Source organism: Micromonospora sp. NPDC048999 (assembly GCF_040649295.1).
Lineage (GTDB): Bacteria > Actinomycetota > Actinomycetes > Mycobacteriales > Micromonosporaceae > Micromonospora.
The window spans coordinates 1-113,670 of the sequence record NZ_JBEZFI010000004.1 but is presented as its reverse complement, the minus strand read 5'-3'; the positions used below and the strand labels follow the sequence as shown (position 1 = coordinate 113,670).

110 protein-coding genes (1 of these 110 only partly in view) are annotated in these 113,670 nt (G+C 72.5%); 79 read left to right on the top strand and 31 right to left on the bottom strand.

Features of this window, described 5'->3' with window-relative positions:
- The 3 genes from AB0C02_RS08455 to AB0C02_RS08445 all read left to right on the top strand — a co-directional run.
- Positions 1–671 carry the 3' portion of an NAD(P)H-dependent glycerol-3-phosphate dehydrogenase gene (locus AB0C02_RS08455; RefSeq protein WP_357542583.1) on the top strand. Its footprint begins 337 nt before the window's first position, so the window shows 671 of its 1,008 coding nt (coding positions 338–1,008); its start codon lies beyond the left edge, outside the window; it ends in the stop codon at positions 669–671.
- An 87-nt stretch (positions 672–758) separates the two neighbouring features.
- On the top strand, positions 759–1,874 hold the full coding sequence (locus AB0C02_RS08450; protein WP_357542581.1) for a cystathionine gamma-lyase: 1,116 nt from the start codon (positions 759–761) through the stop codon (positions 1,872–1,874).
- Between the two features lie 193 nt (positions 1,875–2,067).
- Positions 2,068–2,859 (top strand): putative protein N(5)-glutamine methyltransferase, encoded by a 792-nt coding sequence (locus AB0C02_RS08445; protein ID WP_357542874.1) that lies wholly within the window; start codon positions 2,068–2,070, stop codon positions 2,857–2,859.
- A gap of 66 nt (positions 2,860–2,925) precedes the next feature.
- Here the strand turns inward: AB0C02_RS08445 and AB0C02_RS08440 are convergent, their stop codons facing one another.
- Both AB0C02_RS08440 and AB0C02_RS08435 read right to left on the bottom strand, forming a co-directional pair.
- Positions 2,926–3,126, bottom strand: coding sequence for a DUF397 domain-containing protein (locus tag AB0C02_RS08440; protein WP_357542579.1), 201 nt, complete (start codon positions 3,124–3,126; stop codon positions 2,926–2,928).
- Between the two features lie 9 nt (positions 3,127–3,135).
- Entirely contained in the window at positions 3,136–3,981 is an 846-nt protein-coding gene (locus AB0C02_RS08435; protein WP_357542577.1) for a helix-turn-helix transcriptional regulator, read from the bottom strand.
- Between the two features lie 273 nt (positions 3,982–4,254).
- Here AB0C02_RS08435 and AB0C02_RS08430 point away from each other — a divergent pair, with 273 nt between their 5' ends.
- Entirely contained in the window at positions 4,255–4,485 is a 231-nt protein-coding gene (locus AB0C02_RS08430; protein WP_357542575.1) for a hypothetical protein, read from the top strand.
- Positions 4,486–4,672: 187 nt separating this feature from the next.
- Complete coding sequence (locus AB0C02_RS08425; protein WP_357542573.1) at positions 4,673–5,773, top strand: D-alanine--D-alanine ligase family protein; 1,101 nt, start codon at positions 4,673–4,675, stop codon at positions 5,771–5,773.
- A gap of 51 nt (positions 5,774–5,824) precedes the next feature.
- Here the strand turns inward: AB0C02_RS08425 and AB0C02_RS08420 are convergent, their stop codons facing one another.
- Complete coding sequence (locus tag AB0C02_RS08420) at positions 5,825–6,499, bottom strand: DUF3515 family protein (protein WP_357542872.1); 675 nt, start codon at positions 6,497–6,499, stop codon at positions 5,825–5,827.
- 9 nt (positions 6,500–6,508) lie between these two features.
- On the bottom strand, positions 6,509–6,742 hold the full coding sequence (locus AB0C02_RS08415) for an Lrp/AsnC ligand binding domain-containing protein (protein WP_357542571.1): 234 nt from the start codon (positions 6,740–6,742) through the stop codon (positions 6,509–6,511).
- 161 nt (positions 6,743–6,903) lie between these two features.
- On the opposite strand from AB0C02_RS08415, the gene AB0C02_RS08410 reads away from it, so the two are divergent.
- Positions 6,904–7,851, top strand: a complete 948-nt coding sequence (locus tag AB0C02_RS08410) for a thiamine-phosphate kinase (protein ID WP_357542569.1) — start codon at positions 6,904–6,906, stop codon at positions 7,849–7,851.
- 63 nt (positions 7,852–7,914) lie between these two features.
- Positions 7,915–8,382 (top strand): GNAT family N-acetyltransferase, encoded by a 468-nt coding sequence (locus tag AB0C02_RS08405; RefSeq protein ID WP_357542567.1) that lies wholly within the window; start codon positions 7,915–7,917, stop codon positions 8,380–8,382.
- A 93-nt stretch (positions 8,383–8,475) separates the two neighbouring features.
- Here AB0C02_RS08405 and AB0C02_RS08400 read toward each other — a convergent pair whose 3' ends face one another.
- Together AB0C02_RS08400 and rpmB are read right to left on the bottom strand one after the other, a co-directional pair.
- Positions 8,476–9,729 (bottom strand): ATP-grasp domain-containing protein, encoded by a 1,254-nt coding sequence (locus tag AB0C02_RS08400; RefSeq protein ID WP_357542565.1) that lies wholly within the window; start codon positions 9,727–9,729, stop codon positions 8,476–8,478.
- Between the two features lie 190 nt (positions 9,730–9,919).
- Entirely contained in the window at positions 9,920–10,111 is a 192-nt protein-coding gene (gene rpmB / locus AB0C02_RS08395) for a 50S ribosomal protein L28 (RefSeq protein ID WP_013284551.1), read from the bottom strand.
- 255 nt (positions 10,112–10,366) lie between these two features.
- Here rpmB and AB0C02_RS08390 point away from each other — a divergent pair, with 255 nt between their 5' ends.
- Both AB0C02_RS08390 and recG read left to right on the top strand, forming a co-directional pair.
- The gene (locus tag AB0C02_RS08390; protein ID WP_357542563.1) at positions 10,367–11,977 is read left to right on the top strand and encodes a DAK2 domain-containing protein; all 1,611 of its coding nucleotides are present in this window, start codon (positions 10,367–10,369) and stop codon (positions 11,975–11,977) included.
- Positions 11,974–14,175 carry an ATP-dependent DNA helicase RecG gene (gene recG, locus AB0C02_RS08385; RefSeq protein ID WP_357542561.1) on the top strand — a complete coding sequence of 734 codons (2,202 nt, stop codon included), beginning with the start codon at positions 11,974–11,976 and terminating at the stop codon, positions 14,173–14,175. The genes AB0C02_RS08390 and recG overlap by 4 nt, the downstream gene beginning before the upstream one ends.
- 187 nt (positions 14,176–14,362) lie before the next feature.
- On the opposite strand, the gene AB0C02_RS08380 is transcribed toward recG, so the two are convergent.
- On the bottom strand, positions 14,363–15,412 hold the full coding sequence (locus tag AB0C02_RS08380) for a hypothetical protein (protein ID WP_357542559.1): 1,050 nt from the start codon (positions 15,410–15,412) through the stop codon (positions 14,363–14,365).
- 251 nt (positions 15,413–15,663) lie between these two features.
- Between AB0C02_RS08380 and rsmD the strand changes: the two genes are divergently transcribed.
- The 11 genes from rsmD to tnpB all read left to right on the top strand — a co-directional run bounded on the left by rsmD (position 15,664) and on the right by tnpB (position 25,673).
- A complete protein-coding gene (rsmD, locus tag AB0C02_RS08375) occupies positions 15,664–16,227 on the top strand; it encodes a 16S rRNA (guanine(966)-N(2))-methyltransferase RsmD (RefSeq protein WP_357542557.1) in 564 nt (187 codons plus the stop codon).
- Positions 16,224–16,712: a pantetheine-phosphate adenylyltransferase gene (gene coaD / locus AB0C02_RS08370; RefSeq protein ID WP_357542555.1), complete on the top strand. Its 489-nt coding sequence runs from the start codon at positions 16,224–16,226 to the stop codon at positions 16,710–16,712. The genes rsmD and coaD overlap by 4 nt, the downstream gene beginning before the upstream one ends.
- 218 nt (positions 16,713–16,930) lie before the next feature.
- On the top strand, positions 16,931–17,428 hold the full coding sequence (locus AB0C02_RS08365; RefSeq protein WP_357542553.1) for a hypothetical protein: 498 nt from the start codon (positions 16,931–16,933) through the stop codon (positions 17,426–17,428).
- Positions 17,429–17,555: 127 nt separating this feature from the next.
- Positions 17,556–18,119 (top strand): YceD family protein, encoded by a 564-nt coding sequence (locus AB0C02_RS08360; RefSeq protein ID WP_357542551.1) that lies wholly within the window; start codon positions 17,556–17,558, stop codon positions 18,117–18,119.
- Between the two features lie 5 nt (positions 18,120–18,124).
- Positions 18,125–18,298 (top strand): 50S ribosomal protein L32, encoded by a 174-nt coding sequence (gene rpmF, locus AB0C02_RS08355; protein ID WP_357542549.1) that lies wholly within the window; start codon positions 18,125–18,127, stop codon positions 18,296–18,298.
- Between the two features lie 132 nt (positions 18,299–18,430).
- Positions 18,431–19,384 (top strand): phosphate acyltransferase PlsX, encoded by a 954-nt coding sequence (locus AB0C02_RS08350; RefSeq protein ID WP_357542870.1) that lies wholly within the window; start codon positions 18,431–18,433, stop codon positions 19,382–19,384.
- Positions 19,381–20,142: a ribonuclease III gene (gene rnc / locus AB0C02_RS08345; RefSeq protein ID WP_357542547.1), complete on the top strand. Its 762-nt coding sequence runs from the start codon at positions 19,381–19,383 to the stop codon at positions 20,140–20,142. Before AB0C02_RS08350 ends, rnc begins: the two co-directional genes overlap by 4 nt.
- Positions 20,135–20,992 carry a bifunctional DNA-formamidopyrimidine glycosylase/DNA-(apurinic or apyrimidinic site) lyase gene (gene mutM, locus AB0C02_RS08340; protein ID WP_357542545.1) on the top strand — a complete coding sequence of 286 codons (858 nt, stop codon included), beginning with the start codon at positions 20,135–20,137 and terminating at the stop codon, positions 20,990–20,992. Before rnc ends, mutM begins: the two co-directional genes overlap by 8 nt.
- Before the next feature lie 149 nt (positions 20,993–21,141).
- A complete protein-coding gene (locus AB0C02_RS08335; protein ID WP_357542543.1) occupies positions 21,142–23,361 on the top strand; it encodes an MMPL family transporter in 2,220 nt (739 codons plus the stop codon).
- Between the two features lie 282 nt (positions 23,362–23,643).
- Entirely contained in the window at positions 23,644–24,219 is a 576-nt protein-coding gene (locus tag AB0C02_RS08330; protein WP_357542541.1) for an IS607 family transposase, read from the top strand.
- Complete coding sequence (gene tnpB, locus AB0C02_RS08325) at positions 24,132–25,673, top strand: IS607 family element RNA-guided endonuclease TnpB (protein ID WP_357542539.1); 1,542 nt, start codon at positions 24,132–24,134, stop codon at positions 25,671–25,673. The genes AB0C02_RS08330 and tnpB overlap by 88 nt, the downstream gene beginning before the upstream one ends.
- Positions 25,674–25,722: 49 nt before the next feature.
- On the opposite strand, the gene AB0C02_RS08320 is transcribed toward tnpB, so the two are convergent.
- Positions 25,723–26,598 (bottom strand): endo alpha-1,4 polygalactosaminidase, encoded by an 876-nt coding sequence (locus AB0C02_RS08320; protein WP_357542537.1) that lies wholly within the window; start codon positions 26,596–26,598, stop codon positions 25,723–25,725.
- A gap of 99 nt (positions 26,599–26,697) precedes the next feature.
- Positions 26,698–27,678 (bottom strand): CAP domain-containing protein, encoded by a 981-nt coding sequence (locus AB0C02_RS08315; RefSeq protein WP_357542535.1) that lies wholly within the window; start codon positions 27,676–27,678, stop codon positions 26,698–26,700.
- 372 nt (positions 27,679–28,050) lie between these two features.
- On the opposite strand from AB0C02_RS08315, the gene AB0C02_RS08310 reads away from it, so the two are divergent.
- The 3 genes from AB0C02_RS08310 (at position 28,051) to AB0C02_RS08300 (ending at position 32,773) form a co-directional block, all read left to right on the top strand.
- On the top strand, positions 28,051–28,245 hold the full coding sequence (locus AB0C02_RS08310) for a hypothetical protein (RefSeq protein WP_357542533.1): 195 nt from the start codon (positions 28,051–28,053) through the stop codon (positions 28,243–28,245).
- Positions 28,246–28,559: 314 nt separating this feature from the next.
- Complete coding sequence (gene smc / locus AB0C02_RS08305; protein ID WP_357542531.1) at positions 28,560–32,159, top strand: chromosome segregation protein SMC; 3,600 nt, start codon at positions 28,560–28,562, stop codon at positions 32,157–32,159.
- On the top strand, positions 32,156–32,773 hold the full coding sequence (locus tag AB0C02_RS08300) for an HAD-IA family hydrolase (protein WP_357542529.1): 618 nt from the start codon (positions 32,156–32,158) through the stop codon (positions 32,771–32,773). Before smc ends, AB0C02_RS08300 begins: the two co-directional genes overlap by 4 nt.
- 99 nt (positions 32,774–32,872) lie before the next feature.
- Here AB0C02_RS08300 and AB0C02_RS08295 read toward each other — a convergent pair whose 3' ends face one another.
- The 4 genes from AB0C02_RS08295 to AB0C02_RS08280 form a co-directional block, all read right to left on the bottom strand.
- On the bottom strand, positions 32,873–33,394 hold the full coding sequence (locus AB0C02_RS08295) for a DinB family protein (protein ID WP_357542527.1): 522 nt from the start codon (positions 33,392–33,394) through the stop codon (positions 32,873–32,875).
- 64 nt (positions 33,395–33,458) lie between these two features.
- Positions 33,459–33,950 (bottom strand): universal stress protein, encoded by a 492-nt coding sequence (locus AB0C02_RS08290; RefSeq protein WP_357542525.1) that lies wholly within the window; start codon positions 33,948–33,950, stop codon positions 33,459–33,461.
- 4 nt (positions 33,951–33,954) lie between these two features.
- Positions 33,955–35,562, bottom strand: a complete 1,608-nt coding sequence (locus AB0C02_RS08285) for an MDR family MFS transporter (protein ID WP_357542524.1) — start codon at positions 35,560–35,562, stop codon at positions 33,955–33,957.
- Positions 35,563–35,665: 103 nt separating this feature from the next.
- Positions 35,666–36,103, bottom strand: a complete 438-nt coding sequence (locus AB0C02_RS08280; protein WP_357542522.1) for a MarR family transcriptional regulator — start codon at positions 36,101–36,103, stop codon at positions 35,666–35,668.
- Positions 36,104–36,245: 142 nt separating this feature from the next.
- Between AB0C02_RS08280 and ftsY the strand changes: the two genes are divergently transcribed.
- From ftsY to AB0C02_RS08220, 12 genes are all read left to right on the top strand, one after another.
- Positions 36,246–37,439, top strand: a complete 1,194-nt coding sequence (gene ftsY / locus AB0C02_RS08275) for a signal recognition particle-docking protein FtsY (protein WP_357542520.1) — start codon at positions 36,246–36,248, stop codon at positions 37,437–37,439.
- Positions 37,439–38,299: an aminoglycoside phosphotransferase family protein gene (locus tag AB0C02_RS08270; protein ID WP_357542518.1), complete on the top strand. Its 861-nt coding sequence runs from the start codon at positions 37,439–37,441 to the stop codon at positions 38,297–38,299. The genes ftsY and AB0C02_RS08270 overlap by 1 nt, the downstream gene beginning before the upstream one ends.
- Before the next feature lie 85 nt (positions 38,300–38,384).
- On the top strand, positions 38,385–39,746 hold the full coding sequence (locus AB0C02_RS08265) for an ammonium transporter (RefSeq protein ID WP_357542516.1): 1,362 nt from the start codon (positions 38,385–38,387) through the stop codon (positions 39,744–39,746).
- Positions 39,747–39,771: 25 nt separating this feature from the next.
- The gene (locus AB0C02_RS08260; RefSeq protein ID WP_067307311.1) at positions 39,772–40,110 is read left to right on the top strand and encodes a P-II family nitrogen regulator; all 339 of its coding nucleotides are present in this window, start codon (positions 39,772–39,774) and stop codon (positions 40,108–40,110) included.
- A gap of 13 nt (positions 40,111–40,123) precedes the next feature.
- Positions 40,124–42,439 (top strand): [protein-PII] uridylyltransferase, encoded by a 2,316-nt coding sequence (locus tag AB0C02_RS08255; RefSeq protein ID WP_357542514.1) that lies wholly within the window; start codon positions 40,124–40,126, stop codon positions 42,437–42,439.
- A 90-nt stretch (positions 42,440–42,529) separates the two neighbouring features.
- Positions 42,530–43,432 carry an ABC transporter ATP-binding protein gene (locus AB0C02_RS08250; protein ID WP_357542512.1) on the top strand — a complete coding sequence of 301 codons (903 nt, stop codon included), beginning with the start codon at positions 42,530–42,532 and terminating at the stop codon, positions 43,430–43,432.
- Positions 43,422–44,243: an ABC transporter permease gene (locus AB0C02_RS08245; RefSeq protein WP_357542511.1), complete on the top strand. Its 822-nt coding sequence runs from the start codon at positions 43,422–43,424 to the stop codon at positions 44,241–44,243. Before AB0C02_RS08250 ends, AB0C02_RS08245 begins: the two co-directional genes overlap by 11 nt.
- 22 nt (positions 44,244–44,265) lie before the next feature.
- A complete protein-coding gene (locus AB0C02_RS08240; RefSeq protein ID WP_357542510.1) occupies positions 44,266–45,393 on the top strand; it encodes a sensor histidine kinase in 1,128 nt (375 codons plus the stop codon).
- Complete coding sequence (locus AB0C02_RS08235; RefSeq protein WP_357542508.1) at positions 45,390–46,046, top strand: response regulator transcription factor; 657 nt, start codon at positions 45,390–45,392, stop codon at positions 46,044–46,046. Before AB0C02_RS08240 ends, AB0C02_RS08235 begins: the two co-directional genes overlap by 4 nt.
- A gap of 220 nt (positions 46,047–46,266) precedes the next feature.
- Positions 46,267–47,817 (top strand): signal recognition particle protein, encoded by a 1,551-nt coding sequence (gene ffh / locus AB0C02_RS08230; RefSeq protein ID WP_357542506.1) that lies wholly within the window; start codon positions 46,267–46,269, stop codon positions 47,815–47,817.
- A gap of 69 nt (positions 47,818–47,886) precedes the next feature.
- Positions 47,887–48,453, top strand: coding sequence for a Uma2 family endonuclease (locus tag AB0C02_RS08225; protein WP_357542504.1), 567 nt, complete (start codon positions 47,887–47,889; stop codon positions 48,451–48,453).
- A gap of 18 nt (positions 48,454–48,471) precedes the next feature.
- On the top strand, positions 48,472–49,551 hold the full coding sequence (locus AB0C02_RS08220) for an amidohydrolase family protein (RefSeq protein ID WP_357542502.1): 1,080 nt from the start codon (positions 48,472–48,474) through the stop codon (positions 49,549–49,551).
- 18 nt (positions 49,552–49,569) lie between these two features.
- Here AB0C02_RS08220 and AB0C02_RS08215 read toward each other — a convergent pair whose 3' ends face one another.
- Positions 49,570–50,136 (bottom strand): hypothetical protein, encoded by a 567-nt coding sequence (locus AB0C02_RS08215; protein WP_357542500.1) that lies wholly within the window; start codon positions 50,134–50,136, stop codon positions 49,570–49,572.
- A 118-nt stretch (positions 50,137–50,254) separates the two neighbouring features.
- On the opposite strand from AB0C02_RS08215, the gene proS reads away from it, so the two are divergent.
- From proS to AB0C02_RS08160, 11 genes are all read left to right on the top strand, one after another.
- Positions 50,255–51,661 carry a proline--tRNA ligase gene (gene proS / locus AB0C02_RS08210; protein ID WP_357542498.1) on the top strand — a complete coding sequence of 469 codons (1,407 nt, stop codon included), beginning with the start codon at positions 50,255–50,257 and terminating at the stop codon, positions 51,659–51,661.
- A 69-nt stretch (positions 51,662–51,730) separates the two neighbouring features.
- A complete protein-coding gene (locus AB0C02_RS08205; RefSeq protein WP_357542496.1) occupies positions 51,731–52,378 on the top strand; it encodes a DUF402 domain-containing protein in 648 nt (215 codons plus the stop codon).
- 240 nt (positions 52,379–52,618) lie between these two features.
- On the top strand, positions 52,619–53,065 hold the full coding sequence (gene rpsP, locus AB0C02_RS08200; RefSeq protein ID WP_357542494.1) for a 30S ribosomal protein S16: 447 nt from the start codon (positions 52,619–52,621) through the stop codon (positions 53,063–53,065).
- A complete protein-coding gene (locus tag AB0C02_RS08195; RefSeq protein ID WP_030500803.1) occupies positions 53,040–53,300 on the top strand; it encodes an RNA-binding protein in 261 nt (86 codons plus the stop codon). The genes rpsP and AB0C02_RS08195 overlap by 26 nt, the downstream gene beginning before the upstream one ends.
- Positions 53,300–53,893, top strand: coding sequence for a ribosome maturation factor RimM (rimM, locus tag AB0C02_RS08190; RefSeq protein ID WP_357542492.1), 594 nt, complete (start codon positions 53,300–53,302; stop codon positions 53,891–53,893). Before AB0C02_RS08195 ends, rimM begins: the two co-directional genes overlap by 1 nt.
- 15 nt (positions 53,894–53,908) lie before the next feature.
- Positions 53,909–54,688 carry a tRNA (guanosine(37)-N1)-methyltransferase TrmD gene (gene trmD / locus AB0C02_RS08185; protein ID WP_357542490.1) on the top strand — a complete coding sequence of 260 codons (780 nt, stop codon included), beginning with the start codon at positions 53,909–53,911 and terminating at the stop codon, positions 54,686–54,688.
- Between the two features lie 143 nt (positions 54,689–54,831).
- Positions 54,832–55,191: a 50S ribosomal protein L19 gene (gene rplS, locus AB0C02_RS08180; protein WP_357542489.1), complete on the top strand. Its 360-nt coding sequence runs from the start codon at positions 54,832–54,834 to the stop codon at positions 55,189–55,191.
- 189 nt (positions 55,192–55,380) lie between these two features.
- Entirely contained in the window at positions 55,381–56,250 is an 870-nt protein-coding gene (gene lepB / locus AB0C02_RS08175; RefSeq protein WP_357542487.1) for a signal peptidase I, read from the top strand.
- 9 nt (positions 56,251–56,259) lie between these two features.
- Positions 56,260–56,883, top strand: a complete 624-nt coding sequence (gene lepB, locus AB0C02_RS08170) for a signal peptidase I (RefSeq protein ID WP_357542485.1) — start codon at positions 56,260–56,262, stop codon at positions 56,881–56,883.
- A 116-nt stretch (positions 56,884–56,999) separates the two neighbouring features.
- Positions 57,000–57,884 (top strand): ribonuclease HII, encoded by an 885-nt coding sequence (locus AB0C02_RS08165; protein WP_357542483.1) that lies wholly within the window; start codon positions 57,000–57,002, stop codon positions 57,882–57,884.
- Entirely contained in the window at positions 57,881–58,204 is a 324-nt protein-coding gene (locus tag AB0C02_RS08160) for a DUF2469 domain-containing protein (protein ID WP_007075222.1), read from the top strand. Before AB0C02_RS08165 ends, AB0C02_RS08160 begins: the two co-directional genes overlap by 4 nt.
- Positions 58,205–58,255: 51 nt before the next feature.
- Here the strand turns inward: AB0C02_RS08160 and AB0C02_RS08155 are convergent, their stop codons facing one another.
- Positions 58,256–59,362, bottom strand: coding sequence for a sulfite oxidase (locus tag AB0C02_RS08155; protein ID WP_357542481.1), 1,107 nt, complete (start codon positions 59,360–59,362; stop codon positions 58,256–58,258).
- Between the two features lie 20 nt (positions 59,363–59,382).
- Complete coding sequence (locus tag AB0C02_RS08150; RefSeq protein WP_357542479.1) at positions 59,383–60,027, bottom strand: SAM-dependent methyltransferase; 645 nt, start codon at positions 60,025–60,027, stop codon at positions 59,383–59,385.
- Positions 60,028–60,159: 132 nt separating this feature from the next.
- Between AB0C02_RS08150 and AB0C02_RS08145 the strand changes: the two genes are divergently transcribed.
- Positions 60,160–60,750, top strand: a complete 591-nt coding sequence (locus AB0C02_RS08145; protein ID WP_357542477.1) for a M23 family metallopeptidase — start codon at positions 60,160–60,162, stop codon at positions 60,748–60,750.
- 79 nt (positions 60,751–60,829) lie between these two features.
- On the opposite strand, the gene AB0C02_RS08140 is transcribed toward AB0C02_RS08145, so the two are convergent.
- The 5 genes from AB0C02_RS08140 to AB0C02_RS08120 all read right to left on the bottom strand — a co-directional run bounded on the left by AB0C02_RS08140 (position 60,830) and on the right by AB0C02_RS08120 (position 66,629).
- Positions 60,830–62,011 (bottom strand): aminotransferase class V-fold PLP-dependent enzyme, encoded by a 1,182-nt coding sequence (locus AB0C02_RS08140; RefSeq protein WP_357542475.1) that lies wholly within the window; start codon positions 62,009–62,011, stop codon positions 60,830–60,832.
- A 292-nt stretch (positions 62,012–62,303) separates the two neighbouring features.
- The gene (locus AB0C02_RS08135) at positions 62,304–63,317 is read right to left on the bottom strand and encodes a tyrosine recombinase XerC (RefSeq protein ID WP_357542473.1); all 1,014 of its coding nucleotides are present in this window, start codon (positions 63,315–63,317) and stop codon (positions 62,304–62,306) included.
- 65 nt (positions 63,318–63,382) lie between these two features.
- Positions 63,383–64,591, bottom strand: a complete 1,209-nt coding sequence (locus AB0C02_RS08130) for a DNA-processing protein DprA (protein ID WP_357542471.1) — start codon at positions 64,589–64,591, stop codon at positions 63,383–63,385.
- Between the two features lie 156 nt (positions 64,592–64,747).
- Complete coding sequence (locus AB0C02_RS08125; protein ID WP_357542469.1) at positions 64,748–66,268, bottom strand: YifB family Mg chelatase-like AAA ATPase; 1,521 nt, start codon at positions 66,266–66,268, stop codon at positions 64,748–64,750.
- A 1-nt stretch (position 66,269) separates the two neighbouring features.
- On the bottom strand, positions 66,270–66,629 hold the full coding sequence (locus tag AB0C02_RS08120) for a YraN family protein (protein ID WP_357542467.1): 360 nt from the start codon (positions 66,627–66,629) through the stop codon (positions 66,270–66,272).
- 205 nt (positions 66,630–66,834) lie between these two features.
- Between AB0C02_RS08120 and AB0C02_RS08115 the strand changes: the two genes are divergently transcribed.
- The 8 genes from AB0C02_RS08115 (at position 66,835) to AB0C02_RS08080 (ending at position 75,927) form a co-directional block, all read left to right on the top strand.
- Positions 66,835–67,851: a hypothetical protein gene (locus AB0C02_RS08115; RefSeq protein WP_357542465.1), complete on the top strand. Its 1,017-nt coding sequence runs from the start codon at positions 66,835–66,837 to the stop codon at positions 67,849–67,851.
- Positions 67,852–68,138: 287 nt separating this feature from the next.
- Positions 68,139–68,966, top strand: a complete 828-nt coding sequence (gene rpsB / locus AB0C02_RS08110) for a 30S ribosomal protein S2 (protein WP_357542463.1) — start codon at positions 68,139–68,141, stop codon at positions 68,964–68,966.
- A 135-nt stretch (positions 68,967–69,101) separates the two neighbouring features.
- Positions 69,102–69,929 carry a translation elongation factor Ts gene (gene tsf / locus AB0C02_RS08105; protein ID WP_357542461.1) on the top strand — a complete coding sequence of 276 codons (828 nt, stop codon included), beginning with the start codon at positions 69,102–69,104 and terminating at the stop codon, positions 69,927–69,929.
- Positions 69,930–70,098: 169 nt separating this feature from the next.
- The gene (gene pyrH, locus AB0C02_RS08100) at positions 70,099–70,866 is read left to right on the top strand and encodes a UMP kinase (RefSeq protein WP_091190591.1); all 768 of its coding nucleotides are present in this window, start codon (positions 70,099–70,101) and stop codon (positions 70,864–70,866) included.
- A gap of 79 nt (positions 70,867–70,945) precedes the next feature.
- Positions 70,946–71,503, top strand: a complete 558-nt coding sequence (frr, locus tag AB0C02_RS08095) for a ribosome recycling factor (RefSeq protein WP_357542459.1) — start codon at positions 70,946–70,948, stop codon at positions 71,501–71,503.
- 302 nt (positions 71,504–71,805) lie between these two features.
- Entirely contained in the window at positions 71,806–73,332 is a 1,527-nt protein-coding gene (locus AB0C02_RS08090) for a phosphatidate cytidylyltransferase (protein ID WP_357542868.1), read from the top strand.
- 101 nt (positions 73,333–73,433) lie between these two features.
- Positions 73,434–74,582 (top strand): 23S rRNA (adenine(2503)-C(2))-methyltransferase RlmN, encoded by a 1,149-nt coding sequence (gene rlmN, locus AB0C02_RS08085; protein ID WP_357542457.1) that lies wholly within the window; start codon positions 73,434–73,436, stop codon positions 74,580–74,582.
- Between the two features lie 31 nt (positions 74,583–74,613).
- The gene (locus AB0C02_RS08080) at positions 74,614–75,927 is read left to right on the top strand and encodes a DivIVA domain-containing protein (protein WP_357542455.1); all 1,314 of its coding nucleotides are present in this window, start codon (positions 74,614–74,616) and stop codon (positions 75,925–75,927) included.
- Between the two features lie 67 nt (positions 75,928–75,994).
- Here the strand turns inward: AB0C02_RS08080 and AB0C02_RS08075 are convergent, their stop codons facing one another.
- The gene (locus tag AB0C02_RS08075) at positions 75,995–76,219 is read right to left on the bottom strand and encodes a DUF2631 domain-containing protein (protein ID WP_357542453.1); all 225 of its coding nucleotides are present in this window, start codon (positions 76,217–76,219) and stop codon (positions 75,995–75,997) included.
- A 232-nt stretch (positions 76,220–76,451) separates the two neighbouring features.
- On the opposite strand from AB0C02_RS08075, the gene AB0C02_RS08070 reads away from it, so the two are divergent.
- Positions 76,452–78,008 carry a Rieske 2Fe-2S domain-containing protein gene (locus tag AB0C02_RS08070; RefSeq protein WP_357542451.1) on the top strand — a complete coding sequence of 519 codons (1,557 nt, stop codon included), beginning with the start codon at positions 76,452–76,454 and terminating at the stop codon, positions 78,006–78,008.
- A 70-nt stretch (positions 78,009–78,078) separates the two neighbouring features.
- Here AB0C02_RS08070 and AB0C02_RS08065 read toward each other — a convergent pair whose 3' ends face one another.
- Both AB0C02_RS08065 and AB0C02_RS08060 read right to left on the bottom strand, forming a co-directional pair.
- Complete coding sequence (locus AB0C02_RS08065; protein WP_357542449.1) at positions 78,079–79,680, bottom strand: NAD(P)/FAD-dependent oxidoreductase; 1,602 nt, start codon at positions 79,678–79,680, stop codon at positions 78,079–78,081.
- Positions 79,681–79,691: 11 nt separating this feature from the next.
- A complete protein-coding gene (locus AB0C02_RS08060) occupies positions 79,692–80,429 on the bottom strand; it encodes a TetR/AcrR family transcriptional regulator (protein WP_357542447.1) in 738 nt (245 codons plus the stop codon).
- Positions 80,430–80,538: 109 nt separating this feature from the next.
- Between AB0C02_RS08060 and AB0C02_RS08055 the strand changes: the two genes are divergently transcribed.
- From AB0C02_RS08055 to ispG, 7 genes are all read left to right on the top strand, one after another.
- A complete protein-coding gene (locus AB0C02_RS08055; protein ID WP_357542445.1) occupies positions 80,539–82,722 on the top strand; it encodes an MMPL family transporter in 2,184 nt (727 codons plus the stop codon).
- Complete coding sequence (locus AB0C02_RS08050; RefSeq protein ID WP_357542443.1) at positions 82,719–83,258, top strand: GNAT family N-acetyltransferase; 540 nt, start codon at positions 82,719–82,721, stop codon at positions 83,256–83,258. The genes AB0C02_RS08055 and AB0C02_RS08050 overlap by 4 nt, the downstream gene beginning before the upstream one ends.
- A 170-nt stretch (positions 83,259–83,428) precedes the next feature.
- Entirely contained in the window at positions 83,429–83,800 is a 372-nt protein-coding gene (locus AB0C02_RS08045) for a hypothetical protein (protein ID WP_357542442.1), read from the top strand.
- Positions 83,797–84,267, top strand: coding sequence for a roadblock/LC7 domain-containing protein (locus tag AB0C02_RS08040; protein WP_357542440.1), 471 nt, complete (start codon positions 83,797–83,799; stop codon positions 84,265–84,267). Before AB0C02_RS08045 ends, AB0C02_RS08040 begins: the two co-directional genes overlap by 4 nt.
- 65 nt (positions 84,268–84,332) lie before the next feature.
- Positions 84,333–85,544: a 1-deoxy-D-xylulose-5-phosphate reductoisomerase gene (gene dxr, locus AB0C02_RS08035; RefSeq protein ID WP_357542438.1), complete on the top strand. Its 1,212-nt coding sequence runs from the start codon at positions 84,333–84,335 to the stop codon at positions 85,542–85,544.
- Positions 85,544–86,782, top strand: a complete 1,239-nt coding sequence (locus tag AB0C02_RS08030; protein ID WP_357542436.1) for a site-2 protease family protein — start codon at positions 85,544–85,546, stop codon at positions 86,780–86,782. The genes dxr and AB0C02_RS08030 overlap by 1 nt, the downstream gene beginning before the upstream one ends.
- Positions 86,783–86,791: 9 nt before the next feature.
- Entirely contained in the window at positions 86,792–87,964 is a 1,173-nt protein-coding gene (ispG, locus tag AB0C02_RS08025) for a flavodoxin-dependent (E)-4-hydroxy-3-methylbut-2-enyl-diphosphate synthase (RefSeq protein WP_357542434.1), read from the top strand.
- Between the two features lie 57 nt (positions 87,965–88,021).
- On the opposite strand, the gene AB0C02_RS08020 is transcribed toward ispG, so the two are convergent.
- Positions 88,022–88,705, bottom strand: coding sequence for a helix-turn-helix domain-containing protein (locus AB0C02_RS08020; RefSeq protein ID WP_357542432.1), 684 nt, complete (start codon positions 88,703–88,705; stop codon positions 88,022–88,024).
- Between the two features lie 129 nt (positions 88,706–88,834).
- Between AB0C02_RS08020 and AB0C02_RS08015 the strand changes: the two genes are divergently transcribed.
- Positions 88,835–89,656, top strand: coding sequence for a methyltransferase domain-containing protein (locus AB0C02_RS08015; protein WP_357542430.1), 822 nt, complete (start codon positions 88,835–88,837; stop codon positions 89,654–89,656).
- A 66-nt stretch (positions 89,657–89,722) separates the two neighbouring features.
- Here the strand turns inward: AB0C02_RS08015 and AB0C02_RS08010 are convergent, their stop codons facing one another.
- Positions 89,723–90,307 (bottom strand): PadR family transcriptional regulator, encoded by a 585-nt coding sequence (locus tag AB0C02_RS08010; RefSeq protein WP_357542428.1) that lies wholly within the window; start codon positions 90,305–90,307, stop codon positions 89,723–89,725.
- 121 nt (positions 90,308–90,428) lie between these two features.
- Here AB0C02_RS08010 and AB0C02_RS08005 point away from each other — a divergent pair, with 121 nt between their 5' ends.
- From AB0C02_RS08005 to AB0C02_RS07980, 6 genes are all read left to right on the top strand, one after another.
- Positions 90,429–91,655 (top strand): MFS transporter, encoded by a 1,227-nt coding sequence (locus AB0C02_RS08005; RefSeq protein WP_357542426.1) that lies wholly within the window; start codon positions 90,429–90,431, stop codon positions 91,653–91,655.
- Between the two features lie 88 nt (positions 91,656–91,743).
- The gene (locus AB0C02_RS08000; RefSeq protein WP_357542424.1) at positions 91,744–92,583 is read left to right on the top strand and encodes a GNAT family N-acetyltransferase; all 840 of its coding nucleotides are present in this window, start codon (positions 91,744–91,746) and stop codon (positions 92,581–92,583) included.
- Between the two features lie 120 nt (positions 92,584–92,703).
- On the top strand, positions 92,704–93,375 hold the full coding sequence (locus tag AB0C02_RS07995) for an ABC transporter ATP-binding protein (RefSeq protein ID WP_357542422.1): 672 nt from the start codon (positions 92,704–92,706) through the stop codon (positions 93,373–93,375).
- Entirely contained in the window at positions 93,372–95,522 is a 2,151-nt protein-coding gene (locus AB0C02_RS07990; protein ID WP_357542420.1) for a YhgE/Pip domain-containing protein, read from the top strand. Before AB0C02_RS07995 ends, AB0C02_RS07990 begins: the two co-directional genes overlap by 4 nt.
- A gap of 56 nt (positions 95,523–95,578) precedes the next feature.
- On the top strand, positions 95,579–96,172 hold the full coding sequence (locus tag AB0C02_RS07985; protein ID WP_357542418.1) for a TetR family transcriptional regulator: 594 nt from the start codon (positions 95,579–95,581) through the stop codon (positions 96,170–96,172).
- Positions 96,173–96,249: 77 nt separating this feature from the next.
- Positions 96,250–99,750, top strand: coding sequence for an ABC transporter ATP-binding protein (locus tag AB0C02_RS07980; RefSeq protein ID WP_357542416.1), 3,501 nt, complete (start codon positions 96,250–96,252; stop codon positions 99,748–99,750).
- Positions 99,751–99,869: 119 nt separating this feature from the next.
- Here AB0C02_RS07980 and AB0C02_RS07975 read toward each other — a convergent pair whose 3' ends face one another.
- From AB0C02_RS07975 to AB0C02_RS07960, 4 genes are all read right to left on the bottom strand, one after another.
- On the bottom strand, positions 99,870–100,937 hold the full coding sequence (locus AB0C02_RS07975) for an NADH:flavin oxidoreductase/NADH oxidase (protein WP_357542414.1): 1,068 nt from the start codon (positions 100,935–100,937) through the stop codon (positions 99,870–99,872).
- A 95-nt stretch (positions 100,938–101,032) separates the two neighbouring features.
- Positions 101,033–102,325 carry a dicarboxylate/amino acid:cation symporter gene (locus AB0C02_RS07970; RefSeq protein WP_357542866.1) on the bottom strand — a complete coding sequence of 431 codons (1,293 nt, stop codon included), beginning with the start codon at positions 102,323–102,325 and terminating at the stop codon, positions 101,033–101,035.
- Positions 102,326–102,566: 241 nt separating this feature from the next.
- On the bottom strand, positions 102,567–103,187 hold the full coding sequence (locus AB0C02_RS07965) for a DUF998 domain-containing protein (RefSeq protein ID WP_357542412.1): 621 nt from the start codon (positions 103,185–103,187) through the stop codon (positions 102,567–102,569).
- Entirely contained in the window at positions 103,180–104,145 is a 966-nt protein-coding gene (locus AB0C02_RS07960; RefSeq protein WP_357542410.1) for a glutathione S-transferase C-terminal domain-containing protein, read from the bottom strand. The genes AB0C02_RS07965 and AB0C02_RS07960 overlap by 8 nt, the downstream gene beginning before the upstream one ends.
- 105 nt (positions 104,146–104,250) lie before the next feature.
- Between AB0C02_RS07960 and pcaF the strand changes: the two genes are divergently transcribed.
- From pcaF to AB0C02_RS07920, 8 genes are all read left to right on the top strand, one after another.
- A complete protein-coding gene (pcaF, locus tag AB0C02_RS07955) occupies positions 104,251–105,456 on the top strand; it encodes a 3-oxoadipyl-CoA thiolase (protein WP_357542408.1) in 1,206 nt (401 codons plus the stop codon).
- 331 nt (positions 105,457–105,787) lie between these two features.
- Positions 105,788–106,330, top strand: coding sequence for a PadR family transcriptional regulator (locus AB0C02_RS07950; protein WP_357542406.1), 543 nt, complete (start codon positions 105,788–105,790; stop codon positions 106,328–106,330).
- Entirely contained in the window at positions 106,327–107,025 is a 699-nt protein-coding gene (locus AB0C02_RS07945) for an ABC transporter ATP-binding protein (protein ID WP_357542404.1), read from the top strand. Before AB0C02_RS07950 ends, AB0C02_RS07945 begins: the two co-directional genes overlap by 4 nt.
- Positions 107,022–108,539: an FtsX-like permease family protein gene (locus AB0C02_RS07940; RefSeq protein WP_357542402.1), complete on the top strand. Its 1,518-nt coding sequence runs from the start codon at positions 107,022–107,024 to the stop codon at positions 108,537–108,539. Before AB0C02_RS07945 ends, AB0C02_RS07940 begins: the two co-directional genes overlap by 4 nt.
- A 96-nt stretch (positions 108,540–108,635) precedes the next feature.
- Positions 108,636–109,277 carry an RNA polymerase sigma factor gene (locus tag AB0C02_RS07935; RefSeq protein ID WP_357542864.1) on the top strand — a complete coding sequence of 214 codons (642 nt, stop codon included), beginning with the start codon at positions 108,636–108,638 and terminating at the stop codon, positions 109,275–109,277.
- Positions 109,274–110,410 (top strand): CU044_5270 family protein, encoded by a 1,137-nt coding sequence (locus tag AB0C02_RS07930; RefSeq protein WP_357542400.1) that lies wholly within the window; start codon positions 109,274–109,276, stop codon positions 110,408–110,410. Before AB0C02_RS07935 ends, AB0C02_RS07930 begins: the two co-directional genes overlap by 4 nt.
- Positions 110,411–110,477: 67 nt before the next feature.
- On the top strand, positions 110,478–111,206 hold the full coding sequence (locus AB0C02_RS07925) for a class I SAM-dependent methyltransferase (RefSeq protein ID WP_357542398.1): 729 nt from the start codon (positions 110,478–110,480) through the stop codon (positions 111,204–111,206).
- Positions 111,207–111,377: 171 nt separating this feature from the next.
- Positions 111,378–112,112, top strand: coding sequence for a class I SAM-dependent methyltransferase (locus AB0C02_RS07920; protein ID WP_357542396.1), 735 nt, complete (start codon positions 111,378–111,380; stop codon positions 112,110–112,112).
- Between the two features lie 55 nt (positions 112,113–112,167).
- On the opposite strand, the gene AB0C02_RS07915 is transcribed toward AB0C02_RS07920, so the two are convergent.
- Complete coding sequence (locus AB0C02_RS07915) at positions 112,168–112,971, bottom strand: SDR family oxidoreductase (protein ID WP_357542394.1); 804 nt, start codon at positions 112,969–112,971, stop codon at positions 112,168–112,170.
- A 256-nt stretch (positions 112,972–113,227) separates the two neighbouring features.
- Between AB0C02_RS07915 and AB0C02_RS07910 the strand changes: the two genes are divergently transcribed.
- On the top strand, positions 113,228–113,670 hold a 443-nt coding region (locus tag AB0C02_RS07910), incomplete at its 3' end, for a transposase family protein (protein ID WP_357542392.1).

Genomic DNA, 113,670 nt, shown 5'->3' with positions numbered 1-113,670 from the left:
CCACCAAGCGGATGAGCCAGGTGATCATGGAGGCCGCCGGGGTGCCGGCCGATCGGGTGGTGGTCGTCTCCGGGCCCAACCTGGCCCCCGAGATCGCCGCCGAGCAGCCCGCCGCGACCGTCGTCGCCGGCACCGACAGCCGCCGGGCCGCCCTGGTCCAGTCGTCCATCCGGACCCCGTACTTCCGCCCGTACACCAACGACGACGTGGTCGGCTGCGAGCTGGGCGGGGCGGTGAAGAACGTAATCGCCCTGGCCTACGGGATCGCCACCGCGATGGGATTCGGCGACAACACCCGCGCCATGCTGATGACCCGGGGCCTGGCCGAGACCGCCCGGCTGGGCGTGGCGCTCGGCGCCGACCCGCTCACCTTCGCCGGTCTGGCCGGCATGGGCGACCTGGTCGCCTCCTGCTCCTCCCCGCTGGCCCGCAACCGCACCTTCGGCGAGCACCTGGGCCGGGGGGAGACGCTGGAGCAGGCGCAGGCGGCCACCCGGCAGACCGCCGAGGGTGTGAAGAGCTGCCTGGCCATCCGGGACCTGGCCCGGGCACACGGGGTGGAGATGCCGATCACCGAGCAGATCGAGCGGATCTGCCACGAGGGGATGGATCCGCGGCTCGCCGTGGACGCCCTGATGAGCCGGACCGCGAAGCCCGAGTCGTACGAGTGAGGCGGCCATGAGCGAGCGGAGCGAGCGAATCATCGGGCACTGTGCGCTGGAGTCTCATGCGGCCGCTGAGCGGAGCGAGGCGGCTGCATGAGCGACTGGGGTGACGGCACCCGCAGCGTGCACGCCGGGCTGCCCACGCCGACGCCGGGGGCGCCGTTCCTGCCCGGGCCGGTCTTCGCCGCGCCCTACCACGTCGACCCGTGGCAGGGGCCGGCGGCGGCACCCAACGGGTACGGCCGGCCCGACAACCCGACCCGGCGGCTGCTGGAGGCGGCCATCGGGGAGCTTGAGGGCGGGGACTGCCGGGTCTTCGCCAGCGGCCAGGCGGCCATCACCGGGCTGCTGCTGGCGCTGCTGCGCCCCGGCGACACGGTGCTGCTCCCGACCGACGGCTACTTCCCGGTACGCGGGTTCGCCACCGACACCCTGGCCGGCATCGGCGTACGTGTCGACTTCGTGCCGACCGCCGGCCCGTACCCCTCCTTCGAGGGTGTCCGGCTGGTGCTGCTGGAGACCCCGGCGAACCCCGGCCTGGACGTGGCCGACGTGCCGGCGCTGGCCGCCGCCGCGCACGCCGCCGGGGCGCTCGTCGCGGTCGACAACACCACCGCCACGCCGCTCGGGCAGCGCCCGTTGGACCTCGGCGCCGATGTGGTGGTGGCTTCCGGCACCAAGGCGCTCACCGGCCACTCCGACCTGCTACTCGGCTACGTGGCGACCCGCTCCGCCGAACTGCTCGACCCGGTGACCGCCTGGCGCACCACCACCGGCGGGGTGCCCGGGCCGTTCGACTGCTGGCTGGCCCACCGCTCGCTGGCCACCATGGACCTGCGGCTGACCCGGCAGGCCGCCAACGCGGAGGCGCTCGCCCGGCTGCTCGCCGGCCGTGCCGACGTCGCCGGCCTGCGCTGGCCCGGGCTGCCGGAGGACCCGGCGTATCCGGTGGCCTCGGTCCAGATGCGACGGATGCCCGGGGTGCTCTCGTTCGACCTGGGCGACGCCGACCGGGTGGCCCGGTTCATCGACGCGTCCCGCCTGGTCGCCGCCGCCACCTCGTTCGGCGGGGTGCACACCACCGCCGACCGGCGGGCCCAGTGGGGCGACGACACCACCCCCGGCTTCGTCCGGCTCTCCTGCGGCATCGAGGACACCGCCGACCTGGTGGCGGATGTCGCTGCCGCGCTGGACGCCAGCGCGGCCTGACGTGCCTCAGGGCCGGACGCCGGGGCGGCCCGACCGCGTCGGCTCCGCTATCGTGACGGGCAGCCACGGCCCCCTGGGCCCCGACCCGAGGAGGTGAGACCGATCCACCAGCGAAGGACCGGCGCCCCCTCCGAGTCCGCGTCGCCCCGAGACTAGGCGACGCCGGGAGCGCCGACGAGCGCTCCCGAAAGGCATTTCCATGGCACCGTTTCATCCCGACCGCCCCGCCCTCGTCGCCCGGCTGCGCGCCGCCGGCTGCGTCTACGCCGAGGACGAGGCGGAGTTGCTGGTCGCCGCCGCCGACACGGCCCCGGCGCTGGCCGACCTCGTCGATCGCCGGGTCGCCGGCCGGCCGCTGGAGCACCTGCTCGGCTGGGCCGAGTTCTGCGGCCTGCGGGTCGCCGTCGACCCCGGGGTGTTCGTGCCCCGGGGGCGGACCGCCCTGTTGGTCTCCGCCGCCGCGGCGGCGGCCGGGCCGGCACCCGCCGTGCTGGACCTCTGCTGCGGCTCGGGCGCCGCCGCGCTGGTGCTGCGCGGCCGGCTCGATCCGCGCTGGCTGGCTGCCGCCGACATCGACCCGGCCGCTGTGGCCTGCGCCCGCCGCAACCTTGCCCCGCTGGGCGTGCCCGTCTACCAGGGCGACCTGTTCGGGCCCGTCCCGCCCGAGTGGCGGGGCCGGCTCGACCTGGTGGTGGCGAACGCTCCGTACGTGCCGAGCGGCGCGCTGGCGCTGATGCCGGCGGAGGCGAGGCTGTACGAGGCGCCGGTGGCGCTGGACGGCGGCGTGGACGGGCTGACCGTGTTGCGCCGGGTCGCGGCCGGCGCGGCCGAGTGGCTCGCCCCGGGCGGGCACCTGGCGGTCGAGGTCAGCGCCGCTCAGGCCGAGGCGCTCTGCGGGCTGCTGGCCGCGGCCGGCCTGGTGCCGACCGTGGTGCACGACGAGGAGCTGGACGCGACGGCGGTCACCGCCCGCCGACCCGCCTGAGCGCGACGGCCGGCACCTGGCCGGGTCGGCGCCGCGGGCGCCGGCCCGGCCGAGGGCGGGGCGGGGTCAGCCGCGCGGCGGCGCGCTGGTGAAGGCTGCCCAGGCGGCCGAGGGAAAGACCAGCACCGGGCCGGCCGGGTCCTTGGAGTCGCGGACCGCGACCGCCTCCGAAAGCAGCGCCGCCTCGACGCACGCGCCCTCGTCGCCACTGTGGCTGCTCTTGCGCCAGCCGCTGGCCGGCGGGCGGGGGCTGTTCGTGCCGTTCATCACAACGTTCTACCTCTCGTTCAACAGGCGGAGGAGCTGTTCCCGACTGGCCGCCGGGCTCAGCGCCACGGTCCGCAGGTGCTCCATGATCTTGGTGCAGGTACGCAGGTCGCCCGGCCGGTCCAGGACCATCTGCCCGGCGACCGTCTCCACCGAGGCGATGATCGGGTCCTCCGGGTCGGCGAACTCCAGGATGTGCAGCGAGCCCCGGGTGCCCCGGTGGTAGCCGGCGGCGAGTGGGATCACCTGGACGGTGATGTTGGGCAACTCGCCCATCTTCAGCAGGTGCTGTAACTGGCCCTCCATCACGGACCGGCCGCCGACCGGGCGCAGCAACGCGCCCTCGTCGAGGATGGCGTCGAATATCGGCGGATCGTCATCCGTGAGCCGCTGCTGCCGGTCGAGCCGCAGCTTGACCCGCTGCTCCACCTGCTCGTCGCTGAGCGTGTGCGGGCCGCCGCGCATCACGCCACGGATGTAGTCGGCGGTCTGGAGCAGCCCGGGCACCACCGAGGGTTCGAAGTTGGCTATCCCGGTCGCCTCCGCCTCCAGGGCGATGAAGTCGATGGTCCGCCGGTCCAGCAGGTACGAGTAGGAGACCCACCAGCCGGGCTTGCGGGCGTCCTTGGCCAGTTGGACCGCCGCGGCGATCTCGTCCGGGCTCACTCCGTAGAGGGTGAGCAGGGCGCGCACGGTGGCCGGGGTGACCAGGGTCTGCGCGTTCTCGTAGCGGGACAGGGTGCTCCGGGTGCTGTTGATCTCGTCGGCCGCGGCCTCGAGGGTCAGGCCGGCGGCCTCCCGGTGGGTTCGCAGGGCGATGCCGAGCCGTCGGGCCCGGGCGGTCTTAGGCGCCATGCATCGATGGTCGCACATCCAGCGGGAAGATGGGCGTGAGAGAATGTCGATGAGAGTTGCATTCACGCGTGTCCACCTGTCAATCTGTATCCACGTCCTCACCACCGGTTGTCGTGGCGACGGTGGTGGTGAGCGACCGGAGGGGATGGGGCGCGCGGTGGTCGGGTTGGATCTCCCCCACAACCCGACCGCCGCGTGCCCCTACCGGCGGAACCGACGGGAAGGGGATTGCATGACGATGGGCTGCCGCCCCCCGGGCGGCGGTGTACGGGGATGACCCGCTTCCTCGTGGTCCTCACCGACGTCCGGCCCCTCGACGGCCTGGCGCGCAACGAGCGGGTGAGCCCGGAGCGCCGCCGACAGGTGGTCGGGGCGAGCAGCCGGGAGGCGGCGGACCGGATCGCCGGCGCCTTCATGGCGCTGGGCATGGTCCGCGCCGGACGGCAGCGGGTCAAGGTCATCGCGGTCGGCCGCCGCCCCCGTGATCTGGAGCACCTGGGCTGAATCCGCCCGCCTCACGGACCCGAACGAGTCGGGGCGGGACGTCGGGCGGCCGGTGGCAGGTCCCGCCACCGGCCGCCCATCTCCCCGGGTATCGGCTACCCGCTCTCGGGACGCGCAGTAAGGTCAACCGGGTGAGCGCCACCGGCGAGCACGGCCAGCCGCAGTCGCGACGAAGAGGTGACCACCAGTGACCACCCCTGGCAAGACCCGTGTGGCGATCGTCTTCGGTGGTCGCAGCCCCGAGCACGGCATTTCCTGCGTCAGCGCGGGCAGCGTGCTGGGTGCGCTGGACCCGGACGAGTTCGAGATGGTTCCGGTCGGCATCACCCGGCAGGGCCAATGGGTGCTGACCAGCGGAGACCCGAGCCAGCTGGCGATCCAGGACCGCAAACTGCCGGAGATCACCTCCAGCTCCGGGGCCGAGCTGTTGCTGCGCGCAGACCCGGCGGCGGGTGGCCTGTTGGTGCTCGACCCGACGCAGGGCCCTCGGGCCCTCGCGGACGTGGACGTGGTCTTCCCGGTACTGCACGGCGCGTACGGCGAGGACGGCACCATCCAGGGGATGCTGGAGATGGCCGACATCCCGTACGTAGGGGCGAACGTCTTCGCCTCCGCCGCCGCCATGGACAAGGAGTTCACCAAGAAGCTCTGCGCCGCCGAGGGCATCCCGGTCGGCCCGTACGTGGTGCTGCGCAACGGGATGACCATGACCGAGGAGGACAAGGAGCGGCTGGGCCTGCCGGTGTTCGTCAAGCCGTCCCGGGCCGGCTCCTCCTTCGGCATCACCAAGGTCGACGACTGGGCCCAGCTCGACGCGGCGGTCGCGGTCGCCCGGGAGATCGACACCAAGGTGCTGGTCGAGGGGGCCGTCGCCGGTCGCGAGATCGAGTGCGGGGTGCTGGAGGGCGAGGCCGGCGGCGCCCCGGAGGCGTCGGTGCTGGCCGAGGTGCGGATGGTCGGCGACCGCGACTGGTACGACTTCGAGGCCAAGTACATCTACGCCGACGAGGTCTGCGAATACGACGTGCCGGCGAACCTGCCCGAGCGGGTCACCCGTCAGGTGCAGGAGTACGCCACCCGCGCGTTCACCGCGCTGGACTGCTCCGGCCTGGCCCGGGTCGACTTCTTCGTCACTCCCGAGCTGGACGTCTACCTCAACGAGATCAACACCATGCCGGGCTTCACCCCGACGTCGATGTTCCCGAGGATGTGGGCGGCGAGCGGCCTGGAATATCCCAAACTGGTCAACCGCCTCATCCGCACCGCCCTCCGCCGCGCCGGCCGCTGACCGACCCGGCCCGTGCCGGCCGCTGACCGACCGGCCTGCGACGGCGGGCGGTCAGCCGGAGCAACCGGCGGGAGCGGTCTCGGCCGACGGGACCGAGGCGACGATCGCGTCGGAGATCTGGGCGACCCACTGGAGCGGCGGGTCGTACGCCTTCGGCACCTTGACCCGGACCGGGACCTCCCGGTCGACGGCGGTCAGCACCGCGGCGTCGTCCTCCTGCACCGGGTACCAGCAGACCCCGTTGACCCGCCACACGTCACCGGTCGCCGGGATGCAGCCGTCGGCCGGTTGATCGGTCGACGCGCCCGGAGCGGACGAGGGACACAGCTCGAGCTGCGGCATGCCGCCGCAGGAGACCGTCAACGCCGGGTCGCCGTACGCGGCGTTCTGCTCGGCGCCGGCGGTGACCGGCCGCTGCTGCAGGTCGCGGACGCTCGCCGGGAGCTGCGACACCAGAGCGAGGCAGACCGTCGCCGGCCGCTGCGCCAGGACCGGGGCCGGCATCTCGACCGGGGCGGTCGACTGCGGCCGGACGACGGTCGCCGACGGGCTCGGCGTGGCGGCCGGTGCCGGCGGGGCGAGCTTGGCGAAGGTGAACCCGGCCACCACCAGGGTGATCGGCGCCGCGATCAGGGTCGCCCAGAGCGCCGCACTGCGGGTGGACCGGTCGCGGCGCGGGGCCGACTCGGCCGGGCGGGACTCGTCGGAGGCGGGGGAAGAAGTGATCTCGTCCACTTACAGACGCACCACCGAACACGTGAGGGTGCGGGTGATGCCGGGCACCATCTGCACCTTGCTGACGATGAGTTTGCCGAGCTCGTCCACGCTGTTCGCCTCGGTGAGCACGACCACGTCGTAGGGCCCGGTGACGGCGTCGACCCGCACCACGCCGGCAAGGTCCGCGATCTGACCGGCCACGTCACGCGCCCGACCGACCTCGGTCTGGATGAGGATGTACGCCTGAACCACGACTCGACCTCCGTCCGTCGCCGCATGGGCGGCCCGAGGGGTGAAACTACCCTACCGAGCAGGTGTGATCCCGATCGGTGGCCGGCTGGACGCGGTGAGCGAGGACACGCCGGGACGTGGTGCGGAAACGCGAAGACGGAAGAGCGCGACGAGAGGACAAGATGACGGTCGCGGGTGTGGGCGAGTTCGGGCTGATCGACCGGGTGACCGCCCGACTGACGTACGGGGAGAGTTGCCTGCTCGGCCCGGGTGACGACGCGGCGGTGGTGGCGGCGCCGGACCGGCGGGTGGTGGCCTCCACCGACGTGCTGGTCGAGGGGCGGCACTTCCGCCGGGACTGGTCCGGGGCGCGGGACATCGGACACCGGGCGGCGGCGGCCAACCTCGCCGACATCGCGGCCATGGGGGCCACCCCGACCGCGCTGCTCGTCGCCCTCTGCATCCCGGCCGAGCTGGACACGAGTTGGGCGGAGGAACTGGCCGACGGGCTGGGCGCCGAGGCCGCCCTGGTCGGGGCGGGCGTGGTTGGCGGCGACATGTCGGCCAGCCCGATCATCACGATCGCGGTGACCGCCCTGGGCGACCTGGGCGACCGGCCGCCGGTGGTCCGCTCCGGGGCCCGTCCGGGGGACGTGGTGGCGCTCGCCGGGCGCACCGGTTGGGCGGCGGCCGGCTACACCGTGCTCTCCCGGGGCTTCCGGACACCCCGGCTCCTGGTCGAGGCGTACCGCCGCCCCGAGGTGCCGTACGGTGCCGGGCCGGAGGCCGCCCGGCACGGCGCGACCGCCATGATCGACGTTTCCGACGGGTTGCTCGCCGACCTCGGGCACGTGGCGCGGGCCAGCGGCGTGGCGATCGACGTGACCCGGGACGCGTTCGAGGTGCCCCGGCAGATGCGCGACGCGGCCCAGGCGCTCGGTGTCGACCCGTACTCCTGGATCCTGGCCGGCGGCGAGGACCACGCGCTGGCGGCGACCTTCCCGGCGGGGGCGACGCTGCCGGCGGGCTGGCAGCCGATCGGGCAGGTGACCGAGGGCGCCGGGTTGACCGTGGACGGCGCCGCGTACGAGGGACCGACGGGCTGGGACCACTTCCGCCGGACGGAGTGATCCGTGGCTGAGTGCGCCGGCCGACCCCGGGCGGAGCGGACTCTGGCCGTAGTCTTACCTGACGTGAGCGAGATCGAGATCCAGGCGCGGCGCTTCGACGCCCCCGAGTCGCAGGCGTTGATCCGGGCCGCCCTGGCCGACCTCGGCCAGCGCTACGGCGGCAACGGCGACGACACGCCGGTCGACGCGGCGGAGTTCGAGCCCCCGGCCGGCACCTTCCTGGTCGCCTACCTCGACGGGCAGGCGGTGGGCTGCGGCGGCTGGCGCAGCCACGGCGACGACGGCGAGACGGCCGAACTGAAGCGGATGTACACCGTGCCGACGGCCCGGGGTCGGGGCGTCGCCCGGTCGGTGCTCGCGGCCGCGGAGCGGTCGGCGCGGGAGCAGGGCCGCAAGCGGGTCATCCTGGAGTGCGGCGACAGGCAGCCCGAGGCGATCGCGATGTACACGTCGGCCGGCTACGAGCGGATTCCGAACTTCGGCTTCTACCAGGACGAGCCGGGCTGCCTGTCCTTCGGCCGTACCCTCTGACCGCCGCGCCGGGTCGGCCCGCAGTCGGGCCGGACCCGGCGGCCCGGCCCGAGTGGGCCGGGCCGCCGGCGGTTCAGGCCACGGCGATGCGATTCACGCCACGGTGATGCGGATCTGGTCGGCGGCCTTGCGGGCTGCGCTCTCCGCGCTGGCCGGGTCGGCGCCCCAGGCCATCAGGTAGCCGCTGCGCTGGACCGAGGAGATCAGCTCCGGCACGGTGTCCCCGATCGCGAAATCAAAATGCACGTCCAGCACGCCCGGCACCCGCAGGGCGTCGCGGACCCCGTCTATCGCGGTGATCCGGCCGGGCGGGGCGATCAGGAACTCCACCGCCGCGGCGCCCATCGGCCGGGTCGGCAGCTCGGGGCGCTCGCCGCGCAACAGCCGCAGGTACTCGTGGATGAAGCCGCACTCGTAGGCGATCGCGATCAGCGCGGTGATCATGTCGCCGGGCATCCGGGCGGCGCACTCCACCAGCGTCGGCACGCCGTCGGCGAGGATCCACTCGCTGTGCAGAAGGCCCGTGCGGAAGCCGGCCGCCCGCGCGAGCCGCCCGGCCGACTCCCGCAGCGCCCGGTGCGCCGCCTCGGGCAGCGCGGACGGCACGGTGTGCCCGCACTCCACCGGGCGTCGGCCGCCGACGATCCGCTTGTCGGTGACGTTGGCGAAGATGACCTCGCCGTCGACGACCAGCAGCTCGACGCTGTGCTCCGAGCCGACCAGCATCTCCTCGACCAGCACCTCGGTGGGCCGGCCGTCGATGGCGTCAACCGGCGCCTGCGGCGCCGCGCTGGCCGCCCACGCCGCGGCGATCTCCGCCGGGTCGGCGATGAGCTGCACCCCGAGGCTGCCCGACTGGCGGGTGGGCTTGAGCACGCACCGGCCGCCGTGGCGCCGGGCGAACTCGGTCGCCCGCGCCGGGTCGTCGACCAGCTCGTACGCCGGGTTGGCCAGGCCGGCCTCGTCGGCGAGCAGCCGCATCCGGTGCTTGTCGGTGAAGATTTCGGCGGCGGCTATCCCAGCGCCGGGCAGGCCGAGACGCTCGGCCAGTTGGGCGCTGGCGCCTACCCCGAACTCGTGGCCGGGCATGACGAGCCGGGCGGTGGCCAGACCGGGCTCCCGGGCGAGCAGCGCATCGGCGTCGAGGCCGTTCTGGTATTCGGCCGGCACCACCCGGGAGATCATCGGCAGCTTGGAGACGAACTGCTCGATGTCCCGGCGGCGAATCAAGTCGGGCTCCTCGACGAGGACGACGCTGCCTGGCGGCAGATCCTCGTTGAACCAGCGCAGCGAGCCGAACGACGTACCGATCAGCACCATCTCGTCGCGGCCCAGGTCCAGTTCCACCGGTCGTGCCCTCCCACATGCCCTGTCGACGCCGAACCGGACAGCCGGCGCAGCAGGACCCTAACCGGACGGGGGGCTCCGGTCGCCATCCGGTCGGTCATCTGTCGGCTCCGATTTTCGGACACGACAGAAGCCGGCGGACCCCAAAGGGCCCGCCGGCTTCCGACGATTTCCGGGTGACGCTAACGCGTCAGGCGCGGGTCACCTTGCCGGCCTTGATGCACGAGGTGCAGACCTGCAGCTTCTTGGTGGTGCCGCCACCGGCCGGGGTACGCACCGACTGGATGTTCGGGTTCCAGCGGCGGTTGGTCCGCCGGTGCGAGTGGGACACGTTGTGGCCGAAGCCCGGCCCCTTGCCACAGACGTCGCACACGCTAGCCACGGGATACTCCTGGGTTTGAAACGTTCATGAGGTCGCCGCCGGCGCTGCCCGGGCAACCGGGTCAGGTTACCCGATGACCAGGCGGCAAGCCCAACCGGCCTGTCCAGCGTACCGGTGGGCCGGCGGCTCCGGCGCGCGGCCCTCGCGGGGAACGCCGAGCGCACCCTCGGGGCGCCGGGAACGGGCCGCCGGACACGCCGCCGTTGGGCCGGGCGAGCCCGACGCGTGTCGGCGCACGCCAGTAGGCTTCCGGTCGTGTTGGACACCCTCGACGCCGCCGCGGTGCGCCGCTGGTGCGCGAGCGGGCTCGCCGTCCTTCAGCGGCACCAGGGCGAGATCGACGACCTCAACGTCTTCCCCGTCCCGGACGGGGACACCGGCACTAACCTGGTGCTCACCCTCACCTCCGCGCAGCAGGCCCTCGCCATCGACCTGGGCACCCTCCCTGACGACGGGCACACCCCGCACGGGCACACGCTGCGGCTGATGGCCCGGGGTGCGCTGCTCGGCGCGCGGGGCAACTCCGGGGTGATCCTGTCGCAGATCCTGCGCGGCCTCGCCGACACGCTCGCCCCGGTCCCGGCCGTCCGCGGCCGGCAGTTCGCCGTCGGGCTGACCGCCGCCGCCACCGCCGCCTATGCCGCGGTCGCCCAGCCGGTCGAGGGCACCCTGCTCACCGTGGTCGCCGCCGCGGCGCGCGCCGCGGAGCAGGCGGACAGCGACGACCTGGGCACGGTGGTCCGGGCCGCCGCGGGCGCGGCGGCGCGAGCGCTCGCGCGTACCCCGGAGCAGTTGCCCGCGCTGGCCCGCGCCGGCGTGGTGGACGCCGGTGGGCGGGGCCTCTGCCTGCTGCTGGACGCGCTGGTCGAGGTGGTCACCGGGCAGAGCCCGGGGCAGCTGCCGCCCGCGCCGCGCGCGGTGCGCCCGCCGGCCACCGCCGTCCGGGAGACCGGTTCCCCGGCGTACGCCTACGAGGTGCAGTACCTGCTCGACGCCACCGACGAGGCGGTGGCCCGGCTGCGCGCCGAGTTGGCCGCGCTCGGCGACTCGCTCGTCATCGTCGGTGACGGTGGCCCCGGCGTCGGGACCTGGAACGTGCACGTGCACGTCAACGACGTCGGCGCGGCGATCGAGGCGGGGGTGGTCGCCGGCCGCCCGCACCGGATCACGGTGACCCGGTTCGCCGACCAGGCGCCGCCGCCGATCCCGCTGCCCGACGGCCGGGCGGCCGTGGTGGTGGCCACCGGCGCCGGCATCGCCGAGTTGTTCGCCGCCGAGGGAGCCACCGTGGTGCCGGCCAACCCGTCCACCGGTGAGCTGCTCGACGCGATCCGCGCCACCGGAGCGCCCCGGGTGGTGGTGCTGCCCAACGACCCCGACACGCAGTCGGTGGCGAACGCCGCCGCGCAGGAGGCGCACCGGCTCGGGGTGAAGGTGAGTGTGGTGCCCACCCGCTCCCCGGTGCAGGCCCTCGCCGCCCTCGCCGTCCGCGACCCGTCCCGCCGCTTCGAGGACGACGTCATCGCCATGGCCGAGGCCGCCGGCGCCTGCCGGTACGCCGAGGTCTGCCACGCCGGCAGGGAGGCGCTCACCGTGGCCGGGCCGTGCCGGCCGGGCGACGTGCTGGCGCTGGTCGAGGGGGAGGTGCACCTTATCGGTGCCGACCTGCTCGACACCTGCACCGCCGTGGTCGACCGGATGCTCGGCGGCGGCGGCGAGTTGGTCACCCTGCTCTGCGGGGCGGACGCCCCGGCCGGGCTGGTCGACCGGGTACGCGAGCACGTCGAGCGGTCCTGGCCGTTCGTGGAGGTCCAGTCGTACGAGGGCGGCCAGCCGCACTATCCGCTCCTGGTGGGGGTCGAATGACGAGCGAACCGGCCACGGTGGACACGCCGCTGAAGAAGCTGGTCGGGGAGAAGACGGCCAAGGCCCTGGCCAGCCACCTCGACCTGCACACCGCCGGCGACCTGATCTATCACTTTCCCCGCCGCTACGACGAGCGCGGCGAGCACACCGACATCCGCTCGCTGGACGTGGGGGAGCAGGTCACCGTGCTGGCCCAGGTGCAGCGCACCGCTGTGCGGCCGATGCGCCAGCGCCGGGGGAACCTGTTGGAGGTCACCGTCGGCGACGGCTCCGGCGGGGTGCTCACCCTCACCTTCTTCGGCAACCAGGCGTGGCGGGAGCGGGAGCTGCGCCCCGGCCGGTGGGGGCTGTTCGCCGGCAAGGTCACCGAGTTCCGGGGCAAGCGGCAGCTCAACGGCCCGGAATACGTGCTGCTCGGGGAGGGAGGCGACGGCGAGGCGGCGGCCAACGAGGAGGTCGAGGAGTTCGCCGGGGCGCTGATCCCGGTCTACCCGGCTGCTGCGGCGGTGCCGACCTGGGTGATCGCCCGCTGCGTCCGGGTGGTGCTGGACACCTTCACCCCGCCGGACGATCCGTTGCCGGCGACCGTACGGACCAGCCGCAACCTGATCGGCATCGGCACCGCGCTGCGCGAGATCCACCGACCGTCCACCAAGGAGGAGCTGTACCGGGCCCGGCGCCGGCTCAAGTGGGACGAGGCGTTCGCCGTACAGCTCACCCTGGTGCAGCGCAAACACCGGGCGGCGGCCTGGCCGGCGCAGGCCCGGCCGCCACGCACCGGTGGACTGCTGGACGCGTTCGACGCCCGGCTGCCGTACGAGCTGACCCCGGGGCAGCAGACCGTCGGTCGGGAGATCGCCGCCGACCTGGCCACCGCGCACCCGATGCACCGGCTGCTGCAGGGCGAGGTCGGCTCCGGCAAGACGGTGGTGGCGCTGCGGGCCATGCTCCAGGTGGTCGACGCCGGCGGGCAGGCGGCGCTGCTCGCCCCGACCGAGGTGCTCGCCGCCCAGCACTATCGGGGCATGCTCGACCTGCTCGGCCCGCTCGCGCGGGCCGGCGAGCTGGGCGCGGCCGACGACGCGACCCGGGTGGAGCTGGTGACCGGCTCGCTCGGCGCGGCGGCCCGGCGGCGGGCGCTCGCCGAGGTGGCCGAGGGGCGGGCCGGCATCGTGCTCGGCACCCACGCCCTGCTCTACGAGGGGGTCGACTTCCACGACCTGGGCCTGGTGGTGGTCGACGAGCAGCACCGGTTCGGCGTGGAGCAGCGGGACGCGCTGCGGGCCAAGGCCGACCAGCCGCCGCACGTGCTGGTGATGACCGCCACCCCGATCCCGCGTACGGTGGCCATGACCGTCTACGGCGACCTGGAGATCTCCACCCTCTCCCAGCTGCCGCAGGGGCGCTCGCCGATCGCCTCACACGTGGTGCCGGCCGCCGAGAAGCCGGCCTTCCTCGATCGGGCCTGGCGTCGGCTGCGTGAGGAGGTCGCCGCCGGCCACCAGGCGTACGTGGTCTGCCCCCGGATCGGCGAGGGACCTTCGTCGGAGGAGGAAGCGCCCCGCGAGGACGACAACGGTCGACGCCCCCCGCTGGCGGTCACCGAGGTGGCGCCGCTGCTCGCCGAGGGGCCGCTGCGCGGCCTGCGGATCGGGGTGTTGCACGGGCGGCTGCCGGCCGACGAGAAGGACGCGGTGATGCGCTCCTTCGCCGCCGGTGACCTGGATGTGCTGGTGGCGACCACAGTGGTCGAGGTGGGTGTGAACGTGCCCAACGCCACCGTGATGATCGTGCTGGACGCCGACCGGTTCGGCGTCTCGCAGCTGCACCAGTTGCGTGGCCGGGTGGGTCGTGGTGCGGCCGCCGGCCTCTGCCTGCTGGTCAGCGAGGCGGCGGAGGGTTCGTCCGCGCGGGAACGCCTCGACGCGGTCGCCTCCACCACGGACGGGTTCAAGCTCGCCGAACTGGATCTGGAGCAGCGCCGGGAGGGCGATGTGCTGGGCGCGACCCAGTCCGGCCGCCGGTCTCACCTGCGGCTGCTGTCGTTGCTGCGGGACACCGACCTGATCCGGGACGCCCGGGCCGAGGCGATCGCCCTGGTCGAGGAGGACCCGGAGCTGGTCCGGCATCCCGCCCTGGCCGCCTCGGTCGCCGCCCTGGTCGACGAGGAACGCGCGGAGTACCTGGAGAAGGGCTGACCTCCGGTCCACGCCCCACGGTCAACACGGCGTGCGGCATCTCGCGGTCTTCCGCCGCGGGATACACCAACATGCCGTATCCCGCGTCACGCCGCGTGAATTCTCGTCAAGGCTCACTCGGATACGCCGAGGGCGCGCCGACCGGATGGTCGACGCGCCCTCGGGTTCAAATTCGGTCTAGCTCAGCTCAGGCGGTGAAGCGGAGCCGACGACGGCGGGTCACCACGAACAGCACGGCACCAGCGGCGAGCAGCACGGCCGCGCCACCCGCGATCGCGCCGGCGGCCGGACCGGTGACCGGCAGGCCGCCGCCCTGGCCGTTGTCGCACTCGGCCGGCTGCTCCCAGGCCACGGCGTCCTCGGGGTCGCCCTTCTCGCCCTCGAAGCTCGGGGTGACGGTGAGGCCCTTGTAGGCCTTGAAGGTCACCTCGGTCTTCTTGCCCGGGATCAGCTCCAGCGTCTTCGTCTCACCCTTCTCGGTGGTGAGAAGGATGGTCGCCTCGACGCCGTCAGCCGGGTTGTCGGCCGTCACGGTCAGCTCGTCACAGGTGAAGATGATCTCGAAGTCCGGCGCGTTGGGCTCCTCCGGCACGAGCGGGCCGGTCGGCTCCTCCTCCACCGGGGCGGTCTCGTCCGGGTTTTCCGGGGTGGTCTCGTCCGGGGTGTCCGGCGTGTCCGGGTTTTCCGGGGTGGTCTCATCCGGCGTGTCCGGCGTGTCCGGGTTCTCCGGGGTGGTCTCGTCCGGGGTGTCCGGCGTGTCCGGCGTGTCCGGGGTGTCGGGGGTGTTCTCCTCCGGCGGGGTGTTCTCCTCCGGCGGGGTCGGCTCTTCCTGGCACTTGTCCTTGGTCTTCACCGTGCCGGTCGCGGTGTTGGTGACGCGCTTCTTGCCGCGGTACCACTCGGCGCTGACCTTGAGCGTGGCCTCCTTGCCCTTGAGGACAGTCTGCTGGCCGTGCAGTTCGCCGTCGGTCGACTTCGGCAGTTCGATGCCGACGGTGATGCCGCTGATCGCGGTGGCGGACGGGGTCCACACGCCGGTGATCTTGCCGGCCAGGTCGCTCTCGCTGTTCTTCACCGTCCAGTCGACCCGCAGGTCGCCGGACTTCAGCTTGCAGGCAGTGCCGGTGACGATGGAATGGTGGGCCGCGGCCGGGCTGGCGACGGTGGCGACGCCGGCGAGGCCGATCAGCGCGCCGGCGGAGACCGCCGCGACACGCCGGAGGTTCAGACGGTTCACGTCTACTCCTGTTGAGGGGAGAGCAAAGACTGTGGCGGGTGGGTGGAAAGCACACACACCACCTGACACCCGGCCGACCTTATCGATTCGGTCGAGCGGGTCACAGTCCTCAGTGAGCATTGAGAATGATGTTATAAATCCGTGATCTTACATATTCCACATGTCACGCCATGACTTCAGAGCGATTGAGTGCCACCCGTCGGGTGATATCGCGGCGTCGCGTAGCGTCAAGGCGTGCGTAGGAGCAGACGGTGACCCGGATCGTGGCCGGGACGCTTGGCGGGCGGAGGATCGCCGCGCCACCCGGCGCCGGCACCCGGCCGACCTCGGACCGCGTCCGGGAGGCACTGTTCAGCGCGGTGCAGGCCGAGATCGAACTCGACGGTGCGCGCTTCGCCGACCTCTACGCCGGTTCCGGGGCGGTCGGGCTGGAGGCGCTGTCCCGAGGCGCGGCGCACGTGCTGCTGGTCGAGTCGGACCCCCGGGCGGCCCGGGTGGTCCGGGAGAACATCGCCGCGCTGCGCGCCGCCCCGGCGGCCTGCCTGGTCACCGGCAAGGTGGCCACCGTGCTCGCGGCCGGGCCCGACGGCGGGCCGTACGACGCGATCTTCGCCGACCCGCCGTACGCCGTACCCGACCAGGAGGTCACCGCGCTGCTGGCCGCGTTGGTCGACGGCGGCTGGCTGGCCCGCGAAGCCCTGGTCATCGTGGAGCGTTCCAGCCGGACCGGGCCGGTCGCCTGGGTGGAAGGCATCACTGGTGAGCGCAGTCGCCGCTACGGCGAGACCACCCTTTGGTACGGTCGCCGATCATGAGACGTGCGGTCTGCCCGGGCTCCTTCGACCCGGTCACCAACGGTCACCTCGACATCATCGGCCGGGCCAGCCGGCTCTTTGACGAGGTGATCGTCGGAGTGCTGGTCAACCAGTCCAAGCAGGGGCTGTTCACCGTCGAGGAGCGCATCGACATGCTCCGTGGGGTGACCGCGTCGTACGACAACGTGCGGGTCGAGTCGTTCCGCGGGCTGCTGGTGGACTTCTGCCGGGCCCAGCAGGCGAGCGTGCTGATCAAGGGCCTGCGTGCGGTCAGCGACTTCGACTACGAGCTCCAGATGGCCCAGATGAACATCGGCCTGGCCGGTGTGGAGACCCTCTTCATGCCGACCAATCCGCTCTACTCCTTCCTCTCCTCCAGCCTGATCAAAGACGTGGCCAAGTGGGGCGGCGACATTTCCGCGCACGTTCCCGACGTGGTCCGTGAGCAGTTGGTCGCCCGCCTGACCCAGGATTCCCGCCCCTGATCCGCTCCCTCCCGCTGCGATCTTGCGGTGGTGGCCGTTAATCGGTCCGAGAGGGGCGATTCGTCGGGGCGGGAAGTGCGAGATCGGCGATCGCGGCGTGCCGGGCAGGGGTGCGGCGGCGCGGGGTGGAGGCGGCGCGACATGATGTGTGCAATGCCGAACCCGGGCGCAGGCCGCATCATGTAGGTCGGCCGACGAACGACAGGAGTGAGGTGCCGGTGGACCCGCTCGATCGCATCGACGAACTGATCACCGTGGTGGAGCAGGCCCGCTCCGTCCCGATGTCGCGCAACAACTGCATGGTCGACCGGGGTGAGATGATCGCGGCCCTCGACGAGCTGCGCGCGGAGCTCCCCGCCGACCTGCGCCGGGCCGTCGCCCTGTTGGAGGAGCGGGACAAGATCATGGAGGCCGGCCGGCGCGAGGCGGACCGGATCATCAGCGAGGGTGAGGCGGAACACGCCCGCCTGGTCTCGGTGAACGAGATCACGGTCTCCGCCGAACACGAGGGGGCCCGGATCATCGCCGAGGCCCGCGCCGAGGCGCAGCGCCTCCGCGACGAGGTGGACGACTACGTCGACACCGCCCTGGCCAACTTCGAGCAGTTCCTCACCCGGGCGCTCGCCTCGATCGAGCGCGGCCGGGACAAGATGCACGCGCTGCGTGAGATCGGCACCTTCGCGGGTGACGAGGCCGATCGCCCGCTACCCTTCTGAGCGCCCCCTGGCCGGCCGCCGACAGCCGGCACCCGACGGACCGGGACGGGGCATCCCCCCGGTTCGACGGTCGGGCGGTCGCCCAGGTAACCTTTTTTGTCGGCCTCTCACCGGCCGGAGTCTGACTATGCCCAAACACTCGCCATCTTCACTCGACCCCAGGTCGCCGCTGGTCCTCGACACGAGGGACCTGCCGCGTCGGCCTGGTGCGTTGCGTACGGTCAAGCGGGTCGTGCCGGCACCGGAGGACCTCGGCGTGGAGTTGATCGGCGTGCCGCAGGGTGCGGGCCTCGACCTCGACCTGAGGTTGGAGTCGGTGTCCGAGGGCGTGCTCGTCTCCGGGACCGTCACCGGCCCCGTCAAGGGCGAGTGCGGCCGCTGCCTGCGCGAGATCGACGACTCGGTGGCCGTGACGATCCAGGAGCTGTACGCGTACGAGAACAGCACCACGGACGACACGACCGACGAGGATGAGGTGGGCCGGATGCAGGGCGATCTGATCGACCTGGAGCCGGTGTTGCGGGACGCGGTGGTGCTCACACTGCCGACCAACCCGCTCTGCCGGGAGGACTGCCCAGGCTTGTGCCCCGAATGCGGGGTGCAGTGGGACGATCTGCCGGCCGACCACAGCCATCAGCAGGTCGACCCGCGTTGGGCGGGCCTGTCGCAACTGACCCGTACAGAGGAGTAACAACCGTGGCCGTCCCCAAGCGCAAGATGTCGCGCAGCAACACCCGGTCCCGCCGGGCGAACTGGAAGGCGGCCGTGGTCGCGACCGTGGCCTGCCCGCAGTGCAAGTCGCCGAAGCTGCCGCACACCGCCTGCTCCGTCTGCGGCACCTACAACGGCCGCCAGGTCCTCGAGGTCTGACCTGGACGCCGAGTGACGTCCCCGACCACCGGTCGGGTGGCACGCACACCCTGGCTCACGCCCGGTGCCCCGGCTCCCTCCACCGTCGGCCGATCCCCGGCCAGTGACCCGACGGAGCCGGGCACCGCGCGGATCGCCGTCGACCTCCTCGGCGGGGACGATGCTCCCGCCGTCGTGGTTGACGGCGCTCTGCGAGCGGTGCGTACCGACCCTGACCTACACCTGCTGCTCGTCGGACCGACCGAGGTCGCCGACGTGCTGACCGGTGCCCTCGACCCGGAGCAACGATCCCGGGTCACGGTCCGCCCGGCGTGGACCGCCGTCGGCATGGCCGACCATCCCACCGCCGCCCGTGCCGACAGCACTGTCCGCGCGGCGGTCACCGCCGTCCGCGACGGGCTCGCCGACGCGGTCGTCTCCGCCGGCTCGACCGGGGCCACCGTCACCGCCGCCGCGCTCGGCCTCGGCCGCTGGGCCGGCGTACGACGCCCGGCCCTGGTGGCCACCCTGCCCGCCGTCGCCGGCCCGGTGGTGCTGCTGGACGTCGGCGGCACGCTGGAGTCCGACCCCGCCACCCTCGCCCGGCACGCCGTGCTCGGCGCCGCGTACGCCGCCGTGGCGCACGCCGTCGCCGCGCCCCGGGTCGGGCTGCTCTCCGTCGGCGCCGAGACGGGCAAGGGCGACCGGCTGCGCCGGGCCACCGACCCCGCCCTCGCCGCCGTGCCACTGCCGTGCGGTGCCCGCTACGTGGGCCCCGTCGAGGGGTTCGACATCTCCCTCGGCGCGCGCGCCGACGTCGTGGTCACCGACGGGTTCACCGGTAACGTGCTGCTCAAGGCGATCGAGGGCGCGTACGCGATGGCTGGCGGGCCGCCGGCGAACGGCGGTGCCCCGCGTGCCGCGGCCCTGCTCGGCGTGGCCGGCACGGTGGTCGTCTGCCACGGCGCGGCCCGGCCCGACGACGTTGCCTCCGGCATCGCCCTCGCCGCCCACCTGTGGCGGCGCGGCGCCACCGACGCCGTCTCCGCCCTGCTCGCCGGCCTGCCACAAGATCCCGAACCCATCGACACCGAGGTAGCACCATGAGCAACGACAAGCGGCGGCGTGCGCCCGTCGGCCACCTGGAGTCGGCCTTCGGGGTATCGCTCGATCCGGAGCTGCTGGAGCGAGCGCTGACCCACCGTTCCTACGCGTACGAGAACGGCGGCCTGCCTACCAACGAACGGCTGGAGTTCCTGGGCGACTCGGTTCTCGGCGTGGTGATCACCACGGCGCTGTTCCACAACCATCCGGACCTGCCCGAGGGGCAGCTCGCCAAGCTGCGGGCCAGCGTGGTCAACATGCGCGCCCTCGCCGACGTGGCGCGGGGCCTCGGCCCGGATGGGCTCGGCGCGTACCTGCTGCTGGGTAAGGGGGAGGAGACCACCGGCGGCCGGGACAAGGCCAGCATCCTGGCCGACACCCTGGAGGCGCTGCTCGGCGCGATCTATCTCCAGTACGGCCTGGACACCGTGGCCGTCGTGATCCACCGTCTGTTCGACCCGCTGATGGCCGAGTCGGCCGGCCGGGGCGCCGCCCTGGACTGGAAGACCAGCCTCCAGGAGCTGACCGCCGCGCTGGGGTTGGGCGTGCCGGAATACCGGATCGAGGGCACCGGCCCGGACCACCTGAAGACCTTCACCGCCTGGGTGGTGGTGGCCGGCAACCGGTACGGCGGCGCCGAGGGGCGCAGCAAGAAGGAGGCCGAGCAGCGGGCCGCCGAGTCGGCCTGGCGGATGCTGACCGAGCAGGCCGAGCAGGAGCAGGGCGCGCTGACGGCGACGGAGGGTGCCGGCCGTGCCTGAGCTGCCCGAGGTCGAGACGGTCCGGCAGGGCCTGGCCCAGTGGGTCACCGGGCGGACCATCGCCTCGGTCGAGGTGCGCCACCCCCGGGCCGTACGCCGGCACCAGCCGGGTGCGGCGCACTTCGCCGACGTGCTGGCCGGCCGCACGATCACCGACGTCCGACGCCGGGGCAAATACCTGTGGCTGCCGCTGGACAGCGGGGACGCCATCGTCGGGCACCTCGGCATGTCCGGGCAGCTGCTGCTGCAACCGGTCGAGGCAGCCGACGAGCTGCACCTGCGAGTCCGGTTCCGGTTCGCCGACGACGGCCCGGAGCTGCGCTTCGTCGACCAGCGCACGTTCGGCGGGCTGGCGGTGTCCGCCGGTGGGGCGGAGCTGCCGCACGAGATCGCGCACATCGCCCGGGACCCGATGGACCCGGAGTTCTCCGACGCCGACTTCGTGGCCGCGCTGCGTCGCCGGCGTACCGAGGTGAAGCGGGCGCTGCTCGACCAGACCCTGCTCTCCGGGGTCGGCAACATCTACGCCGACGAGGCGCTGTGGCGGGCGAAGCTGCACGGCGTGCGCCCGACCGACGCGCTCACCGGCCCGGCGGTCACCCGGTTGCTCGGGCACGTCCGCGACGTGCTCGGTGAGGCGATCAAGCAGGGCGGCACCAGCTTCGACGAGCTGTACGTCGACGTCAACGGCGAGAGCGGCTACTTCGACCGGTCGCTCAACGCGTACGGCCGGGAGGGGGAACCCTGCCCGCGGTGCGGTGCGCCGATCCGGCGCGAGGCGTTCATGAACCGGTCCTCGTACAGTTGCCCGCGTTGCCAGCCCCGCCCCCGGGTCGCCCTTCGGGGATGACCCCGAGCCGGTTCGGGGTTGCGCCGGTGTGCTCTGCCTGGTCGCGGGTGGGGGACGAGCCGGGGCCGTTCCCGGATGTCCGGTCGTCGCTCAGTGCCTAGCGTCAGCACCGTCGGTACGGGACCGACGTGTGGAGGGGGAACCCAGGTATGGGCAGGCGACCGGTGACGGTGCGGTTGGCACGGTGGAGTGCGGAGCACCCGTGGCGGGCCATCGCGTTGTGGGTGGTGTTCGTCGCGGTGTGCTTCGTCGGCGGCAGCGCCGCCGGCATGACCGAGGCGACCAGCGCGGACCAGGCGACCGGCGAGTTCGGACGGGCCGAGCTGATCGTCGACAGCGGCGGCTTCCACGAGCCGGCGACGGAGAACGTGCTGATCACGTCCCGCTCCGGGACGCTCGACCAGGCCGCGGCGAAAGCCGCCGCCGACGACGCGGCGGCCCGGCTGCGGCAGGTCGACGGGGTGGCCTCGGTGGGTGCGCCGGTGCCGTCCCAGGACGGCAGCGCGCTGCTGCTGCCGATCACCATGTCCGGCGACCCGACGACGGCGTCCGACCGGGTGCAGCCGCTGCGGGACGCCACCGCGAAGGTGCAGGAGGCGCACCCGGCGCTGCGGATCGAGGAGGTCGGTGGCCCCTCGATCAACAAGGCGCTCGACGACACCCTGGGCCGGGACTTCATGCGGGCCGAGCTGCTCAGCCTGCCGGTTACCCTGGCCATCCTGATCATCGCGTTCGGCGCGCTGATCGCGGCCGGGGTTCCGGTGCTGCTCGCGCTCTCCTCGGTGGCCGCGGCGATGGGGCTGTCCACCCTGGCCTCGCACCTGGTGCCGGCCAACGACACCACGGGCAGCGTGATCCTGCTGATCGGCATGGCGGTCGGCGTCGACTACTCGCTCTTCTACGTCCGTCGGGAGCGGGAGGAACGGGCGAAGGGGCGGTCCGGGCTCGACGCGGTGGAGATCGCGGCGGAGACCTCCGGGCACGCCGTGGTGGTTTCCGGCACCGCTGTGATCATTTCGATGGCCGGGCTGCTGCTCGCCCAGGACGCCATCTTCTCGTCCCTCGCGGTCGGCTCGATCCTGGTGGTCGCGGTCGCGGTGATCGGTTCGCTGACCGTGCTGCCGGCGCTGCTGGCCAAGCTCGGCCGCTGGGTGGACCGGCCCCGGGTGCCGCTGCTGTGGCGGCTCACCGCCCCGCGTACCGGCCGGCACGGCCAGCCGGCCCGGCCCCGCTTCTGGCCGGCCGTGCTGAAGCCCGCGCTGCGGGCGCCGCGGACCACCCTGATCGTCTCGGTCGGGCTGCTACTCGCCCTGGCCGCCCCGGCGCTGGGGATGAAGCTGAAGTTCCCCGGCATGGAGGACGTGCCACGCACCACGCCGGCCATGCAGGCGTACGACCGGCTCACCGCCGCGTTCCCGAGCAACGGCACCAGCCACATGGTGGCGGTGCGGGCACCGGCCCAGCAGGCCGACCGGGTGCACGCGGCGTTGACCGACCTGGCCGGGCGGGCCGCCGCCGACCCGCTCTTCGCGCCGGCCGAGGGGGACGGCGCGAAGATCAAGGTGTCGGCCGACCACCGGGTGTCGGTGCTGGAGGTGGCCACGCCGTACGCCAGCCGCACCGAGGAGGCCACCCGGTCGCTGCACAAGCTGCGCGAGGACCTGGTGCCGGCCGCGCTGCGCGGCATCCCCGGAATCGAGTACGCGGTAGGCGGCGGCGTGGCCGCCAACGAGGACTACGCGCAGCACATCCGGGAGAAGCTGCCCATCGTGGCCGCCTTCGTACTGGCGCTGACCTTCCTGGTGATGGCCTGGACGTTCCGGTCGGTGGTCGTCGCGCTCACCGCGATCCTGTTGAACCTGCTCTCCGCCGGCGCCGCGTACGGCCTGCTGGTGCTGGTCTTCCAGGGCGACTGGGCGGAGGGTCTGCTCGGCTTCACCTCGATGGACGCCGTCGTCACGTGGCTGCCGCTGTTCCTGTTCGTGGTGCTCTTCGGGCTCTCCATGGACTACCACGTCTTCGTCGTCAGCCGGATCCGCGAGGGCGTCCGGGACGGCCTGCCCAACCGGGACGCGGTGGCGTACGGGATCACCTCGTCGGCGGGCGTGGTGACCAGCGCGGCGATCGTCATGGTCGGGGTCTTCTCGATCTTCGCGACGCTGAGCACCATCGACATGAAGCAACTCGGCATCGGGCTGGCCGCGGCGATCCTGCTGGACGCCACGATCATCCGGGCCGTGGTGCTGCCGTCCCTGATGACCCTGCTGGGCGACGCGAACTGGTGGGCCCCGCGCTTCCTGCGCGCCCGGACGGCGGCCCCGCCCGCCGACCCGCCCGCCGCCACTCCGGAACTGGTCGGCGCGCACTGATCCGGGGCGCCCGCCCAAGCCGATAGGCCCGGGAAGGCCCCACAAGTCGAAAGCGATATGCCCCAGAGGCATATCGCTCACGGGAGGCCTCCACTCCACGCGGCCCTACAGCCGAGGGTGGTCGCGGAAGGATTGGCGCGAGCGGCGGCGGGGCATGTGAGCCGCCATGGATGTGGATCCTCGACGGCATCGAGGTCGGGTGGCCGGATCAGGAGAGGGGTCGGCAAGAAATCCCGGTTTTATGAGCGGTTATAGTGGAACATTTCCATGTATTGTGTGGGTGTGAAGTTGTCAGACTGGGCGCGCGATCAGGGTGTGTCCTATCAGACTGCTTGGCGGTGGGTGGAGGATGGCAGGATGCCTGTTCCTGTCCGTCAGGTGCCGTCTGGTGCGCGGATCGTGGACGAGGCGCCGTCCGCAGTCGGGCGTGTGGTCGCTTACTGCCGTGTTTCCTCCGGTGACCTGAAGGGTGATCTGGTTCGTCAGGCGGTGCGGGTTGTGGAGGGCGCGAACGCCCGGGGCCTCGCTGTGGCGGAGGTCGTGACGGAGATCGGCTCGGGCTTGGACGGCAAGCGCCGCAAGCTGTATCGGCTTCTCGCTGACCCGTCTGCGGCGGTGATTGTCGTTGAGCACGAGGATCGGCTGGCCCGGTTCGGTGTGGAGCACCTGCAAGCCGCGTTCGTTGCCACGGACCGCCGTCTGGTGGTCTTGGACCCGGAGGAATCCACGAACGACTTGGTCAACGATTTGGCCGGCGTGCTGAGGTCGTTGTGTGGCCGGCTGTACGGGCGGCGGGCGGCGAAGAGCCGTGCCGCTCGTGCTTTGACCGCCGTGACCGGCGAGGAATTGTTGGTGTGAAGAGGTTCGTGTCGCGGCCTGGTTTCGTGGTTCAGGCGTTTCGTTTCGCGTTGGATCCGAACGTGACGCAGGAGCAGCGGTTGCGGTCGCATTGTGGTGCGGCTCGGGCCGCGTACAACTGGGCTGTGTCGTGGGTGATGGCGTCGTGGTGGCAGCGCAAGGCGGAGGCCTCCTACGGCATCGTCGAGGAGGAGTTGACGCCGTGGCGGCCGTGGTCGCTGCTGGCGTTGCGGAAGGTGTTCAACGAGGTCAAACAGACTGACCCGCGTTTCGCCGGCTGGTGGCAGGAGAACTCCAAGGAGGCGTACAGCACGGGTTTGGCGAACGCGGCGGCGGCGTTCGACAACTACGCCCAATCCAAGCGCGGGCAGCGTGAGGGCAAGCGGGTCGGCATGCCCCGGCCCAAGTCCAAGCACACCGCCCGACTCGCCTGCCGGTTCACCACCGGCGCCATCCGTGTCGAGCCGGACCGGCGGCATGTCACGCTGCCCCGGCTCGGGGCGATCCGTACCCACGAGTCCACCCGCAAGCTGGAACGCCGCATCACTGGCGGCACGGCCCGTATCCTGTCCGCCACGGTCAAGTTCGAGCGGGGCCGGTGGTTCGTCTCCTTCCAGGTGGAGATCCAGCGTGCCACCGACCGGGCTCCGGCGCGCCCGAACGTGGTGGCGGGTGTGGACCTGGGTGTGACGTGTCTCGCGGTGATCGCCGACAGCCAGGGCAGGGTGCGGTTCGTGCCGAACCCGGGGCACTACGACGGCGCGCTCAAGCACCTCAAACGGCTCTCCCGGCGGGTGGCCCGCCGGCAGGGGCCGGACCGGCGCACCGGGCGCAAGCCGTCCCGGCGATGGGTCGCTGCGAACGCTGAACGCAACCGTGTGCACCACCGGGTAGCGAACCTGCGCGCCGACGGGCTGCACAAGCTGACCACCGCCATCACCGCCGAGTACGGCACCGTCGTGGTCGAAGACCTCAACGTGGCCGGCATGCTCCGCAACCGACGCCTCGCCCGCAAGATCGCCGACGCCGGCTTCGGAGAGATCCGCCGGCAGGTGGAATACAAAACCGCATGGAACGGCGGTCGGCGGATACTCGCCGACCGCTGGTATCCCTCCAGCAAGACCTGCTCGGCCTGCCGCGTAGTGAAAGCCAAACTGCCGCTGCACGTCCGAGTGTTCACCTGCGACGCCTGCGACCTGGTCATCGACCGGGACGAGAACGCAGCCCGCAACCTCGCCGCCCTCGCGACGGCAGAAACAACGGGTACCGGAGTGGCCGGAGACCCGGGCGCGCAAGCACCGAAACCGCGTGGAGCCGACCGCAAGACCCGCACCACCACCCGCAGCCGCAAGGCCACGAGTGGGCGGGCAGGTGGCGCAACCCTGCCACACCAACGGCAGCAGGAAACGCGAGACCGTCATCAGGACACCGAACCGCAACTTGCGCTCCGGTGACACCGTTACGGACCTTCCCAACCGAAAGGCCGGGATTGCTGACACCCGACTACGGAGTCAGCAACGGACAGGGCTCGCGCCAGGCGTCGAGCTTCCGGTCCTTGAGCATGGAGGCGAAGCCGTAGCCGACGGTGGTGACGCAGAAGGCCCCCGGGTCGCCGGAGTATTCGACGTGGAAGACCGGCTTGTGCGCGTCGGCGAAGGGCAGCAGCTTGGCGCATTCGCGCCGGCGTACGCACTCCTGGTTGACGGCGAAGTCGAAGTCGGGCGCGAGCGCGGCCACCTGCGGCAGGTCGTCGACCAGCCCGGGCGAGAGGTCGAGCCGGCGGGCCAGGGCGGCCACCCGACGGTTGAACAGCAGTTGGTCGTCGAAGTCGAACGGGAAGCCGGGGCGGTGTCGGTAGCCGTCCGCGTCGTCGATCGCGACCGCGCCGAAGCCCTTGCCCCGGCACAGCCGGAACCGGTCGGCGAGCACCGGCTCAAGCGTGTTCCACCGGCGTACGTCCACCCACCGGCTGGCCGGCCGGCCGTCCACCGCCTCCCCGCGTACGTCCTCCGGGAAGCGGCTCGCGTCCGGGTCGGTCGGTGCCCACGTCCCGGCGCGTACCAGACAGACCAGCCGGCGGTTCCGGGCGCGCAGCGCGGCGGTCTCGGTGCTGGTGGTGTGGACCGGGTCGAGGAGGAAGACGTCGGCGTCGACCGTGGTGTCCACCGGGCCGGTGAGCTGCCACTGCCAGTGCCACCGGTCGGCCAGCGTGGCCGGCCACCGGGTAGGCGCACCGGGCGGGACGATCGGGTCGCGGCAGCCGGGCACCGGGGCGAGCAGCAGCGCCGCCACCAGCGCCGCCACGCTCCGGCGCAGTCCGCGTGGCAGGACGCGGACCGGCCGGTCGCGCGGCACGGGCCATGCCGGCCGCATCCGCATCGACAGCTCCCGGGTCGCGGGCGGCGCACCGCCGCCCCCCGGTCAAACGAGCGCGGACCCGGTCACGACGCGGCGGCGGTCTGCCGCGGACGCGTCCACTCAGCGTGGGGTGCCGAAGTCCTGCGTCCAGTACGGCCCGTTGCTGCGCGCCACACCCACGCCGATCTCGGTGTACGAGCAGTTCAGGATGTTGGCCCGGTGGCCCGGGCTGTTCATCCAGGCGGCCATGACCGCGGCCGGACTCTGCTGGTTCCAAGCCACGTTCTCGCCGTAGGCCCGCCAGTTGTAGCCGACCCGGTCGAGCCGATCGCCGACGTCGCTGCCGTCGCTGCCGTCGTGCGTCATCGTCTTGTGGTCGGCCTGGTCCTGGCTGTGCCGCTGGGCGGCCAGTGTCAGCTTGTCGTTGACGGTCAGTGCCTTGCAGCCGGCCTTGGCCCGCTCCTGGTTGACCAGGTCGACCACCTGCTGCAGTTCCGCGCTGAGCCCACTTGTCGAGGTGACCTGGGTGGTGTTGCTCGGCGCGGTGGTGCGCTGGAGCTGACGGGAGGGGGCGGTGGACCGGCTGGGCGGCGGGGTGACCGTCCGGGTCGGGCTCGGCAGGAGGACGCTGGGCGAGGCGCTCGGCGTGGCGGTGGGCGAGGCCGGGGCGAGGGCGCTGCCGGGGACGGCGTCGGTGGTGTCCGGCGCGAGCGGGGCGGCGGCCACCGCGTCGTCGGCCGCAATCGGCTCGGTCGGCCGGTCGTCCGCCGGCAGCAGCAGGGCGGCCACTCCCAGGCTCACCGCAAGGGTCGCCGCGGCGGCGGCCCCGCCGACCACGAGGGGGTGCCCGGACCGGCGCCGCCGTCGGTGCCGCCCCGTCCTTTCGAGCGCGGCGTTGGTGGCCGGCTGCCAGGTGCCGGTCGGCAGAACCTCGGTCGGGGCGTCGGTCCGGTCCGTGCCCGGCTGCTCCAGCTCGTCCCCGAAGAGGTACGCCGACTGCGGCTCGGGCCGGTCGGTGAGCCAGGCTGGCCCGTCGCCGGCCGGTGCCTCCCGGTGCCGGGCGACGCCATCCGGTTCGATCGGATCGGTCCAGCGGTACACGCCTGCTCCCTCCACGGGATCGATTGCGGGCCGGGCTGAGGCTACGGTCCTGCCGCGAGCTGCGGCAACGCCGCTAAGAAAGAGTTAAGGGGAACCCGGCACCAAGGGTGAAGCGTTCACACATTCCCGGGCGTACAGTTAAGTCGTCCGGACAGAGCGTGTCCGTGCCTCACGGCAGCCCAGACAAGTGGACAGGTCGACGTAAAGATGATCTACGGCCTGCGGCAACTTGACGAAGACGGGGTTAGCGGCTCAATATATAGGTGTCGCCAGTCGCGCCCAGCCATGCCCGGATTTTGCTGGGATGGCAGCCGCGAACATGATGGGCGCGCGTTGGCCGGCCTTTCCGGCAGCGCATATCAAGGAGTCAGCATGGCGAAGGCCCTCTACGGCCACGTTGGTGCAGCGCCCGACCGGCGTCTGCTCGACGAGGTCACCCAACTGCGTGCCAGGGTTCAGGCACTGGAGTTCGAGATCACGCGTCTGCGTGCCGACAATGATCGGTTGGCGGCGGCAGCGGCGGAGGCTGATGACCTCCTTCGGCTGGCCGAGCCGGCGCTGACCTGATCTCCAGTTGTCAGAAAACTGAATCGCATCACCGGAAAACGCGCGCCGACACCGCAGTGCCGGCGCGCTGCTTTGTCCGTACGCCTTTTGTTTTCGCGCCGCATCACCCTCCTGCGGGGTGAGCCCGGAATTGCGTGGCGCCGGCCGGGCCGCGAATAAGATCTTGTGGTTTTCCGCACTGTGCCGGAACCGGACACCACGGGCCCTGCGGTGGGTCGCTGACGGTGCCCTCCCCGGCCCCGGGTTAGTCTGCGGGTTGACCAGGTCCGCGCAGCCGGCGACGGTACGGCGGCCACCGGACGAGGATCGAGAAGGTGCATCTCAAGAGCCTGACGGTGAAGGGCTTCAAGTCCTTCGCCTCTGCGACGACGCTGAAGCTGGAGCCCGGGATCACTTGCGTGGTCGGCCCGAACGGCTCCGGCAAGTCCAACGTCGTCGACGCCATCGCCTGGGTGCTCGGCGAGCAGGGCGCCAAGGCCCTGCGCGGCGGCAAGATGGAGGACGTCATCTTCGCCGGCACCGCCGGGCGGGCGCCGCTGGGCCGGGCCGAGGTCACCCTCACCATCGACAACACCGACGGCGCGCTGCCGATCGAGTACACCGAGGTCTCCATCACCCGCCGGATGTTCCGCTCCGGCGAGAGCGAGTACGAGATCAACGGCGACTCCTGCCGGCTGCTCGACATCCAGGAGTTGCTGTCGGACTCCGGCATCGGTCGGGAGATGCACATCATCGTCGGGCAGGGCCGGCTCGACGGCATGCTGCACGCCAAGCCGGAGGACCGGCGGGCGTTCATCGAGGAGGCGGCCGGCGTCCTCAAGCACCGCAAGCGCAAGGAGAAGGCGCTGCGGAAGCTCGACGCGATGCAGATCAATCTCAACCGGGTGACCGATCTCACCGCCGAGCTGCGCCGTCAGCTCAAGCCGCTGGGCCGGCAGGCCGAGGTGGCCCGCCGTGCCGCCGCCATCCAGGCCAACCTGCGCGACGCCCGGCTGCGGCTGCTCGCCGACGACCTGCACACCCTGCGTACCACCCTGGACCGGGAGATCGCCGACGAGACCGCGCTGCGGGAGCGGCGGGAACAGATCGAGGCGGAACACACCGAGGTGCAGGCCCGCCTCGGCGAGCTGGAGGCCGCCCTCGCCGAGGACGCGCCGCTGCTCGCCGCCGCCCAGGACACCTGGTACAAGCTCTCCGCGCTCCAGGAGCGGTTCCGGTCCATCGAGCAGCTCGCCCGGGAACGGCTGCGCCACCTCAGCGCCGCACCCGACGACGAGCGCCCCGGCCGCGACCCCGACCAGCTGGAGGCCGAGTCCCAGCGGGTCCGCGAGCAGGAGGAGGAGCTGCGCGCGGCGCTCACCGACGACCAGATCCGGCTGGCCGAGGCGGTCGAGCACCGGCAGGAGCTGGAGCGGCAGCTCGCCGCCGCCGAGCGGGAACTGGTCGCCGCCGCCAAGGCCATCGCCGACCGGCGGGAGGGGCTGGCCCGGCTGACCGGCCAGGTCAACTCGGCCCAGGCCCGGACCACCAGCGCCGGCGAGGAGATCGAGCGGCTCGCCGCCGCGCACGCCGACGCGTTGGCCCGCGCCGAGAAGGCCCAGGCGGAGCTCGACGCGGTCGCCGAACAGTCCACCGAGGCCGACCGGGACAACGCCGACCTGGACGCCCGGCACGCCGAGGCGGTGGCCGTCCACGAGCAGGCGCAGGCGGCCGTCCGCGGCCTCGCCGACGCCGAGCGTGCCGCCGAGAAGGATGCGGCCACCTGGAAGGCCCGCGAGGAGGCGCTCGCCCTCGGCCTGCGCCGCAAGGACGGCGCAGGGGCCCTGCTGGCCCGCGCCGGCCAGGTGCCGGGCCTGCTCGGCAGCCTCTCCGGGCTGCTCGCCGTCGCACCCGGCCACGAGGCGGCGCTCGCCGCCGCGCTCGGTGGGCTCGCCGACGCGGTCGCGGTCACCGGCGTCGACGAGGCCGTCGAGGCGATGCGGCTGCTCAAGATCTCCGACGCCGGGCGGGCCGGCCTGCTGGTCGGCAGCCCTGCCGGGCCGGGCATGGACGGCCCCGCCGACGCGCTGCGCCCGAAGCTGCCGGACGCTGCCCACTGGGCTCCCGACCTGGTGGAGTGCTCCGCGGAGATCCGGCCGGCGGTGTACCGGGCGCTGCGCGACGTGGTGCTGGTCGACGACCTCGCCGCCGCGGCCGAGTTGGTCGCCGGCAACCCGGAGCTGCGGGCGGTCACCCCGGAGGGCGACGTCGTCGGGGCGTACGCGGCGGCCGGCGGGTCGGCCAAGGCGCCCAGCTTCATCGAGGTGCAGGCGGCGGTGGAGGAGGCCCGGGCCAACCGGCTCGCCGGCGAGCGGACCAGCGTCGAGCTGCGCGAGCAACTGGTCGACGCGCGCGCCGAGGTGGCTGCCGCGAAGGAAGCGGTGCAGCACGCCGCCGCCGCCAAGCGCGAGGCGGAGAGCCACCGCAACGCCGCCGCCCGCCGCCTGGCCGAGCTGGGCGCGGCGGCCCGGTCGGCGAGGGCGGAGACCGACCGGCTCGGCGAGTCCCGGGCACGCGCCGAGGCGGCCCGGGAACGTGATCTTCAGGCGCTCGCCGAGCTTGCGGAACGGCTGCGGCTGGCCGAGGCCACCCCGGTCGACGCGGAGCCGTCCACCGAGGAGCGGGACCAGCTCGCCGCGATGGTGCCGCAGGCCCGGCAGAACGAGATGGAGGTCCGGCTCGCCGTGCGTACCGCCGAGGAGCGGGTCTCCTCGATCGCCGGCCGGGCCGACTCCCTCGCCCGGCAGGCGAACGCCGAACGAGCCGCGCGGGAGCGCGCGGCGGCCCGCCGCGCGGCCCGCACCCGCGGCGCGGAGATCGCCCGGGCCGTGGTCGGCGGGGCCCGCGAGGCGCTGGCCCGGCTCACCGTCTCCGTCGCCCGGGCCGAGGAGCACCGCGACGCCGTGGCCCGCGAGCGCGCCGCCCGCGAGGCCGAGCTGGCCGAGGTACGCGGCGCGGCCAAGCGGCTCGGCGCCGAGCTGGAGCGGCTGACCAGCCAGGTGCACCGGGACGAGGTGGCCCGCGCCGAGCAGCGGCTGCGCATCGAGCAGCTGGAGGCCAAGGCCGCCGAGGACTTCGGCCTCGACGTGCCGACGCTGATCGCTGAGTACGGCCCGGAGCAGCTCGTCCCGCCCACCCAGGTTGACCTCGCGACGGCAGAGAAGGACGGCCTGCCGGTGCCCGAGCCGGTCCGGTACGAGCGGCCGGCGCAGGAGAAGCGGGCCGCCAAGGCGGAACGGGAGCTGGCCCTGCTCGGCAAGGTCAATCCGCTCGCGCTGGAGGAGTTCGCCGCGCTGGAGGAGCGCTACAAGTTCCTATCCGAGCAGCTGGAGGACCTCAAGGCCACCCGCCGGGACCTGCTCACCGTGGTCAAGGACGTCGACGACCGGATCCTGGAGGTCTTCGCCAGCGCGTTCGAGGACACGGCGCGCGAGTTCGAGCAGGTCTTCACCGTGCTCTTCCCCGGCGGCGAGGGGCGTCTGGTGCTCACCGACCCGGAGGACCTGCTCACCACCGGCGTCGAGGTGGAGGCCCGGCCGCCGGGCAAGAAGATCAAGCGATTGTCGCTGCTCTCCGGCGGGGAGCGGTCGCTGACCGCGGTGGCCATGCTGGTGGCGATCTTCCGTGCCCGGCCCAGCCCGTTCTACATCATGGACGAGGTGGAGGCGGCCCTCGACGACGTGAACCTGGGCCGCCTGATCACACTGATGGCGCAGCTGCGGGAGAAGAGCCAGCTCATCGTGATCACGCACCAGAAGCGGACCATGGAGATCGCCGACGCGCTGTACGGCGTGACCATGCGTAGTGGGGTCACCCAGGTGATCAGCCAACGGCTCAACCGGGCCGACGACAATGGGCAGGAGAAGGACGAGTGAGTCGGGAACGCGCGACGGCGCTGCTGGTGGACTTCGACGGCGTGCTGCGCCGCTGGGATCCGGCGGTCGCCGCCGCCGTCGAGCGGGAGTACGGGATCACCGCGGGCGTACTGGGCGAGATCGCCATGTCGTGGGGACTGCTCCAGCCGGTGCTCACCGGCCAGGTCAGCCACGCCCAGTGGATGGAGAGCGTCGCGGAGGCGCTCACCCCCTCGGTGGGCGCCGAGCGGGCCCGCGCCGCGGTCGAGGAGTGGCAGCGCCACCGGGGCGAGGTCGACCCGGAGGTGCTGGCCTTCATCCGCCAGATGCGGGAAGCGGGCGTCCGGGTGGGGCTGGGCACCAACGCCACCGACCAGCTCGATGCCGACCTGGCCGCGCTCGGCCTCACCGACGAGTTCGACGCGGTGGTCAACTCCGCGGTGGTCGGGGTGCACAAGCCGGCGAAAGAGTACTTCCAGGCGGCCTGCGCCGCACTGGAGACGTCGCCCTCCCGCGTGCTGTTCGTGGACGACGAGGACCGGAACGTCGCGGGCGCCCGGGTGGCCGGGCTGTCGGCGTACCGCTGGACCGGCCCGGGGGACCTGCGTTACCTGCGCGCCGCGCTGGCGTACTGACGCGCCCCGCCGCCTCGGGCGCGGTGGGCGACTCCACTTCGCCGAGGTGACGGGTTCCTGCTCGTCACGATCCCGCCACCTCGCTGTATCGGTTGCAGGTCAGGCCCCGGTGACCCCGTCGACCCGTTCGCGGATGAGGTCGGCGTGGCCGTTGTGCCGGGCGTACTCCTCGATCATGTGCACGTACACCCAACGCAGGTTGAAGGTGCGCTTCTTCGGCCCGACCTCGATGAAGGTCTCGTCCAGGGAACGGCCGGCTGCGGCGGCCCGGGCCAGCTTGACCTCATGGTGGTAGGTGGCGAAGTCGGCCTCGGCGTCGGCGGTGCTGACGTCGTGGTCGGCGTCCGGATTCTCCGGGGTGAAGTACGGGTAGTCGACCCGCTGGCCGGCGAAGTTCTCCCGGAACCACCAGGCCTCCACCTCGGCCATGTGCCGGACCAGGCCGAGCAGGGTCAGCGGGGAGGGCTCGACGCTCGCCGTGCGCAACTGCTCGGCGGTAAGCCCGGCGCACTTCATCAGCAATGTCTGCCGGTGGTAGTCGAGCCAGCTCTCCAGCATGGTTCGCTCGTCGCCGGTGGTGCTCTCGTTGGTCCGGACGATCTCCGGTGCTCTCCAGGTCATCCGGCGATGTTAGGAGGGGGCCCCTGTACAACGCGAGGCGTTAACAGGGGCCCCTCCGTTCACTTCAGGGCACCACGACGACGGGCCAGCGGCCGGTGCGGACCAGGCGGGTGGCGACCGAGCCGACCAGGCGGTGCCCGGCCTGCTCGGACGCCCCGACCACCACCAGGTCGGCGCGGAACTCGTCGGCCGCCGCGCACAACTCGGTGTACGCGTCCCCGCGCCGGCACAGGAAGGTGACCGGCAGGCCCAGCTCCTCCGCGCCGCGCCGGCACTCGTCACGCAGCTCGGCGGCCAGCTCGTCGTGGGTCTGCTGGACCGCCCCGGCCACCACGCCGGACAGCATGCCGGCGTACGGGGCCGGGGAGCTGACGAAGACCACCACCAGGCCGGAGCGCTGCCTCCGGGCCAGCCCGGCCGCGTACGCGGCGGCCCGCAGCGAGGTGCGGCTGCCGTCCACGCCGACCAGCACCACCCGGGGCCCGTCCGTGCCGCGCTCGAACGGCAGCGCTGCGGACTCGGGGCCGTACTTTTCCCGCTCGACGGGGGCGCTCATCGGGTCAGTCCCGGCTTCCGGTGAGGGCCTCGTCGCCGGCCGCGACGGTCGGCTTCCGCCCGACCTCGGCGGAGGTCGCGTCGCCGGTGTGTCGGCGCAGCGGCACCTCCTTGATGAAGACGACCGCGAGCAGGGCGATCAGCCCGAACGGGGCGGCGGCCAGGAAGATGTCCCCGGCGCCGTGCCCGTACGCGGACTCGACCACCAGGCGGATCGGGGCCGGCAGGGTGTGCACGTTCGGCAGGGTGCCGTCGCCGGAGCTGGACGCCGGGATGCCGAGCCCGGCCAGCCCCTCGGCCAGGTAGTCCTTGACCTTGTGGGAGAGGACCGCGCCGAGAGCGCTCACGCCGATCGCACCGCCGAGGCTGCGGAAGAACGCGACCGTCGAGCTGGCCACGCCGAGCTCGTGCACGCCGACCGTGTTCTGCACGGCGAGGACCAGGTTCTGCATGGTCATGCCCAGCCCCAGGCCGATCAGCGCCATGAAGACGGCGAGCCGCCAGTACGGGGTGTCCGCGCGCAGCGTGCCCATCAGCGCGAAGCCGACCGTGAGCAGGGCCGAGCCGGCGACCAGGTAGCGCTTCCAACGGCCGGTGTTGGTGATGATCCGCCCGACGACGGTGGAGGCGACCAGCAGGCCGCCGATCATCGGCAGGGTCATCAGGCCGGACATGGTCGGGCTCTCGCCGCGGCTGATCTGGAAGTACTGGCCGAGGAAGACCGAGGCGCCGAACATGCCCACGCCGACCGCGATGCTGGCGACCACGGCGAGGGTGATGGTGCGGTTGCGGAACAGGCGCGGCGGGATCATCGGCTCGTCGGCCCGCTGCTCCACCCGGATGGCGAGCGCGCCCAGCAGCACCGCACCGGCCACCATGACGGCGGTCTGCCAGGAGATCCAGGCGTACCGGTCGCCGGCCAGGGTGACCCAGATCAGCAGCAGCGACACGGCCGCGGTGATCAGCGTGGCACCCCACCAGTCGATCTTCGCCGGGCGCTTGACCACTGGTAGGCGCAGCGTCTTCTGAAGCACGATCAGGGCGAGCACGGCGAACGGCACGCCGACGTAGAAGCACCAGCGCCAGCCGAGCCAGTCGGTGTCGACGATGACGCCACCGATCAGCGGGCCGCCGATGGTGCCGACGGCCATCACCGCGCCGAGGTAGCCGCTGTACCGGCCACGCTCGCGCGGGGAGATCATGGTTGCCATGATCACCTGGGCGAGGGCGGTCAGGCCGCCCGCGCCGACGCCCTGGATCACCCGGCAGGCGATGAGTTCGCCGGTGGACTGGGAGAGCCCGGCCAGCACCGAGCCCAGCACGAAGATCCCGAGAGCGAGCTGGACCAGGACCTTCTTGCTGGTCAGGTCGGCGAGCTTGCCCCAGATCGGGGTGGTCGCGGTGGTCGCCAGCAGCGTCGAGGTGACCACCCAGGTGTACGCGGACTGGCCGCCGTGCAGCTCGGTGATGATCCGTGGCAGCGCGTTCGAGACGACCGTGGAGGAGAGGATCGCGACGAACATGCCCAGCAGCAGGCCGGAGAGTGCCTCCAGGATCTGCCGGTGGGTCATGCCGATGGCGGTCGCCCGGGTGGGCGCTGTCGCCTGTGTCATCGGGTGGTGCCTCCGAGGGGAACGACGGGGATTGCCCCGCACCAAGTAGTTGCCTCAAGCAACAACTGGAGATGGCGCGGCTCTTATTCCCGCCCGGCCGGACTCAGAAGTGCTCGTTGAAGCGGTGCAGCAGCCGGGCGAAGTCCTCGACGTCCCGTTCCGGCCAGTTCCCCATCGTGTGGCGGATCTGTTCGAACCGGGCCGTCCGCGCCGCGTCGAACCGGCGGCTGCCCTCCTCGGTGAGGCTGATCTGGGCCGCCCGCCGGTCGGTCGGGTCCGGGTCGCGATGGACCAGGCCCAGCCCTTCGAGGCCGGCGATCTGCCGGCTGAGCGTGCCCTTGCCGACACCCAGCCGGGTGGCCAGGTCGGTCAGCCGGATCGAGCCGGACCGGCGTAGCCAGAGCAGCAGACCGTACGTGTTCGGCTCCAGGTTCGGGTGGACCTCCCGGGCTACCTCCCAGGACAGCGCGCGACCGCGGCGCAGCAGCGCGGTCAGCTCGTCCTCCACCGCGCGTAGCGCTTCGGGCACGTGATCGTCCACGGGCAGAGCGTACTCATGCCAGGTCGCTGAGGAGTTGGCGTGCCCGTCACCATCACGATCGCGGAAGGGTCTACCCGCGGCTTGCCCGCCGACGGAGGCGGTGAGTGGGACGCCGTCGTCGGCATCTGACAGGATTTCGGGCATGAAGGAATACCTCCTCATCATCATCGCCCTGCTCGGCGTGCTGATCCTCGGTGGCCTCAGCCTCGTGGTGCCCCGGCTGCGCCGGCGCCCCGCGCCGCCGCCGGAGACGGAGGTCGAGACCCGGGCCGAGGAGGAGCTGACCGCTCCACCGGTCGAAGCGCCGGAGGTCTCCACCGGGGTGCTGGTTGAGCCGCCGCCGGTGGTCGAGGCCCCGGCGATCACCATCGAGGTTCCCGAGCCCACCGCCGGCCGGCTGGTCCGGCTGCGCTCCCGGCTGTCCCGCTCGCAGAACGTCTTCGGCAAGGGCCTGCTCGGCCTGCTCAGCCGCGACCACCTGGACGAGGACGCCTGGGAGGAGATCGAGGACAGCCTGATCACCGCCGACGTCGGCATCGACGCCACCCGGGAGATCGTCGACCGGCTCCGTGAGCGGACCCGGGTCCTTGGCACCCGCTCCGCCACCGAGCTGCGCGCCCTGCTCGCCGCCGAGCTGGTCAACGCCCTTGACCCGGCCCTGGACCGGTCGCTGAAGACCGCACCGAAGGTCGACGTGCCGGCCGTGCTGCTGGTCGTCGGGGTCAACGGCGCCGGCAAGACGACCACCTGCGGCAAGATCGCCCGGGTGCTGATCGCCGACGGGCGCACCGTGCTGCTCGGCGCGGCCGACACCTTCCGGGCCGCTGCCGCCGACCAGCTGGAGACCTGGGGCAGCCGGGTCGGCGCGGAGACGGTCCGCGGCCCCGAGGCCGCCGACCCGGCCAGCGTCGCCTTCGACGCGGTCAAGCGGGGCATCGACACCCGGGTCGACACGGTCCTGGTGGACACCGCCGGCCGCCTGCAGAACAAGATCGGCCTGATGGACGAGCTGGGCAAGGTCAAGCGGGTGGTGGAGAAGCACGGCCCGATCGACGAGACCCTGCTGGTGCTCGACGCCACCACCGGCCAGAACGGCCTGGAGCAGGCCCGGGTCTTCACCGAGGTGGTGAACGTCACCGGCGTGGTGCTGACCAAGCTCGACGGGACCGCCAAGGGCGGCATCGTGATCGCTGTGCAGCGCAAGCTCGGCATCCCGGTCAAGCTGGTCGGCCTCGGCGAGGGCCCGGACGACCTGGCCCCGTTCGACCCGGCGCAGTTCGTCGACGCGTTGCTCGGCACCGAGCCGCTCACCCCCGGGACGCGTAGCGCCGAGTGATGACTGACGATCGCGCCTACTCCGGGTGGCGCGACCCCAGCCACCCGTCGCCCCGCCTCGGGAGACCGTACGTGACCTCGCAGGAGATCCCGCTGCACGGCGGAAACGTGAGCACCGTGGTCCGGGTGGGCGATACGGTCCGGCGCAACGCCGGCCCGTGGACCCCGTCGGTGCACGCGCTGCTGCGGCACCTGGAGTACGTCGGGTTCACCGGCTCACCCCGCGCGCTGGGCATGGACGAGCGCAACCGGGAGGTCCTGTCGTACCTGGAAGGGGAGTGCGGGGAATATCCGTTGGCCCCGCACTGGGTCACCGACGAGGCGCTGGTGACCGTGGCCACCATGCTGCGGATGTTCCACGACGCCCAGTACGGCTTCAACCCGCCGCCGGGGGCGGTCTGGCGCTCCTTCGGCCCGCCCCCGCCGGACACCGAGGTGATCTGTCACCACGACGCCGCCCCGCACAACGTGATCTGGCGGCCGGACGGCACGCTCGGCCTGATCGACTTCGACCTGGCGTCGCCCGGCGCGCGGATCTACGACGTGGCGTACGCGGCGTGGACCTGGGTGCCGATCTTCTCCGACCGGGACTCGATCACCCTCGGCTGGAAGCGCCCGGACCGTCCGCGCCGGCTGCGGCTGTTCGCCGACGCGTACGGGCTGATCCCGCGCGACCGGCACCGGCTGATCCGGACCATCCGTAAGCGGATCGTGGACCATGTCGAGGGCATCCGCCGGATGGCCGCCGCCGGGGAGCCGGCCTTTGTCCGGATCGTGCACAAGGGCCATCTGCGTCGTCCGATGCGCGACCTCCGGCTGCTCGACTACGAGCGCCACGCCCTGGAGTACGCCCTGCACTGATTTCACACTCCGGAAACAACCCGTCACGCCACGGAAATCGAGCGGTGTCGGTGAACGAAACAGTCGGCGTGCAAGCTTCCGCAGCATGGAGATCGATTCCGGCAACACCGCCTGGCTGCTTGTCTCGACCGCGCTCGTGCTGCTCATGACGCCGGGTCTGGCCCTGTTCTACGGCGGGCTGAACCGGTCCAAGGGCGTATTGAACATGATGATGATGAGCTTCTCGTCCATCGGGCTCATCAGCATCCTGTGGCTTTTCTACGGCTTCACCGTCGCCTTCGGTGAAGGCGGCAGGTTCATCGGCGACCTGGGGCAGTACCTCGGCACCAGGACGTTCGTCGGGGAGAACCACCTCTGGGGCGAGACCGGCATTCCGATCTACGTCTTCATCGCCTTCCAGATGATGTTCGCCGTCATCACCGTGGCCCTGATCAGCGGCGCGCTCTCCGACCGGACGAAGTTCGCCGGCTGGCTGGTGTTCGCCTTCGGCTGGGCCACCCTGGTCTACTTCCCGGTCGCCCACATGGTCTGGGGCGGCGGCCTGATCGGCGGCGACATCGGCGCCCTGGACTTCGCCGGCGGAACCGCGGTGCACATCAACGCCGGTGCCGCGGCGCTCGCCCTGGCGCTGGTCCTCGGAAAGCGGGTCGGCTGGCCCCGGGAGAGCGCCAAGCCGCACAACGTCCCGTTCGTCGCGCTCGGCGCCGCGCTGCTCTGGTTCGGCTGGTTCGGCTTCAACGCCGGCTCCGAGCTGACCGCCGACGGGGTCACCGCGCTGGCCTTCGTCAACACCCAGGTGGCCACGGCCGCCGCGCTGCTCGGCTGGATCGTGGTGGAGTGGGTACGCGACGGCAAGCCGACCCTGGTCGGCGCCTCCTCGGGCGCGGTGGCCGGCCTGGTCGCGATCACCCCGGCGTGTGCGTTCATCACCCCGGCCGCGTCGGTGCTGCTGGGTCTCGTCGCCGGTGCGGCCTGCGCCCTCGCGGTGGGCCTGAAGTACCGGTTCGGCTACGACGACTCCCTGGACGTGGTCGGCGTGCACTTCGTCGGCGGGTGGATCGGCTGTCTCTGGATCGGCCTCTTCGGCACCGCCTCGGTCAGCTCGCTGGTGACCAGCGACGGTCTGCTGGTCGGCGGCAACGCCAGCCTGCTCGGCAAGCAGGCGCTGGGCGCGCTGATCGTGACGGTCTACTCCTTCGTGGTTGCCTACGCCCTCGGCTTCGTGATCGACAAGACGATGGGCTTCCGGGTCTCCGCCGAGGCGGAGGTCGAGGGCATCGACGTCGCCGAGCACGCGGAGAGCGCGTACGACCTGTCGTCGACCATCGGCGGCGGCGCCGGCGGCGCATTCGCGATGGCCGGGATCGGCGCCGCCAAGCCGGCCCCGGCAGCCACCGACGAGGTGGACGAGCCCGCCGAGCCGGTCAGCGAGAAGGTCGCCGGTTAACGTTCCTGGGATGGAGGGGATGGACATGAAGCTGGTGACCGCGGTCATCAAGCCGTACCAGCTGGACGCGGTGAAGGAGGCGCTGCACGCCCTCGGCGTGGCCGGCCTGACCGTCAGCGAGGTCCAGGGCTACGGCCGGCAGAAGGGGCATACCGAGGTCTACCGGGGCGCCGAGTACACGGTCGAGTTCCTGCCCAAGATCCGGGTCGAGGTGCTCACCGACGAGATGGACGTGGACAAGGTCGTCGACGCCATCGTGGCTGCCGCCCGGACCGGCAAGATCGGCGATGGCAAGGTCTGGGTGACCGGCGTCGAGGAGGTCGTCCGGGTCCGTACCGGCGAACGCGGCCTGGACGCGCTGTAGGAGCCACGCCTCGATGACCTCGTTGACCAAGGGGAACGCGTCCGGACACCCGGGCAGCGGCGACGCAAACCTCTTGATCAACGAGGCCGTCGGGGTACCCGGCGGGGTCGGGGCGGAGGCGCGCGCGGCCCGGGCGGAGGCGATTGACGCCTGGCTGGGCTCGATCTTTCCGGGTCGGGAGGGGATCGCTCTCGTCGCCGTGGGGGGACTGGGGCGGCGCGAGTGCGCGCCGTACGGTGACCTCGACCTGGTGCTGCTGCACGCCGGGGTGCCCGGCATCGAGGAGCTGGCCGGCTCGCTCTGGTACCCGGTCTGGGACGCCGGCCTGCGGCTCGACCACTCCGTCCGTACCGTCGCCGAGGCGCTCTCCGTCGCCCAGGACGACGTGAAGGTCGCCCTCGGCCTGCTCGACGCCCGCTACCTCGCCGGCGACCGGGCGCTCGCCGACCAGCTCATCCGTACCGCCACCGACCACTGGCGGCGTACCGCCCTCCGGCAACTGCCACGGCTGCGCGAGATCACCACCGCACGCTGGACGACCCACGGCGAGCTGGCGTTCCTGCTCGAAGGCGATCTGAAGGAGGCCGCCGGCGGGCTGCGTGACGTCGGCATCCTGCGCGCCATCGCGACCGCCGGCGTCACCGACGCACTGCGCCCGGCCGTCCATGCCGCCCACCGGCGGCTGCTCGACACCCGCGACGCGCTGCACCAGCAGGTCGGCCGCCGCGTCGACCGGCTCGTCGCCCAGGAACGCGACGGCGTCGCCAAGCTGCTCGGGCTGGAAGACGGGGACGCGCTGTTGCGCCGGGTCGCCGGAGACGCCCGTACCGTCAGCCACGCCCTCGACGACGCCTGGCGGGCCGCCGACCGGCTGCGCTCCGGCCGCCGCCGGGGCGCCGACGGCCGGCCGGTGCGCCGACCGGTCGCCCGGGACATCGTCGAACACGACGGGGAGCTGGTGCTCGCCCGTACCGCCATCGGCGCCCGACCCGACCCCAGCCTGTCGTTGCGGGTCGCCGCGGCGGCGGCCGTCACCCGGCTGCCGATCGCCCGGGCCACCTGCGAGTGGCTGTCCGCCTACTGCCCGCCGCTGCCCGCGCCGTGGCCGCCGGCCGCCCTGGCCGCGCTGATCACCCTCCTCGGGGCCGGTCCCGGCCTGGTGCCCGCCTGGGAGACCTGCGACCGGTACGGCCTGGTCGACCGCTGGCTGCCCGAATGGACCCGGCTGCGTAGCCTGCCCCAGCACAACCCCGTGCACCGGTTCACGCTCGACCGGCACCTGGTGCAGACCGCGTACGAGGCGAGCCGGCACACCCGCGACGTGGACCGCCCCGACCTGCTGCTGCTCGGCGCGCTCCTGCACGACATCGGCAAGGGACTGGCCGCCGAGGATGCCGGCGGTCCCGAGCCCGCCGGCGCCTTCGCGGACCACAGCACGATCGGCGCGCCGCTGGCCGAGGCGGTGGCCACCCGGATCGGGCTGCCCGACACCGAGGCGGCGCTGATCGGCACGTTGGTCCGGCTGCACCTGCTGCTGCCCGACGTGGCGACGCGGCGCGACCTGTCCGACCCGAAGACCGTCGCCGGGGTCGCCGAGCAGGTCGGCGACACCAGCACCCTGGACCTGCTGCACGCCCTGGTCCGGGCCGACGCCGCCGCCACCGGGCCGGCCGCCTGGTCGGACTGGAAGGGGCGGCTCATCGCCGAGCTGGTCGCCCGGGTGCGTACCGCCCTCGACACCGGCGTGGTGCCGGCACCGCCCGCCCCGGACCCGACGCTGGTCGCGGGGCCGCTGCCGGTCGTACACCTCGGGGAGGACCGGGTGTCGGTGGCCGCGGCGGACCGGCGGGGCCTGCTCGCCACGGTGGCCGGCTGCCTGGCCCTGCACCGACTGGAGGTGATCTCCGCAGACGCCGCCACGGTCGACGGCCGGGCCCTGGTCGAGTGCCGGGTCCAGCCCCGCTACGGCCTGGCGCCCGACCCGCTCGCGCTCACCGCCGACCTGCGCCGCGCGGTTGGCGGCGACGTCTCGGTCACCCAGCGGCTGCGTGGCCGGGCGCTCGCCGCCCGTGGTCAGGGCGCCGCGCCGCGAGTGGTCTGGCACCGCGAGGCGGCCACCGACGCGGTGCTGCTGGAGTTGCGCGCCGGCGACGCGGCCGGGCTGCTCTACCGGGTCACCTGCGCCCTCGACGAGGCCGGCGCCCAGGTACGGGCGGCCCGGATCTCCACCCTCGGCGGCGACGTGGTGGACGCGTTCTACCTGGTCGGCGGTTGGCCCTCCGACGCGGACCGGCACCGCGTCGAGGCCGCCGTCCTCGCCGCGGTGTAGGCGTCGCCCCCGGGGATACGTCCCGGGGCGTAGGCGAGGTGCCGCTCGCAGGGCGACGATGCCCGGCCCAGGAGGCGGCACGCTCGGGGCATGAACCTGCCAGTGCACACCGAAGGGCTCACCAAACGGTACGGCGGGCTGACAGCCGTGCAGAACCTCGACCTGAGCGTCCGGGCCGGCGAGGTGTACGGCTTCCTCGGCCCGAACGGCGCCGGCAAGACCACCACCCTGCGCATGCTGCTCGGGCTGGTCCGACCCACCGCCGGCACGGTACGGCTGCTCGGCCGGCCGCCCGGCGCCGGCCGGCTCACCGGGGTCGGGGCGTTGATCGAGGGGCCGGCCTTCTACCCGTACCTGTCCGGACGGGACAACCTGCGGGTGCTCGCCCGCTACAGCGGGGTCGGCGCGGACCGGGTGGCGCTGGTGCTCGACCTGGTCGGCCTCACCGACCGGGCCGGCGACCGGTACGCCGGTTACTCGTTGGGCATGAAACAGCGGCTCGGCGTGGCCGCCGCGCTGCTCAAGGACCCGCGCCTGCTGATTCTGGACGAGCCGACCAACGGCCTCGACCCGGCCGGCATGGCGGACATGCGCGCGCTGATCCGCCGGCTCGGCGCGGGCGGGTGCACCGTGCTGGTCTCCAGCCACCTGCTCGGCGAGGTCGAGCAGGTCTGCGACCGGGTCGGGGTGATCTCCGCGGGACGGTTGGTCGCCGAGGGCCGCGTCGCCGACCTGCGCGGCGCGGCCGTGCTGCGGGTGCTCGCCGATCCGCTCGAGCAGGCGGCGGCGCGGGCCCGGGAGTTGGTCGGCGCCGAGCGGGTCCGAATGGTCGACGGCGGGCTGGAGCTCTCCGTCGAGCCGGACCGGGCCGCGTGGGTCAATGCCGAACTGGTCGGCGTCGGGGTGGCGGTGCGGGAACTACGCCGACGGGAACGGGATCTGGAGCAGGTCTTCTTCGACCTCATCGAGAAGGGAACGGCCGATGTCGCGTAGCTTCCGCGCCGAGGCGGTCAAGTTGACCCGCCGGCCGGCGTCCTGGCTGCTGCTGGCCGTCACGCTGGTGCTCGCGTTGATCTTCACGTACGTCTTCCCGTACGCGAGCATCGCCGGTGGCACGACCGGCCCGAACACCGACCGGACGCTGCCGATGCTGCTGCCCGACCGGCTGGTCGGGAACTCGCTCGGTGGGCTGCCGGTGTTCCTGGGCGCGATCGTGCTGATCCTCGGCGTGCTCACGGTCGGCGGCGAGTACGCCTGGGACACCTGGAAGACCATCCTCACCCAGGGCCCCACCCGACTGCAGGTGTACGCGGGCAAGCTGCTCGTCCTGGCGACCGCCGCCTTGGTCGTGGTGCTCTCGATCTTCGCCGTCGGCGCGGTGGCGAGCGCCCTGATCGCGGTCGCCGAGTCGCAGCCGATCCACTGGCCGTCGGCCGGCGACCTGCTCACCGGGATCGGCGCGGGGTGGCTCGTCGCGACGATGTGGGCCATGCTCGGTGCCGTGCTCGCCGTCGCGCTGCGGGCGGTGGCGCTGCCCGTCGGATTGGGGCTGGTCTGGCTGCTCGCGGTGCAGAACCTGCTCGCCGTGCTGGCCGCGCCGCTGCTCGACTGGGTGGCCCAGCTGCAGAAGGGGCTGCCCGGCCCGAACGCCGGGTCGCTGGCGGCCGCGCTGGGCGCCCCCGGGGACACGCCCGGGGTCGCGGCGACCGTCGGCGGCGGGCAGGCGGCGCTGGTGGTGGCGGCGTACCTGGTCGTGTTCGCGGTGATCGGCGGGGTGCTGCTGCGGCGGCGGGACCTTGGCTGAGCCGGGCGGGGGGAGGGACGGCGTGGATCGGCACCGGACCGGGTGGGGCGACGGCGTCTTCGACGCCCTGGTCGCCCTGGCCATGGTCGTCTTCGGGCTGTTCGGCACCGGGCCGGCCGGCCTCAACCAGGGGGTGGGCACCGGCCGGGCGACGTATCCGCTGGTCGTGGTGGCGGCGCTCGCCCTGGCCGTACGCCGGCGGTGGCCGTTGGCCACCCTGGCCGTGGTCACCGCGGCGACCACGGCGTACCTGGTGCTCGGCTACCCGTACGGCCCGATCCTGATCTCGTTCTTCGTCGCGGTCTACACGGTGGCCGCGTACCGGCCGTGGCGGACCGCGGCGCTGGCCGGCGCGGCCGCGCTGGTGGCGCTGCTCGCGCACGTCTTCGTCGGGGCGCGCCCGACCGGCTTGGACGGCCTGATGGGGGTCGCCGCCTGGGTGGTGGTGCCGTTCGCGGTGGGGACCACGGTCCGCCTGGGCCGGGAGAGCACCGCCCGGAACCGGGTCGACGAGGCCCGCCGGCTGGCCGACGCCGAGCGGCTGCGGGTCGCCCGGGAGGTGCACGACGTGGTCGGGCACGGCCTGGCCGCCATCCACATGCAGGCGGAGATCGCGTTGCACCTGCTGGGGAAGCGGCCGGAGCAGGCCGAGGCGGCGCTGACCGCCATCAGCCGCACCAGCAAGGAGGCCCTGGACGAGCTGCGGGTGACGCTCACCGTGGTCCGGCGGGACGAGGCGGCCGACGAGCGGGCGCCCGCCCCCGGGCTGGGCCAGCTGACGCAGCTGCGCGAGCGGCTGGCCGGTGCCGGGGTGCCGGTCAACGTCGAGGTCACCGGGGAGCCCCGCCCGCTCCCGGTCGCCGTGGACCTGGCTGCCTACCGGGTGGTGCAGGAGTCGCTGACCAACGTGCTGCGCCACGCCGGTCCGGCCACCGCCACCGTCCGGCTGCGGTACGGCCCCACCGAGGTCGGTGTCGAGGTCGCCGACACCGGTCGCGGCGCGTCCGCCCCGCCGGCCGGGTCCGCCGGGTACGGCCTCGCCGGTATGCGGGAGCGGGTCAACGCGCTGGGCGGGTCGTTCACCGCCGGCCCCGTCGCCACCGGCGGCTACCGGGTGTACGCGACACTGCCCCTGGAGGAGGTCGGATGATCAAGGTGCTGCTCGCGGACGACCAGGACCTGGTCCGGATCGGGTTGCGTGCCCTGGTGGAGAGCGAGGACGACCTCGCGGTGGTGGGTGAGGCGGCCGACGGGCTCGGCGCGGTCGAGCTGACCCGGCGGGAGCGCCCCGACGTGGTGCTGATGGACGTCCGGATGCCCGGCGTCGACGGCATCGAGGCGACCCGGCGGATCGTCGCCGACCCGGGGTTGGCCGGTACCCGGGTGATCGTGCTGACCACCTTCGAGCTGGACGAGTACGTCTTCGACGCGCTGCGCCACGGGGCCAGCGGCTTTCTGACCAAGGACACCCGCCCGGCCGAGCTGCTGCGGGCGATCCGCCTGGTCGCCGAGGGGGAGGCGCTGCTGTCGCCGTCGGTGACCCGGCGGGTGGTCCGGGAGTTCGCCACCCGGCCGGCCCGGGTGCCCCGACCGCACCCGCAGCTCGGCACCCTCACCGAACGGGAGCGGGAGGTGGTGGGGCTGGTCGGTGAGGGCCTGAGCAACGCCGAGATCGCCGAGCGGCTGGTGGTCAGCCCGGCCACCGCGCGTACCCACGTCAGCCGGGCCATGGTCAAGCTGGGCGCCCGGGATCGGGCGCAGTTGGTGGTCTTCGCGTACCAGTCGGGCCTGGTCGCCTCATGATCGTCGTGATCGGTGCTGGGCAGATGTGTCCGCGGACGCTACAGCGCTGCCGGAGTCGAGTGGCCCCGCGCCGGGACCCCGGCCTGACCGCCGTCATGTCGCGACGGGGGTCCGGCCGGCGGGAAGCAACGGTGGGGTGGGACCGTTACCCTTGCGGGTAGCCGGCCTTGTGCGCGCCGGCCGACTTGTGCCCGCCGAAAACGACAAACGGGATGTTCGCGTGTTTGACACCTTGAGTGACCGCCTCTCCGGGATCTTCACCAAGCTCCGCGGCAAGGGCCGGCTCACTGACGCCGACATCGACGCCACCGCGCGCGAGATCCGGATGGCGTTGCTGGAGGCCGATGTCGCCCTGCCGGTGGTCAAGGGCTTCATCGCGAACGTCAAGGAGCGGGCCCGCAGCGCCGAGGTTTCCCAGGCGCTCAACCCGGCGCAGCAGATCGTCAAGATCGTCAACGAGGAGCTGGTCGCCGTCCTCGGTGGCGAGGGGCGGCGGCTCCAGTTCGCCAAGCACCCGCCGACCGTGATCATGCTGGCCGGTCTCCAGGGTTCCGGTAAGACCACCCTCGCCGGCAAGCTGGCCCGCTGGCTCAAGGCCCAGGGGCACCAGCCGCTGCTGGTCGCCGCCGACCTGCAACGCCCCAACGCCGTCGGGCAGCTCCAGGTGCTCGGTGGTCGGGCCGGCGTCGAGGTGTACGCCCCGGAGCCCGGCAACGGCTTCGGCGACCCCGTCCAGGTGGCCCGGGCCTCGATCGAGCACGCCAAGCGGGCCGCCCGGGACATCGTGATCGTCGACACCGCCGGTCGGCTCGGTATCGACGCCGAGATGATGCAGCAGGCCGCCGACATCCGGGACGCGGTCCAGCCCGACGAGGTCATCTTCGTCATCGACGCGATGGTCGGTCAGGACGCGGTGCGCACCGCCGAGGCGTTCCGTGACGGCGTCGGCATCACCGGTGTGGTCCTCTCCAAGCTCGACGGCGACGCCCGCGGTGGTGCCGCGCTGTCGGTCCGGGAGGTCACCGGGCAGCCGATCCTCTTCGCCTCCACGGGCGAGAAGCTGGAGGACTTCGACGTCTTCCACCCCGACCGGATGGCCAGCCGGATCCTCGGCATGGGCGACGTCCTCACGCTGATCGAGCAGGCCGAGGCGGCCTTCGACTCCGATCAGAAGGAGAAGATGACCGCCAAGCTGATGGGCGGGGAGACCTTCACCCTGGAGGACTTCCTCGATCAGCTCATCGCGGTGCGGCGGATGGGCCCGATCGCCAACGTGCTGGCCATGATGCCCGGCATGGGGCAGATGAAGGACCAGCTCGCCGAGCTGGACGACAAACACTTCGACCGGGTCACCGCGATCATCCGGTCGATGACCCCGGCCGAGCGCACCACCCCGAAGATCATCAACGGCTCCCGGCGGGCCCGGATCGCCACCGGCTCCGGCGTCACCGTGATGGACGTCAACCAGCTGCTCAACCGCTTCGCCGACGCGCAGAAGATGATGAAGCAGATGGGCGGCATGATGGGCCTGCCCGGCGCTGGCCGGCGCAAGGCGACCAAGTCGCCGAAGAACAAGCGCAAGGGCACCAAGGGCGGTCGGCCCCGCACCGGCGCCGGGATGCCGGGCGGCTTCCCGGGCGGCATGCCGCAGCTTCCGCCGGGCCTGGACCCGGGCGACCTGGCCGGCGCGCAGGGCCTGCCGCCGGGCTTCAAGCTCCCGAAGATCGACTTCAACAAGCTCGGCAAGGGCGGCGACAAGCACCCTCGCTGACGCGCGTCGTCGACGTCCCACGGCCCCGTCACGCTTTATGGTGACGGGGCCGCCGCATTCGGGAGCAGCATGGAACGCACACGATCGCGGGAGTGGACCGCGGAGGATCTCGTCGACCTGCCTCGTGATCTCCGGTACGAGCTGGTCAACGGCCGCCTGGTGACCCTGTCGTGGACTCCGTTGCACCAGCAACTCTGTCTGGAACTGCTTCTGGCGGTCGAGGAGCGTCTTCCCGCCGACGTACTTGCGAGCATGCACGTCTCGGTGGCGATCGACCGGCGTCATGAGCTCCGACCTGACCTCGTCGTCGTGCGTGTCCAGCGAGCGAACACGTCGCCCGTTCCGGCCGCCGATGTTGTCCTCGCCGTAGAGGTGCTGGCTGCGTTCGACAGCCGCCGCGACCTCGACGACAAGCGAAGTGCCTACGCTCATGCCGGGGTCCGCTCGTACTGGGTGGTCGACCCGCTGCAGAAACGGATCACCCTGACCGAGTACGCCCTCGGCGCGGGCCGCGAGTACGAGCAGGTCACCCACACCGAGGACCTGTTCGTCAGCGAGCGGCCGTGGAAGGTCTCCGTCGACCTGCCCGCCCTCACCGCACGACGGAACGACCTGCTCGCCACCGAGGGGGAGTGATCGGGTAGGACTGTGCACATGGCTCTGCATGTGCGCGGTGTGCTCCTGCCGGACGACGAGGTCCGGGATCTCTGGCTGGTCGGCGACCGGGTCACCTTCGAACCGGTGCCGGGCGCGGAGACCGTCGCCGACGGCGGCTTCGTGCTCCCCGGGCTGACCGACGCCCACTGCCACATCGGCATCGCCCGGGGCGGTGCCCCGATCACCTCCCTCGACCAGGCCCGCGAGTTGGGCCGGGTCGACCGGGACGCCGGGGTGCTCGCCATCCGGGACGCCGGCTCGCCGTACCCGTACCCGGAGCTCGACGACGACCCGGACCTGCCGCGACTGGCCCGCGCCGGCCGGCATGTGGCACCGCCGAAGCGCTACCTGCGCGACATCGGGGTGGAGGTCGGCGCGGCCGAGGTGGCCGCGACGGTGGCCGAGCAGGCCGCCGCCGGCAACGGCTGGGTCAAGCTGGTCGGCGACTGGATCGACCGCGGTGTGGGCGACCTCGCGCCGGCCTGGGACGCCGACACCATGACCGCCGCCGTCGCCGCCGCGCACGCCGCCGGGGCGCGGGCGGCCGTGCACACCTTCAGCGAGTCGGCCGTGGAGATCATGGTGCGGGCCGGGGTGGACTCGGTGGAGCACGGCACCGGGCTCAGCCTCGACCTGGTCGACCTGATGGCCCGCCAGGGCACCGCGCTGGTTCCCACGATGATCAACATTCAGACCTTCGGGCACATCGCCGACCAGGCCCGCCCGAAGTTCCCCGGCTACGCCGACCACATGCTCGCCCTGCGGGACCGCTTCCCCGAGGTGGTCCGGGCCGCGTACGAGGCGGGTGTGCCGATCTACGTCGGCACCGACGCCGGCGGTGGCATCGACCACGGGCTGGCCGCCGAGGAGATGTTGCTGCTGCACGAGCGGGCCGGGATGTCCGCGCAGGACGTCCTCGCCGCAGCCTCCTGGCGGGCCCGGGAGTGGCTCGGCTTCCCCGGTCTGGTCGAGGGCGGCCTCGCCGACCTGGTCGTCTATCCCGAGGACCCGCGCCGCGACCTCCGGGTGGTCCGCACCCCGTCCCGCATCGTCCTGCGCGGCCGCGTCATCCGCTGACCGCAGCGCCGGGGCGGCTCAGCTCACCACCAACAGATACTTCGCCCGCACCGAGAACTCGCCGCCGTCGGTGCCGCCGAAGGTCAGCTCGTGCTCGCCCGGGGCCAGCGGCGACAGGCTCGCCCAGAGGCCCCAGCAGGTGACCGGGTACGGCCGCGACCGGCCGGTGACAGCGTTGCGGAAGGCACCTCGTACCTCGAAGGGGGTCGGCGTGCCGATGGTGGCGAGCGGCACCCGCTCGTCGTCAAGCTTGGCGTGCCCGGTCGCCGCGCTGACCACCGGCACCTCGCCGGGGCCGGAACCGACCTGCCACATGTTGAAGGCGGGGAGGAAGAGCGGCCGTCCGGCGGGGATCGCGCAGCGCCGTCGTACCGTTCCGCCGTACGTGCCGGCCAGGAACCAGACGTCGTCGGGCTGGTGGTGCCCGGCGTCCTCGCCGGTGGTGTCGTGGATCGGGTCCGTCATCGGCCCGTGCGCCGCCACCCAGCGCACCCAGCGGGCGGCCAGGCCCTCGGGCGAGGTGGGCGGGTAGGGAAGCGGGGCAGGCTCGGCGGCTCGGCCGAACAGGGAGCGCAGCGGAGGCACGGGCGCAGATGCTAATGCCCTGGTCAACCGCCCCGCCCGAGCGGGATCCCACCGCCGACCGTCGGTGCGGGCGCGCCCGATCGCGGTGCCCGCCGGGCGGAGCATAGGATGTGCCCTCATGGCACGCGTGCTCACTCCCCGTGCGGAGGACTTTCCCCGCTGGTACCAGGACCTGATCGCCAAGGCGAAGCTGGCCGACAACGGCCCGGTGCGGGGCACCATGGTCATCCGACCGGCCGGCTACGCCATCTGGGAGCGGATGCAGGCCGAGATGGACGCCCGGATCAAGGCGGCCGGCGCGGAGAACGCCTACTTCCCGCTCTTCATCCCGGAGAGCTACCTCAAGCGCGAGGCCGAGCACGTCGAGGGCTTCTCGCCGGAGCTGGCCGTGGTTACCCACGGTGGTGGCAAGCAGCTCGCCGAGCCGGTGGTGGTCCGCCCCACCAGCGAGACGGTGATCGGCGAGTTCATGGCCAAGTGGATCGACTCCTACCGGGACCTCCCGCTGCTGCTCAACCAGTGGGCGAACGTGGTCCGCTGGGAGCTGCGGCCCCGGATCTTCCTGCGTACCAGCGAGTTCCTCTGGCAGGAGGGGCACACCGCGCACGCCACCCGTGAGGACGCCCGCGCCTACGCCCGCAAGATCCTGCACGAGGCGTACGAGGACCTGATGGTCAACGTGCTCGGCATCCCGGTGGTGGTCGGCCTGAAGACCGCCCGGGAGCGGTTCGCCGGCGCCACCGCCACCTACACCTGCGAAGGCATGATGGGCGACGGCAAGGCGCTCCAGTTGGGCACCAGCCACGAGCTGGGCCAGAACTTCGCCAAGGCGTTCGACATCAGCTACTCCTCCGCCGAGGGCGGCCGGGAGCACGCCTGGACCACCTCCTGGGGCACCTCCACCCGGATGCTCGGCGGCCTGATCATGTGCCACGGCGACGACAACGGCCTGCGGGTGCCGCCGAAGCTGGCACCGGTCCAGGCGTACGTGATGATCGTCAAGGACGGCGAGGGCGTGGGCGAGGCGGCGGCGAAGCTCCGCGACGCGCTGCGCGACGCCGGTGTCCGGGTCGCGCTCGACGACCGGACCGACACCGCGTTCGGCCGCCGGGCCGTCGACGCCGAGCTGCGCGGCTACCCGGTCCGGGTCGAGGTCGGCCCCCGCGACCTGGCCGCCGGCAACGCGGTGGTGGTCCGGCGCACGGACGGCTCGAAGGCCCCGACGCCGGTGGCCGACGTGGTCGGCGCGGTCCTCGCCGCGCTGGACGCCGACCAGCAGGCGCTGCACGACCAGGCCCTCGCGCACCGGCAGTCCCGCACCACCGACGTCGCCACGCTCGCCGAGGCGATCGAGGCGTCGGCCACCGGCTGGGCCCGGGTGCCGTGGTCGGCGGTCGGCGTCCAGGGCGAGGCCGAGGCGAACGCCCAGGGCGTCACCGTCCGGTGCCTGCTGCGCGCCGACGGCGCGGTGCCGGACTCCGAGGACGAGCCCGACCTGCTGGCCATCCTGGCCCGCGCCTACTGAGGTGTAAGGAAGGGCCCCTTCTTAACCCCTGCGGTAGAGGAGGGGCCCTGTTAGCAGCCTGGGGGTGACGTGCGCTTCGAGCCGGGCCGGCTGATCATGCACCGGAACGTGCGGCACGGCCGGATCGGCTGGGTCCGTCCGGCACGGGTGGTCCTCGACGACGACCGGGGGCTGCTGCTCTGGATCGCCCGGGACACGCCGGTGGCCAACGAGGTGACCGAGGCGGGGCTGGGCATGCGAGCCATACCGTTCGCGGAGTGGATCACCTCTCGCTACCGGCTCGCCGAAGGCCGCTGGGACGGGCCGCCGGTGCTCAAGTTCCTGCCCACCGGCGCGGCGCACTCGGTCTGGTGGTTCCGGGACGCCCGGGGCGGGTTCCGTAACTGGTACGTCAACCTGGAGGAACCGGGCGTCCGCTGGGACGACGGCCTGGTGGCCGGGATCGACGTGGTGGACCAGGACCTCGACGTGGTGGTCTATCCCGACCTGAGCTGGGAGTGGAAGGACGAGGAGGAGTTCGTCGAGCGACTCGCCTTCCCCAGCCACTACTGGGTTGCCGACGACGAGCCGGTCCGCGCCGAGGGGGAGCGGGTGATCAGGCTCGCCGAGGCGGAGGAGTTCCCGTTCGACGGCACCTGGTGCGACTTCACCCCGCCGGCGGAATGGGACGTACCGGACGGGCTGCCGCCCGGGTGGAACCGGCCGCCGGTGCGCTGAGGCGTGCCGTACCTCACTCGGTGGTCGACTCGGGTGACCTGTCCGGGTCCGGTGCGAGAGATCGGGGCCGGATCTGGCAGAATGGTTCGCTGGTATCCGGCGCGCGTCCGGCGCCCTCTAACCCGGGCGCGTCGCCAGTTGACCGAGCAGTCTCCGGCCCAACCCCACTGTGCCGTCGGCGCTCACCCGCCACACCGCCCCGTACCGGGCTGGTGAGATCGCAACAGGAGCGAAACAACTGTGGCCGTAAAGATCCGGCTCCTGCGGATGGGCAAGATCCGCAACCCGCAGTACCGCATCGTCGTCGCCGACTCGCGCACCAAGCGTGACGGCCGGGCGATCGAGTTCGTCGGTGTGTACCAGCCGAAGGAAGACCCTTCGGTCATCGAGGTCAAGTCGGAGCGGGTCCAGTACTGGCTGTCCGTCGGCGCGCAGCCGAGCGAGGCGGTGCAGCGACTGCTGGAGCTGACCGGCGACTGGCAGAAGTTCAAGGGCCTGCCGGCCCCGCCGCCGCTGAAGGTCGCCCCGGAGCGGGCCGACCGCCAGGCGGCGTACGAGGCCGAGGCGAAGGCCGCCGCCGGCCTGGCGGAGGCCCCGGCCAAGCCGGCCAAGAAGGCCGCCAAGCCGGAGGCCGAGGCGCCGAAGGCCGAGGAGCAGACCGGTGCCGAGTCCGGCGAGCAGGCCTGACATGGCGCTGCGTCCCGCCCTGGAGCACCTGGTCAAGGGGATCGTTGACCACCCGGACGATGTCCGGGTGCGAATGGTCGACTCTCGCCGGGGCAAGCGGCTTGAAGTCCGCGTGCACCCGGAGGACCTCGGCACGGTGATCGGGCGGTCCGGCCGGACCGCCAAGGCGCTGCGCCAGGTGATCGGCTCCATCGGCGGGCGCGGGGTACGCGTCGACATCGTCGACTCGTACTGATGCTTCTCATCGTCGGCAGGATCGGCAAGCCGCACGGGATCCGCGGTGAGGTCACCGTGGAGGTGCGGACCGATGAGCCCGAAGCACGGTTCGCCCCGGGCATGGTGCTGCGCACCATGCCCGGGGCGACGCCCCGGGCCGCGCAGGCACAGGACGTGCTGCGCGCCGAGCCCGGAGCAGTCGCGCCCGCGCAGCCCGGCGCCTACCAGGTGCCGGCGGAGCTGACCGTCGAGTTCGCCCGGATGCACCAGGGGCGGCTGCTGGTCGCGTTCGAGGGCGTGCTGGACCGCGATGTCGCCGAGGCGCTGCGCGGCACCCTGGTCGGGGTGGACAGCGCCGAAGTCTCCCCGCCGGAGGACCCGGAGGAGTTCCACGACCACCAGCTGGTCGGCCTCGCCGTGGTCACCCCGGCCGGCGAGCGGCTGGGCGAGGTGGCCCGGATCGACCACGCCCCCGCCTCCGACCTGCTGGTGCTGCGGCGCCCCGAGGGGCGTACCGCGCTGATCCCGTTCGTCAAGGCGATCGTGCCCGAGGTGGATATCGCCGGCGGTCGGGTCGTCGTCGATCCGCCCGACGGCCTGCTCGACCTGTAGCTGGAGCCACCGTTCATGCGCGTCGACATCGTGTCGATCTTCCCCGAATACTTCGCCCCGCTGGACCTGTCGCTGATCGGCAAGGCCCGGGCGAACGGCACGCTGCGGCTGGCCGTACACGATCTGCGGACCTGGACCCACGACGTGCACCGCACGGTCGACGACACGCCCTACGGCGGCGGGCCCGGCATGGTGATGCGGCCGGAGCCCTGGGGCGCGGCGCTGGACGCCCTCGTCCCAGGCGCCGACGGCGACCCGGAGCCCCGGCTGCTGGTGCCCTCTCCGGTCGGCGCCCGGTTCACCCAGGCGATGGCGCACGAGTTGGCCGCCGAGCCGCACCTGCTCTTCGCCTGCGGCCGGTACGAGGGCATCGACCAGCGGGTGCTCGACCACGCGGCGACCCGGATGCGAGTGACCGAGGTCTCCCTCGGCGACTACGTGCTCTTCGGCGGCGAGGTGGCGGTGCTGGTGGTCCTGGAGGCGGTCACCCGGCTCCTGCCCGGCGTGCTCGGCAACGCCGGCTCGCTGGACGAGGAGTCGCACGCCCACGGGCTGCTGGAGGCGCCGATGTACACCAAACCGGCTACCTGGCGCGGGCACGAGGTGCCGGAGGTGCTCCGCTCCGGCGATCACGGGAAGATCGCCCGCTGGCGGCGCGACGAGTCGCTGCTGCGTACCGCCGCCCGCCGCCCCGACATGATCGCCGCGCTGCCGCCGGAGAGCCTGGACAAGCGGGACCGGGCGGCGTTGGACCGGGGTGGGTTTCAGCTGCCGCCGGGGGATGTGGCAAAGTAGGGGGGTTGCCGCATCCGTCCACGCCGTGGGCGGCTGCGAGGACCCTCGACCGGGGTCGGCGTCGTCGGTCACCATCCGGGGGTCAGAATCACCCATTCGCGCACCGACTGACGGTGCGCCGTGAGCCTTACGAGGACGCAGCGATGAACATCCTGGACGCCCTTGACGCCCAGTCGAAGCGTACCGACCTCCCCGACTTCCGTGCCGGTGACACCGTCAAGGTGCACGCGCGGGTCGTCGAGGGCAACCGGTCCCGGGTCCAGATCTTCCAGGGCGTCGTCATCCGCCGCCAGGGTGACGGTCTGCGCGAGACCTTCTCGGTCCGCAAGGTCAGCTTCGGTGTGGGTGTGGAGCGGACCTACCCGGTGAACAGCCCGGCGATCGACCGGATCGAGGTCGTGACCCGCGGTGACGTGCGGCGTGCCAAGCTCTACTACCTGCGCGAGCTGCGCGGCAAGAAGGCCAAGATCAAGGAGCTGCGCGAGAAGCAGCCGGCGAGCTGAATTCCCGTTCGCCACACGGCCTGACCTGTGCGGATGTCGTATCGATCGGAGCGCACTACCCTGGTCGTACGGGCGCACTGGGACGGCGCGCCGCGCCTGCTCGCGGCGGCACAGCGATCCACTACCGCCCGTGGGGTCTCTGGCGAGACTCCCGGGCGGTAGTGTCGTTTCGGCGGACCGGAGAGTGGCATGGTGCAGATGCTTGACGAGGACGGCGCCGTCGATCCGTGGCACCGGCGGGTCCGGCGCCACCGCCGGCATTTACCCCTCTGGCAGGAGCTGCCCCTGCTGCTGGTCGTCGCGTTCTGCCTGGCGGTGCTGATCCGCACCTTTCTGCTCCAGGCGTTCTTCATCCCCTCCGGGTCGATGGAGGACACCCTCCTCATCGGCGACCGGGTGCTGGTCAACAAGGTCGTCTACGACGTCCGCGAACCGGCTCGCGGCGAGGTGGTGGTCTTCCGGGGCACCGACAGGTGGGTGGCCCAGGAGGCCCCGGTGCCGCCGACCAACTTCCTCGGTCGGGTCGGCCGGACCCTCGGCGACCTGGTCGGGATCAGCCGCCCCGGCGAGAAGGACTTCATCAAGCGGGTCATCGGTGTGCCCGGCGACCGGGTCTGGTGCTGTGACCAGGGCCGGGTCGTGGTCAACGGCGTGCCACTGGACGAGCGGTCGTACGTGTCCGAGGATTCGCCGATCGACCTGCCGCCGAACGCGAGAGAGTGCCGCTCCCGGCAGTTCACCGAGGTGGTCGTACCGCCGGGCCAGATCTTCGTGATGGGCGACCACCGGCTGGTCTCCCAGGACGCCCGCTGCCAGGGGCCGGTGCCGATCGACAACGTGGTCGGTCGAGCCTTCATGATCGTGTGGCCGTCGCAGCGGTGGGCCACCCTGCCCGTCCCACAGACCTTCGCCGACCTGCCGCAACCCGAGGCGGCGCCGGCCCGACCGGTCCCGGTGGATCCGGACCCGGTGGGCGGTGTGGTCCTGATCCTCCCGGTCACGGCCGCGCTCCGGCGTTCTCGCGCGTTCGGGGCGACCGCGCCGCACCGGGCAACGTAGGCTCCTCCCGTGATCGACGAGCAGACCGAAAAGCCACGCAGCTCCTTCTGGAAGGAGCTGCCCATCCTCTTGGGCGTGGCGATCCTGGTCGCAGTGCTGGTACGTGCCTTTGTGCTGCAGACCTTCTGGATCCCCTCCCCGTCCATGGAGAACACCCTGAAGATCGACGATCGGGTGCTGGTCAACAAGCTGGTCTACGACTTCCGCTCGCCGCACCGCGGCGAGGTCATCGTCTTCAAGGCGCCCACCTCGTGGAGCGGCAATCCCTCCGGCGAGGACTTCATCAAGCGGGTGATCGGCGTCGGCGGCGACCACGTGGTCTGCTGTGACCCGCAGGGGCGGCTCATCATCAACGGCAAGCCGATCGACGAGCCGTTCATCTACCCGGGCAACAAGCCGGCCGACCAGGATTTCGACATCACCGTGCCGCAGGGGCGGCTCTGGGTGATGGGCGACCACCGGCAGGCCTCCGGCGACTCCCTCGAGCACTGGCAGCAGTCCGGCGCGGACATCACCGAGGCCACCATCCCCGAGGACCAGGTGGTCGGCCGGGCCTTCACGATCTTCTGGCCACCCAGCCGGGCGACCTGGCTCACCGTGCCGAAGCAGTTCGACGGGATCCCCAATCCCTGAGCTGAGTGGGCGTGGGCGTTCGTCGGACGCGTCTGGCAGGCTGGGGAGGTGACCGTCTACACCCCTCGCCGCACGGCCCGCGTGCTGCTGGTCGACGCGCTTTCCGGGGGTGCCCCGTGCTGACGCCTCCGCGCACCGTGGTGCGCCGCGACGGCGGCCTCTACGCCCTGGAACGGGCCCTGCAACGGCGGGGCTTCCGGCACGTGGCCGGCGCCGACGAGGCCGGCCGAGGTGCCTGCGCCGGGCCGCTGGTGGCCGCCGCTGCGGTGCTGCCCGAGGGGCGGCGCGGCGAGATCGACGGGCTGGCCGACTCCAAGCTGCTCACCGCGGCCAGCCGGGAGCGGATCCACGACGAGGTGGTGGCGCGGGCCCTGGCGTACGCGGTGGTGGTCATACCCGCCGCGGAGGTCGACGCGCGCGGGCTGCACGTGTGCAACCTGGCGGCGATGCGTCGCGCCCTGGCCTCGCTGGCCACCCGCCCCGAGTATGTGCTGACCGACGGCTTCGGCGTCGACGGGCTGGATGTGCCGGGGCTGGCGGTCTGGAAGGGCGACCGGGTGGCCGCCTGCGTGGCGGCGGCCAGCGTGCTGGCCAAGGTCACCCGGGACCGGATCATGGTCGGGTTGGACGAGCGATACCCGGGCTACGGCTTCGCCGAGCACAAGGGCTACATCACGCCCGAGCACACCGCCGCGTTGCGGGAGCTCGGGCCGTGCCGGGAGCACCGCTTCTCGTACGCGAACGTGGCCACCGTCTCCGGTCGCGACGGCCGGCCGCCGCGCTCCCGACGCCCGGCTGGCGGCGGCCCGGGTGAGACGCTTTTCGGCAGCCCGGGTGAACCGCTTTTCGGCGGCTCGGGTGCGATGCTCTTCGGCGGCCCGGACGAGCCGATGGAGCGGTCCGGGGCGGTAGGGGGTACCGTCGGCGTGGCGTGGGGCGAGCAGCCGCGACCTCCGGCGCCGGTGGGGGAAGATGTGGTCATGGAAGGCGGAGAGCGATGAGCGCCGAAGATCTCGAAAAGTACGAGACCGAGATGGAGCTGCAGCTCTACCGGGAGTACCGCGACATTGTCCGCCAGTTCTCCTACGTGGTGGAGACCGAGCGCCGCTTCTACCTGGCCAACCAGGTCGACCTGCACGTGCGTAACTCCGACGGCGAGGTCTACTTCGAGGTCGAGATGCACGACGCCTGGGTGTGGGACATGTACCGTCCCGCCCGATTCGTCAAGAACGTCCGGGTAATGACGTTCAAGGACGTCAACGTCGAGGAGCTGGAGAAGCCCGACATCTCGCTGCCCGCGGATTCCGGATTCGGCGGCTGACCCGGCCGGGTGGCGGGCCGGCCCGACCGGCTGCCCGCTCCCGGCGGCGGATCACTCCGCCAGCACCACCACCTCGACGCGCTGCACCAGGTTGTTCGCGAAACCGCCCCGGTTCCACGGCTGCTCGACCGGCTGGGTCCGCCCCGAGGCGTCCGTCGCCCGCGCACCCAGCACGTGACGCCCCGGCGTCGGGTACCACTCGACCTGCCAACGCCGCCACGCCCACGCGCCCCCGGCCGGCTCGTCGAGGGTTGCCGGCACCCACGTCGTACCGCCGTCGAAGGTCACCTCGACGGCCGTGACCGGCGCATGCCCCGACCAGGCCCGGCCGTCCACCGTGCACGGCCCCGGCCGCAGCATCCGGGTACGCGACATGAAGTCCGGGAAGCCCGGCGGGCGTACCAGGGCGCGTGGCTCGATCCGGGTCACCGGCACACCCGGGTCGTCCGCGTCCTGCCGCAGCCGGTACGCCACCGCGTTCTGGTAGCCCTCGAAGGGCTCGGTCAGCACCCGGATGTTCCGCAGCCACTTCACGTGCGCCATGCCGTACCAGCCGGGCACGATCAGCCGCAGCGGCGCGCCGTGCTGCGGCAGCAGGGGAGCACCGTTCATCTCGTACGCGAGCAGCACCTCCTCGCGCAACGCGTCCGCGACCGGCAGCGCCCGCTGGTAGTCCTGCTCCACGCCGCGCTCGATCCCGTGGTCGGCGCCGGTGAAGACCACGTCCACGGCGTCGCCGGCGAGCCCGGCCTCGCGCAGCAGCGGCGCCAGCGGGGTGCCGGTCCACTCGGCATTGCCGACCGCCTCCACCAGCCATGGCTGGCTGACCGGGCGCGGGTGCAGCAGCGCCCGGCCGTTGCCGGCGCATTCGAGCGTCACCCGGTGGGTGACCCGGGGCCGCTCCCGCAGCGCGGCCAGGTCGAGGCTGAGTGACCGTTCCACCGCGCCGTCGACGGTCAGCGTGTGCGCCGCCGGGTCGACGTCCGGGATGTCGTAGTGGATGAGCAGGTAGTGCAGGCCGGCCGGGGTCACGTCGTAGCGGAGCGCCTCCAGGGGGATCCCGTGGTTGCGCGCGGCCAACTGGAGTTCCTCGGCGCTGATCGCCTCGTCGGGCCCGGCTATCCGGGAGGCGCGGCTGATCTCGTCCACAGTGGTCATACGTGCTTCCTTCGGGCTGTTCAGTGGCGGGTGAGCCGGTCGACGAACTCGAACATCGTGACGCCGGGCGGGAGCGGGCGGGGCGGACCGGTGAACCGGTGCACCCCGACGCCGACCCCGTCGGCCGGGCTGCTCACCTCGAACGGGGTGAAGCCCTCCTCGGCGAACCAGGCGCAGATGGTGGGGACCAGGTCCGGCTCGCGCCGGTGCCGGGTCCAGATGACCGTGCCGCCGGTGGCGCAGAGCGCGGCGCAGTGCCCGACGGTGGCCCGGATGTCCGCCTCGACGATGTTGCCGAAGACCCCGCACACCAGGACCAGGTCCGCCGGCACGAGATCGGCGTACCGGTCGGTGAGCGCTGCATCGCCGACCATCACCTCGACCCCGGTCAGGCCGGCCTCGGCGGCGGCCGCCCGGGCGATCTCGGCGTTGCGCGGGTCCAGTTCGACCAGCCGGGCGATGACGTCGTCCCGCCGGGGATGGGTGGCGAGCACCGGAATCAGGTCATGCCCCTGTCCGGCGCAGAGACTGATCGCCCGCAACGGACCCGCCGGCGCCCGGTCCAACGCCTGCCGGATCTGTTCCCGCACCGCCGCGAGGCGGCGGGACAGGGCGGATCCGGGTTGGTGGTAGTCGTGGTGCCAGGCGTACCAGTCCCTCGTCACGCGGCCAGCATAGGCGTCGCGCCCATAGCAGATCATCTCCGCGGTTGGGCGCTGTCCACAGCCGGGACGTTGTCCACAGTGACCGTTTCCGGCGGTGGAGTGTTACCGGGTCCCGGCGGCAGGGTGTGCGGCATGCCGTTGCTGCTGCGCCCGGCCGTCCCGGCCCTCGGCCTCCTGCTGCTGGTCGCCCCGGTCGCTGTCCGTCCCGGGTCGGCCGTGGCCGCCGCCCACGCCGCCGATCCCCGGCCTTCGGTCGACCCGGCGGCGGACCCCTGGGTGCTGCCCGATCCGCCTGACGCCGCACGGTTCGGCTGGCCGCTGGCCGGCACACCCCGACCGGTACGCCGGTTCGACCCACCGCCGCAACCGTGGCTGCCCGGCCATCGTGGCGTCGACCTGGCCGCCGCTCCGGGCGTCGAGGTCCGCGCCGCCGGCGCCGGGATCGTCCTCTTCGCTGGCATGGTGGCCGGGCGTCCGGTGGTGAGCGTCGGGCACGCCGACGGGCTACGCACCACCTACGAACCGGTACGCCCCGGGCTGCCGGTCGGCGCGCAGGTCGCGACCGGGACACCGATCGGCGATCTCCTCGCCGGCCACCTCGGCTGCCTCGCCGAGGCGTGCCTGCACTGGGGGCTGCGCCGGGGCGAGGAATACCTGGACCCGCTCGCCCTGCTCGGCCTTGGCGCGGTCCGGCTGCTCCCGGTCGACGCCCCGGGCCACTGATGCCCGGCCGCCGACGCCCCGGGCGTGATGCACGGCGGCCGACGTCGCCGGCCGCTGACGGCCCGGCCGCCGGTGTCGCTCAGCGCTGGGCGAGCAGCGTGGGAAGGCGGACGGCCAGCCGGTCGTACTCGTCGGGAGTGTTGTAGACCTGGCCGCAGAGGCGCAGCCAGCCCCGGCCGTTCCAGGCCGCCACCGCCACCTCTGCGGCCAGTCGGTCCGCGATCCGGGCCCGCAGCGCCCGCGCCGCGTCCAGCGTCGTGGCGACGCCGGGCGGCAGCGGGATGAGTCGCATGGACACCGTCGGTCCGCCGGGCTCCGGCAGGTGGGACGGCGCCACCCCGAGGGCGTCCCCGACCACCCGCTGCCCGTACGCGGCCAGCGCGGCGTTGTGCGCGCGTACCCGGTCCACGCCGAGGGTGCGCAGGTTGAACAGGCCCGCCGGTGCGGCGAGCCACGGCGTGTAGTCCAGCGTCGCCTGCCACTCGACCCGGGTGGGGAAGCCGCTGTCCTGTTCCCACGACACGACCAGCGGTTGGATCCGCTCCCGCCACGGCTCGGCCACCACCAGGGCGGCGGTGCCGCGCGGCGCGTACGCCCACTTGTGCAGGTTGCCGACCCAGAAGTCGGCGCCGACCGAGGCGACCGTGGTCGGCAGCATGCCCGGCGCGTGTGCCCCGTCGACCAGCACCGGCACCCCCTGCTCCCGGGCCACCCCGACGATCGCCGCGACCGGGAAGAGCCGGGCGGTGGGCGAGGTGATCTGGTCGACGACCAGCAACCGGGTACGCCCCGGGCGCAACCCGGACCGGATGATCTCGATCACCTCCTCGTCGGTGGCGTTCAGCGGCACCGGCAGCGTTCGGGACACCGCCCCGGTCCGCCGGCACTCCCGCTCCACCGAGAAGGCGACCGCCCCGTACCCGTGGTCGGTGGTCAGCACCTCCTCGCCGGGGCGCAGGCCGAGCGACTGGAGCACCACCGCCACGCCGGTGGTCGCGTTGCCGACCAGCGCGGTGCCGTCCGGGTCGGCACCCAGGAACGCGGCCAGGTGCCGCCGCGTGTGGGTGATCCGGTCGACCAGGCCCTGGGTGAAGAAACGGAGCGGGTTCGCCTCCATCTCGTCACGCAGGCGCTGCTGGGCCCGCTGCACGACGATCGGGACCGCGCCGAACGATCCGTGGTTGAGATGGCTGACCGACGGGTCGAGGGAGAAGAGCAGCCGAGCCCCGGGGATCGGCTCGGGTGGCTGCGGGACCGTCATCCGCTGATGGTAGCCCGCCGTGGATCATCACCTCGCGGTTCTTTCGCCCCGGTGCTCCCGACCGCACGTCGGCTTCCGCACCGCCAAGCTTGGCATCGATGGCGGGTGATTGCGGGTACTCCTCGACGGGGCCGCTCAGGGTAGGGTGCGCGCATGGGTGCTCTCAGGCCGTGGCACGTTGCCGTGCTGTGTTGCGTCGTGTCGTCAGTCGCACTCATCGGTGGCCTGGTGTGGCTGGTGACCAAGAGGGCTAACCGCCGGTAGTGCGGGGCGGTTCGCCGCTCGCCCCGGTTCAGGCCCGCGGGTGCGCCTGTCGGTACGCCGCCCGCAGCCGCTCCACCGACACGTGGGTGTAGATCTGCGTGCTGGCCAGCGAGGAGTGGCCGAGCAACTCCTGTACGGCCCGCAGGTCAGCGCCGCCCTCCAGCAGGTGGGTGGCCGCGGAGTGCCGCAGCGCGTGCGGAGTCGTATGCGGCAGGCCGGTGGCCTCGGAGTACCCGGCGACGATCCGACGCGCCGTGGTCGGGTTGAGCCGCCCGCCTCGGGCGCCGAGCAGCAGCGCCGTCCCCGAGCCGGGGCCGGCCAGGGCGGGTCGGCCTCGGCTCAGCCAGGCGTCGAGCGCGTGCTGCGCCGGCACCCCGTACGGCACCGCCCGTTCCCGCCCGCCCTTGCCGAAGACCCGGACCACGCGGCGGGCGTGGTCGACGTCGGTGACGTCGAGCCCGCACGCTTCGCTGATCCGCACGCCGGTGCCGTAGAGCAGTTCCAGCAGCACCCGGTCGCGCAGCAGCACCGCGTCATCGGTGCCGGCGTCGTTCGCCGCCGCCTGCTCGGCCGCTTGCTGCGGGGCGTCCATCAGGGCGGTGGCCTGGTCGGCCCGCAGGACCGTGGGCAGCTCCCGGTGTGCCCGGGGACTGGCCAGCGGGGCCGCCACGTCGGTGGTGAGCAGTCCGGCCCGGTGCGCCCACGCGCTGAACGTGCGGGCGGAGGCGGCCCGGCGGGCCAGCGACGAGCGCGCCGCACCCATCGTCCGCTGCTTTGCCAACCAGCTCCGCAGCACGGTCAGGTCCAGCTCGGACGGGCCGGCGCAACCCAGGCGTGCCGCATGGTCGAGCAGGGAGACCAGGTCGGTCACGTACGCCCGCACCGTGTGCGCGGACCGGTTGCGTACCCCGGCCAGGTGCTCGGCGAACGCGTCCACCGCCTCCCGCATCTCCGGTGGCAGCGCCTCGTGGACCGCCCGGGTGCCGCGGCGTTGCCGAGGCGTCTCGCGGCCGGCGCGGATGCTGCTGTCGTCGGCGGACATCCGCCCAGCCTACGGGCGCGACCGGCCGGCGTAGGCCACCCGCACCGTCCTGACGCGGCGCCGCGTCACGCTCGGGTGCCCTTGCCGGGTGGCGGCGCGAGGGCGTAGCCGTCGTCGTGGCGTACCACCATGGCCAGTTCCTCCAGTAGGGACAGCTTGCGCATGGCGGTGCGCAGATCCACCCTGGCGCGGGCTGCGACGTCGTCGAGGGCCAGCGCCTTGCGCCGGGGCAGCGCCTCCAGCACCTGCGTCGCCTCGTCGTCGAGCTGGTCCCGGAGCCGTTCCGGGGCCCGGGCGGGCGGTGCCAGGTCCTCGCCGATCCGCCCCACCTCCTCCAGCACGTGCGCGACACCGGTGACCAGCCGGGTCTTGTGTTCTTCGCGCAGCAACTCGTGCGCGCCCACCGACATCGCGGAGGTGACCGGGCCCGGCACCACCATTCCCGACCGACCGACCCCGATGGCCCGTTTGAGGGTCTGGGTCGCGCCGCTGCGGGCCGCCGCCTCCACCAGCACCGTTCCCAGTGTGCCGGCCGCGATCACCCGGTTGCGGATGAGGAACCGGGGCCGCAGCGGGTCGGCGCCCGGCAGCCACTCGCTGACCAGCAGGCCGGTCTCCGCGATCCGATCGAAGAGCGCCGTGTTGCCCATCGGATACGGGCGGTCCAGCCCGCAGGCCAGCACGGTGACGGTGAGCCCGCCGGCGGTCAGCGCGCCACGGTGCGCGGCGGAGTCGATGCCGAAGGCCCCGCCGGAGACTACCGTCCAGCCGCGATCGGCCAGCCCGTAGCCGAGTTCGGTGGCGACGTGCGTCCCGTACGGCGTCGCCGCCCGGGCGCCGACGACGGCGACGGACCGGTCGAACGCCTGCCCGAGCGGCTGCGCGCCGCGTACCCAGAAACAGAGCGGCGGCGCGGTCTCCCGGTCGACCCGGCGTTCGGCTCCGGGCAGCCTCAGCCTGTGCAGGTCGTCGACCCGGGCCGGCCACTCGTCGTCCTCGGGAGTGACCACCCGCGCGCCGAGTCGCTCGGTGTGCCTGAGTGCCTGCTCCGCCACCGCCCTGGCGTCGCCGCCGGCCGACCGGGCGGCCACCGCGGACCGGAGCGACTGGTCGGGCACCTCGCCGTCGAGCAGCAGCTCGAGCGCGGCGACGGGGCCGAGCCGAGCGACCAGCCGATGCACCAACTGGGTCCCGGGCTCGGTCAGCCAGGTCAGGGCCACCCGCGCCAGGCGGCGATCCGCCATCGTGCCGGACCTGATGATTCGCTCGCTCATGCCGGCACTCCGCTTCGCTCCGTGCCGTCATGAGGCACCACCGCACTGCATTGATGATTCGCTCGCTGACGCTCGCTCATGCCGGCACTCCGCTTCGCTCCGTGCCGTCATGAGGCACCACCGCACTGCATTGATGATTCGCTCGCTGACGCTCGCTCAAGCTCCCTCTCCCGTCCTGAGCTGGATGGCCTCGGCGATGTCCCCGCCGTCCGGGCGGTCCCGCCCGTCCAGGTCGGCGATGGTCCACGCGAGCCGGATGACCCGATCGAACCCGCGGGCGGAGAGTGAGCCGGCGTCGAGTCGTTTGCGCAGTTCCCTGGTGTCGCGCCCGGGCAGCTGCCACGGCGGCCGGCGCAGGTACGGGCCGGGGATCTCGGCGTTCACCCGACGGCCCGTGGACGCCCATCGCGCGGCGGCGGCCCGGCGCGCGGTGGCGACCCGGGCGGCCACCGTCGCGGACGACTCGTTCGGCGTGTCCGTCTCCAGCAGCTCCGCCGCCCGTACGGGATGCAGCCTGACCTGCACGTCGACGCGGTCCAGCAGCGGCCCGGAGAGCCGGCCCAGGTAGCGCCGCCGGGCTAGTGGGGTGCACTCGCAGTCGGCGTCGCCGGACGGCTTCGCGCAGGGGCAGGGGTTGGCGGCGAGGACCAGTTGCGCGCGGGCCGGGTACTCCGTGGCGCCCCGGGTCCGGGCGACCCGCACCCGGCCGCTCTCCAACGGCTGCCGCAGCGCCTCCAGCGCCCCCTTGTTGAATTCGGGCGCCTCGTCGAGGAAGAGCACGCCACGGTGGGCCAGCGACACCGCGCCGGGCCGGGCCAGCCCCGACCCGCCGCCGACCAGGGATGGGACCGTGGCCGTGTGGTGCGGTGCCTGAAAGGGCGGCCGGCGCAGCCGCCACCCGCCGGGCGGCAGGAGCCCGGCGATGGAGTGCAGGGCGGTGACCTCCAGCGCGGCCTCGTCGTCGAGCTCCGGCAGGATCGACGGAAGCCGCTCGGCGAGCATCGTCTTGCCGGCACCGGGCGGCCCGACCAGCGCCAGATGGTGCCCGCCCGCCGCGGCCACCTCCAGCGCCCGACGGCCGAGCTGCTGCCCGGCCACCTCGGCGAGGTCGGGTCCGCCCCCGTAGTCGGCCGGTGCGGAGGCCGGCGGTGGGAGCAGCGGCGAACCGTCCCGGACGAAGGCGATCAGCCGGTGCAGGGTGTCGACCGCGCGTACCTGCAGGCCAGGGATCACCGCCGCCTCGGCGGCGTTGCCGGCCGGTACCACCACCCGTTCGAAACCGGCTCTGGCCGCGGCGGCGACCATCGGCAGCGCACCCCGTACCGGGCGGACCGTGCCGTCCAGGCCGAGCTCGCCGAGGATCACCGTCCGTTCCAGTGGCAGCAGCGGCAGCTCGCCCGAGCCGCCGAGCACCGCCGCCGCGATGGCCAGGTCGAAGGCGGACCCGTACTTCGGCAGGGTGGCCGGGAGCAGGTTGAGGGTGATGCGCCGGTTCGGCCACTTCTGACCGGAGTTGACGATGGCCGCGCGGACCCGGTCCCGGGCCTCGTGCAGCGCCGTGTCGGGTAGGCCGGAGATCACCACGCCCGGCAGCCCGGGCGCTAGGTCGGCCTCCACCTCCACCACGTGCCCGGCCACCCCGACCAGGCCCACGCAGAGCACCTTGGCGTAGCTCACGTTAGAACGCGCCCCTCACGTGCTCGACCTGGGCCCGACCGGCGACGGGAAGCCGCACGGCCAGGAGGTCGAACCGGACCTCCTCGGCGGTAGTGCCCGTTTCGGCCAGCCAGCGGGCGGCCAGGCCACGCAGTCGGCGCGCCTTCGCCGCTACGACCGCCTCGGCCGGGCTGCCGAAGTCCTCCGTACGGCGGGTCTTCACCTCGCAGATGGCGAGCACCGGGCCCTCCCAGGCGATGATGTCGATCTCCCCGTCCGGGCAGCGCCAGTTCCGGGCGACCGGGCGCATCCCCGCCTCGATCAGGTGCCGGACGGCGCACCGCTCGCCGTACGCGCCGACGGCCTGGTTCCGCTTCGTCATGCCGGCTACGGTGCGGGCCCGGCGGCCGGTTGTGGCGGCGCGCCGGTGCCCCTGTGGATGACGGGGCGGCCTGTGGACGGGCGGACGATCATGCCCGGGCTGTGCTATGGCGCGGTGACCGTCCCGGGTCGGGATCCTGGTCGGCGGCGGCGTCGCCCATCAGGGCGAATGGCGCGCACGGTGCCGGTCGCATACGGTGCCGGTCGTGGACGGACGACGGAGCTTTCCCGAAGATGAGCAGGGCTCTCCCTGGAGCGACCCCGGGTACGCCGAACCGGACTGGCGCGCCGCCGGCGAGCCGCGCTACCGCGACGACGACTTCCACGTTCCCGAGCAGCGCACCGGCGGCGAGAGCCGGTACGGCGACCCCGGACGGTTCGGCGGCCTGGCCGACCCGCTGAGCGACGACACCGACAGCTACCGAGGGGCACGCCGGCTGGACGACCCGGAGATCTCCGGTGAGCTGCCGGGCGAGCGCGGCGGCCGTCGGGCGGCGCGCGAGGCCGTTGACCTCGGCGGGAGCGTGCACGAGAGCGCGGCTGACCCGCTCGGCCTGGACCGTACGGGCGACGCGCTGCGCCCCGGTCCGTTGGGCGGCTACCCGATCGTGGAGTCGTCCCGCCCGGCCGAACCGACCATCGCCGCCCCGGCGTCGACGAGCGAGGCGGGCCGGCCGTCGTACGACACGCCCACCTCGCTCGCAGTCGGTGACCGGCCGTCGTACGGCACGCCCGCACCGTTGACCGTCGGGGAGCGGCCGTCGTACGACACGCCCACGTCGTTGACCGTCGGGGAGCGGCCCGCCGCGCCCGCGACCGAGGCGATGGCGATGGACGGCCCGCCACCGCACCCGCTGGACCTGCCGACCGGCCCGATGCCCGCGGTCGCGCCCCGGTCGGACGGGCCGCCGCCGGGGGATGGTGTCTACCGGACCCGCCGGCCGGCGCTCGCGGTGCTGCTGGCGGTGCTGGTGCTGGCCCTGGAGATCCCGGCGCTGCGGGTGCTCCTGCGTGGCGTGGTGGGCGACCCGGTCTCCACCTCGCACGTGGTGGTGGGCACGTTCCTCGTGCTGGGGCTGCCGACCTTCGGCGTGGGCCTGTACGGGCTGCGCACCGGTGGGCTGGCGCTCGCCGACGGCACCCGCGGCTGGCTCCGGCCGCCGACGGCCTACCTCACCGTCGGGCTCGTGCTCTTCGTCGCGGCGGCGCTCGCCGCCCGCTGACCGGGGACAACCCCAAGATCTCCCGAAATGCGCAGATCTTGAAACGCGCCCGCGTCCGGTGGCCCGTTGTCACACCCGCGGGTGGGCGTACGGGAAAGGGGCGTACACTGGTCGACTGGCGACCGCCTCGCGCGGTCGACCTCGCGTGCCCTCTCCACGGACATTTCGTGGGGCGTCGGCCTCCCTGGTCCCGATCATGATCGGGTCCGTCACGGTCGGCGATCGGGCGCCAGGCCGCCCGGCCGCCGGCCGGGCGGGACAACCAGGGATCGCAAGGAGTACCCACCATGGCCGTCGTGACCATGCGTCAGCTGCTGGAGAGCGGTGTCCACTTCGGGCACCAGACCCGGCGCTGGAACCCGAAGATGAAGCGCTTCATCTTCACCGAGCGCAACGGTATCTACATCATCGACCTGCGCCAGACTCTCGACTACATCGAGAAGGCGTACGAATTCGTGCGTAACACCGTGGCCGAGGGCGGCAGCATCCTCTTCGTCGGCACCAAGAAGCAGGCCCAGGAGGCCATCGCCGAGCAGGCGACCCGGGTCGGCCAGCCGTACGTGAACCACCGCTGGCTCGGCGGCATGCTGACCAACTTCCAGACGGTGTACAAGCGGCTTCAGCGGATGAAGGAGCTGGAGGCCCTGGGTGACCTGAGCGGCACCGCCGCCGGCTACACCAAGAAGGAGACCCTGCAGCTCTCCCGCGAGAAGATCAAGCTCACCAAGACCCTCGGCGGTCTGCGGGACATGCAGAAGCTCCCGGCCGCGGTCTGGATCGTCGACACCAAGAAGGAGCACATCGCCGTCGACGAGGCCCGCAAGCTGGGCATCCCGGTGATCGCGGTGCTCGACACCAACTGCGACCCGGACGAGGTCGACTTCCCGATCCCGGGCAACGACGACGCCATCCGCTCGGCCGAGCTGCTGACCAAGGTCGTCGCCGCCGCCGTCGCCGACGGTCTGATCGCCCGCTCCGGCCGCCGCCGCGGCGCTGACGAGAAGCCCGAGGCGGGCCAGGTCGGCGCCGACGAGCCGCTGGCCGAGTGGGAGCGCGAGCTGCTCGAGGAGCCGAAGAAGGTCGACGAGCAGCCGGCGGCCACCGCCGCGGAGTGATCGCGCCGTCGCGTCCCCGCCGTCCGATTTCCCGGCCGGTGGGGCGCGACGGGTCTCCCGGGCACAACCGGCCCGGATCCGGGTAACCGGCACCCAGACCATCCCACCGCAGTCTCAAGACCCGAAGAGAGAGCCATGTCCAACTTCACCGCTGCGGACGTCAAGAAGCTCCGCGACCTCACCGGCGCCGGCATGATGGACTGTAAGAAGGCGCTGACCGAGGCCGAGGGCGACTTCGACAAGGCCGTCGAGATCCTGCGTGTCAAGGGCGCCAAGGACGTCGGCAAGCGGGCCAGCCGCACCGCCGCCAACGGCCTCGTCGCGCACTCCGGTCAGGCGCTGCTCGAGCTCAACTGCGAGACCGACTTCGTCGCCAAGAACGACGCCTTCATCGCCCTGGCCCAGCAGCTGGTCGAGCACGGCGTGGCCAGCGGCGCGAGCAACGCCGAGGAGCTGCTCGCCAGCACCATCGATGGCAAGAGCGTCGCCGATCTGGTCCAGGAGCAGTCCGCCAAGATCGGCGAGAAGCTGGTCCTCAACCGTTTCAGCAAGCTCGACGGCAGCACCGCGGTCTACCTGCACCGCAAGAGCCAGGACCTGCCGCCGGCCGTCGGCGTGCTGGTGCAGTACACCGGCAAGAGCGACGAGGCTGCCGACTCCGACGCCCGGAGCGTGGCCATGCAGATCGCCGCCATGCGGCCGAAGTACCTCACCCGTGACGAGGTCCCGGCCGAGGTCGTCGAGTCGGAGCGGCGCGTCGCCGAGCAGACCGCCCGCGAGGAGAACAAGCCCGAGGCCGCGCTGCCGAAGATCGTCGAGGGCCGGGTCAACGCCTTCTTCAAGGACTTCGTCCTGCTGGAGCAGTCGTCGGTCGCCGACAACAAGAAGACGGTGAAGCAGGTGCTGGCCGAGGCCGGCATCGAGGTCAGCAGCTTCCTGCGGTTCGAGGTCGGCCAGGCCTGAGCCGCAGCCTCGGGCGCGGGATGCGCTCGTGGCCAGGGAAACATTTCGACGAGGAGGCCGCCGGTGTACGCGACAGGCACCGCGGCCTCCTCGTCACATAAGGTCGGCAACGGCAGGTACGCGGTATGCGGTACGCGCACCCAGGTGCGCGACAGAAGGGGCGGTGCGGATGACGCAGGTTGTGAGTGACCGGAGCCTGGCGGCGGATGACCCGACCGCCCCACCGCCCGGCCGGGCCCGACGGGTGGTGCTGAAGCTGTCCGGCGAGGTCTTCGGTGGCGGCGCGATCGGCGTCGACCCGGACGTCGTGCAGGGCATCGCCCGGCAGATCGCCACCGTGGTTCGTCGTGGCGTGCAGGTGTCCGTGGTGGTCGGCGGCGGCAACTTCTTCCGCGGCGCCGAGCTGCAGAAGCGCGGCATGGACCGGGCCCGGGCCGACTACATGGGCATGCTCGGCACGGTGATGAACTGCCTGGCTCTGCAGGACTTCCTGGAGAAGGAAGGCATCGAGACCCGGGTGCAGAGCGCGATCACCATGGCTCAGGTCGCCGAGCCGTACATCCCGCTCCGGGCGATCCGCCACCTGGAGAAGGGCCGGGTGGTCATCTTCGGCGCCGGCGCCGGCATGCCGTACTTCTCCACCGACACCGTCGCCGCGCAGCGGGCGCTGGAGATCCGCGCCGATGTGGTGCTGATGAGCAAGAACGGCGTGGACGCGGTCTACACCGCCGACCCCCGGATCGATCCGACGGCGAGCAAGCTCGACTCGATCACCTTCTCCGAGGTGCTGCGCCGCAACCTGCGGGTGGCCGACGCCGCGGCGTTCAGCCTCTGCATGGAGAACGGCCTGCCGATGCTGGTCTTCGGCGCACAGGGCGACGACACGATCGTTCGCGCCGTCGGCGGCGAGAAGATCGGCACCCTGATCACCGCCTGAGCGGCCCGCCGAGCCGGCAGCGGTTCCTCCGACCCGACAGCAACACCACGACGAGCAACAGAAGGAGGCGAGGAGACCGGTGATCGACGACACCCTCCTCGAGGCCGAGGAGAAGATGGAGCGTGCCATCGAGCACGCCAAGGAGGAGTTCGGCGGCATCCGTACCGGTCGCGCCAACGCCGCCATGTTCTCCCGGATTGTCATCGACTACTACGGCACCCCGACGCCGCTGCCCCAGATGTCGTCCATCGGGGTCCCCGAGCCGCGCATGGTGATCATCAAGCCGTACGACAACTCGCAGCTGGGCGCCATGGAGCGGGCGATCCGCGACTCCGACCTCGGGGTGAACCCGAACAACGAGGGCAACCAGCTGCGGATCCTGCTCCCGCAGATGACCGAGGAGCGCCGCCGCGAGATGATCAAGGTCGCCCGGCACAAGGGCGAGGAGGCCAAGGTGGCCGTCCGCAACATCCGCCGCAAGGGCAAGGAAGAGCTGGATCGCCTGGTCAAGGACGGCGAGGTCGGCGAGGACGACGGCCGGCGCGCCGAGAAGGAGCTGGACGACCTGACCCAGCGGTTCGTCGCCACCATCGATGAGCTGATCAAGCACAAGGAGAACGAGCTGCTCGAGGTCTGAGCGGCTCGCCACCCGTCACGGCACCGGAGTGCCGCCACCCGTCTACGACAACTCCAGCTCGCCGCGCCGCGACCTGGAGCAGTCGGGGTGGCGGACCCGGTGCCGTCCTGGTTGGTGGCCATCGTCCGCCGTCCCGGGTTCCCGGGTGCAGTAGGCTCGGCACCGATTCGGCGACCACCACCGGGTGAACGGTGGGGGTATCCCAGCTGTCGAGTCGGTCAATCACAACAGTCACGCCTGTAGGGGATGGTCTTGGTCTTGCGTCATGTGGTGGCTCTCGTACCGCTTTCGCTCGGTTCGTGATGTCCCGCCCCGACCCCTACGGCGCCGCCGAGCCGCGCGGCTGGGAGCGGCCGGTCTCGCTGCCGTGGCCCGAGACCGACCTCGAACCGCGGCCCCGGCACCGGCCGAACGCCCCGGAGACGTACGCGGAATCGGCCGGGCGTACCCCCGCCGGCGCTGAGCCCTATGCCCAGCCCTGGCCGGACGACGACCGGTACGACGCGGCGCGCGATCGCCGGCCGTACGAGGACCACTCGGGCCGGGACGGCCGGGGGTACCGCGAAACGGACCGTGGCGGGCGTGGCCAGGCCGGCTACCGTGATGAGCTGGGCCGCCCGGGCAGGGGCCAGCACGAGCGCGACCCCCGGGACAGCGGCGAGGCCTACCGCGACGAGCGCGACGAGCGGGACGAGCGGGACGCCTACCCCGGCCCGGGTTCGGACCAACGGGACGATCCCCGCCACCGCGAAGTGGGCCGTGACCCGCGGGACCGAGGCTACGACGAGCCCCTTCGGGGCGACCGGCCCGACCTGCCGGACGACGAGTACCCCACGGCGCAGTTCGGCGCGGTACAGGACGAACCCACCACGCAGCTCCCCCCGGTACGGGACGAACCGGCCGGGCGGCTGACGGTAGGCGCGGAGGCGACGCCCGAGCCGCCGCCGAGCCGGCGCCCTCGGGGCCGCCGCCGGGCCAGCGTCGATCGGCCGGCGACCGCCCAGCCGGCGGCCAGCCGGGCGGGCCGCAACCTGCCGGCCGCGATCGGGGTCGGGCTGGCCCTCGGCGCGGCGATCCTGTTGCCGCTCTTCTTCTACCGGCCGGCGTTTCTCGCTGTGATCGCCGTCGCGGTGGCGATCGGCATCTGGGAGATGGTCCAGGCGGTCGGTCGTGGCGGAGCTCACCCGCCGTTGCCGCCGCTGATCGCCGGCGGTGTGATCACCGTCTGCCTGGCCTGGTTCGCCGGCCCCGACGCGCAGACTCTCGGCCTGGTGGTCACCGTGCTCGGCACGATGATCTGGCGGCTGGGGGACGGCCCCGGCAATTACCAGCGCGACCTGACCGCCGCCACCCTGATCGCGGTCTACGTGCCCTTCCTCGGCGGTTTCGCGGCCCTGCTCGCGGCTGCCCCCGACGACGGGCACCTGCGAGTGCTGGTCACCCTGGTCGCCGTGGTGCTCTCCGACACCGGCGGCTACGCGGCCGGCGTCGCCTTCGGCAAGCATCCGATGGCCCCCAGGATCAGCCCGAAGAAATCGTGGGAGGGCTTCGCCGGCTCGGTGACCGCCGCCGCGGCGGGCAGTGCCCTGCTGCTCTGGCTGCTCTTCGACGTGGCTCCCGGGTGGGGCGCGCTGTTCGGGGTGGCGATCTCCTGCGCGGCGGTCCTCGGCGACCTCGCCGAGTCGATGATCAAGCGAGATCTCGGGGTCAAGGACATGAGCAACCTGCTCCCCGGGCACGGTGGCCTGATGGACCGGCTTGACTCGATCCTCTTCGCGGTGCCGACGGCGTACCTGTTGCTGGCGGTCCTGGTGCCGGTGGCGGGCTGAGGGATGGATCACGTGGGGGCCGCATCCACCGGCCGGGCGGGGCCGATTCGGCACCTACGGGCGGGTGCGACCAACCTTGGGCGTGTCAGACTGGACGCGCCATGACGAGTCTGCCCCTGATCCCCGTAGACCCCGACGCCCGCGGCCGCCGGCCCGCGCTGCCGCCCCGGCATCTCGCCGACCTGGACCTGCCCGGCCGGCAGGCGCTCGTCGCCGAGCTGGGGGAGCCGGCCTTCCGCGCCAAGCAGGTCTCCAACCACTACTTCGGCCGCCTGGTCCGCGACCCGGCCCGGATGACCGACCTGCCGGCGGCCACCCGGGAGCGGCTGGCCGGGGCGCTGCTGCCCACCCTGCTCACCCCGGTACGCGAGCTGGCCTGCGACGACGGCGCCACTCGGAAGGCGCTCTGGCGGCTGCACGACGGCTCGCTGGTGGAGAGCGTGCTGATGGGCTACCCGGACCGGGTCACTGTCTGCATCTCCAGCCAGGCCGGCTGCGGCATGGCCTGCCCGTTCTGTGCCACCGGCCAGGCCGGGCTGACCCGTAACCTGTCGACCGCGGAGATCGTCGACCAGGCCGTCTACCTCGCCGGGGTGGCCGCCTCGGGCGCGGTGGCCGGCTCCCCACCGCGGCTGTCGCACGTCGTCTTCATGGGCATGGGCGAGCCGCTGGCCAACTACTCGCGGGTGGTCGCGGCGATCCGCCGGCTGGTCGCGCCGGCCCCGGAGGGCCTCGGCCTGTCCCAGCGGCACATCACCGTCTCCACGGTCGGCCTGGTGCCGGCCATCCGGCGACTGGCCAGCGAAGACCTCTCGGTGACTCTTGCGCTGTCGCTGCACGCCCCCGATGATGAGCTGCGCGACGAACTCGTCCCGGTCAACCAGCGCTGGAAGGTGTCCGAGGTGCTGGACGCGGTGTGGGACTACGCGGCCACGACGGGGCGTCGCGTGTCGATCGAGTACGCGATGATCAAGGACGTGAACGACCAGCCGTGGAGAGCCGATCTGCTTGGGCGGCTGTTGGCCGGCAAGCTGGCCCACGTGAACCTCATCCCGCTCAACCCGACTCCGGGCAGCCGTTGGGATGCCAGCCCGAAGCCGGTGGAGCGGGAGTTCGTCCGGAGGTTGCGCGACGCCGGGGTGTCGACCACAGTGCGCGACACCCGGGGACGCGAGATCGACGGCGCGTGTGGGCAGCTCGCCGCCGCCGAGGACAGGGACACCGAGCCGCCGGCTGCAGCAACGGCGTGACCGGGCGTAGCGAACGAGACCAGGAGACATAGTGGCGAGTCAGGGTCAGCGTTTCCGGCGTAAGGCGCTCCGCCGGGGATACAAGGTCGACGAGGTGGATGCCTTCCTGGACCGGGTGGAGGCGACCCTCGCCGGTCAGCCGGTCGGCGCGCCCGTGGCCTCCCAGGAGGTCCACGACGTTGTCTTCCGGGTCCGGTTCAACGGCTACGACGAGTGGCAGGTCGACCTGCACCTTGACCGGGTGGAACGGCAGCTGGCCGAGCTGGAGGAGCGGGGCGGCGCCCCGGGCGGGCGGGTCGGCGATCCTCGGATGGCCGAGCGGTCCGGCTCGCCGATGCGCGACGACCGCGGCCTCTCACCGGTGCCGCAGCCACCGATGCCGCCTCGGCAGATGCCCGTGCAGGCCGGTCCGCCCGCCGACCGCTACGGCAGCCGTTACGACGACCCGACCGCCGCTGGCCGCTATGACGAGCCCACCGCTGGCCGCTATGACGAGCCGACCGCCGGCCGCTATGACGAGCCCACCGCTGGCCGCTATGACGAACCGACCGGTGGCCGTTACGACGAGCCGACCGCCGGTGGCCGTTACGACGATCTGGCCGGTGGTCGCTACGACGGCCCTGCCGGTGGTCGCTACGAGGCCCCGGCCGCTGGCCGTTACGACGAGCCGACCGGGGCCTTCGCCGGCGGCTACGACGGCCCGCGCGGCGGGTACGACGCCCCCCGCGGCCCGGTCGGCCCCGGTCCGATGGGCGGTCCGGGTGCCCCGATCGGTGGCCCGGGTGCCCCGATGGGTCCGGGCGGTCCGATGGGGCCGGGTGGCCCGCCGTCCCGTGGCCTGCCCCCGGGGCCCGGCGGTTACGGCCCCGACGACCGGTTCGACGGCTTCGAGGCCGGCCGACGTGGCCGCCCCGACATGACGTCCGAGATCCGGATGCCCGAGCGTGACCCGCGCGGCCGTGGTCCGGCCGGCCCGCCATCCCTGCCCCAGCAACAGGGCTTCGGTGGGCCCCCGCCGATGGCCGGCCCACCCGTCGCGGGCCCACCCGTCGCGGGCCCGCCGATGGCCGGTCCGCCGATGGCCGGCCCGCCCGGCAGCGACCTCTACCGCGTGGACCAGATCCGCCGGGGCTTCCAGGTGCGCCGTTTTGGCAGCGGCTACGACCCGGACCAGGTCGACCGGTTCTTCGAGGACCTGCTCGGCGGTATGCAGGGGCGCGCCCCGATGCCGGTGAACCCGAAGGACCTGGACACCCTGCGCTTCGGGCTGGTGCCCGGCGGCTACTTCGAGGCCGAGGTCGACGCCGCGCTCAAGGACGTGCAGGACATCCTGCTCGGCCGCTGATCCGTTCCATGACGAGGGCCCGCCCCCGGCCGGGGGCGGGCCCTCGTGCGTACCGGTCGAGCGCGGGTCAGGACCGCAGTCCGTTGCGGCGCAGCACCGCGTCGCCGATCACGATGGCCAGCAGCAGCGCGGCGATCCCGACCAGCCAGATCTCCTCGACCCTGCCCTCGTGGTTGCCGCAGAACGCCATGAGGACCAGCGCCACCGCGGTGAGCACCGCGCCGATCCGTCCGGACCTACGGTGTCCGGGCTTGTGCTGATCTGGCGCGGTTACCGGCTCGCTTCCTGCCACTGTCGGTCCTTCCCTCACGATCGGATCTCCGGCTAGTCTGGCACGCCCTGTGCCGGGCCCGGTGCGGGGTCCGACCTGATCGGGTGCCCGGACTCGGGCGACGCCCGCGTACCCGGGCCGTTCGACCCGTTCGGCATGGGCCCGTGGGCACTACCGGCGTCGCGGGACGGCGATCACACTGCCTCCGGTAGCGTCTTGACGTACGCCTGATTGCCTTTCGAGGGAGACTGCGGTGCGAGTGACCGGTACGGGCCATGCCAGCATGCGGATCGACACGGCCGCGGGCAGCATCCTGTGCGACCCGTGGGTCAATCCCGCCTATTTCGCCTCCTGGTTCCCCTTTCCGGACAATTCCCAGCTCGACTGGGAGACCCTGGGCCAGGTCGACTACCTGTACGTGTCGCACCTGCACCGCGACCACTTCGACGCCAAGCATCTGCGCGACCACATTTCGAAGGACGCCACGGTCCTGCTGCCCGAGTTCCCCACCTCCGAGATGGAGGACGAGCTGCGGGAGTTGGGCTTCACCAAGTTCCTCAAGGCGCCGAACGAGCAGGTGGTGGAGCTGCCCGGCGGCCTCAAGATCATGATTCAGGCGCTGACCAGCCCGACCGACGGGCCGATCGGTGACTCCTCGCTCTGGGTGGAGTACGACGGCGTCCGGCTGCTCAACCAGAACGATGCCCGACCGACCGACCTGACCGTCTTCGCCGAGCTGGGCCACGTGCACGCGCACATGCTGCAGTTCTCCGGCGCGATCTGGTACCCGATGGTCTACGAGCTGCCGCAGTCGGCGAAGACCGCGTTCGGCAAGCAGAAGCGGGATCGGCAGTTCGACCGTACCTGGCGCTACATCGACGACCTGAAGGCCGACCACGTCTTTCCGATCGCCGGCCCGCCCTGCTTCCTCGACGACGCGTTGTGGCAGTTCAACGACATCTTCGGCGACGAGGGCAACATCTTCCCCGACCAGTCGGTCTTCCTCGAGGAGTACGCGAAGGTCGAGGGCACCAACGGCATCGTGCTGCTGCCGGGCAGCGTCACCGAGATCACCACCTCCGGCGCGACCACCACCCACCCGGTGCCGGTCGAGGAGTTCTTCGCCAACAAGGTGGCCCACCTGGAGGAGATGCGGGAGCGCAAGCGCCCGATCATCGAGGCGGAGAAGGCGTCCTGGCGGCACCCCGAGGTCGACATCCTGGGCGAGATGAAGCGCCGCATCGAGCCGCTGCTCGACGAGTCGATCTACCTGGCCAAGGGCGTCGGCGGTCCGGTCCGCTTCGACCTGGTGGGGTACGACGGAGAAAGCGTCGAATCCATCGTGGTGGACTTCCCCGGCAAGGAGGTCCGGCCGTACGCGGACGAGAAGGTGCGCTACCGGTTCCGGACCGAGCGGGCGCTGATCGAGCACCTGCTGCACATCGACGAGGTGGACTGGGTCAACTCGCTCTTCCTCTCCTGCCGCTTCTCCGCGGCCCGGATCGGCCAGTACAACGAGTTCGTCTACGCGTTTTTCAAGTGCCTGTCGGAGGAGCGCCTCCAGTACGCGGAGGGCTGGTACGACGAGCACGAGCGGGCGGTCGACGCGGAGGACATCACGCTCGACGGCTGGGTGGTGCAGCGGCGCTGCCCGCACTTGAAGGCGGACCTGAGCCGGTTCGGCATCGTCGAGGGCGACCAGCTCACCTGCCAGCTGCACGGCTGGAAGTTCGACCTGGCCAGCGGCCGTTGCCTCACCAGCGTCGGCCACAAGATCCGCGCCCACCGCGCCGACGCCGACACCCCCTGACGCCCTTCCAGCCCGTCGCCCCCGCCCCGGCTTTCCCGGCGCGGGGGCGCTCGGCCGCTTGGCCAAGAATTTAGTGGGAGAGGTCGGTGAGGATGCGGCGGGCGGCGTTGTGGCCGGCGGCGCCGATCACGCTGCCGGCCGGGTGGCAGCCGGCGCTGCCCGCGTAGACCCCGTCGACGCCGGTGGCGTAGGGCATCCGGTCGGTGAACGAGACGGTGTTGTCGACGTGGTGGATGTGCCCGCCGGTGATACCGAAGTGTGCCTCGATGCCGGGCGGGGGCAGCGGCACCGCGTCGGCGATCAGGTCACCGGTACCGGGGGCGTACCGCTCGCAGATGTCGATCAACCGGGAGACGTAGCCGGGCATCGCCTCGTCCCAGGTGGTGCCGGCGAGCGCGTACGGGACCGACTGCACGAACAGTGCCGACGAGTGGTGCCCGGCGTCGTCGGCCAGTGACGGGTCGACCGTGGTGTGCAGGTACCACTCGATGGTCGGCTCCTCCGGCAGCCGCCCGGCCTGCACGTCCGCCCACATCGCGCGCAGCGCGGCCATCGGCGACTCGCCACCGGCGCCGACCAGCGACGCCGAGCCGGGCAGCAGGTGGATGGTGGAGCCGAACGGGCTGGGCGCGTCGGCCGGCAGGCAGGAGAAGCGGGGCAGCCCGGTCAGCGCCAGGTTGAGCTTGAGCGTGCTGCCGGTGCGGCGGACCGCCGTCATCCGCTCGGCCAGCGCCGCCGGGAGCGCGCCGTCGGGCAGCAGCTCCATCAACCGGTACGGGTCGCACGCCCCGAGCACCACGGAGGCGCCCACCTCTCGCCCGTCGGCGAGCACGACGCCGGACGCCGCGCCGCCGTCGAGGGTGATCGCGGCGACTGGCGTACCGGTCAGGATGGTCGCTCCGGCGGCGCGGGCGGCGTCGGCGAAGGTCCGGGAGACGGTGCCCATACCACCCCGGGCGATCATCCAGGTGCCACCCGACCCGGGCAGGCGGCACATGTTGTGCACCAGGAAGTTGTGCCCGGTACCGGGGTCGTCCGGGCCGGCGTTGAGACCGGAGAGGCCGTCGGTGACTGCGTACATGCTGACCAGCAGTTCGGAGCGGAAGTCGAAGCGGGCCAGGTAGTCGGCGACCGAGCCACGTACCAGGTCGACGAAGACCTGCCGCAGGGCCGGCCGGACGTACCGTTCGGCGGTCTGCTCCACCGGCAGCGGCTCGGTCAGCCAGGCCGGCGCCAGGTCCTCGCGGAGCTGGGCCAGCTCGGCCTGAAGCGCGTCGTCCGCGGCCGCGTCGGCGGGGGAGAACATCTCCGCGAGCTGCCGCCGGCTCGCCGCGGCGTCGCTGCCGAAGAGCAGGTACGGCGCGCCGAGGCCGCCCGGCGTGGGCAGGAAGTAGTGCGGGTCGCGGCGCAGCACCGGGATGTCGACGTCGAGCGTGGCGAGCAGTTCCGGCGGCATCAGCCCGAGCAGGTAGGAGCCGGTGGAGTGGCGCAGGCCGGGCACCTTCGGGAACGGGCTCTCCGTCCGGGTGGCCCCGCCGATCACCTCGGCCGCCTCCAGCACCAGCACGTCGAGACCGGCGCGGGCCAGCAGGACCGCCGAGACCAGACCGTTGTGCCCGGAGCCGACCACGACGACGTCGGCGCGGGACGGCAACTCACTCACTCTGCTCATGTTCCGGCAGCCTAGTGGCGCGCGCCTCCTTCGGGGAGGGCGTCGCCGGGCTCGGCGGGACGGAGCTGGAGGAGCAGGCTGATCAATTCGGTCTCGAAGAGCGCCTCCGGCTCGTCGACCGCCCAGCCGAGGTGGCCGAAGACCTCCATGGCGACCAGGCCGTAGAGCCGGGTCCAGGCGGACAGAAAGGCGTACGCGACGTCGATCGGCAGCGGGCCCTGGTTGGTCGCCAGCGGGGCGAGGTGCCCGCCGAGCCGCTCCTGGAGCAGCTCGACCGGTGGGGTGGGCAGCCGGTGGCCCCGGGTGAGTGCCACGAACGGGGCCAGGAAGACCGCGCCGAGGCGCGCCCCTGGGTGGTCGGGGTCGACGCAGTGGTCGGCGAACTCGATCACCCCCGGCACCGGGTTGCCGAAGATCAGAGTGAACTCGGCGGGGTGGCCGACCGCCCAGCGCCGCAGCGCCCGGCACATCTCGAGGAGTTGGCCGGCCGGCTCCGGTCCGGTCGCGTCCCGGGCCGCCTCGACCTCCTGCCGCAATTCGTCGTAGAGGTCGCCGGCCAGCCCGGCGACCAGTGCCTCCAGGCTGGGGAAGTATCGGTAGATCGCGGGGGCGGTCATGCCCATGTCCCGGGCGATCGCCCGGAGCGAGACCGCCTCGATCCCGCCGGTCACGAGCAGCCGCCGCGCCCCGCCCTTGATTTCGGAGAGGGTCGCCGTACGCAGGCGTTCCCGCCGGGTGGGTGCGGTCATCCTCAGCCCCCTTGACCGGAGCGAACAGCGTTGCCATAGTTAACGCCGTTCACTTAGCTTATCCATGGTTACCAGATACGACCTTAACGGTCGGCGAGGGGGAGTGGCGATGTTCGCCTGGTGGGGGCGGGTGGTCGTACGCGCCCGGTGGGCGGTGCTGGCCGCCGCCGTGGCGCTCGTGGTGATCGGGTCGACCTGGGGCGCCGGGGTCTTCGGCGAGCTGACCGGGGGTGGCTTTCAGGACCCGGCCAGCGAATCGGCCCGGACCGCCGAGCGGATCACCGCCGAACTGGGCCGGCAGGGCGCCGACGTGATCGTGCTCTGGTCCAGCGACACCACGACGGTCGACCGGCCGGCCTTCCGCGACCCGGTCGACGCCACCGTCGCCGGGCTGCGCGCGCGGCCCGAGGTGACCAGCGTGACCACCTGGTACGACAGCCCGGCCCCGGCGCTGGTCGCCACCGACCGCCGAGCCACCTACGCGCTCATCCGGCTCGCCGGCGCGGACGAGAATGCGCGGGCCGGGCAGTTCGAGGCGCTCCGCCCGGCGCTGAACGCCCCGGGACTGCGGACCGAGGTCGGCGGCGCGGTCGCCTTCCAGCACTACGCCAACACCCAGACCAGGACGGACATCACCCGGGCCGAGACGCTTTCCATGCCGGTGCTGCTGGTGCTCCTCGTGCTGATCTTCGGCGGGCTGGTCGCCGCCACCGCCCCGCTGCTCATCGGCGGGCTGGCCATCCTCGGCGCCTTCGTCGCCGTACGCGTGGTCAACCTCTTCACCGACGTGTCGGTCTTCGCGATCAACATCATCACGCTGGTCGGCCTGGGCATGGCCGTCGACTACGCGCTCTTCGTGGTCAGCCGGTTCCGGGAGGAGCTCGCCGCCGGGCACGAAACCGCCGAGGCGATCCGTCGCACCATGGCCACCGCCGGGCGGACCGTGCTGGTCTCCGGGCTGACCGTGGCCCTTGCCCTGGCCAGCCTGATGATCTTTCCGCAGGCGTTCCTCCGCTCGATGGGCCTCGGTGGCGTCGCCGCCGTCCTGGTCGCCATGCTGGCCGCGCTGACCGTGCTGCCGGCCCTGCTGGCGGTGCTTGGCCACCGCATCGACGCGGTGCGCGTACCCCTGCCGTGGCGGCGTGGGACGCGGCGTGCCGGGCCGGCGGCGGCCGGCGGGGGCGGCGCCTGGGCCCGGATCGCCCGCAGCGTGATGCGCCGCCCGGTGCGTTACCTGGTCGGGGTCGCGGCACTGCTCGGCGTGCTGGCCACCCCGTTCCTGCACGTCACCTTCGGCGGTTTCGACGAGCGGGTGCTGCCGGCGGACGCCGCGCCCCGGGTGGTCACCGAACGGATCGCCGCCGAGTTCCCCGGCGGCCAGGTCGCCCCGATCGACGTGCTGGTCTCCGGGGCGTCGGCCGAGGCGGCGCGCGGGTTCGCCGACCGCGTCGCGGCGGTGCCCGGGGTGACCGGGGTACGGGTCGCCGCCGAGCACGGGGAGACCACGCTGCTGTCGGTGAGCTACCCCGGCGAGCCGACCGGCGACGTCGCCCAGCGGGCGGTCCGCGAGCTGCGCGCGCTGCCCGGGCCGGCCGGGGCGCAGGTGCTGGTCGGCGGGCGGCCCGCCGCCGACCGGGACCTGCTGGACAGCCTCGCCGACCGGCTGCCGTGGATGGGGCTGCTGATGGCCGGCGCCACCCTGCTGCTGCTCTTCCTCGCCTTCGGCTCGGTGGTGCTGCCGGTCAAGGCGGTGCTGATGAACCTGGTGTCGATCGGCGCGTCGTTCGGTGTGGTGGTCTGGGTCTTCCAGGACGGCCACCTGGCCGGGCTGCTCGGTTTCACCTCGACCGGCTTCATCGAGCCGAGCAACCCGATCCTCATGCTCGCGGTGCTCTTCGGGCTGGCCACCGACTACGAGGTGTTTCTGCTCTCCCGGGTCCGCGAGGAGTGGGACCGTGCCGGCGACAACACCGCCGCGGTGGCCGTCGGCCTGCAGCGCACCGGGCGGATCATTACCGCTGCGGCGCTGCTGCTGATCATCGTGGTGGCCGGCTTCACCACCGGCGGCATGACCTACATCAAGCTCATCGGGGTCGGCATGATCGTGGCGATCGTGGTCGACGCGACGCTGGTCCGGGCACTGCTGGTGCCGGCGACCATGCGCCTGCTCGGTCGCTGGAACTGGTGGGCCCCCGGCCCGCTGGCCCGCCTCTACCGCCGCTACGGCATTCACGAGACGGCTGAGCCGGGGCCTGCGCTCGCCCTCAACGGCACGTACCATCCGGCACCATGACCATCGCCTCGACCGACCGCCTGCTGGTTCGCGACTGGACCGACGACCCCACCGACCTGGCCCGCGTCTTCGACATCTACTCGCGGGACGAGGTGATGCGCTGGCTCGGCGGCGGATCCGGGCTGCTGACCGATCCGGCGCAGGCGGCGGAACGGGTCCAGGCCTGGCGGAACCGGTTCGCCCCGTACGCCGGCCGGTACGGCCTCTGGGCGATCGAGCCGCGTGACGCCGGCCATGCGGTGGGCAGCGTCCTGCTCAAGCCGCTGCCGGGCCGGGACGGCGCGACGCCCACCGACGACATCGAGGTCGGCTGGCATCTGCACCCCGACTCGCAGGGCCACGGCTACGCCACCGAGGCGGCCCGGGCCGTGGTCGAGCGCGAGTTCGCCGCCGGCACGTCGCAGGTCTACGCGGTCGTGATGGCGGGCAACGAGCCGTCGATGGCGGTGGCCCGGCGGCTCGGCATGACCCACGTGGGCGTCCGCACCGACTGGTACGGCGGCGAGGAGTTGGAGACCTTCGTCCTGCGCGCCTGACGGAGTCACGCGGTGGTGTCGGCGGGGAGCCGATAGCAGACGGAGTTCGCACAGAGGATCCTCCGGTGCGGCAGTACCACCCGTCCGGTGGTCGCCCGGGGTGGCCCCGCTCAGCCCGTTCGTCCTCCGAAACGTGCGGATGGGAAGTTGCATGTGCAACTCTCGGCAACATGGCCAACCTCGACACCGCCCTGAAGGACGCGATGACCATCGACGGCGCGATCGGCGCCGCGCTCGTCGACTACACCAGCGGCATGACCCTCGGTGTGGCCGGCGGTACCCCGGAGATCGATCTGACCGTCGCCGCAGCCGGCAACACCGACGTGGTACGCGCCAAGATGCGCACCATCGAGATGCTGCAGCTGAACGACGAGATCGAGGACATTCTGATCACCCTCGGCAACCAGTACCACATCATCCGGCCGCTCAGCGGCCACACCGGCAAGGGCCTGTTCCTCTACCTGATGCTCAGCAAGAGCCGGTCGAACCTGGCACTCGCCCGGCACCAGCTCCGCGCCATCGAGGAGCACCTGGAACTGTGAACGCCAGCGGTACCTTTCTGCCTCGCCGTACCGCGCAACGGCCTGACCTGCCGCCGCCGACGAAGCTTCCGCCCTCGCTGGCCGGCAACCCGTCGTTGCCGTACGCGGCGATCGGCACCGAGCTGGCCGAGCTGCGTCTACAGATCCCCGGGGTACGGGGCAGCGTCCTCGGCGGCGTGGACGGCCTGCGGATCGCCCACGACGTGCCGGACGAGTTGAATCCCGACGACTTGGCCGCGATGGCGGCGACAACCTTCGGCCTGGGCCGGCAGGTCAGCCTCCGTCTCGGTCAGGGCGAGTTCTGCCAGTCCACGGTCCGCAACCAGGCCGGCTACTTCGCCGTGTACGCGGTGGGCGCCGAAGCCCTGCTCGCCGTGGTGGGCACGGACGCGATCAACGTGGCCCGGCTGCACCTGCACGCACCACCGGTGGCGGAGCGCCTCGCCCACCTGCTCGCCCGGGCCTGACCAGCCGGACAGCGAAGACTGAGGCTCCCAGCGAGCGTCCAGCCGGTCTGAGGAAGAATGTCCGGGTGACATCTCTCCGAGATCTCGTCCTGCTCGGCTCGACCGGCTCGATCGGTACCCAGGCCATCGACATCGTGCGGCGCAACCCGGACCGGTTCCGGGTGGTCGCGCTGGGTGCCGGCGGCGGCAACGTGGAGTTGCTCGCCGCCCAGGCCCTCGAACTCGGTGTCGAGGTGGTCGGTGTGGCCAAGGCCTCCGCCGCCCAGGATCTCCAGCTCGCCTTCTACACCGAGGCGAGCCGGCGCGGCTGGGCCACCGGCGACTTCAAGTTGCCCAAGATCGTGGCTGGGCCGGACGCCATGACCGAGCTGGCCGGGTGGCCGTGCGACGTGGTGCTCAACGGGGTGGTCGGCTCGCTCGGGCTGGCGCCGACCCTGGCCGCGCTGCGCGCCGGGCGTACCCTCGCCCTGGCGAACAAGGAGTCCCTCGTAGCCGGCGGCCCGCTGGTCAAGGCCGCGCTGCAACGGCCGGGGCAGATCGTTCCCGTCGACTCTGAGCACTCGGCGCTCGCGCAGTGCCTGCGCGGCGGCACTCGGGGTGAGGTACGCCGCCTCGTGGTGACCGCCAGCGGCGGCCCGTTCCGGGGCCGGCGGCGGGACGAGTTGACCGAGGTCACGCCGGAGCAGGCCCTGGCTCACCCCACCTGGAACATGGGCCCGGTGGTCACGATCAACTCCGCCACCATGGTCAACAAGGCCCTGGAGGTGATCGAGGCGCACGAGCTGTTCGACGTGCCGTACGCCGACATCGAGGTGATGGTCCACCCGCAGTCGGTGATCCATTCGATGGTCGAGTTCGCCGACGGCTCCACCCTGGCCCAGGCCAGCCCGCCGGACATGCGGCTGCCCATCGCGCTGGGCCTCGGCTGGCCGGACCGGGTGCCCGAGGCCGCCGCCGCGGTGGACTGGACGAAGGCGCACACCTGGGAGTTCTTCCCGCTCGACGACGCCGCCTTCCCGGCGGTCGCCCTGGCCAAGGCGGCCGGGGAGGCCGGGCGTTGCCGGCCGGCCATCTACAACGCGGCGAACGAGGAGTGCGTGGCCGCGTTCGTCGCCGGGCGGCTGCCGTTCCTCGGCATCGTCGACACCCTCCGGCGTGTGCTGGACGGCGCTCCCGAATTCGACGAACCAGGTACCGTCGAGGACGTGCTCGCCGCCGAATCGTGGGCACGGGCGCACGCCCAGGAGATCATCGTCGGGTCGGTGGAAGGAGCTTGATGGCAAACCTGCTCGGGATGGTGCTCTTCGCCCTGGCGATCCTCATCTCGGTGAGCCTGCACGAGGCGGGGCACCTGCTCACCGCCAAGGCCTTCGGGATGAAGGTCACCCGCTACTTCGTCGGCTTCGGCCCGACGCTGTGGTCGTTCAGGCGGGGGGAGACCGAGTACGGCCTCAAGGGCATCCCACTCGGCGGCTTCTGCAAGATCGTCGGAATGACCCCGCAGGACGACGACGTCGAGCCGGCCGACCAGCACCGCGCGATGTGGCGGTACCCGGTCTGGAAGCGGACGATCGTGATGTCCGCCGGCTCGATCACCCATTTCGGCCTCGCCCTGATCGCGATCTGGCTCGCCGCGATGTTCATGGGCCTGCCGAACAAGGCTCTTGAGGGGCCGGTGGCGGCGTACGTCAAGGTGACGAGCTGCGTGGTGCCGTCGGAGGACCAGCGGGAATGCCAGGCGGGCGACCCGGTCAGCCCGGCCAAGCTGGCCGGGCTGCGCGACGACGACCAGATTTTGGCAATCAACGGGACCGCGGTCGCCACCAACATGGACCTGATCAAGCAGATCCGGGCCCTGCCGCCGGGCCCGGCCACGATCCGGTACGAGCGCGATGGCGTGTCCGGTGAGGTTCACGCGGACCTCGCGCCGGTGCAGCGCAGGCCGCTGGACAATCCCAAGGGCGACCCGACCACCGTGTCGGCGCTCGGCGTCGAGATCATGCCGCTGCCCCCGGGCGTCCCGATGATCGTCAAGCACGGCCCGGTCGACGCGATCGGTGCGACCACCGACTACACCGGCAAGCTCGCCGTCGGCACGTACGAGTCGATGAAGCGGATCCCGCAGAAGGTGCCGGCCCTGTGGACCGCGATCACCGGCGGGGAGCGGGCGGTCGACACCCCGATCAGCGTCGTCGGCGCCACCCGGCTCGGCGGTGAGGCGGTGCAGCACAACGCCTGGGAGTTGTTCGTCAGCCTCTTCATCGGCCTGAACTTCTTCATCGGGGTGTTCAACCTGCTGCCGCTGCTGCCGCTCGACGGCGGGCACATCGCGATCTCCTGGTTCGAGCGGGTGCGCTCCTGGATCTACGCGCGCCTGCGCCGCCCCGACCCGGGCCGCGTCGACTACCTCAAGCTCATGCCCATCACGTACGCGGTGATCCTGATCGGTGGCGCGTTCACGCTGCTGACCGTCACCGCGGACGTCGTCAACCCGATCACGCTCTTCTCAAGGTGAGTGCCTGAAGTGACCGCTGTCAGTCTCGGGATGCCTCCCGTACCGCCGCCGCCGCTCGCCCCGCGCCGGGCCAGCCGCCAGATCATGGTCGGCTCAGTGCCGGTCGGTGGGGGTGCGCCGGTCTCGGTGCAGTCGATGACCACCACGTTGACCGCCGACATCAACGCGACGCTCCAGCAGATCGCCGAGCTGACCGCGTCCGGCTGCCAGATCGTCCGGGTCGCCGTGCCGTCCCAGGACGACGTGGAGGCGCTGCCGGCGATCGCGAAGAAGTCGCAGATCCCGGTGATCGCCGACATCCACTTCCAGCCGAAGTACGTCTTCGCCGCGATCGACGCCGGCTGTGCGGCGGTCCGGGTGAACCCGGGCAACATCCGGCAGTTCGACGACAAGGTCAAGGAGATCGCCAAGGCCGCCGGTGACGCGGGCGTGCCGATCCGGATCGGCGTCAACGCCGGTTCGCTGGACAAGCGGCTGCTGGCCAAGTACGGCAAGGCGACCGCCGAGGCGCTGGTCGAGTCGGCGCTCTGGGAGTGCTCGCTGTTCGAGGAGCACGGCTTCCGGGACATCAAGATCTCGGTCAAGCACAACGACCCGGTGGTGATGATCCGCGCGTACCGGCAGCTCGCCGAGAAGTGCGACTACCCGCTGCACCTGGGCGTGACCGAGGCCGGGCCGGCGTTCCAGGGCACCATCAAGTCGGCGGTCGCCTTCGGCGCGCTGCTGGCCGAGGGCATCGGCGACACCATCCGGGTCTCGCTCTCCGCCCCGCCGGTGGAGGAGATCAAGGTCGGCAACCAGATCCTGGAGTCGCTGGGCCTGCGGGAGCGGGGCCTGGAGATCGTCTCCTGCCCGTCCTGCGGCCGGGCCCAGGTCGACGTCTACAAGCTGGCCGAGGAGGTCACCGCCGGTCTGGAGGGGCTGCCGGTGCCGCTGCGCGTCGCCGTCATGGGCTGCGTGGTGAACGGCCCCGGCGAGGCCCGCGAGGCGGACCTCGGCGTCGCCTCCGGCAACGGCAAGGGCCAGATCTTCGTCAAGGGCCAGGTCATCAAGACCGTGCCCGAGGGGCAGATCGTGGAGACGCTGATCGAGGAGGCGCTGCGCCTCGCCGACGAGATGGGCGCCGAGATCCCCGAGGATCTTCGAGACCTGGTCCCCGGCCCCACCGTCACCGTGCACTGACCGCCGAACCGCCGACGACGTGCGGCCGTCCCCGCCGGGGGCGGCCGCACGCGTCGTCTAGGCCCGCACCGGCCGGGGGACGGTGGCGAACTCGGAGAGGGTGAACCACCGGGGCAGGGCCCGGCGGAGCGCCTCCGGCCCGACCACCTCCACCGCACCGGTGCGCAGCGCCTCGGGCCAGCCCAGGTCACCCAGCCAGACCTGCACCAGGGCGCGCAGGCTCGCGGTCACCGTCACGGACACCTCGTGCCCCGGGTCCACGTCGCAGACGTCGGCCTCCCCGGTGGCGATGACCAGCCACCAGGCCCGCAGGTCCGCGGGCACGTCCCGGAAGCGGAAGTGCACGACGGTACGTCCCGCCGGCACGGCACCGTGGTCGACGTGGCGGTGCATGTCCCACAGCAGCAGCTTCGGGTCCAGGTCGGCGTCACCCAGCTCACCGATCCATCGGACCCCCCACGCGCCGAGTGCCTCGAGCACCGGCCGCAGCTCCCGTCCCGCCTGGGTCGGGACGTACCGCACGTCGGCGCCGTCAACGCGCCGCTCCACGACGCCGGCCCGGACGAGCTGGTGCAGCCGCCGGGACAGCAGGGTGGGTGACATCCGGGGCAGGCCCCGGCGCAGCTCGTTGAACCGCTCGGACCCGCTCACCAGCTCCCGGACGACGAGCAGCGTCCAGCGCTCGTCGAGCAGTTCCATGGCCTTCGCGACGGGGCAGAACTGGTGGTAGGAGGCCCCCATAACCGGCACGCTACGCCGGACCCGGCGGCCGAGCCAGGAACCTGTCGGGACCGGTACAGATCTCGTACTAGGTCGCCGGTTTCCCGCTGCCTACCGTCCGTTTGGAGAGGACGAGGCAGAGGAGCAGTCATGATCGAATCGATGGAGCGGGACCGGGCCGTGAAGGCCGGGCACCGGCAGATGTGGGCGCTCGGCAGCTACGCCGCGGTTGCTGCGGAGGTCATTCCCGAGCTGGGGGCGACCCTGGTGCAGGCGGCCGGCGTCGGCCCCGGCGACCGGGTGTTGGACGTGGCTGCCGGCACCGGCAACGCGGCCATCCCGGCGGCCCTGGCCGGGGCCAGCGTGGTGGCCAGCGACCTGACCCCGGAGCTGCTGGAGATCGGGCGGGCGCTAGCCGTTGAGCGCGGCGCCCAGCTGGAATGGCAACAGGCCGACGCCGAGGCGCTCCCGTACGCCGACGGGGAGTTCGACCGGGTCCTGTCCTGCGTGGGCGTGATGTTCGCGCCTCGGCACCAGGCCGGCGCCGACGAACTGGTCCGGGTGTGCCGGCCGGGCGGCACGATCGGCCTGGTCAACTGGACGCCCGAGGGGTTCATCGGGCAGATGTTCGCCACCATGAAGCCGTACGCCCCACCGCCACCGCCGGGCGCGCAGCCCCCGCCGCTGTGGGGGAGCGAGGACCACGTCCGGGCGCTGCTCGGGGACCGGGTCGCCGATGTCATCACCCGCCGGCAGGCGGTCACGGTGGACCGGTTCGCCAGCCCGGAGGAGTTCCGCGACTTCTTCAAGGCCCACTACGGACCGACGATCGCGGTGTACCGGGCGATCGCCGGCGACCCCGAGCGGGTCGCCGCCCTGGATCAGGACCTCGCCGACCTGGCGCGGAGGCACATCGAGGCCGGGGCGATGCGATGGGAGTATCTGCTCGTCACGGTGCGCCGGCGCGGCTGACCACGCGCCGGCGCCTGGCAGGGCGGCCGCTCCGGGCCACCCTGCCGGGGCGCACAGGGCACTTGTTCACTCGGATTCGGCGAGGATGGCGTACAGCTTGCGGCGGGTTTCGTCGAGCACCTGGGCGGCGCGTTCCCGCTGGTCGTCGGTGCCGGTCATCATCACCTGGCGCAGCGCGTGCATCGCCTGGGCGCCAGCGTCGCGGATGTCGTGCCAGCTGTTGACGGTCGTCTCGGCGAACTCCGCCCAGGGCGGCGTCTGCGCCGCCGTGGCCGCCTCGTCACGCCCCCGCTCGGTGAGGGCGAACCGCTTCCGTCCGCCGTCGGATTCCGGGGCGGCGGCGATGACGCCCTCGTCCTCCAGCAGTTGCAGGGTCGGGTAGATCGAGCCGGGGCTGGGTCGCCAGGCCCCGCCGGTCCGGGAGTCGATCTCCTGGATCATCTCGTAGCCGTGCATCGGCCGCTCGGTGAGCAGGGCCAGCACGGCACCGCGCACGTTGGGTCGGCGGCCCCGTCCGCGGCCCCGTCCGCCACGGCCGTGCCCGTGGCCGTGGCCGTGCGGGCCGGGCGGGAACGGCCACGGGCCGGGCGGTACGGGCGGGAAGCCGAAGCCGCGCATCCGCTTCTCGTGCAGTCGTTGATGGAAACCCATCAGGCTCTCCTTCGGTCTGCCTATCGTTGATGCTTCGACGATATATCGGCAATGCATCGCCGACAACACAAATTACTGGACGGGCTGCAAACCGTACGTACGTCTTGCTAAGGTGTCCCGCGTGCGTCTGCTCCCCGAACCGGGTCCCGCCCGGACTCTCGCCCTCTCCACCCTGGTCAACACGATCGGCCGGGGCACCTGGCTGACCGTCAGCGCGCTCTTCCTGACCCGATCGGTGGGGCTGACCGTGGCCCAGGTAGGCGTCGGCCTCACCGTGACCGCGCTGGTGAGCCTCGTGGCCAGCACCCCGATGGGCTACCTCGCCGACCGGTACGGCCCACGCGGGATGCAGCTCGCCGCGCTGCTCGCCTCGGCCGCCTTCACCGCCGCCCTGATGGCCGTCCGGTCGTTCCCGGCGTTCCTCGCGGTCGGCGTGCTGATGGCCGTCGCCGACGCGGTCACCCGGGGGGCCCGGGGCGCCCTGATCGCCGGGGCGGTCCCGCCCGACCAGCGGGTCCGGACCCGGGCCTGGCTGCGCGCGGTCACCAACGTGGGGATCTCCGTCGGGGCGGTGGCCGCCGGCTTCGGCATCGCCGCGGACACCCGGCCGGCGTACGTGACGCTGATCGTGCTCGACGCGGTGACCTACCTGGCCGCCGCGGCGATCCTGCTCCGGCTGCCCGCGCTGCCGCCGGTGCCGGCGCCGGCGCACGGCCCGCGCCTGATTGCGCTACGGGACCGCCCGTTTCTCGCCTTCACCGTGCTGGACGGGCTGATGTCCATGCACTTCGGGCTGGTCAACATCGCCCTGCCGCTCTGGATCGCCGGCCACACCACCGCGCCGCGCTGGCTCGTCTCGGGCTGCATGCTGGTCAACACGGTGATGGTCGTGCTCTTCCAGGTCCGCGCCGCGCGGGGCACCGAGGAACTGACCGGTGCCGCCCGGGCCGCCCGACGGGCCGGCGCGGTGATCGCGGCCGCCTGCGTGCTCTTCGCGGCCAGCGGCGGGGTGCCCACCCCGGTCGCCGTCGCGCTGCTGCTGGCCGGGGCGCTGGTGCACGTGGTCGGCGAGTTGTGGCACGCGGCGGCCGGCTGGGGCATCTCGTTCGGGCTCGCCCCCGCACACGCCCAAGGCCAGTACCAGGGCGCGTACGGGATGGGCATGCAGCTCGGTTCCATGGTGGCGCCGGTGGTGGTGACCACCCTGGCGGTCGGCTGGGGCGTACCCGGCTGGCTGCTGCTCGGTGTCCTGTTCCTCCTGCTCGGGGCGCTGGTGCCGCCGGTGGTGGCCTGGGCGGGACGGACCCGGCCGGCCGAGGCGGCCGCCGAGCCGGCCCCGGTCGGCTGAGTCGCCGCTCGGCGACGCGGCCCGCGTTCCGGCCGAGGTCCCAAGGTCGGCCCGCGCGCCACGGGGTGGATCTGGCAGGCTGATAGTCGTGCTCACCGTGCCCGTACGCCAACTGGGGGAGTCGGAGCGCCGCGCGGTCGAACGGCTGCTCGACCTCGACCCCTTCGGCGGGGCGCAGGTCGCGGAGCGGGTGGCCGCCCGTGGGCTGGCCTGGTGGCGGGCCGAGGGCCGGATCCTGGGCTACGGCGCCCGGCGCAGCCTGGAGTCGATCTGCTGGCTGGGCGGCAACCTGACTCCGGTCCTCGCCTCGGAGCCGGCGGTGGCCGCCTTCGCCGACCTGCTGAGCACCGAGGAACGGCTCTGCTCCTCGATCGTCGGGCGGGCCGACGCGGTGCTCGGGCTCTGGGACCGCCTGTCCGCCTACTGGGGGCCGGCCCGGGACGTACGCCCCAACCAACCGCTGCTGGCCACGGACGCCCTGCCCACCGTGGCGGCCGACCCGGAGGTCCGCCGGGTGCGCGGTGGTGAGGTCGATCGGCTCTTCCCGGCGGCGGTGGCGATGTACACCGAGGAGGTCGGGGTCTCGCCGTTGGCCGAGGACGGCGGGCGCGGCTACCGGCGGCGGGTGGCCGAGTTGGTCCGCGCCGGCCGGGCCTACGCCCGGTTCGCCGACGGCAAGGTGATCTTCAAGGCCGAGTTGGCCGTGGTGACCCGGCGGACCGCCCAGGTGCAGGGGGTCTGGGTGGCGCCCGAGTGGCGGGGGCGGGGGATCGCCACCGCGGCGATGGCGGCGGTGGTGCGCGACGCACTGGTCCGGGTCGCGCCGACGGTCAGCCTCTACGTCAACGACTTCAACCTGCCCGCCCGGCGGGTCTACGCGCGCTGCGGCTTCCGCCCGGTCGGCACCCTCGCCACCGTCCTTTTCTGAGCCGGCCAGCCGGCGGCATGGCGAGGATCACGCCGCCCCGAATTGCGTCGAACCGGACAGCCGTCGTTATGCTGGGCATGTTTTTGAACTGACCAGTCAGTATAGACTTTGGGGCGGACGATGAAGATCGTCGAAGCCAGCGGGCTGGGGCTGCGTACCCGCCGCGGCTGGGTCTACCGGAACGTCGACCTCACCGCCGAGGCGGGAGAACTGCACGCGGTCACCGGGCCGCCCGGCAGCGGACGTACCTCGCTGCTGCTCACCCTGGCCGGGCGCTTCCCGCACAACGAGGGGGAGCTGCGCCGCCGGGGCCCGGCCGCGCTCGGGCAGGTCGCCGGAGTGCACGAACCCGACCCGACGCTGACCGTGGCCGAGCACATCCAGGAGCGGCTGCTGCTGCTCGGGCCGGTGCCACGCCGCCGCCTGCAGCTCGTCCCGGTCGCCGCCGTACGGGCGCGACGGGCGTACCGCCGGGACGCCTTCGCCGCCGCGATCGCCGGCGCCGGCTTCACCGACGCCCCGCTCGACCCCGCCCGGTACGGGCGCGACCTCACCCCCGTCGAGCGGCAGCTGCTCGGTCTCGTGCTGGCCAGCCTGAGCGGCCCGAGCCTGATCGTCGCCGACGACGTGGACGCGGGGTCCGACGGGCCCGAGCGGGAGCGGATCTGGGCCGCCCTGGCCCGCCTCGCCGACCAGGGGTACGCGGTGATCGCCAGCGCCCGCGCGGTCGAGCCGGGTGCGCCCGCCACCGCCGTCCACCTGGCGTCTCCAACCGACGAGGTGACCGTATGAGTGTCCTTCGACTCGCACTGGTCGAGCTGCGCCGGATGACCCGGGGCCGACTGCCGCGCGCGGCGCTCGCTGTGCTCACCGTCGTCCCGCTGCTCTACGGTGCCCTCTACCTCTATGCGTTCTGGGACCCGTACGGGAAGCTCGACCGGATCCCGGTCGCCCTGGTCAACGGCGACCGTCCGGCGAAGGCCGGCGACGGCACCGAGGTGCACGCCGGCCGGGATCTGACCGACGAGCTGCTCAACCGCAGGGTCTTCGGCTGGACGGTGACCGACCAGGCCGACGCCACCGAAGGGCTGCGCGATGGCCGTTACCACCTGGTGTTCGCCATCCCGGCGGACTTCTCCGCCACCCTGGCCAGCAGCCCGGAACCGGACCAGCCGGCCCGCCGGGGCGAGCTGAAGCTGGTCAACGACGACGCCACCAACTACCTCTCCGGGCTGCTGGCCCGCTCCGCGTTCGGTGAGATCCGGGCCGCCGCCGCGCAGAGCACCGCCGCCTCGTACTTCGACCGGATGCTGGTCGGCTTCACCGACGCCAAGGCCGAGACCGGCCGGGCCGCCGACGGGGCCGGGCAGCTGCACGAGGGGCTCGGCGTCTCGCAGCAGGGCGCCGGCAAGCTCGCCGACGGGTTGGACGGCGCCGAGGACGGCGCCGGGCAGCTCGCAAGCGGCCTCAACCAGTCCGCCCAGGGCGCGGCCGAGCTGGCCGGCGGCCTCGACCAGCTCTACACCGGCGCGGCCCAGCTCGCCGACGGCGCCAGCCGGGCGGCCACCGAAACCCGGGCGGCCGCTGCCCAGGTGGACGCCGCCGCCGACCGGTACGAGGCGCTGCTGCGGCGCAACGCCGCCGACATCCAGCGGGCCGCCACCGCCGTCGCCGAGGGCGCGCAGGCGCTCGCCGACGGGGTCGACGCGCTGCCGGCCCGGGCGGACGAGGTGGTGACCCGGGCGGACCAGGTCCGCGACCGCCTCGACGCGGTCGTGCGGGCGCACCCCGAGCTGGCCGACGACCCGAACCTGGTCGCCGCCCGGCAGGCCGCCGACCGGGCGGTCACCGCGGCTCGGACCATGGTGTCCACGCTCGACCGGACCGACCTGGCCGCGCTCAAGCGGCAGATGACCGAGGTCGCGCAGACCGCCGGGGAGGTCGCCGCCGCCGCGCCGCACCTGGCCGATGACATCGCCGCTGCCCGAGCCAAGGTCGACCAGCTCGCCAGCGGGCTCACCACCCTCGCCCAGGGCAGCGCCCGGCTCCGCGACGGGCTCGGCGACGCCACCGACGGCGCCGACCAGCTCCGCAGCGGGCTCTACCGGCTCGCCACCGGCGCCCGCCAGCTCGACGGCGGCCTGACCCAGCTCAGCAGCGGCGGCAACCGGCTCGTCGAGGGGCTGACCAAGCTGGAGAGCGGCGCCGGCGAACTGGCCGACGGGCTCGCCGCCGGGGAGCGGAAGCTGCCCGGCTACCACGACGCGGACAGCCGCTCCGGCATCCTCGGCGACCCGGTCGACCTGATCCGCACCGCGCACCATCCGGCCGGCTCCTACGGGGTGGGCTTCGCCCCGTACTTCCTGTCCCTCGCCCTCTGGGTCGGCGCGATGATCACGTACCTGCTGCTGCGGCCGGTCAACCGGCGGCACGTGATGTCCGGCGCGCCCGGCTGGCGGGTGGTGCTCGCGGGCTGGCTGCCCGCCGCGGCGATCGGCCTGGCCCAAGCCGGGGTGCTCTATACCGTGGTGACCCTGGTGCTCGGCCTCGACCCGCGGCACGGGCCGGCGACGCTGGGCCTGCTCGCGCTGACCTCGCTGGCGTTCACCGCGATCGTGCAGCTGCTCGGCGTGGCGCTCGGCCCGGCCGGCCGGCTCGTCGCGCTGGCGCTGCTGATGCTCCAGCTCACCTCCTCCGGCGGCACCTATCCGGTGCAGACCTCGCCCGGCTTCTTCGAGGCGATCCACCCCTGGCTGCCGATGACGTACGCGGTGGCCGGCCTGCGGCACACCATCAACGGTGGCCCCGCCGCGACGGTGGTCACCGGGGCGCTGGTGCTGCTCGCCTTCGGGACGGGCGCGGTGCTGCTCACCGTCGGCGCCGCGCGGCGGTCCCGCCGGCTCACCCCGGCCAAGCTGCACCCCGAGCTGGCCATGTGAGGATGCTGACGGGCCGCCCCGGCGGCCGACACCGGACCGGGCGACGGGGAGGACGCGTGACGGACGGACGATCTCGGCGGCGGGAGGACACCCGTCAGCGGCTCTTCGTGGCGGCGGTCGAGCTGATCGCCGAACGCGGCTTCTCCGCCACCACCGTGGACGACATCGCCGCCCGGGCCGGGGTGGCGAAGGGGACCGTCTACTACAACTTCGAGTCCAAGACGGTCCTCTTCGAGGAGCTGCTGCGACACGGCATCGGCCTGCTCACCGCCGAATTCCGGGCCGCCGTCGCCGGGCTGCCACCCCGCGAGGCGCTCGCCGCGCTGGTCCGCGCCGAACTGGAGTACATCCGCCGCTACCGGGCGTTCGCCCAGCTCCTGCTCTCCGAGATGTGGCGGACCAACCGCGAGTGGCAGCAGACCCTGCGGCTGCTGCGCGGCGAGGCCATCGAGGTGATCGCGGAAACCGTGCGGGCCGGCGTGGCCAGCGGCGACCTCCCCGCCGACCTGGACGTGCGTACGGCCAGCTCGGCGCTGTTCGGCGTGGGGCTGGTGGTGGCCGTGGACTGGCTGGTCTTCCAGCCGGACCGGCCGATCGAGGAGGTGCAGGAAGCCCTGCTGGGCATCGTCCGCCGGGTCGCCCAGACGTAAATGGTTTGAGCTGTCGCGGCCGGACCGGAAGGCTGGGGGTACCGCCCCCATGCCGACCCGAGTCCGGAGGACCTTCCATGCGCCTGCTCCGCGATCTCTGGGCCACCGCGCCGCGTCGGATGGTGGTCGTAGTCCTGCTCATCCTGCTCGCCGCTGGCGGCCAGGCAGCCGCCTCGGCGCTGGCCGGCCCGGTGCTGGTGCACCGGTCGAGCGGCTGGTTCACCGCCCTGGCCGTGGCGCTGGTCGTGGCCGTGGTCAGCGACCTGATCATCGGGCTGCTGATGGCCGGCCTCACCGCCGACTGGTCCGCCGACGTACGCCGCCGGCTGTGTCGGGTGGCGCTCGGCCAGGACCTGCCCACCCTGGAGACCACCCCGGTCGGCGAGCTGCTCGACCGGATCGACAACGACGTCTACCAGGTCGCCGCCGAAATGCGAAACACCGGCGTACGGCTGGCCCAGGGGCTCGCCGTCTGCCTGCTCGCCACGCTCAGCGCGCTGTTCGTCTGGTGGCCGGCCGGCGTCGGGATGGTCGTGTTGACCCTGCTGCTCGGCGTGCTGCTGCGGAAACCCACCGCCCAGATCGCCCCGGCCCGGATGGCCGAGGAGGAGGCCTGGTCCGACCTGGCCGCCGTGATGGAGGAGGCGGTGCACGGCCAGGACGACGTGCGGACCAGCCTGGCCCGGCCGTACGTGCTGCGGCTGTACGCGCGGCGGGCCGCCGAGGTGATCTCCCGGGGCGGCCGGGTGTTCCGGATGTCCGCCCGGGTCAGCGCCGTCGCCGCCGGCGGTATCCGGACCGGCATCGCCGCCGTGGTCCTCGCCGGGGCGTGGGCGCTGCACACCGGCCGGGTGGACGGCGCCCGGCTCACCGCGATCTGGCTGCTCGCCCTCGCCTTCGGCGCGACCGTCGAGCACATCGCCCGCTGGGTGCCGCACCTGCAGTACGCGCTCGGCGCCTGGGCCAGGGTGCAGCTGCTCTCCGCCGCCGGGCAGGAACCCGCCGGCGGGGTCGCCCCGGTCGACGGTGACCTCACCGTCCGCGGGCTCACCTTCCGCTACCCCGCCGCCGGGGACGACCGGGGGCCGGCGCTGCGCGACGTCCGGCTCACCTTCGCCCGGGGCCGGTCGTACGCCCTGGTCGGGCGGACCGGGTCGGGCAAGTCGACGCTGGCCAAGGTGCTCACCCGGGCCGTGGACGTGCCGCGCGGCAGCGTCTTCCTCGGCGACACCGACCTGGTCGACCTGGACGTCGAGGCGCTGCGCCGATGGATCGCGGTGGTGCCCCAGCGTACGGAGATCCTCGCCGGCACCCTGGCCGAGAACGTCGCGCTCTTCGACCCCGCCCTGCTCGACGACGCCACCCGGGCACTGGAGGAGCTGGGCCTGGCCGGCTGGATCACCGAGCTGCCCGACGGGGTGCACACGAAGCTGGGCGAGGGCGGGCACGTGCTCTCCGCCGGGCAGGAGCAGCTCGTGGCGTTCGCCCGGATCCTGGTCCGGGACCCGCACGTGGTGATCCTCGACGAGGCCACCGCCCGGCTCGACCCGGTCACCGAGACCCGGGTACGCCAGGCCACCGAGCGGCTGCTCACCGACCGGATCGGCATCGTCATCGCGCACCGGCTCTCCTCGGTGCGCCGCAGCGACGAGGTCGTGGTGATGGCCGACGGCGCGGTGCTGGAGGCCGGCCCGCTGCGCGAGTCGGCCCGCTTCGCCGAGCTGCTCGCCACCAGCAACGCCAGCGCGTACGCCGGGGTCGGTGGCCGGCACGGCGGGGTGGAGCTGCTAAACGGGCCGGGCGACGACGGGTGGTCCGACGAGCCGGCGGAACCGGCCGCGCCGGTCGCCGTCCCACGCCAGGTCGCCGTGCCGCGCACCGACCCGCCGCCGGCACCCGCCGCGCCGCCCGCGCGGACCCTGCGGGAGATCTTCCGGCTGGGCATCAACGACCCACGGTACGGCCTGATCTCCGTCGGGCTGTTCGTCGTGATGACGCTGCTCGGGCTGGACGGCTCGGTGCTGCCGTGGCTCTGGGCCGAGGTGATCAGCGGCGGCGACCCGTGGCTGCCGGCGCTCGGCATCGTCGCCGCGTTGCTGGTCGTGCTGCCGCTGCCGTACCTGACCAACCTCTGGTTCCCGCAGTGGTGGATCCGGCAGATGCTGCGGATCAGCCTGCGTCTGGTGCACGGGCAGACCGGAGCCCGCCGGGTCAGCCGGCACACCCCCGCCGAGGTGGTGGCCCAGGGCGGCGACACCGATCGGGTGGTGCAGCTCGCCGACAACCTGATGGACCAGTTCATCTCGCTGGCCATCCTGATCACCATGACCCTGGTGACCGGCAGCTTCGTACCGGCGTTGTTCTTCCTCGGCACCATGGTGCTCTCGGGGCTGGCGGCCACGCTGTTCGCGCCCCGCCTGGAGCGCAGCGCCAGGGGCACCGTCAAGGCCCGGGCCGCTTTCGCCACCGCGCTGGTCTCCTCGCTCTCCTCCGCCCGTACGGTGAAGCTCGCCGGCGCCACCCGGCCGGTGCTGGACCACCTCGCGGCGCTGGACACCGTCCGCAGCGACCGGCAGCGGCGGGAGATCGCCATGCAGGTGTGGGCGCGGTCCACCCCGTCCATGGCCAGCGGGCTGCTGCCGATCGGGGCGTGGGCGCTCTACCTCGCCGGCGGGCTCTCCGCCGGGGCCACCCTGGTGGCGGTCTCCACACTCGCCGCGGCCCGCTGGTTCGCCTGGACCACCGCGTCCCTGGTCTCGCAGTACCCGTCGGCCCGGGTGTGGACCCGGCGGACCGTGGCGATGACCGGCGTCGCCACCTACTCGGCGGAGGTGCCGGGGGTGGACCTGGCCGTGGGGACCGCCCCGGCGCCGGAAGCGCCGCCCCGGCACCCGCTGCGCCGGCTGGAGCTGACCGGGTTCGGCGCGCTGCACTCCGACGGCATCCTCGCCGTACGCGATGTCGACCTCACAATCGAGCGCGGGCAGTTGGTGCTGGTGGTCGGGCCGGTCGGCTCGGGCAAGTCGTCGCTGCTGCGGGCCCTCGCCGGGATCGTCCACCACACCGGCACGCTGCGCTGGAACGGCGAGCCGATCACCGAGCCGGAGTTGTTCCTCCGCCCCAACCAGGTCGGGTACGTCGGGCAGCTGCCCCGGGTGCTCTCCGGCACGGTGGCCGACAACATCGCGCTCGGGCACCAGGTGGACGCCGCCGGCGCGGTGTCGACCGCTCAGCTCGACCATGACCTGGCAGCCGCGGGAGGCGGGCTCGGGTTGCTCATCGGGCACAAGGGCACCCGGCTCTCCGGCGGGCAGCTTCAGCGGTTGGCGCTGGCCCGGGCGTTGGCGCCGCGTACCGAGCTGCTGGTCGCCGACGACGTGTCGTCCGCGCTGGACGTCACCACCGAGCTGGCGCTCTGGGCGGCGTTGCGCGAGCACGGGGTGACGGTGGTCGGGTCCACCTCCAAGCGCGCCGCCCTGGTCCGCGCCGACCACGTGGTGGTCCTGGTCGACGGCGCCGTGGCCGCCCAGGGCCCCTGGCACACCCTGGAACCCACCTGGACCCACCTAGCCGGCTAACCCCGCCACCCCCGCCCCCACCCTGGTGATCATGAAGTTAGCGGCGCTCGGCGTCCGATTTGTCGCCGCTAACTTCATGATCAACCCGGCGGGGTCGGGGTGGGGTGGGGTGGGTGGGGTCAGAAGGCGCGGGTGTATTGGTTGGGCCAGTGCGGCTCAGCGCTGAGTTTGGTGGCGGCGCGGCGTGGCCAGTATGGGTCGCGCAGCAGCTCGCGGCCGAGGAGTACCAGGTCGGCCTCGCCGTCGGCGACGATCTGCTCGGCCTGCTCCGGTTCGACGATCAGGCCGACCGCGCCGGTCGGCACGCCCGTGTCGCGGCGGATCCGGGCAGCCAGCGGCACCTGGTAGCCGGGGCCGATGGGGATGCTCGCGCCGGCCGACGCACCGCCGGAGGACGTGTCCACCAGGTCGACGCCCGCATCGGCCAGCTCGCCGGCCAGCACCACGCTGTCCTCGACGGTCCAGCCGCCGTCCACCCAGTCGGTGGCGGAGATCCGGGTGAGCACCGGTACGGACTCGCCGACCGCGGCTCGGACCGCCCGGGCCACCTCCAGGGTGAGCCGCATCCGGCCGACCCGGTCGCCGCCGTAGCCGTCGGCGCGGTGGTTGGTGAGCGGCGAGAGGAACTCGTGCAGCAGGTAACCGTGCGCGGCGTGGATCTCCACCGCGCCGAAGCCGGCGTCGAGTGCCCGCCCGGCGGCGACGGCGAACGCCTCGACCACCCGGGTGATTCCGGCCGCGTCCAGCGCGGTCGGCCGCCGGTGATCGGGAAGGAACGGCTCGCTGCCGGGGCCGACCGGCGTCCAGCCGCCCTCGGCGTCCGGCACGCCGCCCCGGTGCGCGGCCCACGGCCGGTACGTCGACGCCTTGAACCCGGCGTGCGCCAGCTGCACGGCCGGCACCGCCCCCTGGGTGGCGACGAACGTGGTGATCGGCCGCCACGCGTCGACGTGCGCGCCGGACCAGAGCCCGGTGTCCTGGGGGCTGATTCGCCCCTCGGGCACCACTGCGGTGGCCTCGGTGATGATCAGCCCGGCGCCGCCGACCGCGCGGGAGCCGAGGTGGATCTGGTGCCAGTCGGTGGGCAGGCCGTCCGGGCCGGCGCTGTACTGGCACATCGGCGCCAGGGCGATCCGGTTGGGCAGGGTGACGCCGCGCAGGGCGAGCGGGGTGAACAGGGCACTCATGCGGGTGATCCTTCCTCGGAGACCACGGAGGAGGGCCCGGGGCCCTCCTCCGTGCGACGGGGGAGGGTCGGGGAGCCCTCCTTCGTGCGGCGTGCTCAGGCGGGGACGGGGTCCAGCCGCTCCGCGGGGCGGTCGGCCTCGTCCGCGTCCACCAGGTCGCGCTTGCCGGCCGAGTCGTACTTCGCCCGGTCGAGGGTGCCCTCGCGGGCGGCGACGATGGTCGGTACGAGCGCCTGACCGGCAACGTTGGTGGCGGTGCGGATCATGTCCAGGATCGGGTCGATCGCCAGCAGCAGGCCGGCGCCGGCCAGCGGCAGGCCCAGCGTGCTCAGGGTCAGGGTGAGCATCACGATCGCGCCGGTCAGACCGGCGGTGGCCGCCGAGCCGACCACCGAGACGAAGGCGATCAGCAGGTAGTCGGTGACGCCCAGGTGCACCCCGAAGACCTGGGCCACGAAGATCGCCGCCAGGGCCGGGTAGATGGCCGCGCAGCCGTCCATCTTCGTGGTGGCGCCGAACGGCACCGCGAAGGAGGCGTACTCGCGGGGGACGCCGAGCCGCTCGACGGAACGCTGGGTCACCGGCATGGTGCCCACCGAGGAGCGGGAGACGAAGGCCAGCTCGATGGCGGGCCAGGCGCCGGCGAAGAAGCGCAGCGGGTTGAGCCGGCCGGCGGCCACCAGCAGCAGCGGGTAGACCACGAAGAGCACGATCGCGCAGCCGACGTAGACGGCGGTGGTGAACCTGGCGAGCGGGGCCAGCAGGTCCCAGCCGTACGAGGCGATGGCGTTGCCGATCAGGCCGAGCGTGCCGATCGGGGCGAGCCGGATGACCCACCAGAGCGCCTTCTGCACGATGGCCAGCAGCGAGCGGTTGAGCGCCACGAACGGCTCGGCGGCCTCGCCGATCAGCATCGCGGCGACGCCCACCACCAGGGCGAGGAAGACGATCTGGAGGACGTTGCCCTCCACGAACGCGCCGACCGGGTTGGTCGGCACGATGCCGGTGAGGAAGTCGGTCCAGGAACCGGTCCGGTTCGGCGCGGCGGCGCCGGCCAGGTCGAGCGTGACGCCCTTGCCCGGGTCGGTGAGCAGTCCGATGCCGATGCCGATGCCCACCGCGATCAGCGCGGTGATGCCGAACCAGAGCAGCGTCTTCAGCGCGAGCCGGGCGGCGTTGGCCACGCCGCGCAGGCTGACCACGCTGACCACGATGGCGGTGAAGACCAGCGGTGGGACGGCCAGCTTGAGGAGCTGGACGAAGAGGTGACCGACGGTGTCGAGGGTGGTGGTCAGCCAGGCAAGGTCGCCGGCGCGGGCGAGGAAGCCGAGCGCCACGCCGAGGACGAGGCCGAGCAGGATCTGCAGGGAGAAGGGAAACCTGCGCAGGGCGGAAGCCATGAGGATGCGTCCAAGTCTGGTGGAAGAGGGCGAACGGGCAGCGTCAGGAGAGGGGCTGCGCCGGACAGATACCGCTGGCCTGCCGTCGAAGGTCGACGTACAGGCGCACGGTGAGATTCCAGACGTTGGTCATCGCCCATTGACGATACGCCCAGCCGCCGTGCAGCTAGAAGGAGCGATGGGCGTGACGATCCTTACAAGGCGGGTTCATTGCCCGGTGATCCGTTCGTCACGATCGGCGGGCCAGCCCGAGGGCGGCGGCGGTGGCCAGGCCCCAGGCGGCGGCGATCGCCAGCAGCACCCGCTCCAGCACCCCCGCCACGCTGCCGCGGCCGACCGTCAGCATGGCCAGCGCGATCGCCGCGGACAGCGGCAGGGCCAGCGCGGCACCGACCCCGGAGATCCGGCGCAGCCGCCGGCCCGCCGCCGGGGTGAGAGTCAGGGCCAGCATCGCGAGGACCACCGCGGCGGTGGCCGCCACGCTCGCGCCGCCATGCACCAGGTCGGCCACGGTGGCCGCCTGGAACGGCGGCAGCGGGCAGCCGGCGGTGCACGTGACCGCGCCGGAGAGCGCCGTGCCGGCCGCGCCGCCGGCGAGCAGCGCCGCCGCCGCGCGCAGCGCCGGAGGCAGCGCCACCGCGAGCAGCAGCAGCGCCGCCGCCAGGGCGAAGACCCCGATCCGGTACGTCCCGGCGTACCGGCTGTCGGTGACGCCGGCCTCGCTGACGTACCCGGTCAGGCCCGGGCCGGGACCGGCGACCACGGCGACCGTCACCGCGACCGTGCCGGCCACCACGCAACCGGCGGCGGCCGATGCCGCGGCGGCCCGAACGACGCCCGGCTCAGGCACGCCCGTGCGGCGTGCTCCAGCCGCTCAGGTCCGGACCGAGCGGCACGATCCGGGTCGGGTTGATCATCTCGTGGGTGGCGTAGTAGTGCCGCTTGATGTGGTCGAAGTCGACCGTGTCGCCGAAGCCGGGGGTCTGGAACAGATCCCGGGCGTACGCCCAGAGCACCGGCATCTCGGTGAGCTTCTGCCGGTTGCACTTGAAGTGCCCGTGGTAGGCCACGTCGAAGCGGACCAGCGTGGTGAACAGCCGCACGTCCGCCTCGGTGATCGTGTCGCCCATCAGGTAACGCCGCCCGGCCAGCCGCTCCGACAGCGCGTCCAGCCGCGCGAAAAGCGCGGTGTACGCCTCGTCGTACGCCTGTTGCGAGGTGGCGAAGCCGCACCGGTAGACGCCGTTGTTGACGTCCCGGTGGATCTCCGCCATCAGCGCGTCCATCTCCGGGCGCAGCTCGACCGGGTAGAGATCCGGCGCGCCCGGCTTGTGGAACCGCCGCCACTCGGTGATCAGATCCAGGGTGAGCTGCGGATAGTCGTTGGTCACGACCTTGCCGGACCGGGTGTCGACCAGCGCCGGCACGGTTACCCGCCCGGAGTAGTCCGGGTCGGTCGCGAGGTACGCCTCGGAGAGGAAGCCGATGCCGAGCGCCGGGTCGAACCCGTCCTGGTCGAGGCTGAACCGCCAGCCCCGCTCGTCCCGGATCGGGTCGACGGTGCCCAGCGAGATCACGTCCTCCAGGCCGAGCAGGCCACGCACGATCCGGGCGCGGTGCGCCCACGGGCAGGCCCGACACCAGATCAACCGGTACCGGCCGGCCTCCAACGGCCAGCGGTCCTGGTCATCGGGGCCGCCGCCCTCCGGCGAGGTCGAGTGGGGGGTGACCCGACCGGTGAACCGGTTGGGCTGGCGGATGAACGCCCCGCCGCCGGCGGTTTCTGCGCTGAACTGGGCCCGGGCCATGCCGCCAACCTATCCGTTCAAGGCGCGGATATCCTGGCGCCGGGCGTCCCCGTGATCCGGCGGGCAGCGCCGACCCCTTCCTCATCCCCCGGAGGACGTGCGCCAATGACCGTCGCATATCTCGTGGCCGGAGTCCGCACCCCGATCGGCCGCTACGCCGGCGCCCTCGCCGGGGTACGCCCCGACGACCTGGCCGCGCACGTGATCCGCGAGCTGGTCACCCGCCACCCCTCGGTCGACTGGGCCCGCACCGACGACGTGATCCTCGGCTGCGCCAACCAGGCCGGCGAGGACAACCGCAACGTGGCCCGGATGGCGGCGCTGCTCGGCGGGCTGCCCGAGGAGGTCCCGGGCACCACGGTCAACCGGCTCTGCGGCTCCGGCCTGGACGCCCTCGCCCTCGCCGCCCGGTCGATCGTGGCCGGGGACGCCGACCTGCTGGTGGCCGGTGGGGTGGAGAGCATGAGCCGGGCGCCCTTCGTCATGCCGAAGGCGACCAGCGCGTTCTCCCGCACCGCCGAGGTGTACGACACCACCATTGGTTGGCGGCTGGTCAACCCACTGATGGAGAAGGGTTGGGGCATCGACTCGATGCCGGAGACGGCGGAGAACGTCGCCGCCGATTTCGGTGTCGACCGCGCGGCGCAGGACGATTTCGCGTACCGCTCCCAGCAGCGCACCGCCAAGGCGCAGGCCGACGGCCGGCTGGCCGAGGAGATCGTGCCGATCACCGTGCCGGCCGGTCGCCGGGAGACGAAGCTGGTCGAGGTCGACGAGCACCCCCGGGAAACCTCGCTGGAGAAGCTCGCCGCGCTGCCCACCCCGTTCCGCGCGGGCGGCACGGTGACCGCCGGCAACTCCTCCGGCGTCAACGACGGCGCGGTGGCCCTGCTGGTCGCCTCCGAGGCGGCCGTCGCCCGCTACGGCCTCACCCCGCTGGCCAGGGTGAGCGGCGCGGCGGCGGCCGGAGTGCCGCCGCGGATCATGGGCATCGGCCCGGTCCCGGCCACCCGCAAGCTGCTCGACCGGCACGGCCTCGGCCTGGCCGACCTCGACGTGATCGAGCTGAACGAGGCGTTCGCCGCCCAGTCCGTGGCGGTGCTGCGCGAGCTGGGGCTGCCCGAGGACGCCGAGCACGTCAACCCGAACGGCGGCGCGATCGCCCTCGGCCACCCGCTCGGCGCCAGCGGCGCCCGGCTGGCGCTCACCGCCGCGCTGGAGCTGCGCCGCCGGGGCGGCCGGCGGGCCCTGGCGACCATGTGCATCGGCGTGGGGCAGGGCATCTCGCTGCTGCTGGAGGCTGCGGCGTAAGGAAGGGCCCCTTATTGACGCCGCCGGGTTGGAAGGGTTGCCTTCTCACCCGGCGGGCGATCGTGGGGTGCGACGGCGCGGGCGTCCGGGGGCACGGCTGATCGCCGTACTTCAGTGAGAGAGAGGTGGACGCCGCGCGCCGCCGCGGACCGGGCGTGCCGAGCGCCCGGGGGTGGCCCGTCGCGATCGGGCCTGGTCACGGGCTCAAGGATGCCTTCGTGCGGCCCTGCGCGGCAACGCAATTAGCCGTTCAGGGCCGGACCCCCTCACCGCTGTATCCACCCACGTGGTTGCTTGACGGCAGCTATTCCTAGGGGGAATAGTGTGCCGCATGTCGACGACGCATGCCCTGCTCGGCATCCTCGCCTCGCAGGGGATCAGCCATGGATACGAGCTCAAGCACGAGCATGACCGCAGGCTGCTGGGGGTCAAACCCCTCGCCTTCGGGCAGATGTACACGACGCTGGCCCGGATGCTGCGTGCCGGATACATCGCCGAGGCGGCGCACGAGCGGGTCGGCGGGCCGGACCGGGTGGCCTACCGGCTCACCACCGACGGCCGGGTCGAGCTGAACCACTGGCTCAGCCAGGAGGTGTCGCCTGCGATGCACGTCTCGGCCCAACTGTTCGTCAAGGTCATCGTCGCGCTCCTCGCCACACCGGACGAGGCGACCGCCCGGTCGTTCCTCGCCACCCAGCGCGCCGCCCATCTGGTACGGATGCGTGAGCTGACCACGATCAAGACCGCCGGCGGCGCCTCGGTGACCGAACTGGCCGCTGCGGACTACCTGCTCAACCACCTCGATGCGGATCTGCGCTGGATGGCGACCACGCTGGGGCGGATCAGCCAGCTCCGCGCGGAGGTGCTGGCATGAACGCCCCCATCCTCGAAGCGAAGAACATCGAGAAGTCGTACGGGCAGACCACGGCACTGCAGGACGTGTCGCTGGCCATCGGCCGGGGTGAGATCGTCGCCGTCACCGGTCCGAGCGGCTGCGGGAAGTCGACGCTGCTGCACTGCCTCGCCGGGATCCTGTGGCCGGACCGGGGCAGCGTGCACTTCCAGCAGCGCAATCTCACCGCCGAGAGTGAGGCGGCCCGCTCGCGGCTGCGGCGAACCGTGTTCGGGGTGCTCTTCCAGTTCGGCCAGGTCGTCCCGGAGCTGACCGCGATCGAGAACGTGACCCTGCCGCTGCAACTGGGCGGAGCGCGGTATCGGGACGCGGCAGTGCGGGCCCAACGGCTGCTCGACCGGCTCGACATCGGCAACCTGGGCGGCAAGCGACCCGGCGAGATGTCGGGCGGCCAGCAGCAGCGGGTGGCACTGGCCCGAGCGCTGGTCACCGAACCGGAGGTGCTCTTCGCCGACGAGCCCACCGGGGCACTGGACACCCTCGCCGGCGAGCAGGTCATGATCGAACTAGTCCGGCTGGCCCGCGATCACGGCACGACCGTGTTGGTCGTGACCCACAACGCGCAGGTGGCCGCCTATGCGGACCGCGAGATCACCATGCGCGACGGTCGGGTGGAGACCGGCGGCCGGGTCACGATCTCCGGGGAGGCCCGGTGAAGCCCGGCGGCATCTTCCGGCTGGCGTTCGCCGGCACCCGTGTCGACCGGGCCCGCGTGCCGATCACCGCCGCCGGCGCCGCCGTCGCCGTGTTGGTGCTGCTGTGCTGCGCCACGGTCCTGACCATCGAGCCCGAGTCCGGCCGCTATCACAGCCGGATGCTCACCGGCGCGACCATTCTCCCCAACGTCGCGCTGGCGATGCTGCTGTTCAGCATCCCCGTCATGTTTCTGGTCGCGCAGTGCGCTCGGCTCGGCGCGCCCGGCCGTAACCGCAGACTGGCGGCCTTCCGGATGGCCGGGGCCACGCCGGCTCAGATCGGATGGGTCGCCGGGGTGGAGACCGGCCTGGCCGCGACGATCGGGACGGCACTCGGCGGGGCTGCCTACTTCGCCGGCCGGATGCTGCTGGACAACTCGGGACCGGACGGGACGCGCCCCCTGCCGACGGACGTACTGCCGCCGTACCCGGAGATTATCGGCATCGTGATCGCCGTGCCGTTGCTGGCGACGTTGCTCACCGTCGTGCTGCTGCGCCGAGTGGCGATCACGCCGTTCGGCCTCCTGCGGCAGAGCCGCCAGCAACGGGTACGCGCCTGGCCCATGCTGCTGCTGGTGATTGGCCTGGCCGGCCTGGCCGCGCTGGACGTGGTGCTGCACAGCGAGTCCGTCCGTCGGGGTCAGTCCGACCATGTCCTCGTCATCGGGCTGCTTGCCTGCACGATCCTGGTGCTGCTCGGGCTGATGTTCACCGTCGCCTGGATCGGATACACCTGCGCCCGCCTGCTGCTGCGCGTGACCCGGCGCCCCAGCGTGCTGATCGCCGCCCGCCAAACCCTCGCCGACCCGTACGACTGCAGCCGCAGCTACACCGTCATCCTGGTCACCACGGCCTTCGGCGCGGCCGGGATGATGCTGCACTCGTGGCTGGTCACCGATGTTGCGGTACGAACCGCCGCGATGCTGGACCCCGCCCTCGGCTACGACAAGGCACCGATGGATCTGAGCGGCACCGCTGCCTTCCGCTCGGACGTCCACGACATCGTCAACGCGGTACTGCTCGGCCTCATCGGCGTCGCCGCCCTCACCCTGCTGATCGCCCTCGTCGAATCCGGCGTCGCCCGCCGACATGCCATCGCCGCGCTGGTGGCCGGCGGCACCCCGCGCGCCGTCCTGGCCCGCGCCATGTGCTGGCGGGTACTCCTACCCGCCCTGCCCGGCATCGTCATCGCGGGCCTGGTCGGGATGTACGCCATGCGAACCTTCACCGCCACGGCCACCGGAAGCTGGGGCCGGCAGGTCTGCGTCGGCACGCTGGCCCAGTGCGCCGGCGACACCGCCTACGAGTACATGGAGTACCGCGAAGGTGCTATCTACACCTTCCAGGTCCCGGTGCCGTGGGGCGAGATCGCGGCGATCGCGTCGGCCTCCCTGCTGGCCGTTCTCCTGGTGATCGCGGCGAGCGTCCTCCTGCAACGGTCCAGCACCAACCCCTCAGAACTACGGGCGGACTGACGGGCGTGCCGGGATGTCGTGCGGGAGTCGTGGCACGTATGTGAGGTAGGTCACGGGAACCAGGGCGTCCGCCCCGGACAGTCATTGCGTGTGGAGATGAGTTTGCGTGCGCGGGTTCACGACGGGGATCCAGACGCGTTCAGGGAGCTGTTCGACGAACACGCACGCTCGGTGTACAACCATGCTTTTCGGCTGACGGGGAACTGGTCGGCGGCGGAGGACGTGGTGTCGCTCACCTTCCTGGAGGCGTGGCGGCTGCGTGACCGGGTCGATGTCGGTGCCGATGGCGGGTCGCTGCGTCCCTGGCTTCTCGGCATCGGCACCAATGTCGCGCGTAATGTCCGCCGTGCTGATCGGCGGCATGACGGCGCGTTGGCGCGACTTCCCAAGGCCGAAGTGGTGCCGGACTTCGCAGAGGATGTCACCACCCGGCTTGATGGTCGCAAGCGACTCGCTCTTGCTGTAACGGCATTGGCCGCGCTGCGTAGGGCCGAGCGCGAGGTACTGGCGCTGTGCGTGTGGTCCGGGCTCGACTACGCCGAGGCGGCCGAAGCGCTCGGCGTGCCGATCGGCACGGTCCGCTCCCGGCTGTCCAGAGCGCGTAAAAAGCTGGCCAAGCTCGTCGCCGCCGGGACTTCTCGGCGGTCGGAAGAACATCGGGAACCAATGGCCCGCCACGGACAGGTAGCAGGTGATCGCGAGATCGCGGTCCGGCTCGCTCTGGAGATTGACCGATGAACACTGCCCCGAATCAGCCCTACTCGAACGAGCGTGACGAGTTGGCCCGGCTGCTGCCGGAGCCGGTGGAGATGGATCTGCCGAGCGGCCGTCAGCGTCAACTTCAGGAGTTCGTGATGAGTCAGATCCACCAGGACCGGCGCGCTGCCGAGCAGGCGCGCCGTCACGTACCCAAGCGTCGGTTGGTCTTTGCGACCTCGGCGTTGGCCGCCGTCGCTGTCGCCGCGGTAGCGATTGGTACGGGAGGTTTCGGCGGCCGGGGCACGGACGGGTCGACAGGTTTCGGCGGCCGGGGCACGGACGGGTCGACAGGTTTCGGCGGCCGGGGCACGGACGGGTCGACAGGTTTCGGCGGCCGGGGCACGGACGGGCCGGCGGCGACGGAGCTCTCGCCGGTGGCCCACACCCTGGAGCTGGCGGCCGACTACGCCGCCGCGAGGCCGTTCACGCCGCCCCGCCCCGACCAGTGGATCTATATCGAGAACCGGAACACCGCTTCGAGCGCGTTGGCCAAGGACAAGGGGCAGAAGCCTGCTGTGACCGAACGGACCTGGCTACGGGCCGACGGCAAGAAGATGGGCGACATCAACGTTGAGACCGGAAAGCTGGACACCTGGGACCAGGCCAACGGCTACCCGACCCTGTCCACACTGCCCACCGACCCACAGGAAGTGCTCAATCTGCTGCGGGAATCGCTGGCACCGCCCTCGTCCGCACCTGGCGGCCGGCAGCTGCCGTTCGCGTTCGCCCCTAAAACGCCCGACGAGCTGGACGGGTTGTTGTTCTTCAAAATCGCCAAGACTCTTGCAGACTACCTGCTGCCGCCCGACGTGACGGCGACGCTGTGGCGAGCGGCGGCCCTGGTGCCGGGCGTCACCCAGGCGCCGGGGACCGTCGATGTCGGTGGGCGGCGAGTGATCGCAGTCGGCCGGATCCAGGACGGCTGGCGGTTCGAGCAACTCCTACTTGACCCCGACACACACGAGTTCGTCGGCTACCGCTCCGTGGCCGTCAAGGACTTCACCTTCACCACCGGTCCCAACGGGCGGATTACGGAAAAGAAGGGCAGAGTTCAGTACACAATCACCCGGCTAGCGGCGAAGATTGTCGACGCCGCAGGCCAGACCAACTGATCCTCCCGACAGCGGGGTGGGCGACGAGCGCCGCGCTGGGTCGCTTGAGCTTGGCTACGGTCGTTGGATGCCCGACGCGATCTTTGCCCACCCACGCCTCGCGCCCATCTACGACGCCTTCGACGGCAGTCGGAGTGACTTGACGGCCTACCTCGGCATCGCCGACGAGTTAGGCGCGAGAAGCGTGTTGGACGTCGGCTGTGGGACCGGGTCACTCGCCGTCCTGCTCGCAGAGAGCGGCCGGAAGGTCATGGGTGTCGATCCTGCCGAGGCATCCCTTGAGGTGGCCAGAGGCAAGGACCGGGCCGGAAGGATCACGTGGGTGCTCGGCGGCGCCGCAACGGTTCCGGTGCTGGATGCCGATCTCGCGGTGATGACCGGCAACGTGGCGCAGGTCTTCCTCAGCGATGAGGATTGGAAGTGCGTGCTACAAAGCATCCACACCGCTCTAGGTACTGGCGGTCACCTGGTGTTCGAGACCAGGCGTCCGGAACAGCGGGCGTGGGAGGAATGGCTGACCGACGATGCGTACACCGTCCTCGACATTCCAGGAGTCGGAGCCGTGGAGCAACGCCGCGAGGTCACGGACGTCAGTCTCCCGTACGTCTCCTTTCGCCACACCTATCGGTTTCTCAGCGACGGCGCGACCGTCGCCTCTGACTCGACGCTGAGATTCCGCAGCCGGGAGGAGGCGGAACAGAGCCTCGACGCCTGCGGCTACCGGGTTCGGGACGTGCGAGACGCCCCAGATCGTCCAGGTCGTGAGTACGTGTTCATCGCGGAGCGCACGACCTGATCCGCCAACCCCAGCCGCGCCGATGCCGGCACGTCGATCTGTCAAGCGACCGACAATCCATAACGGAGGGCGTCGATATGGTGAAGCGCCGAAGGCAGGTGCAGCAGCGGAGAGCTTGAACGCCACAGTCGAGAGCCTCAGCCCAGAGGCTGACCGAGAAAGGTGGGGACCGTGACTAATGCGCGGCACCTGGGGCTGGGACACGGCAGCGCGTTCGGCGAGCGTGGGGTAGCCAAGAGGCTGGGTACGCTGGGCCGGCACACGCCGCTGACCGGCCGGCGGCTGCTCGAGATCGGCTGCGGGGACGGCACCTACACGATGCGGCTGGTCGACGCGTTCAGGCAGATCGAGGCAGTCGACATCCAGCAGGATCGGCTGGAGCTGTTCCGGGAGCGACTGGCCGCCGACCCGGCCGCGGCCCAGAAGATCAACGTGCGGGAGCTGTCCGCCACCGAGCTGGACTACCCAGACGAGAGCTTCGACCTGGTCACTGCCATCGAGGTGGTGGAGCACATCGACGATCTCGACGCCGCCCTCCGACAGGTCCACCGGGTGTTGACCCCCGGTGGCAGGTTCGCGCTCACCACACCCAACCGGTGGTTCCCGTTCGAGACGCACGGCTTCCTCATCCGCGGCAAGCGCTACCGGCCGGCGCAAGGTCCGTTCCTGCCGTGGATCGTGCCGCTGCACCGGCGGCTGGCCGACGCCCGCTCCTTCACCGCCCGTGGCCTCTCCGCACACCTTCGCCGGGCCGGGATGGAGCCGGTGGCGGTGGACTACCTCATGCCGCCGTTCGACCGGTCCGGCTTCGGGCGCCGCATCCGGCCGCTGACCGACGCGGTCGAGCGTTCGCCATTCAAGTTCTTCGGCATGGCCCTGGCGGTGGTCGCCCGCCGACCGGCCTGACGGGCCCCGCAAACGTACGCTCACAGCCAAGCGTGAGCGGATGCCCGTGGGGCGGTCAGGCGAATCCGCCGTTGCTGAACAGCAGTTGACCGTTGATCCACTGACCTTGTGGCGAGCACAAGAAATCAACCAGATTTGCGGTGTCCTGCGGGGTGCCGAGGCGGCCGAGTGGTGTCTGCCGAATGCAGTCGGCTCGTCCGACCTCTGTCATCCACCCGGTGTCCACCGGGCCGGGATTGATGACGTTCGAGCTGATGCCCAGGTGTGCCAACTCGTGGGCCGCGGCCAGGGTGATGCGGTCGAGCGCGCCCTTGCTGGCACCGTAAGGCAGATTTCCCACAGTGTGATCACTGGTCAGGGCGATGATGCGACCATCGCCGTGCCGGCCCCGGAAGCGCCGCCCGTGCTCGCGAATCAGCAACCAGGTCGCCCGCGCGTTGATGGCGAAGTGCCGGTCGAAACTTTCGACGGTGGTGTCAAGTAGCCCTGAGTCGACTGACTCACAGTGGCACATCACCAAGGCGGTGACCGGGCCGAGCTGGCGCTCGGCCTCGTCATAGATCGCAGCGGGCGCCGTGGTGTCGGTGAGGTCCGCTTCTATGGCGGCGACGGCTGCGCCGGACGCGGTGAGTGCTTGCGTGATGGCGTCAGTGGCCCCCGCTTCGATGCCCCAGTTCATGCGCTCGTCGTACGCGGCCCAGAAGGTGAAGGCGATATCCCAGCCCGAGGCCGCCAACTGGCTTGCGATGCCGGCACCGATACCGATCGTGCGGCCCACCCCCGTGATCAGTGCTGTCGGCCGGGATCTGCCGGACAGAGCGGGTGGAGTGCCGTCCGATTTCTGCCCAGGGTCCGCCATGACGGGAATCCTCCTAGATCGCCAAGAGACCGAGCAATCGGATTTCGCCGCGCAGGCTCGATCAAGCGAATTGTCTGGCCCGCGAGACGCCGACCCGGGCTGTCACCGAGTCGCGGAATTGTGCCTTGAATGAGCCTTTTTCAAGCTGATCTTGCAGCTCAGGGCGGGTGCGGCGAGCCCCGAGATCGATGAGGGCGAGGCTCCAGGTAAGACAGCAGTCGACCAAGATCCGATGCCCCGACCGGGAGCCTCGCCTGTGCTGTCTTACCCCTCCACGATCCCGCTGTCCAGCCGAACCCTGAACCACCTCGCCGACCTCATCCGAGCGCACCGTAGCCAGCACCGATCCCGGTGGCGGCGGCTCGACCCGGGCCGACAGGCACTGCTCGCCCTGGCCCACCTGCGCAACGGTGACACCTACACCCGGCTCGCCGCCGGATTCGAGGTCGGAGTCGCCACCGCCTGGCGCTACGTGCAGGAAGCGATCACGCTGCTCGCCGCGGCCGCCGAGGACCTGGCCACCGGGATGCGGCGCATCCGGCAACTGGCGTACGCGATCCTGGACGGCACGCTGATTCCCATCGACCGCGTGGCAGACCAGAAACCGTACTACTCCGGCAAGCACAAGAGGCATGGCGTGAACGTGCAGGTCATCGCCGATGCCGCCGGCCGGCTCGTGTGGGCCTCACCGGCGCTGCC

Excerpts from the sequence above, each read along its gene's own strand:
- AB0C02_RS08450 (WP_357542581.1), top strand. The coding sequence starts at position 759 with ATGAGCGACTGGGGTGACGGCACCCGCAGCGTGCACGCCGGGCTGCCC.
- AB0C02_RS08440 (WP_357542579.1), bottom strand. The coding sequence starts at position 3,126 with ATGAACGGCACGAACAGCCCCCGCCCGCCGGCCAGCGGCTGGCGCAAG.
- AB0C02_RS08435 (WP_357542577.1), bottom strand. The coding sequence starts at position 3,981 with ATGGCGCCTAAGACCGCCCGGGCCCGACGGCTCGGCATCGCCCTGCGA.
- AB0C02_RS08430 (WP_357542575.1), top strand. The coding sequence starts at position 4,255 with ATGACCCGCTTCCTCGTGGTCCTCACCGACGTCCGGCCCCTCGACGGC.
- AB0C02_RS08410 (WP_357542569.1), top strand. The coding sequence starts at position 6,904 with ATGACGGTCGCGGGTGTGGGCGAGTTCGGGCTGATCGACCGGGTGACC.
- recG (WP_357542561.1), top strand. The coding sequence starts at position 11,974 with ATGACGAGCGAACCGGCCACGGTGGACACGCCGCTGAAGAAGCTGGTC.
- coaD (WP_357542555.1), top strand. The coding sequence starts at position 16,224 with ATGAGACGTGCGGTCTGCCCGGGCTCCTTCGACCCGGTCACCAACGGT.
- AB0C02_RS08360 (WP_357542551.1), top strand. The coding sequence starts at position 17,556 with ATGCCCAAACACTCGCCATCTTCACTCGACCCCAGGTCGCCGCTGGTC.
- rnc (WP_357542547.1), top strand. The coding sequence starts at position 19,381 with ATGAGCAACGACAAGCGGCGGCGTGCGCCCGTCGGCCACCTGGAGTCG.
- AB0C02_RS08335 (WP_357542543.1), top strand. The coding sequence starts at position 21,142 with ATGGGCAGGCGACCGGTGACGGTGCGGTTGGCACGGTGGAGTGCGGAG.
- AB0C02_RS08320 (WP_357542537.1), bottom strand. The coding sequence starts at position 26,598 with ATGCGGATGCGGCCGGCATGGCCCGTGCCGCGCGACCGGCCGGTCCGC.
- AB0C02_RS08310 (WP_357542533.1), top strand. The coding sequence starts at position 28,051 with ATGGCGAAGGCCCTCTACGGCCACGTTGGTGCAGCGCCCGACCGGCGT.
- AB0C02_RS08295 (WP_357542527.1), bottom strand. The coding sequence starts at position 33,394 with ATGACCTGGAGAGCACCGGAGATCGTCCGGACCAACGAGAGCACCACC.
- AB0C02_RS08290 (WP_357542525.1), bottom strand. The coding sequence starts at position 33,950 with ATGAGCGCCCCCGTCGAGCGGGAAAAGTACGGCCCCGAGTCCGCAGCG.
- AB0C02_RS08285 (WP_357542524.1), bottom strand. The coding sequence starts at position 35,562 with ATGACACAGGCGACAGCGCCCACCCGGGCGACCGCCATCGGCATGACC.
- ftsY (WP_357542520.1), top strand. The coding sequence starts at position 36,246 with ATGAAGGAATACCTCCTCATCATCATCGCCCTGCTCGGCGTGCTGATC.
- AB0C02_RS08270 (WP_357542518.1), top strand. The coding sequence starts at position 37,439 with ATGACTGACGATCGCGCCTACTCCGGGTGGCGCGACCCCAGCCACCCG.
- AB0C02_RS08265 (WP_357542516.1), top strand. The coding sequence starts at position 38,385 with ATGGAGATCGATTCCGGCAACACCGCCTGGCTGCTTGTCTCGACCGCG.
- AB0C02_RS08260 (WP_067307311.1), top strand. The coding sequence starts at position 39,772 with ATGAAGCTGGTGACCGCGGTCATCAAGCCGTACCAGCTGGACGCGGTG.
- AB0C02_RS08255 (WP_357542514.1), top strand. The coding sequence starts at position 40,124 with ATGACCTCGTTGACCAAGGGGAACGCGTCCGGACACCCGGGCAGCGGC.
- AB0C02_RS08250 (WP_357542512.1), top strand. The coding sequence starts at position 42,530 with ATGAACCTGCCAGTGCACACCGAAGGGCTCACCAAACGGTACGGCGGG.
- AB0C02_RS08245 (WP_357542511.1), top strand. The coding sequence starts at position 43,422 with ATGTCGCGTAGCTTCCGCGCCGAGGCGGTCAAGTTGACCCGCCGGCCG.
- AB0C02_RS08235 (WP_357542508.1), top strand. The coding sequence starts at position 45,390 with ATGATCAAGGTGCTGCTCGCGGACGACCAGGACCTGGTCCGGATCGGG.
- AB0C02_RS08225 (WP_357542504.1), top strand. The coding sequence starts at position 47,887 with ATGGAACGCACACGATCGCGGGAGTGGACCGCGGAGGATCTCGTCGAC.
- AB0C02_RS08220 (WP_357542502.1), top strand. The coding sequence starts at position 48,472 with ATGGCTCTGCATGTGCGCGGTGTGCTCCTGCCGGACGACGAGGTCCGG.
- proS (WP_357542498.1), top strand. The coding sequence starts at position 50,255 with ATGGCACGCGTGCTCACTCCCCGTGCGGAGGACTTTCCCCGCTGGTAC.
- rimM (WP_357542492.1), top strand. The coding sequence starts at position 53,300 with ATGCTTCTCATCGTCGGCAGGATCGGCAAGCCGCACGGGATCCGCGGT.
- trmD (WP_357542490.1), top strand. The coding sequence starts at position 53,909 with ATGCGCGTCGACATCGTGTCGATCTTCCCCGAATACTTCGCCCCGCTG.
- rplS (WP_357542489.1), top strand. The coding sequence starts at position 54,832 with ATGAACATCCTGGACGCCCTTGACGCCCAGTCGAAGCGTACCGACCTC.
- lepB (WP_357542487.1), top strand. The coding sequence starts at position 55,381 with ATGGTGCAGATGCTTGACGAGGACGGCGCCGTCGATCCGTGGCACCGG.
- AB0C02_RS08160 (WP_007075222.1), top strand. The coding sequence starts at position 57,881 with ATGAGCGCCGAAGATCTCGAAAAGTACGAGACCGAGATGGAGCTGCAG.
- AB0C02_RS08155 (WP_357542481.1), bottom strand. The coding sequence starts at position 59,362 with ATGACCACTGTGGACGAGATCAGCCGCGCCTCCCGGATAGCCGGGCCC.
- AB0C02_RS08145 (WP_357542477.1), top strand. The coding sequence starts at position 60,160 with ATGCCGTTGCTGCTGCGCCCGGCCGTCCCGGCCCTCGGCCTCCTGCTG.
- AB0C02_RS08140 (WP_357542475.1), bottom strand. The coding sequence starts at position 62,011 with ATGACGGTCCCGCAGCCACCCGAGCCGATCCCCGGGGCTCGGCTGCTC.
- AB0C02_RS08135 (WP_357542473.1), bottom strand. The coding sequence starts at position 63,317 with ATGTCCGCCGACGACAGCAGCATCCGCGCCGGCCGCGAGACGCCTCGG.
- AB0C02_RS08130 (WP_357542471.1), bottom strand. The coding sequence starts at position 64,591 with ATGAGCGAGCGAATCATCAGGTCCGGCACGATGGCGGATCGCCGCCTG.
- AB0C02_RS08120 (WP_357542467.1), bottom strand. The coding sequence starts at position 66,629 with ATGACGAAGCGGAACCAGGCCGTCGGCGCGTACGGCGAGCGGTGCGCC.
- rpsB (WP_357542463.1), top strand. The coding sequence starts at position 68,139 with ATGGCCGTCGTGACCATGCGTCAGCTGCTGGAGAGCGGTGTCCACTTC.
- tsf (WP_357542461.1), top strand. The coding sequence starts at position 69,102 with ATGTCCAACTTCACCGCTGCGGACGTCAAGAAGCTCCGCGACCTCACC.
- pyrH (WP_091190591.1), top strand. The coding sequence starts at position 70,099 with ATGACGCAGGTTGTGAGTGACCGGAGCCTGGCGGCGGATGACCCGACC.
- AB0C02_RS08090 (WP_357542868.1), top strand. The coding sequence starts at position 71,806 with ATGTCCCGCCCCGACCCCTACGGCGCCGCCGAGCCGCGCGGCTGGGAG.
- rlmN (WP_357542457.1), top strand. The coding sequence starts at position 73,434 with ATGACGAGTCTGCCCCTGATCCCCGTAGACCCCGACGCCCGCGGCCGC.
- AB0C02_RS08065 (WP_357542449.1), bottom strand. The coding sequence starts at position 79,680 with ATGAGCAGAGTGAGTGAGTTGCCGTCCCGCGCCGACGTCGTCGTGGTC.
- AB0C02_RS08060 (WP_357542447.1), bottom strand. The coding sequence starts at position 80,429 with ATGACCGCACCCACCCGGCGGGAACGCCTGCGTACGGCGACCCTCTCC.
- AB0C02_RS08055 (WP_357542445.1), top strand. The coding sequence starts at position 80,539 with ATGTTCGCCTGGTGGGGGCGGGTGGTCGTACGCGCCCGGTGGGCGGTG.
- AB0C02_RS08050 (WP_357542443.1), top strand. The coding sequence starts at position 82,719 with ATGACCATCGCCTCGACCGACCGCCTGCTGGTTCGCGACTGGACCGAC.
- AB0C02_RS08045 (WP_357542442.1), top strand. The coding sequence starts at position 83,429 with ATGGCCAACCTCGACACCGCCCTGAAGGACGCGATGACCATCGACGGC.
- AB0C02_RS08030 (WP_357542436.1), top strand. The coding sequence starts at position 85,544 with ATGGCAAACCTGCTCGGGATGGTGCTCTTCGCCCTGGCGATCCTCATC.
- AB0C02_RS08020 (WP_357542432.1), bottom strand. The coding sequence starts at position 88,705 with ATGGGGGCCTCCTACCACCAGTTCTGCCCCGTCGCGAAGGCCATGGAA.
- AB0C02_RS08015 (WP_357542430.1), top strand. The coding sequence starts at position 88,835 with ATGATCGAATCGATGGAGCGGGACCGGGCCGTGAAGGCCGGGCACCGG.
- AB0C02_RS08010 (WP_357542428.1), bottom strand. The coding sequence starts at position 90,307 with ATGGGTTTCCATCAACGACTGCACGAGAAGCGGATGCGCGGCTTCGGC.
- AB0C02_RS07995 (WP_357542422.1), top strand. The coding sequence starts at position 92,704 with ATGAAGATCGTCGAAGCCAGCGGGCTGGGGCTGCGTACCCGCCGCGGC.
- AB0C02_RS07990 (WP_357542420.1), top strand. The coding sequence starts at position 93,372 with ATGAGTGTCCTTCGACTCGCACTGGTCGAGCTGCGCCGGATGACCCGG.
- AB0C02_RS07980 (WP_357542416.1), top strand. The coding sequence starts at position 96,250 with ATGCGCCTGCTCCGCGATCTCTGGGCCACCGCGCCGCGTCGGATGGTG.
- AB0C02_RS07975 (WP_357542414.1), bottom strand. The coding sequence starts at position 100,937 with ATGAGTGCCCTGTTCACCCCGCTCGCCCTGCGCGGCGTCACCCTGCCC.
- AB0C02_RS07960 (WP_357542410.1), bottom strand. The coding sequence starts at position 104,145 with ATGGCCCGGGCCCAGTTCAGCGCAGAAACCGCCGGCGGCGGGGCGTTC.
- pcaF (WP_357542408.1), top strand. The coding sequence starts at position 104,251 with ATGACCGTCGCATATCTCGTGGCCGGAGTCCGCACCCCGATCGGCCGC.
- AB0C02_RS07950 (WP_357542406.1), top strand. The coding sequence starts at position 105,788 with ATGTCGACGACGCATGCCCTGCTCGGCATCCTCGCCTCGCAGGGGATC.
- AB0C02_RS07945 (WP_357542404.1), top strand. The coding sequence starts at position 106,327 with ATGAACGCCCCCATCCTCGAAGCGAAGAACATCGAGAAGTCGTACGGG.
- AB0C02_RS07935 (WP_357542864.1), top strand. The coding sequence starts at position 108,636 with ATGAGTTTGCGTGCGCGGGTTCACGACGGGGATCCAGACGCGTTCAGG.
- AB0C02_RS07930 (WP_357542400.1), top strand. The coding sequence starts at position 109,274 with ATGAACACTGCCCCGAATCAGCCCTACTCGAACGAGCGTGACGAGTTG.
- AB0C02_RS07925 (WP_357542398.1), top strand. The coding sequence starts at position 110,478 with ATGCCCGACGCGATCTTTGCCCACCCACGCCTCGCGCCCATCTACGAC.
- AB0C02_RS07915 (WP_357542394.1), bottom strand. The coding sequence starts at position 112,971 with ATGGCGGACCCTGGGCAGAAATCGGACGGCACTCCACCCGCTCTGTCC.